The following is a 112200-nucleotide window of genomic DNA, read 5'->3' as shown; positions in this document are numbered from 1 at the left end:
ACGAGGACGGGCGCGTCGTCAACGTCGACGTCGCGGACGAGACGGGAGCGATCCGGATCACCTTCTGGGACGAGCGCGCCGCCGCGGCCGTCGAGGAGATCGAGGCGGGCGAGGTCCTGCGGATCAAGGGCCGGCCGAAGGACGGCTACAACGGCGTCGAGGTCAACGTCGACGAGGCCCAGCCGGACGACGAGACGGAGATCGAGGTCTCCCTCTCGGATACGCACACGGTCGAGGACCTCTCGCTCGGCCTCTCGGACGTCACACTCGTCGGTAAAGTGCTCGAAACCGACGCCGTCCGGACGTTCGACCGCGACGACGGCTCCGAGGGGAAGGTCTCGAATCTCACCCTCGGCGACGAGACCGGCCGCGTCCGGGTGACGCTCTGGGACGAGCAGGCGGCCCTCGCGACCGAGATCGACGCCGGCGAGACCGTCGAGGTCGTCGACGGCTACGTCCGCGAGCGCGACGGCGATCTCGAACTCCACGTCGGCAACCAGGGCACCGTCGAGGTCGTCGACGCGGACGTCGAATACGTCCCGGACGCGACGCCGATCGCGGACGTCGAGATCGACCAGACGGTCGACCTCAAAGGCGTCGTCCGCTCGGCCGACCCCGTCCGGACGTTCGATCGCGACGACGGCTCCGAAGGCCAGGTGCGAAACATCCGCGTCCAGGACGCGACGGGCGACATCCGCGTCGCCCTCTGGGGCGATAAAGCGGACGTCGACCTCGGTCCGGGCGACGAGGTCGCGCTGGCCGACGTCGAGATCCAGGACGGCTGGCAGGACGACCTCGAGGCGTCGGCCGGCTGGCGCTCGACCATCTCGGTGCTCGAGTCGGCCGACGAGGCGAGCGACGACGGTGGGACGGCCGACTCGCCGGGTCTCTCGTCGTTCGCCGGCGACGGCGCCGCGGGGGCGGCCGACGGCGGCGAGGCGGAGGCGTCGGACGACGAAGCGGAGCAGTCCGGCGATACCGTCGATGCGGGGCCGGCTGACGGGACGACCGAACCCGCCGTGTCGGACCCCGCGGCCGCCGGACCGGAGGCGGGCGAGCACGTCGAGTTCACCGGCGTCGTCGTCCAGGCCGGCGATCCGATCATCCTCGACGACGGCGAGACGACGATGCGCGTCGAGTCGGGCACCGACGTCACCCTCGGCGAGGAAGTGACCGCCCGCGGCGTCGTCGAGGACGACCGCCTCGACGCCGACGAACTGTTTTGACCCGCGGCGTCGGCCCGTCCGGTCCCAGTGATCGCTCATTGGCGGACCGTCGCACGGAAAGCATTAAGGGCGTCACCCGCCGCTATCCGCGTATGAACGTCGAGTTGCCGTTCGCGCCCGTCGACACGGTCATCCGGCGAAACGCGGGTGACCTCCGGGTGAGCGCCGACGCCGCGGAGGAACTCGCCCGGCGGATCCAGCGCCACGGGGCGCGGCTGGCTCAGGATGCAGCCGAGCGCGCCGACGCCGACGGGCGAAAGACGCTGATGGCGGCCGACTTCGGCGTCGAGACGGTGATCGACGCCGACGAACTCACGCTGCCGATCGCGCCGGTCGACCGGATCGCCCGCCTCGACATCGACGACCGGTATCGCGTCTCGATGGACGCCCGCATCGCGCTCGCGGATATCCTCGAGGACTTCGCCGACAACGTCGCCCGTGGCGCGGCCATCCTCGCCCATCACGCCGACAGACGAACGATCATCGACGACGACGTCGAGACCTACTTCGCCCTGTTCGAGTGACTCCCTGATGCGCTTCGGGTACAGCGAAACGTGTCTGAAACACGACCCGGGTCCGCGCCATCCGGAGACGCCGGACCGGCTCGACGCCATCCGCTCGCGACTGGCGCGGGCCCACGGCGTCGAGTACGTCGAGGCCGACGCCGTCGCGGTCGCGACGCTCGAAGCGGTCCACGACGCCGACTACGTCGAGGACTTTCGCACCTTCTGCGCCGACGGCGGCGGGAGCTGGGACCCGGACACCACGGCGGTGAAGGAGACCTGGGACGCGACGCTGCGGGCCGCCGGCCTCGCCTGCTGGGCGGCCGAAGCGGCCCGTTCCGGGCCGGGCGGGCGAAAGACCCCGTTCGCGATCGGCCGGCCGCCGGGTCACCACGCCGTGGTCGACGACGCCATGGGGTTTTGCTTCGTCAACAACGTCGCCGTCGCCGCCCAGCACGCGATCGACGAGGGGCTGGCCGAACGCGTCGCGATCGTCGACTGGGACGTCCACCACGGCAACGGGACGCAGGATATCTTCTTCGACCGCGGCGACGTCTTCTTCGCCTCGATCCACGAGGAGGGGCTCTACCCCGGCACCGGGGCGGCCGACGACATCGGCGAGGGAGCTGGATCGGGGACGACGATGAACGTGCCGATGCCCGCCTCGGCGACGGACGCCGCCTACGTGGCCGCGTTCGACGACGTGCTCGACCCCGCGCTCGCCGACTTCGACCCCGATCTGGTGCTCGTCAGCGCGGGGTTCGACGCCCATCGTCACGACCCGATCTCGCGCGTGCGGCTGACGACCGAGGGCTACGCGCTCATGACCGATCGCGCGCGACGGATCGCCGACGCGGCCGACGCCGGGCTGGGATTCGTCCTCGAAGGCGGCTACAGCCTCGAAGTGCTCGCTGACAGCGTCGCCGCCGTCCACGAGACCTTCGACGGACGCGACCCGATCGAACCGGACGACGAGATCGACGACGCGGTCGAGTCGGTGCTCGACGAGGTTGCCGCCGCACACGACATCGAGCGCTAGTGATTCACGATTCGAAGCGGAGTACCGGCCGGGCCTGCGGAGCGAGGTAGTCAGCTCTCCGACGAGTGAACGGTCAGCGTCGGAAAATACGATTCGTAGAAGCCCCGATCGAAACTGACCAGCGCGTCGGCATCGACGGTCGCGTGTCCGCCGATGACGAAGTCTGCGGCTATGTGCCGACGTGGTGCGAGATTCGAGCCACACGCGTCGCAGTTGACTGTCCGTTTCGCCCCACAGGACGGACATTGCAATCCGTTCGGTCGACGGTCCGCGTACCGGTTGAACTCCTCTCCCGCCCGAAACAGCGCCTCCCGCGACGGTTCGACGAGTTGAATACTGAGATCCGAGAGAAATCTATCGAGCTCCTCCGTCGAATCGAAGTGACCGTCCGCAGCGAGTTCGGCGTACGCGACCGGCGTCAGTACGACTCTCCCCGACCGATAGGCGCGACGAAGCGCAGTTTCGCTGTCATCTGCGTGGTCGTCCGCGTACAACAGCGCGAGAAGCGCATTGGTGTCGACTGCCGTGATCACGTCGCTCCCTCCGACTCGTCGTCTTCGTCGACGTCACGGGGGTATTCGCCGCGGAGCCTGCGCATTCGATCCGTCATCGTCTCGTCGCTGTCGGCGCTCCCGCGGTACGTCTCGAAGGGATCGTCGCCCGCTTCGGTCGTCGGTTCCTTCTTCTCGATTCGGTATCCGGACTCGATCGCTTCGAATCCGATCTCGTCGCCTGGTTCGATCCCGAGCTCGTCTCTAATCTCCTTCGGAATCGTTACCTGACCCTTGGTCGTCACGCGGGGCATATCGGTACCAAGTGGGTAATACGAGAAAAGTATTACCCACGAATCGCCTCGACAGATGACTATCGAACTGTCGCCGTACGGTGACCGCAGTCCGGCTTATTCGTTCACGAACGAGAAAGCGTACCGGCAACACTACCGCTCAATTCAGGGTCTCGGATCGAAGTAGGCCGCCAGTTCGACGCCGAACTCCTCGCAGAGGGCCGTGATATCGTCCCCGACGAGGACCTCGTATCCGTCCTCGAGCGCGGACTCGACGTGCGCGCCGAGTCTGACCGACAGCAGATCGGACGCGAGGAAGTCGCGGGCGGTAGCGTACTCCCGTTCGCGCTCGACGACGTAGCGATCGCCGTCGACGAACGGACCGTAGACGGACGGATTGTCGGCGTAGGCGTCGTAGAACCCCTCGGCGTGCTCGCGGACCGAGACGGGCGGTCCCTCGTGGCGCTCGATGTCGGGCCGCTCGGCGACGGCGCATTCGACCAGGAGGACGGCCGTCTCGTCCGCCCACGCGGCGCTCCGGCAGACGTCGAAGCCGCGTCGGTTCAGCGCGTCGACGAGGCCGGATCGGGAGCGTTCGAGCTGGGGGTAGAGCTGGTCGTCGACGAGGTCGGGTGCGTCGAAGCGAACGGCGAACGGCGTCGTTCCGCGCCGATCGAGGTGGGACTGGACGGCGGTGGGGTCGATCGCCTCGGGTTCCTCGGCCTCGAAGAGGTCGAGCCTGGGGTCGGCCAGCAGGTCGCGCGCGAAGTGCTGGAACCGGGCGACGTTCTCGGCCGAGCAGACGGCGGCGACGTTGCGCTCCGGATCGGTCGGGTCGATGACGACCAGCGGATCGTCGAAGGGGAGGTCGACGTCGTCGACCGCCGGATCTCGAGACGGCGACGCCGTCTCGCGCCCCGCGGTGTGGTCCTCGGGATCGAGGTGGACCGGCGGCGACCAGTCCGCGGCCGCCTCGCAGAGGGTGCGAAAACTGCCGTACTCGACGACCAGGAGTTCGGTGAGGTAGCCGCTGAAGCCCCGCGTCTTGAGATCGCTGCCGTAGACGCCGATCGCCTTCGTGAACGCCTTCGCGAGACGAACGTCGGCGGCCAGGTCGGCGTCGAGGCGCTCCTGTAAGTAGTCGTCGTGAAACGGGGTGCGATCGACCGCCGATCGGATGTCGGTCGCGCGCTCGAGGCGATAGCAGGGGACGACGTCGACGTCGAACCCCTCGACGGTGCCGGTGACGTAGGGGTGTTCGGCGTACTCCTCGTGGCCGTCGGGAAGGGTCTCGTGTCCGACCGCCAGCCCGTCTCGTTCGAGCGTTTCGCGGTCCACCTCCGGCGGGAAGCGGACGAAGACGTCGACGTCGCGATCCCCGCTGACCCAGGTGTCCCGCGCGGTCGAGCCGACCAGGACGACGTCGGCCTCGGGATGGCGGTCTTTCGCGGCGGCCTCGGCCCGGGTGAGCAACCGGCCGGAGACATCGCGGAAAGCCGCTCGCTCGTCCGCGTCGGGGGCGACGCGATCGTGAATCCGTTCGAGCACGTCGGCCAGCGCGTCGTCCCGGTCGCGATTCATTGACCCGTTCTTTGCGGGCGGACGGGGAAAGCGTATCGAAACATCCGGCGTGATGGGCGAAGCGGCGGCATCAGCGACCGACACCGGAGACGTGGCGAGCGAGTCGCGATTCCGGCGGCCGTTCACGCGCGAAACAGTCGCCGAACGAGAGAGCGCGACCGGTGGGCGACGCGGTGGCGGTCGTCGTCCGACGGGGACGGGACCGCGGACGCCGCTTCGAACGTCGACACGGGGTCGCCGCTTCGGCGCCAGTGCCACCAGGTTCGCGCGAGGACGGCCAGGCGCCGGGGCCAGGAGAGCGTCGGCCGCGCGGAGAGCACGTCGCACTCTCGCGCGCGGATCAACCGGTGGTGTTCGGCGTAGAGGACGGCGGCGAGGAGCACCGGGAACTGGCAGTCGGCGGGCAGGTACCCGATCCCCTCGACGCCCCGGCGATACAGCGCTTCCGTTCGCCGCAACTCCGACCGGATGGCGTCGGCGAACGCGTCGGAGTAGGTGAGCGAGCGAACCTGCTCGTCGGTCACGCCGAACCGATCGAGCGTCTCCTGTGGCAGGTAGACCCGGTCGTGTTGCAAGACGTCCTCGCGGACGTCCCGCAGGAAGTTGGTCAACTGGAAGGCCTCCGCGAGCGCCGCCGCGTGCGGGCGCGCCGTCCCGGGGTCGTGGGGTGCCATCACCGAGAGCATGATGTTGCCGACCGCGACGGACGAGCCGCGGAGGTATCGCGACAGTTCGTCGTGGCTCTCGTAGCGGTCCAGCTCGAGATCCATCCGCATCGCGTCGATGAAGGTCCGAACCTCGTGTGCCGGAACGTCGTAGCGCTCGCGGAGCGCGGCGAAGGCGTCGAGGACGGGATCGTCCGTGGACCGGCGACCCAGCGCGGCCGCTTCGATGCGCGCGAGTTCGCGATACTGTCCTGCGCACTGGGCGTCGTCCGGATCGTCGACGACCTCGTCGGCGAGGCGAAAGAACGCGTAACAGACGTGCGTCGCCTCGCGGATGCGCCGGGGAAACAGCCGCGTCGCGAGATAGAACGTCCGTCCGGTCCGACGATGGACGGCTTCGCTCGTCGAGAGTTGCTCGGTCGAGGGGCCGCCTGACTGTGAGTCCACGGTGGTGGCAAGAGGGGCGAGACGGAGGTAAGCGGGCTCCCTTACTGGTAAGGCTCCGGATCGAACAGCGCGGCGAGCACCGTGCGTTCGGCGGCCCGCCGGTGTTCGTGAAAGGTTGCGCGCGTGATCCCCATCGACTCCGCCAGATCCGCGCCGGTCGCCGACCGCGAATCCGCGTAGAAGCCGGCGAGGTAGGCACGCTGGAGCACGTCACGCTGGCGGTCCGTCAACTGACCGACGACCCGGTCGCGAAATGTCTCGGCCGTCGCCGGCGACCGGTCGCGTTCGTGATACCCGCGGAGGTCGACCGCCTCGTACAGTCCGGAGAGCAGGTCGTCGATCGCGCGCGGCTTCTGATTCGCCGCGACGTCGACGGTCAGGCGAGCCTCCTCGGGCGTCGCCGACATCGACCGAACGGACGCCCCGCGGTCGGCGAGGGATTCGACGAGACCGGGCCCCGCTCGCCGGAGCTCGAACAGCGGCGGTTCGACCGCCGCGATGCGCTCGGCGTCGACGACCCCGTCGAGCTCCGCCGCCGCGGCGCGCATCGTCGCTTCGTCCACGGCCGCCGTCAGAAATCGCACGTACCGGTCGCCCGATCGGTGTACCGATCCGCCGTATTCGACGTCGCTCTCGAGCGCCCTCGCGAGCGATAGCAGCGGGAACGACGGGTCCCGAATCGCGTACGTCAGCTCCGTGGCGGCGTCGACGACGAGTCGGCGTCGACTCTCCAGCGCGTCGATCGCGGCCCCCGCGATTCGCCCGAGAGCTTCGAGGATGGCCAGCTCCGAATCGGTCAGGTCGCCGCCGCGATGGGCGTAGCACGCGAGCACGCCGTAGACTCCCTCGCCGGATGCGAGGGGCACCGTCACCACGCCGCCCGCGCCGTCGTCGGTCCGGGGGATCGACTCGACGACGGCGTCCGCCGTCGCGTCGGGCCGGCACAATCGATCGGTCACCGTCGCCCACCCGGCCGTCCGTCGGGACGGGTCGGTCTCGATCTCGGACGGTGGCGTCGACGGGCCGGGTGACGTGATTGAGCCGGGCGCCGTCGCCGATTCCGTCACCGTCGCATCCGTCGGCTCCGTCGGCGCCGCGGTCCGTGAGCCACCGTCCGAACCGACCGAGTCCGCGGCGGTGAGAACCACCGGCGTCCGAGCGTCGATCGATCGGGCGAGCGGGTGCGCCTCGGCGTCCGACCCGGCGAGGCTGATCTCGTCGTCGATCGCGGGAAGGATCGCCGCAGCGTCCGCGTCGGGTGCGGCGGCCCTCGCGCTGACGGTCGCGCGATCGCGCGCCAACGACGTTCGGCCGACCCAGACGCCCAGATAGGCGTCGTCGGCGGCCAGCCGCTCGCAGAGCGTCGTCTCGACCGCGGCCCGATCCGCGGCGCCGACGAGGTCGGCCGACGCGTCCTGCAGCAGGCCGGAGAGGCGATCGAGCAGGTGCGAGAGCCGGGCCCGTTCCCGATCGACCGCCTGCTCCGCGGCGACGCGCTCGGTGATGTTCTGGTGGGCGACGACCACGTACCGGCTCCCGTCGTACGCGAACCGACTCGCCGAGAGCAGGAACCAGCGCTCCGCTTCGGGGGAGTGGCACGGATACTCGAGCGAGAACGTCTCGCGCTCGCCGTCGAGCAGCGATGCGATGCCCTCCGCCGCGGCCTGGGCGTAGGGGTCGTCACCGCGCGTGGTCACCTCGAGGTAGTTCTCGCCGACCGTATCGGGGGCCGTCTGGATGTCGTTCGCCCGGCCGAATCGCCGCCAGGATTCGTTCGAGGCGCGGATCGTTCCGTCGGCGGAGAGCAGCGCCACGTTGAGCGACAGGTGGTCGAGGGTGTGACGCGCGAGCTCCGACGCCAGGTCCATTGTGCCACCTCGACGGGCGGCGCCCGTAAAGGTCTCGCCGACGCCCTGAAACGACGGTGATGCACGCACCCGCCCGACGCCTGCGCCGACTCCAGCGTGCCACCGTATCGCAGGCCGGCAAAGCGAAAGCCCTATGAAACGCTCACGACTACTCGAAACCGAGCCGAAGTAGCTCAGATGGTAGAGCACCTCGCTGTTAACGAGGTTGTCCCAGGTTCGAGTCCTGGCTTCGGCGTCCGATTCTCGGACCTTTCTCGCGAGGAGTGACAGCTCCGAGCGAACGGACAATCGGAGCGGCACGGTCGATGACGACGCGATGAGACGCCCCTGTGAACGTCTGACTCCAGGTCGGTCCGTTATAGAATTCACCAGACGGAAGGGGAACCGAGCGTGACTGGCGTTCCTTCTACGAATTAACGAGAAAAACAACGATATATGGTCGGAAATTTAAATTGAGTATATAAACACAGTCATAGTATTTAACTTGATTACCTCCCTTGCCGTCTACGATGTCCGAAGGACAGACAGCGCAGACAGGTGAGGAGGTAACGTTCGAATCGGCGTCGGCGTCGGAGCCAGCCGACTTCGCGAAGTTCGGCGCCCTCGTCTACGGTGTGGTGGCGGCCGGGATGTTCCTGACAACCGGGCTCTCGGCGACGCTCGGAGACGACGGAGCGGCCTACTTCTCCGGCACCGAGGAGGCGTTCTACCGCGCCGCAGCGACGAGTCTCAACTCGGCGATCGCGCCCCTCGCGCTGCTCGCCGTCGGACTGGCGCTGTACTACCACCTCAACGACGAGATCAGCGAGGCATCGCACAAGCCGGCCGCGATCGCCGCGGCGGCGGGCTCCGCGGTCGCCATCGTCGGCCTGTTGCTTCTCGTGTCCGTCTTCGAACCGAGCGGTCTGCCGGCGGCGAGGTCGATCAGCCTCGGCGACGAACTCCTCGGTGCCGTCGGCGCCGTCGTCGGACTCGCCGTGACGGCCGCGATCGCCGGGTTCGGGCTCGACAATCTGGAGTAACGCTCGCGAACCGATCCGCCCGTTCTCCGTTTTCGATTCGACCCGGAGGGACACCGCTTTGGTCTGCCACCGAGAATCGCACGGACATGTCCACGAGTGACCGACGCGGAACGGACGACCACGGCCACGACGTCATCGACCCGCTGTTCGTCGCGATCGTGACCGTCTCGAGTTCGCGGGCCGACGCGGACGGCACGCCCGACGACCCCGGCGGGGACACCGTCCAGGCCTGCTTCGAATCCGCGGGCCACGAGGTTCGCGAGCGGGTCCTGGTCCGCGACGACTACGCGGCGATCCGCTCGGCGGTGCGCGGACTGGTGAATCGCCGGGAGATCGACGTGGTGGTGACGACCGGCGGCACGGGCGTGAGCGCGGACGACGTCACGCCGGAGGCCGTCGACTCGCTGTTCGAACGCGAGGTACCGGGATTCGGCGAGCTATTCCGGATGCTGTCGTGGGACGAGGTCGGAACGCGGGCGATGGCCTCGCGGGCCACGGCCGGCATCGCCGCGGACACGCCCGTCTTCTGCCTGCCGGGGAGTACGAACGCCTGCGAGACGGCCTGCGAGGAGCTGATCGTCCCCGAAGCGCCGCACCTGGCGGGACTGGCGACCGCGCATCGGGCGGCGCTGGAGGAGACGACGCTGGACGCATACGAGGGGTGAGTGATCGGTCACGTTCTATCGGTCGATCGAGCTATCCGGTGGCGGTCGCAACCGAAGCGGCAGGCGATTCAGCGCCACTCGGTCGGATCGAGGCCGAGGTACGACACGCAGTGCAGAATCGCTTCGTCGACGAGCGACGGCGCCACCCGTGCGAGCCGTTCGTCGATCGCATCGCGCTCGATGGAGGCGATCGCCCAGGGAAGAATCGAACTCGACCGGGGGAGTTCCCCGTCTACCACGTCGGTTGCTGCGATGCAAATCCGTTCGTCGTACCACGTCTTCGTCGTCAGGGTGAGCGCGATCGATTGCTGCTCGGCGAACGGCATCTGCGACGTGTTGCAGACGAGCCACGGTCTTCCGGCGTCAGCTCCTTTGAACGGGTCGTCAGCGTACACGATGGTTCCGCGCTCGAGTCCCATCTCAGTCACCGTCCTCACTCGCCGAAACCCACTCGTCTCGATCCTCGCTCCCGTAGAGATCGTCGAAGAGCTGGGTTACGCGGTGCGTATCGTACGCCCGTCGAAGGCGATCGAGGTCGTCGGTGATGGCCCAGTACGGTCCCTTGTGCCGAACGAGCTCCCGGTCCTCCAGGCGAGAGAGGACCGGGTGAATCGAGTTCTCCGAAACCGACGTTCGCGCGGCAATTTCGCTCGCCTTCCAGGCGCGCTCGCGATTTCCGTAGAGAAACCGAAGGACGCGCTCCGGGTTGCTCAGCTCCCGGAGTTCGTCCGGCGAGCCTTCCTCGAACCGATCGATATCGATCGACATCGGATGCGAGTACGGGTCGACAGAGTATAAACGTACGTAACGAATGGGACGTACGAGACGTTAGTAACGTACGGTTGCCTCCTCGACTCGTAGACGTGGACAGAAACTGTTACTACCGTGGCGGAGTTTCCTCGACACGAGGGCCCTTAGCTCAGTCTGGTAAGAGCGCTCGGCTCATAACGAACGCCGGGTCGTCCGGGTTCGGGGGATACCGAGTGGTCGTTGGTTCGAATCCGACAGGGCCCATTCGAGAACTACTCGATTCCTAGCCGTTCCCGGAAGCGCCGATTCCGGGCGTTTCGGGCACCCATTCGGCCAGTATACGGTTTTTGAAATCGGCCATTTGAAACCGGAGCCCAACCAGCGACTGGTTGCACCCCATCGCCCTCTGGCGAATTTTGTAGCCGAACGAAGGTGGTCGGCATGACCGGCGTTTCCGATATCGACCCCGAAATTTTCCGAAAGCGGGTCTACATCGCGCCCACCCCGACGACCAACCGAGAGTTCCGCTGTCCCGAGTGCGGGTGCCGTTGTACCCGGCTTCTCGACGGCCACTCCGAGGCCGGTCACCGCCGTAACTGTTCGCGACGAATCGAGCGCAATCGACAGGTCGCGACCGACGGAGGTGAGCGACGGTGACGGGCGAGTTCGTCCGAGCGAGCCGTCTGTACGACGTCGAAAGTCGTACGCCCATAGCCCACCCGGCGACCCAGGCGACCGACGCCGAGGTCCGCGAGGCGATCGCGACCGAAGAGCGCCAGCTCGTCACCGACGGCGGGACCACTAGACGGGACGAATTGATCCGCGAGGCTGAGGAGAAAGCCCGCGCGGAGATCGAAGCCGATGCGCTTCGGTACTACAAGCTGAGGGCCGAGTTTCCGGCTCTCTTGGACGATTGCTATCGAGAGATGGCCCTCGAACGGGGTCGCCCGACGGATCCCTGTCAGTGCCAGCAATGCGACTGCGAACTTCACACCTTCCCCGGTGATGTGGGCTGTATCTGGTGTAGCAACGGGCAACATCGAGAGACCGAGAACCAACGCGGCGTGTTTTCGCTTTTCCTCGATACCCTGGAAACCGCCTATCACACCGTCAGGTTCGGGGGGAAAGCATGAGCCGCCTCGTCGAACGCGACGAGTGCGTGCGCTGCGAGACGTCCGTCCCCGCGACCCGGCGGCTGTGTCCGTCGTGCGCTCGCGAGGTCCGTCGGATTCGGGGTGAGTTGCTGTGACGTTTACCTGCCGTGTCTGTGGCTTCGAGACGGATTCGCCGGTCGGCATCGTCTCGCACTCGGAAGTTCACAAGAACTGGTTCCGCTCGCTCGTCGGGCGCGACCCCGAGGACTACGAGGAGGTCGTTGAACTGTGGAACCGTCAGCCGACGGTCTTCAGTCCTTTCGGCGAGGATCAAACGACGCTCGTCGACTACGGGGGTGAATAGCCGTGGGGTATCAGTGTACGTGCGGTGCGAAGGTCTCGGATACCCTGGCGACGTTCAACCCTGAGCGACGGCCGATCTGTCCGTACTGCGACCGCGATCTCGACGGGGGTGAACTGCGGTGATGTCCGCGTTCCCCTACATCGGCGGGAAAACGCGCCTGGCCCCGTGGGTGATCGATCACCTGCCGCCGCACACCTGCTACGTCGAGCCGTTCGGCGGGTCGGCGTCGGTCCTGCTGAACAAACCGCGAAGCGACGTCGAGGTATTCAACGACAAGGATAGCGACGTCGTGACGTTCTTCCGGGTCGCGCGGGAGCGGCCGGAGGAACTGGCCGAGTGGTGCGCGCGGGTTCCGTTCAGCGAGCAGCTACACACCGAATGGGCGGATGCGTTCTTCGAGGGCGAGCGCCCCGAGGATGACGTCGAACACGCGGGCCAGTGGCTCTTTCTCCGGTACAGTCAGTACGCGGGGAAGGTCGCCCGCAAATCCGGATTCAAACGCGAGAGCCCACTCGACGAACGCGGATCGCGAAACGCGCGAAACTGGATGAACGCCCCCGAACGGATCGCCGAGGTGGCCGAGCGATTCCGCGGCGTGTCGATCGTTCACGAGGACTACCAGGCGATTCTGGAGCGTTACGATTCGCCCGAGACCGTCTTCTACGTCGATCCGCCGTATTGGAAGAAGGAAGACCTGTATCGGGAGAGCGCCGAACACGAGGCGCTTGAGGCGGCCCTGGGTGACGTCGAGGCTGACGTTCTGGTTAGCTACACCGAAGTCCCGCCGGGGCTGTACAACGGCGAGCAGTGGCACGTAATCGAGCGCGAGGCGGTCCACTCCGCTGCGGGGACCGGGAAGATGGCGACCGAACGGCTCATTACGAACTTCGAGCCGTCGACGGACCGCGCGTTCAACCAGCACTCGGTGGCCGATTTCGGCGATCACGCACCGGCCCGGACTGACGGAGGTGAGCGCCGTGTCGAGTGACGGATCGGACAAAACGGAGTGTGGGAATTGCGGGCACGAACGATTCACGTTCGAAGCCTGTCCGAACTGCGGCGCTTTCGGGGGTGAGCGACGGTGACGCGGTGCGTCGAGTGCAACGGCCAGGTGAATCCGCGACGCGCGACGGTGTACGTGCCACCGTCCGAAGACGTCGGTCTCACCCTGTGCGTGGGCTGCCAGACCGCGTACCCGCGATCGCGCCAGTACTCGCCGCGACGGCTGCCCGCCAGGTCGCGAGTGCCGATCGTGGGAGGTGAGCAGCCGTGAGCGTCGACGCCGACCGGGACCACGCGGCCGAACTCGCGAGCCCGAAGTCGGGACTGCAGGGTTTTCCCGTCGACGCGATCTGCACCGGCTGCCAGCGCGTTCACGTCAAGCAGGTTCGGCCGGAAGACGTCGGCCAGTCGATCGACGTCGACCCCGTGACGCTCGAGGCGGACTCGCTCACGTCGTTCCGCCACGTCTGCCACCGCTGCGGCAAGGTGACGTGGTGGAACCCGACGACGGTGCTGTCCGGCCTGATCGAGGCGAAGCGATCCGCGGAGGAGTGACCGATGAGCGAAATCGAGACGGTCGCCCCTACTGGTCACGAGTTTACGGTCAACTACAACTACGGGCACGACGGTCTCACGCCGTACTGGGCTACCCGTGCATCGATGGGTTCGACGGGTGGCTCGCGGAAGGCGAGATTCAAACTCGACGGCGAGCGATGGATCGCGACGCTGTATCACCAAGAGAGCGGTATCGTTCACCCTGGCGACGAGACGCCGCAGGGAACGCCGTTCGAATTCGACCGAGTGTTAGAGCCCCGGCTCGCCATCGAGCGCCACCCCGACGAAGACCCGCCCGAGAAGCAGTCTCTGAACGCGCACATGCGGCCCCGGTGGCAGGGGATGAAGGTCGAGAACGCCCGCGGCCAGCGCAGTGAGTTGAGCGTTCCCGACGAGATCACCGAGGGTGTCAACGTCAGGGTTCAGGGGTCGAACATCGCCTTCCAGCGCTATCGCCGACTCGTCGCCGAAGGCTTCCACGCGGTCGATGTGAACCGACGCTATTTCGAGAAGCCCGTTGAGTCGAACGTGCAGGACGCCGCCCGCTACGTCCGAGTCGATGAGAATAGAGCGCGGCCGATCCACGCCCGCGATGGGCCGATTGCGTCACTCGGTCACCTACTCGAAAACGACCGCTCCGGCGTTCGGAAGGTCACGCAGTCCGATCGCGACAACGACGGCGAGCAGGTCGAAGGCTTCTATCACACCGTCACACTCGGCGAGAAGCGAGTCGCCGAGGCGTTTCCGACGCACACCTTTCCCCGCGAGATCAAGCACTACAAGGCCCGAGAGGCTAAATCACTCTCAGAAAACAACCCGCTCTCCCATCCGAAAATAGAGGTCGCCTACCAGGTATCGCAGTGGAACGAGACGATATCTGCGGATCACGAGTCGGTCGAGGAACTGAAGCGCCAGCTCGACGAAACGCTGTTTTCGGTTCTCGCCGACGCTGGGGTTCCCGTCGATCCGCGCGACCCTGCCGACGAAGACGGTGAAAACGATCCGTGGGTATCGGATTCGTATTTCGATCCGATGGACTCGGCCGAAACCGAGGTCGTCGACATCGATCTGACGCGGATCAGGATGGAACAGGAATCGGTCGTCGTCCGGTATCTCGCCGACGGCGGGTTCTCACCCGTCGAATGGGAAACGCTCGATCACGCGGTGACTGACGGCGGCAAACTGTCGCCGAAGCGCACCGCGGACGAGATCGACCGCCACCCTGACAGCGTTCGCCGAGCGCTCCGCCGGACGGAGCAACTGTTTGAACGCGAATACGGCGAGTACGCACTCCGGTCGAACTACATCGCCGAGATGGTCCACGACGCCGTGAAGCGAGCGCGAGAGTCCGCCCGAACCGCGTTCGAGACGGGCGCGAAGGCGATCGAGGCGAGCAAACGCGGACTCGACGAGGCGGCCAGCGCGTTCGTAGCGTGGGCCGCACGACATGGAGTCGACCCGCGCGACCGAGGCGGTGAACCGATCGAGATCGATTTCGGCACCTACGACGCCGATTCGATCAAGCAGGCGAAACGCGAGATTCGCGCCGCGCTCCGTGAAGGCTTCAGCCTCTGGAAGAACGCCGGTCAGGACCCTGGCCGGTTCCTGCTGGGCGAGTACAAAGCGACGGTCGAGTACGAAATTGGCGGGGAACTTCGACACGGCCCTGCACAGAGAGCGCTATCGCGGACCGAGACGCAGATTCTTCGGTCCCGAATCGGGCCCGAGATCTCGTAGCCTCGGGCCGATCGTGAGAGGCATCACTATTCTATACCCTTTATTTCGCATTTCTCGGGGAAGAATTCACTCGATACCCGTCGCGATCGCGCCGACCGTCAGCTCGAGACGGTGGCGGTCGCCGTCGTCGACGTCGGGGAACCCGACTCGAATCGTCGGGGTCCCCCTTAGGGGTGTGCGTAAGCGCACAAGTTCAACCTACCACTGCCCCGCACCGCGCTGCACCCGCCCCGCAGGGGTGCGCGAAAATTTTGAAGGACAGCAGTAGGTTCAATACGTCTCGTTTCTACTGATTATTGAAATGATAGAACCGCCCGATTTTGACCCTGACCTACTCGGTCACTCGGCCATCGTCCGAGAGGAAATTTGCCACGCAGTTGTGAGCGATGTCGTCGACGGCGAGTACCGCTCGGATGTGACCGAGTGCGGGATCGTTCTCGTCCATGGGTCGATGCTCGAATCAGAGACTCGAAAGTCTGTAGTCGAACGAGGTATTAATATGTGCCCCGACTGCTGGCCCGCTCACGTCGTTTCAGAGGACCGCTCCCACTAAACTGACTCATGCTGTCCCCAAGAGGACAGAGCCAAATAATCACACCGCCCCACCCCGTCTCCGAAGATTTCCAGTTGAGGCATATGAAACAATGGTCGGTCTCTCTTCCCATATTCTATAACAGAAGAATAGAAAGAGTTGCCCAGATTAGAGCAAGAGTTCCTGTTAGATAACTAGTTTTCTCAAGTAAGTAGTTTTGAACCCACCTCTCCAGATCATACAATCCTAATGTTGGGGTAGAATCGGTTGGTCTAAAGATTACAACCTCTCGATCTCCGTCTGCATATTCGACAGAAAGGGATGCATTTGGAAAAGTTGCTATCCCAGCTATACTCGGAGTGCCATCTGCGACTCCCCCATCTAAGATGGTTTTTGAATCTCCTTTTTCTAAGAAGATTTTCTCAACTTTCCCTGACAAAGACCTATTTCTTCTAATGGATTGGAGTATTATTCTGAAGCCTCGATCTCCCCGACTAAGCTCTCCACGTTCAACTTCTTCGCGAATATCTCTGAACTTCTGTAACTTTTCAAACCCATCCCTTGTTCTGGAGTATAAGGGGTTAGACTCCCAATGAGCACTGCCAGGGATGATGATTAAGAGGAATGTAACAATGACTTGGATTATTTGTAGCAATGAGTCTAGCTCCGTCATAGGGATAATATCTAATAGGGCTACATGAAAAACACGGAATGTATTCCCATGTCTTCTTAGGCTGTTCCTCTATGAGCCATCGCAGAATTTTCGGAACTTCCGAAATAGGACTCCGCTGCTTATCCCATTTCTGGTGGTTTCGAGGGTATGGGAAAGACGAATCCCACCTACCGTGATACGGTTCGAGAGTTCGAAAACGAATGGTCGCGATACCACCGAGCGCTCCGAATCGAGTATCAGGATCATTTCGACCGCTTATCCGATCAGGTCCGGAACTTCGCTGACGCCGGTGGAATACAGAACCATCCTGATCCGATGACGACCCACCTCATTTCGATCTTATTGGCTCACGAGTGCCGGTTAACTGAGATAGAAGAGCAGCTGGAGGACCTGGAGAACAGCATTAATACTACTGCTTAGTATCGCTAAGTAGATCATTCAGTCAATCCTCTGCCCAACTGTCCCCAAGGGAACAGAGCCAAAAAAATTACACAGCAACGGCCCCAGCTTCCGCGATCTCCAGGTGAAGCACACGAAACGGTGGTCAACTTCTTGACCTTCATTATTTAATTCTGGTCACTCATTATGGAATACGGTTCAAGCAACCCGGTTCGCTGGAGTAGCAGCCCTATTCCAGCAACAACGACAGCATCAGCCATCACCGCTAACCACAATTCTGTTGACCAATTTGCGATTTCAGTATCGAGAGTTACCGTGATCCATGTATCGACAAAATTCACAAATAACAATCCAAGAGTCAGGAATCCAATTGCGCTATTGATTTCATTTTGACTCTGAATACGACGATCTTGCTCTTTTTGCTCCTGCTCCATCACCTCTCGCTCATGCGCAACGTGAAACCCGCGAGCGGTTAATCCGACATGAGTACCTTGCCGCCTTGCTTCTCCTGTTATTCCTTTCAGACCTTCTTTCCCGGGTCTTGGAATGTCAGCTTTCATTCCAACATGGGTTTTTCCCACTAATCCAGATTGTGAAAGCATCGCTAAATTTTCCTGTACTGTTTCGGCATCCAAATTTACGGCTGACACCACGGGATGGTCTTTATCAAAATTAGTGTCGGATGGCCACGTGACGTTATTCCTGTATATAGTATCCAGTATAACCGCCCAATTTGGCTCATCTTTCATGCTATGGTATAGATCACGGCCGACCTTCAAATGATTCTGTCTTTCTAATAACAACCTTCCCCTGAAGTTGTAGTCACAATACGCCCCCTCCGGGTCGCGGTGCGAGAGAATCGGTTTCCTCGATATGCACACGAGCGACGAATCGCTGTATCACATTCCGTGACAATCGAGATCGACAACAGGGCGGGACCTCGATAACCGAGATTGTCGGATAGGCTTAGAAGGTAGTTCCGTACCTTTTTATCAGAAGGCCCGACCAGACCCCCTCGATGTACTGGCATCCACAAGATGACTTGATACTGATCGAGGCACTGCTGTTGATGGCGAGGCTCTATCCCGACAATTCGGAGATGTACTATCACTGCTGGGCGTTGGCTGACGAGATCGCCTACGATCACGGCCTGACTCTCGCCGACGCACTCCGACAACGTGTCCCACTTGAGTGACGGTTTCGGAGAATCGGAATCGACTCTCTCAGATCTACATACCTGGGCTGGGTACGACGCTGTATGGAGAACCCGATCAAGCACCATCTGCAACGAAAGCGAGTTGTCCGTCGCGAGCTGTCCGAGCTGCTCATCCGCCACCACGACGAGAACGTTGAGCGGGTGCTTGACGGTCTGCTCAGACAGTATGGGATGCCCAGCGGGTTAATCGCCGTTCGCGATCGAGGTTTCGAGGCTATCGTCTATCAGGTGAACGAGCGAGCGAATCTTGGCTGCAACGAGGTCCGATCGGCCAGAGTTCAGAAGAATGGCGTTGTCCGACGCGGTGATCGGCTGGCCGAAAATATCGATCGGATCACGTGGCTCGAGCAGCATCACGACGATCTCGACTGGATCCGCCACGATCTCCGGGAGGAACTTAAGAGTTTGAACACATAGAAGGGGCCATGACCAATTGGAGTCCGAGAGAAGTAATGGGACCAATAAAGTATCTCAAATTCAAAATTCGGCGTTGGGTTAGAGTCTCATCAGTCCCTGAGTGGGTGAGTAAAGCGGAAGGGGATTATTACAAGGGCTTTCAGAAAAAGTACGGGCATCGGCCTTATGACGAAGAAAAGGTGTTTGTGGGAGAAAACCTAAAATATAAGGTGAAATTTGTAGCTATTTCCCAAGGTGAAATAATGACAATGTACTATGTGAAGATAAAATAAGAGGATTTTCCCGACTCGAAAATTTGCTATACCAATGGTTACTTATGTTTTATCTACTACTCTCTACCATGTCTCTCGAATTGACGTGCGAAAAATGCGATTACACGTGGAGCTATGGTGGCGAAATGCCGCGCGCGACTTGCCCCAGTTGCGGTGGGAAGGTGGAAACTGGTATCCCAATCAACGATGAAGAGAATGATGTGATCGAGGGGTCTCCCTCGCCTGAAGAAAGGATGGCTGTAGCTCAAGAACGAATGGCGGATGCTCTAGAGCGGATCGCAGAAGGTGTCGAGTAGCCAATCAGATTGCCCAGTCAGGCCGAAACCCGTGGATGGCTATATTCGCATGGGGTCGCACGTCGAGAGAATCCGTTTCCCGAATATGAACACGAGTGCGAGCCGGCCGTGTTCATATCGCGCCGACTGGGCCGACGATTGAGGCCGCGATCCGCGTCGATCGCGGCCGTGGGGTATGGGCTACTTAAACAAGACCCGTTCCAGTGACCGCAAAAATCTAGGATTTGCGGACCGTGTTCACGAGCATGGGTCGAACCACAATCCCGGCGAGCGTCCGAATTCGGACTGACGACGGCAACGAGTGGCGCTTTGACTGTATCGAGAAGGCAGCCACCTTCTATGACTGTAATCGGAGTGACGCCGTTGCCTACGCCTGTGAGGATCTTACTCAGCAGGTTGCAGCCGCCCGGACGGTCCTCGAGCGCGACGACCTCACCGCCGAGCAGCGCCGCGAGATAGCCGAGACGCTATCAACAAGGGCTGTCTGCTTCGAAGTTGAATCACTAGTTTCGGTCGAGAAAAGTAATGACAACTAACTTCTAAACGATTTCCCCTACTAAGTCCATTATAATCACATATACTGTTCAAGTTTGAGTGAAGAGTATTGATCAGTTCTGTCGTCATCCAACAATTGCTGATCCAGACGACGTAGGTCACCTAATGGTAGATGCCATTGATCTTGTCCATCCAAATTGAACTTAGGTTTCACTCTGACAGAGAATTCCCTGGCCATTGCGGGAATCATTTCACTCAGAAACTGCTTGAACCACATAAACTCCTGATCAGACATTACACCGCTGCTCACGATTTCTACTGTGGGGGCTATCCCTTCACCATGTTTCGCTTTGTGACAGCGTCTACAAAGTGTCGTAATGTTTCCGAATCTATCAGAACCACCGACTCCTCTTGGGACGTTATGATCTGGATCTATCTTTATGCCTTCATCGAGTCCGCGAAGACAGTTTACACACTGATGCTGGTCTCGTTGAAATACGGCTTTGCGAACTTCCGCCCAATTTTTGTCGTATTGCCTGTTACTCATGTATAGGGTTACAGCACTGGTTGACAGCATTGCCACTCTGCACCAGTGCTGTGGCTCTTATTGATTGCTCACTGTTCCTCAACCGACTGTATCAGCCTCGAACTACACTCGAACACTTATCGGGGGTGATGCACAAACGTATCGTTACAAACTGTGTACGAGTTATCAGAGTACGACGATATTTCGAGAATTGCGGGCGAAGAGAATGAATTGACATTCAAGCGTGGGACGAAATGGATTCAATCCGAAACATTACCGGTGTCTGAGAAATGGCTTGAGTTACCAGATGGCACCAGGTTCGAACTCAATACGAAATATCTTAGATATAGGTCAGACATACCTGCATTTTTGCGATTGTGGCGTCAGACAGGTGGTTTCACTATTTCTGAAGGATGGAGAATAATACCTCTCAAAGTAGCGCTCCAAGGAAAAGCAGCTATGGCGGTATATTTGAGTATATTAGGGGGCCTGACCCGAGAAGAGGTTGCTGAAAAGATGGGTGTCCAAGAAGGGACTATTCGGAAATATATTTCTGAGTATAAACAGGGCGAACGGTAGTTAAAATACACTACCAAGCGAAACCTTTGCCTGTTTCGTTCCGCGGTGATCGCCGCCACCGTGCCACCGCAACGTGGGCAACCTTGACGCCGGGAGCGCTTTCGTTTTGAGTATCTGCGTTCCCCGGCCGCGTTTCCGATAGATCGCGAAACCGTACCAGCCACCGTTTCGCTGCAGCTTCGAGTGGTACTGCTTGTATACCTTGAAATTCCCCGGCTGACCGTCCGCGTGACGGTGTTTCGTGGCCTTGAACTCCCACGGGGTGCCGGCCTTCAGCCCGTCGTACCAGCTCGTATCGAGTCGCGTTCCCGAGTCGTCGACGAGATCGACGTCGTAGGTCTCGGCGAGGTGGTACTCGCAGGCGGTGCCGAACTTGTTGGCCTTGTGCGACGGCATCAGACGACGCCTCCCACTAATCGCGCGCGTCGCGAATTTTTCGAAATCGTCTTTCGAAAAATGTCATTCTCTTGTCTACACGTGCGCTCCGCGCGTCGGTATATATAATCCTCCGCTGGTTCGAGCGCCGGCCCATCGGTCGCGTAGCTCCCGTCAGGGAGCGAGCGACGGGGCTGGTGGGCCTGACTAAAGGGGGGTCGGTTTCGCTTTACAGCTTTACACCGTACTGCAGTCATGCGATTACCTGCTCTACGGTGTCAACCCAATCACGCTTGGGTCCACCTTCGTCGATATCTCGCCACCAATTCGAGACGGTAGCGTGACTATACGGGACGAATTCGGCGGTTTCGCGGGCCGACATCCCCTGCTGTCGGCAGGCTTCCATCGTCCAGGCGGCAACCTGTTTCACCTCGTTCTCGGCGATCGCCGGGCCGTCATCGTCACTCGACGGAGCCGACCAGGACCAATCGGCTTCGTCGTTCGTGTGCGGCTCGAAGTCGGCCGGCGGAATCCCGGTGAATGGCCGCGGATCGACGTCCTGCAGCTTCCCGCCGGCGATTCGCTCCGCCTTGATCGCCTTCCCCTTGTTGTTGCGGTCGGGCTTCTTGAGAATCGTTCCGACGCGCCAGAGCAGCGGGTGAATCGAACTCTCGTCGTGGCCGATGTAGATGAGACAGCCGTTGTACTTCCGGATCTTGAAGACGAGCGGCCCCATCAGCTTGCGCACTTTCTGCCCGTCCTCGCCGGTGCCGCTGGCGTTCGTCGAGAACTCGTCTCCAACGAACGCCTTTGGGCGTTGGGCGTGTTCGGTCGGGTCGCCGTCCTGCTCGACCCACTCGGCCAGCAGCGGGTAGTTCGGAATCCAGCCGTCTTCGACGTCGCCGTTGTCCCGCACCCACTCGTCGTTTCGGGGCAGCGTCCGGATGTTCGACCCGACGAGTAGATCGCCGTCGACCCACCGATCCCGCAGCTGCAGGAGCAGACACGCGAGGTTCGTTTTGCCAGCTCCCATTTCGCCGAGAATGACGATCACGGGCGCGGGCCCGGCAACGATCTCCCGCAGGCGAGTGATCGCCTTGATGCCGGAGAGGTCCGCCTCTTGGGCGGGGTCGCCGATGTAGTGTTTCAGTGTGAGCGTATCACCGTTTTCGAGCGCGTTCCGGGCGGTTTCGCTCCCTTCAGCCTTCAGTATATCGCGGTTCTTTCCGACGTCGAGGTAGGTCGCGGCGGCCTTCGACTCCCACCGATCGGGGTCGTGATGGACCGCTCGCATGGTCATCTGGCGGTCGACGCTCTCGTCCCGGACGAATCCCGAGTGTGGAAGTACCTCGTCGGGGTCTCGGGCCAGGTTCCCGTCTTGCCACTCGCGGAAGCCGCCGACCGTGAAGTTGTCCTGTTCGTCGCTCACCGCTGTTCACCTCCGTCGGTCGCGGCCTGTTCTGTCGTCGCTGGCGGGCCGTCAGTGGTCTTGATGCCGTGCTCGGCGGCGTAGTCCTCGACGAACTCGGTGACGTCCTGAATGTCGTCCGTGGCGTTCTCTCGAGCGTCGGACTCAGCCGCCTCGAACCGTCGTTTGACGGTCGTTCGTGGATTCATCAGTCCGCGTTCGTCCGCCTCGGCTTCCTGATTCACCACGTCGCCCTGGATCTGCAGCCCCATCTTGCTGATACGGGCGCGCAGGCGGTTGTACGCCAGCCAGGTCTCGATGAGATCGCCATGGATGTCTTCGAGCATGGCCTTCGTACTGACGAGTTTCGAATCGGCCAACTGACTCATGTAGCAACCGCGGACGGTGAGCTGGTCGATGTCGTCCTGGTAGTCGAACTCGCGAACCTCGAACGCCCTGCCGTCGTTGACGGGGTACGGGCTCGGGCCATCGATCTTCGCGGACTCCCACAGCTCCGGTTCGACGTAATACTTCTCGCGAGTGTCACTGACGCCGTTGATGTGGTGGACGGCGACCATGTTGCGAACGCGGAGCTTCCGAACCAACCAGATGAAGAAGCCGAACACCGGCGGCCCGAGCAGCATCAGCGCAGCCACCCAGCCGAGGACAATCGGCGGGACTCCCGGCAGGCTCGGCCGAAGCCAGACGATCGCGATCGCCGTTGAGACGAGTAGCCCCGCGACGAGGAATTGGGCTTCCGCGACGATGAACGTCAGTCGATCCTTCCAGTTCCCGAACGTGGCTGATAGCTCGTTCATGCTTGAATCACTCCGGACTCCTCGCTTCGAAGCACCCACGCGGCCGCACCGGCGGCCATTCCGATCGACAGCACGACGCCCGATAGAACGCCGCTCGTGCCGCCGAACGGGGAAAACGGATTCTCACCGACCGATCCCGTCGCGAGTTGGACCGCTCGCCCGTCGCGTCGAGAGTCGCGCGTACTGACGACGACCGCAGCCTCGCTGCCGACCGTCTCGGCCGGCACGCGGATCGTGCTGTTCCCTCGCGGGATCGCCTTCGTTACCCAGGTCACCTGCTGCGCGCCCTCGGCCATCTGTTGGCTCGGCGTCGCCGTGACCGCCATCGATCGCTCGGCGTGCAGATCGAGAACGAACGCGTCGCCGGTGAATCGCCAGTCGGTGATGGTGAGTTCGTCGTCGACGGTCTCGCCGGTCGGCCCGGTCGTCTCGTTCCCGGCCGTCGCGTTCGCTTCGCCCTGCGCTGCGACGGCGCCCATGCCCATCGCGATCGCCAGGGCTACCGCCAGTGAAAACGTGAGAAAGCGCACGTCACTCACCACCACTCGCTTTGCCGAACAGCCAGCCGACACCGATCACGGCAGCCGCGCCAGCGAGCAGACCACCGCCGCCGACGTCGCCGAGACCGGGGAACGAGATGCCGCCCGACTCGACGATAATCTCGTTCGTCTCCTCACGGGTTTCCTGTTCGTTGTCGGCGGCGTCCTCGACTGCTCCTTTGTACGCGTCGAAGTCATCATCTGGCTCGACTCGGTCAGGGATGACGAAGTCGAGTTCTGACCCGCCGCCGTCGATCCCTTCGAGCGTGAACGGTTCGGTCAGTTGGACCGGCAAGGCAGTCCCCTCATCCTCGGGGGTTAGGGTCGAGTGATCGAAGGGGTCGGCCTCATAGCTGGTCCGGTCCGAACCGTCATGCGTGACCGCCAGCGTCGTGCCGTCCTCGACGCCGATCGTGATCCCCGTCTCGGAGGCCGTCGTCCCACCGTCCGAGATGTAGAGCGTTGCCGAGTCACCGGATAGGTCGACGTCGGCCGCGCCGTCGGCGTCGGTCGTATAGCTCAGATCCTGGCCCTTGACGTCGATCGTCGCGCCCTCGATCCCATTGCCTTCGGAGTCTTCGACGAGTATCGTCATCGTCGCGGTCGAGGTCTCGGGAGTGGGTGGCACGTAGCGGATCTCGGCTGCCATGTAGAAGCGACCGATGATGCTGGGGTTGATCGACTCGCCGACCTGGAGCGTGTCGCTCGGCTCGGTCCAGAATAGCAACCCTTCGAGTTCGACGCCGTTCTCCAGCGAGATTACGACCGGCTTCTCGGACTCAGGTATCCAGAGTGCCCGGTAGACTCCCGCAACTTCCTTCCACGTCTCCAACTCGCCGTCTTGAGCCGCTTCAAGCATCGCCGATCCGCTGGCGATCTTGCTGAAGTCTACCTTGCCCTCGACAGCCGGCTGGTAGAGGTTCGAGACCATCGTCTCGACGTGGGCGAGTTCTTCGTTTAACTGATCGATCAGCTTTTTGTGGATATCCCAGTAGTCGCGAGCGTCGAGGAACCGCACAGACCCCGCTCCGTCTCGTTCCTGCGCGATCAGGCCGGTACCACCCAGAGCGCCAGCACCAGACCACTCGCGAGTTGCGAAATCGTACGCACTCGTTATGTCATCACAGTATTCGAAATCAGCGTGAGAATAGTTCGCCGACACGTTCGGCACCTTGGCCCACGGAAAGAGCCGAAGACGGTCGTTTGTGCTCGGATCGTCGCCAGCAGCGACGGTCACGCCGTGCGTCGACCCGTCGACGAGTTCGACCGTCGCGCTATTTCCATATCCATCAACATCCTGATCATCCAGCAGGACGTGCAGAGCGGTGTCGTGGTCGTCCTGCTCGACGCTCCCATTCCGAGCCCAGTCGAACGGGTCAGCAATCCCCAGCGCCTCCGTCGAATCGGCTCTGGCAGCACGGTTCATGGCCCGGGTCATCTTTGCTGTCCACATGTCGAAGAAGTTCGCCTCGACGTTGGCATAGGCCGATTTCATGGCGTTCTCGGCTTCGAGTTTCGCCGATGCCTCACCGGCCTCGTCGCTCGCCGCCTGGATGATCTCGAACGCCGCGTCAACCCGTCCGAGTTGCCGAAGCATTCCGATATCGCCATCTAACGATTCGAGCATGGGCAACTGTTCGAGACGCATCTCGGTCGCGTCGAGGTAGATTCCGTCCCACACCTCGTTCGCTCGACCTTCGATGACCTCATCCGGGACCCCGTTATTCATGTCCATCGCCCACGCTCCAACGAGCCCGATCGCGATGCCGGCCGTCAGGATGCACGCCCCACCGCAAGCGGCAGCGTGAGCACGGCCGACCGGCGAGAACCGGGGAACGAGGCGGTCGCCGACGTAGACGGTCGCGCCGGCCCCTGCCGTGATCGTGCCGCCGCGCCGGAGCAGTTCGCGCCGGCCGAGGCCGCCACCGTCGTCAGGCTGTGGGCTATGGGCCGCCGTCATGCTCCCCTCCGCGCGAGGCCGACCCCGACAACGAGCAGCGCCAGGACGCCCGCCGCGATCCCGCCCGCCTCGCCGCCGGAGATGGGAGCGCCGCCGCCTCCACCGCCTTCGTTGATCGCGCCGAACGACAGCACGGATACCTCGCCGGTATCGCCCGTGCCGACGATCGAGAGCGCCCAGTCGGTTTCGTTCGTCAGGTTCTCCGTCGCGTTCGTGACGTTGATCTGTAGCGACGACTCGTTGACCGTCGCGTTCAGCGTCACCGTATCGTTGCCGACGACCGACGCGTTCGCCACGTCCGTCGAGTTGTAGAGCCACGCCGTCACGTTGGTCTCGTTTTGCAGCGCGTCGGTGCCCGAGAGGTCGGCGTAGACCGTCGTCGTGGTGTTGTCGACGGTGACGGTTTCGTTCGTGACGACCGTACCGTTACCGGGATCGACGACCGCCGCGCCGGAGGCCGCCCAGAGACCGATCCCGACCATCGCCAGCAGCACGACGATCGGCAGCAGGACGAGGATCGTCCGAGACGCCGCGTTGTGCGTGTCCATTCGCATGGACGATCAGCTCCGGTAGGAGACGTACACGGTCGCTGCGCTGACGTACATGAGCGCCGCGAGCTTGGTGATGTCGTGGTAGTTTACGAGGTCCGCGACGGCCGGCACGAAGACGACCAGGATGGGGAGCGCAAGCGCGGTCCCGATCGCGGCCATCTCTTCCTGGCCGTGTTCGGTCTCGCTGTTCAGCAGGTTCGTGACGACGACCCAGGCGACCGCTGCCAGCGTGATGAGCAGCGCCGGGGAGATCGCGACGCCGCCGATCGTCCAGAGCGCCTGGTTGAAGTCGTAACCGCCGAAAACGTTGATCTGCCAGGTGAACACGTTGAGCTGCAGTGCCCAGCTGATCGGAAGGATGACGAGCGCCAGCACGTCGAGCAGGTCGATTTGGTTGTTATTCGTTCCGCCGCCGATCGCAATTTGTCTCGTTGCCATGGGTTGATACCCAGGCGGAACTGTCGGGATTTGTGACTTAAACCCACTAAATGGTATTTAAAGAAGGGCAGTTTGAGGCCGTTTATTCCTCTCCCTTAACCCGTTCTTTGCCTGATTCAGTAATCCACCATACTAATGTTCGACCTGCTTTTTTAGAGTGCAGGAGACTTGCATCCTCTAATGGGTGAAGTCTTTTGAGCATCCCTGAATTGGAAAAACCAAAAGCTTCGGCAACTTCAGCAGTGGTAGCTACAGGGTCTGATGTAGATTCGACAAATTCGAGAATTTCGATGTCATCAACCGTTTCATCGCGTCCTGCCATTGCTGCGAGTGGTGTTTTGGAACTCTATATTATCACAGGTTTTTAAATAGCCATATAGATACTAATCTCGAATTGGAAATTGGTTTCTACATAACAACTAAGTAGTTTCCATATAGAAACTGGTTTATCGGAAGCCAGGCGGACCCACCGCTACCCGGTCGGGTCCCGTAGGAAGTTACGGACCCGGTGTTGGTGGCACCGGTCCGTTGGCCTCCGTAATCGAGGTACGGAAGCATGTTCGGATACACATTCGCGGTGGATAAACCCCGCGCTCGACGGTGTATCGGAAATTACGGAAACCGGGCACCAGCGCTTATTGGAACGTCACATCAACCAGCAACTCGACCGACGGACCGCCTCCGGGTGCGCCGAATCCTGTGGGAAGGAGCGCACCCGGATACGTCCGTGGTCCCACACGGTGAGACCATGCTATGGAACACGCGCACGACCCTTGAGCGTACCGCTAACAGACAACCGTACAACACTCTCGGGGGTTCCCGATGAGCGCCGAGACCGTCGAGCGCGGGCGGTGCGATACGCCTCGATGTGATGGGCCGGCCGAGACGGTGACGCCCGAGGGTTACGTCTGCGCCAGCTGCGCCCGCGAGATCGAGCGCGCCTATCGCGAAGCCGAGCGCCGTGATCGGGCCGGTCGGGGCGGTGGTCGTCGGTGACCCGTCTCCAACCGATCACCCCCCGTGAGGCCATCGAGATGTACATGGAGGGCCGTCGAGACGAGTTGAGCAAGCAGACGATTCCCTCCCACGTCTACCGACTCGAAGCGTTCGAGCAATGGTGTGAAGAGGAAGGAATCGAGAACCTGAACGAACTCACTGGGCGAGACCTGTACGCGTTCCGCGTGTGGCGGCGAGAAGGTCACGGGAAGGGACGCCAGGAGATCGCGACGATCACCCTGCGTGGTCAGCTCGCGACCGTCCGCGCGTTCCTTCGGTTCTGTGCGGACATCGACGCCGTACCGGAGGACCTTCACGAAAAGGTCCCGCTCCCGACGGTTTCCGGAAGCGAATCGGTGAGCGACACCACGCTCGAACCGGACCGGGCGATCGAGATACTCGACTACCTCAACCGCCACCACTACGCATCCCGGCAGCACGTCATCCTCCTCCTGCTCTGGCACACAGGGGCTCGGATCGGCGGGATTCGAGCGCTGGATCTCGACGACTGCGAACTCGACTCCGATACGCCAGGGGTCGAGTTCGTCCACCGCCCAGAGCAGGATACGCCGCTAAAGAACGGCGAGAAGGGCGAGCGATGGAACAGCATCGGCGGGCACGTCGCCGGCGTCGTCCAGGACTACATCGATGGACCGAGGGATCAGGTCACCGACGACTACGGCCGCGCCCCGCTCATCACGACGACTCACGGTCGCGCTTCTCGATCGACGCTGCGGGATACGCTCTACTCGATTACCCGGCCCTGCCAGCGCGGCGCCGGCTGTCCGCACGATCGCGACCCGGAAGAGTGCGACGCGACGTACTACGTCAAGGCGAGCACCTGCCCGTCGTCACGGTCACCGCACGACGTCCGGAGCGGCCGGGTGACGGCGTACCGTCGCCAGGACGTCCCCCGCCAGGTCGTCGGGGACCGTCTCGACGCGAGCGGCAACATCCTCGATAAGCACTACGACCGCCGTAGCGAGCGCCAGAAGGCGAAACAGCGACGCGACTATCTTCCAGACCAATGAGCAGACCAGACACGTCCACCGAGGTAGAACCGAGCGCAATGTGCAGGTCCGACAGGGCCCATGGAGTGACCCGCGCGAACGTGCGCGGGTCACGGAGTTGATCGCTGGCGGATTCGAACTAGACGGCGGCGAGCGGAGCGAGCCGACGGCGTAGTTTCGAATCCGACAGGGCCTGTGACCTACCCGACCAATTTGTAACTCATCGGTCGATCGGTGTTTTCGGCCACTTCTATCCCGATTGCCTGCCGATTCCTGTTTCGGAAATCGGCAGTTCTGAAACGGAGCCCACCCAGGAGCTCGGTGCGGGTTGTCGCCGGGCGAATTTCTTAGCCGAAATGAGGGGTCGGCATGACGCTGGCCGATCCTCGTTCCGATGTCGCCGACGAGGACCTGGCCCGCCGACGGCTGCTGTGGCACGAGTTCGGTGACCAGCACCTCGAACGGCGAGGTGGCAGGATCGCGCCACGGCAGGTCGCGGTGTCTGTTCGCGTCGTACCAATCCAGCAAGGGTCGGACGAAGTCGTCGCCGTCTTCCGTGCGCATCCCTCGCGTGGCTCACGTCGGGCGATCATTCTACGTCATTCGGCCGTTCCACCAGATATAACGCGTTACGTCACACGTAACAATCTCTTCGCAGGCGTTCTCGCGGCCGGGTTTTCCCGTGCTGAATCGGTCCCAACGCCCACGACGGCACTCCGGCCCTGTTTCGAGCGGCGTCGTATTGCTACGATTGCAGCGCCGAAACGACGTCTTCGACGGCGAACAACCGGAGATCGTCGCGCTCTTCGGCGGCTTCTTCGACGGAGGGTTTGAAACCGCTTCGCGAAAACAGCGCGTACCGTTCGACCCGCTCGCCACCCGTATCGGGCGTCCACCGCAGTTCTTCGACGTGGCGCTGCAGCTTCGAGAACGCGTCGTACCCGAGCGGCGAGCGCTGGAACTTGCACTCGCCGACGAGCAGCGTTTCCTCGGTCGTCAATCCGACGACGTCGATCTCGTGGTCGTCGTACCACCACCGTCCCGTATCCGTGATCGTATACTCCGGATAGAGCGTCCGAAGTGCAGATTGGCTCAATTCTTCGAACGACTGACTGACGAAGTCGGCCAGCTCGGGTTCGATGAGCGCCTCGTAGGCGTCGTCGCCGAGTTCGTCGTATCGATCTCCCGTCCCGTAGACGAAGTGGAACCAGAAGCGGAAGAACGGGTCACGAATGTGGTACCGACTGCGCTTACTCCGTTCTTTTTGCTCCGTAATCGGGACGCGCTGGTCGACCAGCCGCAGCCGAGCGAGTCGGTTCAGATACTTCGAGAGCTGATTGTACTCGATCCCCGTCGTCCCCGCGATCTCGTTGCGGCTCGTACTCCCGCCCGCGATCGCTTCGAGAATCGAGAAGTATCGCGTCGGTTCCGTCAGCTCCATACGCAGCACGTAGTCGGGTTCGTTGTGGAGCGAGCCGTGACGGGAGAGGATCGTTCGCTGGACGTTTTCTGCCAGCGTCGCCTTCGGAGCGACCTCTTCGAGATAGTACGGAACGCCGCCGAAAACGCCCCACGTACAGACCTGTTCGTCCGCCGCGTACGCGCCGTCGAAAAACTCCATCGCGGCGGCGAACGGGAGCTGTCTCACGTCGAGTTTGACCGAGGAGCGGCCGTAGAGCGGACCGTTCCCGAGAAGGGCGGCCTCTTCCATCATGCTGATCGACGAGCCGACGATCACGATCGTCGTCGCCGAATCGTCGAGCTCGTGGTCGAACATCGCCTGGAGCACCGACGGGAGACTTCGGTCTTGTTCGACCAAATAGGGAAACTCGTCGAGGACGAGTATCGCGTCCTGTTCGGCTAAATATCCGAGCACGTCCCCCCAGTCTTCCCGGATACGCGTCACGCCGGGATACGATTCCGCGGCGATCTCGACGAACTGCTCGAGCTGGAGCGCGTTCGTCTTCTGTTTCGCCTGGTAGACGACGGCGTCGTCGTATCCGTCCAGCGATTGCTTGACGAGTTCTGTCTTTCCGAGCCGCCGTCTGCCGTAGATCACCGCGAGTTCTGCGGCCTCCGATTCGTAAAGTGAACGGAGGCGGGAGAGTTCTTCTTCGCGATCGACGAAATCGGTCATACGCTCCATCTACTCGCGCGGGATATAGCATTTCTGTTTATCGTACTCTGGAGTATCGTACTCTAGAGTATCATACTGTGGATGGGCGTTCGCAATCCTCACTTGCTGGTCTCTTCGACCGGCCGATTAGAATCGACCCCGCCGCAGTGTTCCGATTCCTGGATCACCAATTATCTCCCGGTCGGATTCTGCCCCGACAGGGCCCATCCGTTTTCTGAATAGTTGGGATCCAGGGGACGGCGTCAGTACGAAATAGACAGTGTTCAAGGTCAGATAGCCGTATGCAGGCTCGCGAAAGCCGAACCGACAGGAAATCGATCGAACCTTCGTTCCAAAAGAATACCTCTCCCAACTCTCCGTTGGTCAAGAAGAACGAATCAGGCTCTTCGACATTCTGAATTCCTATCCGATCCACAGTCACGTTCCTGAAAATATCTTATTTCCAGTAGATATAATATGGTACAACCACTTTCTTCACGCGGAAGCCACTCGCTTTGGTTTGCCAGAGTGGGCAGAAATGCCCCGGGTGTTGGAGCACCCGAGACGTGGCTTCCGAAACCCGCGCAAGGGTTTTCATCAGCCATGACACGCTATACGCCAGACCACCATAAACCCCGCGCACAGCCCGCATACCCCAGTTCTACGGCTACTGACGAGTTTCCAGATTCGAGAACGTCGATAGCCGATCGATCACGAACCCACACGGCCACCGCCGGCCCGTCCGACGACCGGCTCCGCGTCGCCGTCGAACGGCCCGTAGACCCCAACCGATTCGGCATCGTCTCGCGCGACCAGTATCCGCCCTGTCCGAGCTGCACAGAGCCGGTGATCACGATCCGGACGCTCGGGCCGCACCGTCACACGGCCGATCCCTGTGGCTGCCCGCTGGACGCCGTCACCGTCGCGATGTTGCTCGGCGGGGTGAATCGATGACCGACCGCCCGGATCCGGACGACAGTCCGTTCCCGCCCTGTCCGTTCTGTGAGACGCCCGTCGTCAGTATCACCTCCTCGGGACCGCACACCCACTCGGCGCGGCCCTGCGGCTGCGAGTTGCCGCTCGCGGACGTCCAGGAGATACAGGCGTAGAACGTCTCGACCGCCAGAATGCCAGTTTACCCGCGGACACAATTCGTCCGTGTCGTCCGATCGACTTCCGTGGGGCTGACAGCGAGTTGGCGAATTGCCACGACACTCGCCGTCGATACCGATCCCAGACGTAAACACCGGTCTGTGTCGCGTTCGTCGCGCCCTGGGGTCGAAGTGGCTCTTGCCCATAGCGAGAGCGGATCGGGCCATCGCACTCGATTCTCGATCGACGACCCTAACCAGTGTGCCCGGCCCTCCGATCGGGGCTAGGCTGTTAGCCCCAATAGAGAGTACCGTCGTCGCGTTACCCGTCGTCAATGAGCCGATTGCAATTTGCGATGTTCAGCCTCCTGGCGCTCGGCTACGCGGCGATCGGGTTCGTCCTCGGGCGGTCGTTCATGCACGACGTCCTGAACGTCGAACCGATCGAGTACGTGCCGATGCCGGAGATCGTCCTCCAGCTCGCCGGATTCGGACTGGTATTCGCCCTCGTAATCGTCGGGACGCGAGCGTCCGTCCGGCTATTGAATCTGGATCAGATGTAGGGCCAGTCGGCGTGGCCGGTCGAGGGGGTGCCGGCCCGTCAATCGTCGTCCGCGCCGATCCGATCCGGAATGGTTCCCGGTCGATCGCCGGGCAGGGAGACCTCCCTGAGCGTAAATCGCTTGGCCACCATGTCGTAGCAGAAGACGAGCGTGCCGAGGATGATCATGGTGTCGCCGGGGAGCCGCGCCCAGAAGAGCAGTTGGACGAGTTCCCCCTCGTAGAAGGCGAGGCTCCGAGCGGCGGCGTAGCTCTCCGTAAAGGCCGTCTCCAGCTGGAGGAACCCGACCGGGAGCACGGAGACGAACACCATGACGGCGAGCCCGGCGTTCCAGAGCCAGAAGGACCAGCGCAGCCGACGTTCCGACCACAGCGAGGGTTTCGTCGAGATGCGGAGCATGTAGGTGGCCATCCCCAGCGCGAGGAAGCCGAAGGCGCCGAACATGGCGGCGTGGGCGTGGCCGACGGTGAGGTAGGTGCCGTGTTCGTAGTAGTTGATCAGCGGGAGGTTGATGAAGAAGCCGAGCACGCCGGCGCCGACGAAGTTCCAGACCCCGCTGGCGATGATGAACATGAACGGGAGCGTGTAGGGAAAGCTCCCGTCGCTCGTCGCCAGCGCGCGGTACTGACCCATCGCCTCGAAGAGGATGAGGATCAGCGGGATGAGTTCGAGCGTCGAGAAGATCGAGCCCAGCGGGAGCCAGACGTCGGGCTGGCCGATCCACCAGTAGTGGTGCGAGGCGCCGATGACGCCCGACCCCATGACGAACAGCGCCTGGAACGCGACGGCCTTCTCGGCGGACGCCTTCCGGAGGAGCCCCATGCTGACGAGGGTGATGCCGACGATCGCGACGATGAAGAACTCGAAGGCGCCCTCGACCCACATGTGGACGACCCACCAGCGCCAGAACTCCGTCGTCACGATGTTCGTCTCGGGCGTGTAGAGCATCCCCGCGGTGAACAGGAGGCCGATCGAGCCGCCGGCGTAGACGATCATGTGCGCGAGTCCGTAGCGCGACTCGCGGCGCAAGAGCGGGCGAAAGCCCCGCCAGACCAGCGCCGTCCAGAGGACGAACCCGACCAGCAGGCCGACCTGCCAGAGGCGCCCGACCTCGAGGTACTCCAGTCCCTCGTTGCCGACGATCCACCAGAGGTCGCCGTCGATGTAGCCCTGCGCGCCGAGCCAGACGCCGGCGAGGCCGCCGACGGCCGCGACGATCAGCGCCCCCAGCAGGACGTGAATGTAGGTTCGCTGATTATCGGGTTCGTGATTCGTCAGCAGCGGCGGGAGGAAGAGCCCGGCCCCGAGCCAGAGCGCGGCGATCCAGAGGATCCCCAGGTCGAGGTGGAACGTCTTCGCCATCGCGAACGGGAACGCCTCGAGGAGGTCGATCCCGAACACCTCCGTGACGCCGAAGAAGCCGTCCCGCTCGACGTAGTAGTGCGCGAGGAGCCCGCCCAGGAGAACCTGGAGGGCGAAGAGTGCCCCCGCCAGCGGGATGAACCGCGTGGCCGCGCGCTGACTCGGCGTGAGACTGATGTCGTCCGGGGCGGGGATCTCGAGCCCCCTGGTCTCCGGTTCCGGTAGCTCGACCGACCTGTAGAGCCAGACGCCGATGCCGACGGCGGCGACGAGCAGGACCATACTGATCACGCTCCAGGTCATCGTCGCGCCCGACGGCGCGTTGCCGGCGGCCGGGTCGAACGGCCACTCGTTGGTGAAACTGCCGTCGCTGCCCGGTCGGTCGGTGTGGGCGATCCAGGCCGTCCAGAGGGCGAAGTCGGCGAACAACCGGGCGTCCTCCGCCGAGTCGACGAAGTCAGCGGGGACGCCGCGCTCGAGAGCCCCTTCGTGGTAGCGCTCGACGTACGTCTCGCGCACGTGCCGGTGAGCGGCGACTTCGGCCGCGGAGTACCGGATGGTCTCCGCGCCGTCGTCGATCGTCCCGTCGAGTTCCTCGCGGACGATCGAGTCGACGCTCCCCCGTTCGGCAGCGTCGAGGTCGTCGTAGGCCGCCCCGTAGCGCTCGTCGGCGTAGTACTCGCGCATCGCCGAGACCTTCAGGTCGAGCGCGTCGGCGGTGAAGTCCACGCCGTAGTAGGCGCCGTTGCCCAGAATCGAGCCGTGGTTCATCAGTCCGTTCTGCTGGAAGGCGATCTTGCCATCCTGCACCTGCGACTCCGTCACGATCACCTCGCCGTCGGGACCGGTCACCTCTTTGGGAATCTGCGGCACCTCCTGAGCGGAGTAGAGTGCGCCACCGCCCATCACGAGTAAGTTCCCGACGAAGACGACGACGAGCGCCTTCGCGATCGTTCGCCTCGTAATTTTCATAATTCATCGTTGTCCGACACTCACTTTTACGTCCGGCGGAACACGTTCCCCTCGCCCGATTCGACGACTCGACGTCCGGTCGCGCTCGTGCGTCGACCCCTGCCTCGCTGCCGTCCGCGTGTCGGTACCGACGCGACGGTCGGCGCTAATTCAAGTGACAGTATTTTCCCCGCTCTCGGGCTACGTTCGGCGATGAACGTCCCGACCGATCGACTCCTGGTTGTGCTGGTCCTGGCCACCGCGCTCGGCGTCTTCTTCGTCGGGTGGGGCTACCTCGAGGCGATGGACACGTCCGCGGAGGGGCAGTTGCTTCGAGGCGGCCTGGTCGTCGGGTTCTTGGCCATCGTCGCGGTCTCCTGGTTCGCATTGCGTCGCATCGACGAGAACCGCGAGCGATCCGACTGAGTACGAAACACGCCGCCCGGGACCGGCCGGGCTCCGCAGCGACACGCCTGGAGGACGCTGGCCCATTTCACGGGACCCTGACTCGGTCGGCCCGAACGCGCGGATCGGTGGCGGTGATTGTTACCCCTTCATTGAGTATACTTACCGAATGTCCGGTTTCTAGTTCAAACCGCTACAGGGATGTATATGGACGGGGTTGACATCCTATGGTCGATACGCGGGACCACTCGACACGGAGCGGGGAATCGCGGGACGATCGGGCGGAACGCGCAGGGACCGCCCGGCTGATCGACCGGCGGACCGTCCTCGGATCGATCGCCGCGACGGGTGTACTCGGCGGAGGCGTCGGCAATGTGGCAGCCGGGACGGCCGGCGGGTATCCGCCGGCGGGGATCACGGAGTGGGGACCGTCGGTGTCGCTCGGAAACGGCGCGGTCCGGACGTTCACGATCGCCCCGCAAGACACCGCCCCGTCGGCCCACGGCGTGCTCATCGACCGGGCCGCGCTGGAGGGGTTGCCGTCCGCGGCGGCCCTCGAAGCGGGTGCGGAAACGACCTACACCGACAAGTACGGACGGACCGGCGAGGCGTTGCGCATCCACCACGCGTGGTCGCTCGCGTTCTTCGTCCCGTTCCCGTCGACTCGAGGATCGTCGATTTCCTTCCTCGGATTCGGCTGGAACCCGAACGGACACCCGCCGGCCGGCGTCTGGTCGGCCCCGCACTTCGACGTCCACTTCCACATGTCGCCCGCGCCGACCGTCGACGCCATTTCGGGGCCGGCCGCTCCCGAGTACACGCTTCCGGCCCGGTACGTTCCGGACGGCTACGTGCGCGGGCCGGTCGTCGACGAGCGCGTCATCACCGACATGGGCGAGCACCTGGTCGATCCGACCGCGCCGGAGCTGAACGGCGGTGACTTCTCGAATACGCTCATCTGGGGCGTCGCCGACCCCGACGGGGACGATATCGGGGAACTCACGTTCGTCGAACCGATGATCACCCGGTCCTTCCTGCAAGACCATACGGCCGTCGACCGTCGGGACATCGCCCAGCCCGACGCGTACGCCCGGTCGGGCCGGTACCCCACGGCCTACGCGGTTCGTGACGTCCCGTCGCGGGACGCGATCGCGGTGACGATCGACCGATTCGTATCCGTCGACGGTGACGCCTGAGCGGCTCGATCGCCCCGCCCTCGAACCCGGGGATGCCCTCCATTCGAATCGACACGGTTCGTCGCTGGAATAAGTTCTTCTCTCATGTTAATTCGTAACACTAATAGCCCATAATGTAATACGTTCCGCGGAAGAACGTGACCATGACACCGGCCACTCACTCCACCGACGTGCTCGTATCGCCCGACTGGGTCGAAGACCGCCTGTCCGAGTTCGAGGCGGATGACCCCGGTCTGCGACTCGTCGAGGTCGACGTCGACACCGAGGCCTACGACGAGGCGCACATCCCCGGCGCGGTCGGCTTCAACTGGCAGACGCAGCTGCGCGACCAGACGCGGCGCGACCTGCGCGATCCCGACGAACTCGCCGCCCTCCTCGGCGACCACGGGATCGAACGCGACTCCACGATCGTCCTCTACGGCGACAACGCCAACTGGTTCGCCGCCTACGCCTACTGGCAACTGCGCTATCACGGCCACGACGACGTCCGCCTGCTGGACGGCGGCCGCGAGTACTGGCTCGAACGCGACTACCCGACGACCGACGCGGTGCCCGAGTACCCGCCCGTCGAGTACGAGATCGGCGGACCGCGCGAGACGATCCGGGCGTATCGCGAGGACGTCGAACTCGCGCTCGACCGTGACTGTGCGTTCGTCGACGTCCGCTCGCCCGAAGAGTACACCGGCGAGGTCATCGCTCCGCCGGAGATGACCGAAACCGCCCGGCGCGGCGGACACATCCCCGGTGCGACGAACGTCTCGTGGAAGGACGTTACGGACGAGGACGGCCTGTTCAAACCGCGCGAGGAGCTCGAAGCGCTCTACGCCGAGGCCGGCGTCACCGGCGAGGAGACCACGATCACCTACTGCCGGATCGGCGAGCGGGCGTCGGTGGCCTGGTTCGCGCTGCACGAACTGCTCGGCTACGAGGATACGATGAACTACGACGGCTCCTGGACCGAGTGGGGCAATCTCGTCAACGCGCCGATCGCGACGGGCGAGGAAGCGGAGTGACCGAACCGCTCGAACCCGAGAAATGGCCCGATCGGGCGCTCGACGGTCGGTAGCGACACCGGTGACCGACTGTTCACCGAAGCGGGCCGCGTAAGATCCGCACAACCGTGTTCTCCCGCGATATCGAAGCGGCGGCCTCACCGACGAATCTCGACTCGCGTTCCGGAGCGCCAGCCGTCCGCTGGCCGTCGAGCAATTCCGTGGTGGGCGATGGGAAGCGGCCAGCAACGGCTGAGAGCGGGCGTGGCTTTGTGATGAACGCGATACTAGTATCGTGTGCATAATTGGCCTGCGCTCTGTTCGCCAAGAACGGATTTACGGCAACGTTGTGTGGCACGGCCGACGAGCGATCCGACCTGTTGCTGCTCGACGCGACCGACGTCCTCGCGGTATCGAACCCGGATTCGTAGCGCCTCGCCGAATCAGGTCACGCCTCGGGGACGAACCGCGTGGCGCGTTTCGTCCGGTCTGCGAGGGTGTCGAGGAAGCGAGCCGCGTCCGCGCCGTCGACGACCCGGTGGTCGAAGCTCAGGTCGAACGTGATCCGGTTGCGAACGTCCACCCCGTCGTCGCCCGGCATGGCGCGTTCACGAAGCCGGCCGACGCCGAGGATGGCCACCTCGGGCGGGTTGATGACCGGCGTGAACGAGTCGACGCCGAGGACGCCAAGGTTCGTGACCGTGACCGTGCCACCGCGGAGGTCGGCCATCGAGTAGTCGCCCGATCGCACGGCCTCGGTCAGGCGTCGGCGGTCCGCTACCTGTTCGGCGAGCGTCAGGGAACCCAGGTCCCGGACGACCGGCGCGACCAACCCGGCGTCGACGTCGACGGCGATCCCGACGTTGTGCTCCGCGTAGAGCCGGTGGGTCTCGTCCTCGTACGTGGCGTTGAACGCGGGGTGTTCCTCGAGCGCGGCCGAGAGCGCCCGGAGGACGAGGTCGATCAGGGAGACGTCGACGTCGAGTCGCTCGTCCGCCGTGTCCGTCGCGGACAGCAGTGCCTCGGCGTCGACCGCCCGGCTCGCGGTGACGTGGACGGCGTTGCGATAGCTCTCGGAGAGGCGCTTCGCGATGGTTCGGCGCATCGGCGTGAGCGAGCGCTCCTCGCGGATCGTGCGTCCGGACTCGTCGGGGGCGTCGGAATCGGCCCCCTCGTCTTCGTCGGTATCGGATGGTGGCATGCAGATTGTGGGGATCGGAATCGCGGTGGTGGTCGGGGCGGCGACCGTGATCTCGAGCCGGCGGCGGTCGAGAATCCGGCACCCGTTACTCGGTGCGGATCCGGGCCAGCACGTCGCCGCGTTCGAACTCGTCGTCCTCCTCGAGGGCGATCTCGTCGATCGTGCCCGCCTCGGGTGCCGGAACGTCGACGTTCACCTTCTCGACCTGGAGCGCACAGAGGGTGTCGCCCTCGCCGACGCTCTCGCCCTCGCTCACGAACCAGTCGACGACGACGCCTTCGTCTTCCTCCGCGTCCTCGGGCCAGTAGTCGGCCGTGTCGACGGCGACGGTGTCGTCGCTCATTCGCCTTCGTGGACCGCGCGGATCGCCGCCTCGACGTCCGCGGCGTCCGGGATGACCTCGTCTTCCAGCGGGCGAGCGTACGGGATCGGGACGTCGGGGACGGCGACCCGTTCGACGGCCTCCAGGTCGTCGAGGCCGGCCTCGGCGACGCGGGCGACGATCTCGCCGGTGACGCCGAACGACCGGTAGTCCTCGTCGACGACCACCAGTCGGCCGGTCTTGGCGACGGAGTCGCGGACGGTCTCGGCGTCGAGCGGAACGAGCGTCCGGAGGTCGACGACCTCGGCGTCGATCCCGTCGTCGGCGAGCGAGTCGGCGGCCTCGAGGGCGCGGTGGACGTGCAGGCCGAGGGTGACGACGGTCACGTCCGCGCCCTCGCGCTTGACGTCGGCGGTCCCGAAGGGGATGGTGTAGTCGCCCTCCGGCACGCCCGTCTTCGGGCCGTCCGGCGCGGGCATCCAGCCGATCCCCATCAGCCGCTTGTGGAACATGTAGACCACGGGGTCGTCGTCGCGGATCGCGTTGTGCATGAGCCCCTTGGCGTCGTAGGCCGTCGAGGGGACGACGACCTTCATCCCCGGGAGGTGGGCGAAGGTGCCGTACAGCGTCTGGGAGTGCTGGGCGGCGTCGTTGTAGGTCCCGCCGATGGCGGCCGTCAGGACCATCGGGACGGAGACGTTCGCCCCGCTCATGTAGGTGTTCTTGGCCATCTGGTTGTAGATCTGGTCCATGCCGACGCCGAAGAAGTCGACGAACATCAGCTCGGCAATCGGGCGCATCCCCGCCTGTGCGGCGCCGACGGCGGCGCCGATGTAGGCCGTCTCGCTGATGGGCACGTCCATGACCCGGTCGGAGCCGAACTCCTCGCGCAGTCCGGTCGTGCTGTCGAAGATGCCCTCGTAGTCGGCGACGTCCTCCCCCATGTAGAAGACCTCGTCGTCCTCGCGCATCTCGAAGGCGATCGCCTCGACCATCGCCCGGCTCATCGTCAGCGTCCGCTCGGCCTGCTGGGGCTGATCCTGCTTGGCCATCAGTCGTCACCTCCGCGTCCCGCAACCTCGGGCTCGGCGTCGGTCACGCCCGAGGGCGGATTCGAGAACACGTCCTCGTGAGCGGCCGCCGGATCGGGCTCGGGCTGGTCTTTCGCCCACTCGATCGCCTCCTCGACGCGGTCGTGGGCGCGCGAGCGCAGGTCCTCGATCGTCTCGTCGTCGACGCCCTCGGCGCGGAGGTCGGCTTCCAGCCGCTCGATCGAATCCCGTTCCTGGGCGGCCGTCGCGTCCGCCTCGGAGCGGTAGGTCTCCGGATCGCCCATGAAGTGGCCCATCCGCCGGTGGACCTGCAGCTCCAGCAGCGTCGGGCCGTTCCGGTCGCGGGCGCGGCCGACGGCCTCGCCGGCCGCCTCGTAGACGGCGACGGCGTCGTCGGCGTCCACGCGCTCACCCCGGAGGCCGAACCCGTCGGCGCGCTCGGACCCGTCACGGACGTCGGTGATTCGCTCTTTGGGCATGCTGATCGCCCAGTCGTTGTCCTCGATCACGAACACGACGGGGAGTTCGTGGACGCTCGCCATGTTGAGCGACTCGAGGAACGCGCCCTGGTCGATCGCGCCCTCGCCGAGGAAGGCGACGCCGACGCTGTCCGCGTTGCGCTTTTTCGCGGCGAGGCCGGCGCCGACCGCCGGCGGACACCCCTCCGCGATGATCCCGCTGCACGCGAAGTTCACGTCGGGATCGAAGAGGTGCATGTGCCCGCCCTTTCCCTTCCCGAGTCCGGTCTCGCGGCCGAAGATCTCGGCGGTCATCCGCTTCAGATCGACGCCCTTCGCGATGGCGATGTGGTGGGGTCGGTGCGGCGCCGTGACCGTATCGTCGTCTCGGAGGTGCTGACAGACGCCCGCACCCGAGGCCTCGTGGCCGGCGGCGAGGTGCAGTTCGCCCGGGATCGGACCGGCCGAGATGTCGAACGCCGGTTGTTTTCCCTCCAGGTACTCCTCCTGGAGGCGCTCCTCGTAGCGACGCGCGGTCGCCATGTTCTCGTACATCTCTTGTAATGTGCTAACTGCTACCATAGTTCGGTCGAACGGCCACCGCCGGCCGGTAAATAGCTAACACGCGCTGGGCGAACGACCACGTCGCGGGGTCGGTGGCCGGCGCTTGGGCGACCAGGGGCCGATGGTGGCCGAGCCCGGCGTCGGTTCGTTTTTTACTGACGAACGAATTGGTGTAGCATGGTCATTTCAACGGACCCACCGTTCGGACTACCGGAGCTCGACGAGGCGAACGCCCTCGTCAGAACGTACGAGGAGGCCCTCGTCTACGCCGATTTGGACGGGGAGACGGTCCTCCACGAGGGGCCGGCGCGCGTGCTCGGAACCGGCTGGGTCGAACTCCCGAGCGGTCGGATGCTCTCGCCCGACGCCGTCCACCACATCGATCCGGCGACGGAGCTCGGCGAGGACGACGAGCCAGCCGACCGACTCGATACGACCGAAACGGGGTGGTGAGCAGCCGGACGGCTACCCGGCAAGAGAATCAACAGATTGATATTTTTTGCCGTCGACGGTCGAGAGGCATGACGGTACTCTCGACCGAAGACGAAGGGAAGTTCCTGATGGACGTCCGCGGCGAACAGATCGGCATCGTCACGGAAGTCGATCCGATCGAACAGGTGGCCTACGTCGATCCCGAACCCAGCCTCACCGACGCGTGGATCCAGAGCCTCGGCCGCGGCGGCTCGGACGAGGACGATATCGAGGTTCCGAGCGAGAACGTCGCGACGGTCACGGACTCCGAGATTCGCGTCGATGCCGATCTGAGTAGCGAGGAGTGAACGAGCGCTAGCGAGTGAATTCCTCGGAATAGCGAGCGGGGAAGGAGTGACCCGAGAGTAGCGAGGAGTGAACGAGCGCTAGCGAGTGAATTCCTCGGAATAGCGAGCGGGGAACGGTAGCAAGACGGGACCGGTACTGGATTCCGGCGCGCCGATCAGCCCCACCGGTCCCGATCGGCGAGGAACTGCTGGGCGCGTTCGCCGACGGCCCGCCTGAGGGCGGCCGGATCGACGGGGTCCGACACGTCGGCGAACTGCGGGGCCATCTCACGAGCGATCGCTTCGACGGTGCGTTCGACGAGCGCGTCGTAGTCGACCGACCGGCCGCTGGACTCGAGCGCCCGGGCCAGTCGCTCGAACCGCGAATCCGCGGCGTACGCCGCGGCCAGGTCGGGAGCGTCGACCGCCGTCGGCGGGTCCGGCGCGTCGACGGCCGGGTTCGACAGGGCGGCTCGTCCGCCGCGCTTGTCCCGGAGGGAGAGCCCGGCGACGGGGCCGTCGTACAGGTCCGACGCCGGGAAGTCGATCGCGTCGGGGTCGAAGTCGCGGGCGCGACGCTCGCGCTCGACGACGGGGACCGTCTCCAGACCCAGCCGGTCGAAGATCGCCGCGACGGCGTCCGGCGGGCGGTAGCCGTCGGCCGTTCGGACGTCAACGCCGAGGAACGGCGCCACGCGCTCCCAGTCGTAGTCGATCGCGCGGCGAGCGGTCGCCACCCCGACGAAGGTCACCGCGTCGACGTCGTCGACGGCCGCTCGGAGGCCGTCCCGATCGAGGTGCTCGCGGACGTGGCGGACGGCGTGGCGAAGCGGGAGCGGGACGTCGGTCGGATCGTCGTAGACGCGTTCGGCGTCGCCGACGCGAACGAGACCGGACGCGTCGAGCTGAAACCGGAGTCGCGGGCCGTCGACCTGCTCGAGCAGCCACAGGTGCCCGGTGTCGAACTGACCGTCACCGAGCGTCGAGAGCGGGGGCGGCGGATTGCTGTCGTGCATACCCTACGTGGTTGGTGCCAATTCGCGCGGGGGACTCAACTGTATCGGTCGAACTGGTCGCGCCGAGCGAGGTGAGCGTCGGTGGATCGGATGAAAACGGGTCCGGTGGGCGACCGCGTCTCGCCCGGGCGAGATGGGGAGAGTGGGATGCCGACGGTCGGCAGTCTCAGGACTCGATTTCGAGCTCCAGCGCGTCGCCGAGGAAGGATTCCTCCCACTCGCGGCGGGATTCGAGCTCGCGATGACCGCGGCTGGTGACGGTGTAGACGTTGGTTCGCTTGTCCTTCGAGCCCTTCTTCAGGAGGCCTTTCTCGACGAGAGTGTCGAGGTTCGGATAGAGGTGGCCGTGCTGGACCTCCGACTCGTAGTACGTTTCGAGTTCGTCTTTGATCGCCAGCCCGTGAGGCTCGGTCAGCCCGGCGGTGATAAAGAGGAGGTCGCGCTGGAATCCAGTCAGGTCGTGCATGGGATGACAAACGTGACCGGATTAGATAAATTTATTGCATCGACGTAATAGTAGAAGACAGTCGTTTCGGCCGATGGGTCGCAGCTGGGGGTCGACAGGGCCGTTCCTCGGAACGCGTCCGTCCGCACCCTGGTCGTGGCTGGCGCGTGCAGATCGTTCGTGCCGAAGGGTGTCTCTCGGGCTGCCGGCTCTCGGACGGGCGTCGCCGGATTGGGGCAGAGAACTGGTACTCTCCGGTCGCAGCCTGGCGCCGAAACCGTCGGAACGCAGAACTACCGTAGCAAGTCGTATTCAGACGAGCGTGATCGGTTCGGAGTCGCGCATCGCGGCTGAATCAGGATCGGGTTCGTCAGCACGGTCGGACGTGCGACGTGCGGTCTCTACAATGACCGGTGCCGACGCGACGGTGTGCTCACGTCGAGATGGTCACGACGCCGTTGCGTTCGGTCACCGACGACGCTTCGGGCGGGAGATCGAACTCGAACTGGCCATCCTCGGTGACGACGAGTACCGTGTCTCCGACGACGTCGACGGCACCCTCGCCGGCGTCCGGGCCGAAATCGACGATGATGGCGCTTCGGTCGTCGTCGTCGACCGTTCGAACGGCGATGTCGCGACGCGCTGGGTCTCTGAGTGGTTGTGGAACGTTCATACAATTCATTCGGCCTCGGCACGGATAACGCCGACGCCGGCAATGGACAGGACCCGGTCGTTCGATATCGGCCGAACACAGCCCCGATCCCGGCCAGGGCATCGCTCGCTCGATGCGGTCCGAACCGTTCGAGTCGAAGGACTTTCACGGATGAACCGTCGAACCCGGGTATGAACGGAACCGACGTCGCGAGAACGATCGCGCTGTACGCGGCGGGCGGAACCGCCGCCACCCTGTTCGTCGCCGCGGGCGTCGCGAGCCTCCTCGAGGGGATGGCCCACGGGGGTTCCGTCGGCGAAACCTACCGGCTGCAGGGGACGGGAGTCGTCTACACCTTCGTCGGGTGGGTGATCTTCGTCGTCCTCGCGGTCAACGTCTACGGGGCGGCGACCCGGCGGCGGTCGGTCGACGAGTGAACCTGTCACCGGAGGCGAGGTGCCGGCGACGCAACTAACGTGCCGTCACCCGGATTCGGTCGCCGCCGCCCGCTGCTCGCGCGTCACCGTGTAGCGGTGGAGGTCGGCCACCTCGTCGTCCATGGGAACCCAGTTCCGAAGGACGCCGTCGTACTGGCCGCCGTGGGCGTCGACGTAGCGCTCGATCGCTCGTTTCGAGCGCTCGTTGCCGTCGTTGTGGCCGGCGGTGACCAGTTCGAGGTCGAGGCGGTCGAACGCCACGTCCATCAACGCGGCCGCTCGCTCGCCCGAGTAGCCCCGCCCCCAGAAGGGCTTCCGGAGGATGAGCCCGAGTCGACCGGTGCGTCGGTCCCACTCGGTCGAGAGCGTGGTCAGCCCGGCGAGCTCGCCGGAGCCGTCCTCACCTTCCTTCGGGCGGACGACGTACTCCGCGCCATCGGCCTCCTCCCAACGGCGTTCGGCGTCCTCGATCATCTCCGCGGCGTCCTTCGGGGTCCGGTAGGGCGTCTGCGGGACGTACTCGAAGACCGCCTCGACGTCCGGCTCGTGGCCCTCCGCGAACCCCTCGTACAGCTCGAGGGTATCGACCGTTTCGTGACAGAAGCGCTCGAGCCGGAGGCGCTCCGTCTCGATGGTTTCGGGGTACATGGTAGTCCAATCCTGTCGACTATCTCCATGAAACCGACGGTTGGTGTCTGCCGTCGTCCGTCGGCGAACCTGGAACGGTCGGCGCGGCTCGACCGTCGAAGTCAGAACGACGGCCGGCGGTCCCGACCGGTGGTTCGCGCGGAGTAGCCGCCGTAACGACGGATTGGGAAACCGAAACGTCCCCCGCGATATTACACCGCAGGGATGGTGGACTCGCCATGGGCAGGAATACGGGCCGGCGGGCGGTGCTCCGGGCGGGCGCTGCCGGGGTCGGCCTCGGCGCGGTCGTGCGGGGCGATCGACGGGCGGTCGCCGCAACCGGGCGGGACGCGTCGACGAACGAGGTCGCCGTCGTCTCCCAGCATCGACTCGCCACCGAGGCGGGACTCGAGGTGCTCGAGGCGGGCGGAACGGCGGCCGACGCCGCCGTCGCCGTGGCCGGCGCCCTCAGCGTGGTCGAGCCGTGGTTCTCCTCCGCGCTCGGCGGGGGAACCTGGGCGCTGTACTACGACGCGGAATCGGGCGACGTGACCAGCCTCGACGGCGTGGGACCGGTGGGATCGGAGGCGTCGGTCGCCGACTTCGAAGATCGGGCGGGCGAGCCCGGCGTCCACCAGGCCATCGTCCCCGGCGCCTGGGACGGCTGGATGGTGTGGCTGGACGCGTTCGGCGCGCTCGACCTTCCGGCGGTCCTCGATCCGGCGATCCGCCTCGCCCGCGAGGGATATCCGGCCAGCGCGGCGATGGCGGACTGGCTCGACCGCGGGGCCGACGAGATCGAATCGCGGCCGGCGACGGCGGCGATCTACGAGCGAGACGGCCGCCTCGTCCGCGAGGGGGAGACGGTCTTCCAGCGCGAGATGGCGGCGACGTTCGAATCGCTCGCGGACGCCTACGTCGCGGAACTGGACGCGTCGGGCGATCACAGCGCGGCGTTCCGGGCCGCCCGCGATCACTTCTACCGCGGCCCCGTCGCCGAGGCCATCGTCGAGTTCTCGGACGAACGCGACGGCTACCTCACCCGCGGGGACTTCGCCGACTTCGCGGCCGAGCTGGTCGACCCCATCTCGATCGACTACACCGGGGACGTCCGGGTCTACCAGAACCCGCCCAACAGCCAGGGGATCACGCAGTTGCTAGCGCTGAACACGCTGAAGGGGTTCGACCTGCGGGCGATGGACCCCGTCGATGCCCTCCACGTCCAGGTCGAGGCGATCAAACTCGCCTTCGCCGACCGCCACTACCACGTCGGCGACCCGGAGCGAGTGGACGTCCCCGTCGACGCCCTCCTCTCGGACGAGCACGCCGCCAGGCAGCGCGAGCGGATCGAACTTGACGCGGCGATGACGTGGCCGATCGCGAGCGAACTGGACGCGAGTCGCGGCGCGCGAGTCGGTGGACCCGAGGCTGCTGACGACCCGGGAGTCCATCCCGCAGTCGAACAGCGGGGAGCCGGCGGCGCCGGCCACACGAGCACCTTCCACGTTCGCGACGCGGCGGGCAACGCGGCGGCGGTCACGACCAGCCTGGGGGCGCAGTTTCTCGTCGTCGGCGAGACCGGCATCCACCTCAACAATCGCATGCGGATGGTCGCGCTCGAGGCGGGCGACCCCAATCGGCTCGCCCCCGGCAAGAAGGTCCGTCACACCTCGAATCCATACCTCGCGACGCGCGACGGCGAGGTCTGGATCTGCGGCGGCAACACCGGCGTCGACACCCAGCCGCAGGGCCAGACCCAGCAGTTCGTCCACGTGGTCGACTTCGGTCGATCCGCTCAGGCGGCGATCGCCCACCCCCGCTTCGTGAGTTCGGCCTTCCCGTCGACGCAGTACCCCTACGAGGCCGACAACGAGTTGCACGTCGAAGCTGCGTTCCCGGACGACCTGGTCGACGGCCTCGAGGACCGGGGCCACGACGTCACGACGGGCGGGTTGTTCGGCACGGCGAACATGCTCGTCGTCGGTAAGGACTCCATGCAGGTCGGCGCGGAACCGCGAACCGAGACCGCATCGGGGGTCGTGACCGAACTCGAGGAGCGCGGTGACTGACTGGGAGACCGACCATCGCAGAGCGAACGCAATCGTGGGAACGGCCGGTTCCCGTTCCGGGGATCCGGCGGCGACCCGGCGAGAAGGCGGCGAATCGTTCGGCGACGAACCACTGGTCTCTAGGTTTGCAGGCTCCGGTTATATCCGGAATATTGCACCTACGATTGGATATGCATCGACTTCGATCGATCGGATTCTGGCTCGTACTCGTCGCGACGATCACCGCGATCCCGATGGCCGCTGCGACGGTGACAGCGAGTGGGTCGGCCGCTTCCGGGCCGACCGCGGCGGCCGCATCGGCGACCCCCGCATCGGTCGGGGAGTCCCCGACGGCCCTCCAGACCGGTGGCGGGTGCGGGTACGTCTCGCTCTACGAGGAGACGATCGCCTCGATCGCCCAGATACAGACGGCGGGCGGCCTCGGCTCGGGCTTCGTCTACGCCGTGGAGAACGGGACGACCTACGTCGTGACCAACGAGCACGTCGTCGACCCGAGCCGGCAGCGGGGCGGGCCGGGTGGACCCGGTGACGGACCCGGCGTTCCCGGGAGCGACGCCGGCGGGGCCGGTGACGGATCGGCTGAAACCGGCGACGCGCCGGGCGAATCCGAGAACGAATCGGATGATGGCGCCGACGGAGGCGACGATGCCGAGAGCGAAACGAGCGGGACCATCGGCGTCCGATTCGACGACGGCGACCTCCACCCGGCGACGGTCGTCGGCACCTCCGTCTTCGCCGACCTCGCGGTCGTCAGCGTCGAGGCTACGCCAGAGGGGACCGAGGCGCTTCCCGTCCAGACCGAGACGCCCCAGCCCGGCCAGCCCGTCGCGGCGATCGGGAGCCCGTACGGCCTCCAGAGTACGATCACTTCGGGCATCGTCAGCGGGGTGGATCGGACGATGCCGACTCGAGCGGGCCAGCTTCCCAACGCGATCCAGACCGACGCGCCGATCAACCCCGGCAACAGCGGCGGGCCCCTCGTCGACTGCGAGAGCGGCGACGTCCTCGGCGTCAATCGCGCCGGCGGCGGCGAGAACATCGGTTTCGCCATCTCGGGCGCGATGGTCGAGCGAATCGTCCCCGAGCTGATCGAGACCGGCGAGTGGAACGCTCCCTACATCGGGATTCGACCGATCACGCTCTCGCAACCGATCGTCGCGGCGAACGACCTCGAGGTGACCGAGGGCGTCTACGTCGTCGACGTGGTCGAGGACGGGCCCGCCAGCGGCGTCCTCCAGGGCGCCCAGGACGCGACGACGATCGATCAGCGGCCGATCCCCACCGGCGGCGACGTCATCGTCGCCGTCGATGGCCAGAACGTGAGTTCGCGGGAGGAGCTGCTCTCGTACCTGCTGATGGAGACCGAACCCGGCGACACGGTCGAGCTGACCGTGATTCGAGGCGGCGAGGAACAGACCGTCGAGGTGACGCTCGACGAGCGACCGGAGCCGACGATGGGTGGCTCGTAACGATCGCTGCGATGACCACGCTGGGTCGGGACGGCCGCGTCGGTGCGAGGGACGATCGGTGTGACGACGACGGTGACCGCTGTGATCACCTGTCGCGGTCCCGACTCAGCGACCGGACGGGTCGGTCACACCTCGAGTTGCCGGCGGTGCCAGCCGGTCGAGCCGTCCGGCGTGGCATCCCGCTCCTGTGACGTCTGGACCGTCCCGTCCCGGGTGATCGCGCGGACGACGATGTCGAACGTCGACCGATCCGGCGCGTCGAACGCGTAGCGCCAGCGACGCCACGCGTGCGGTGCGATCGGGGCTTCGAGTTCGGCCTCGTGCCACCGGTCGCCGCCGGTGACGCTGACCTCGACGGTCGCGATCTCCTCGACGCCGGTCTCGAGGCCGCCGAAGGCGACGCCGCCGATCACGACGCGCGTGCCCCGTCGTTCCGCCCCGCGAACGTACGAGGCGGTGTTGACGACCGCCCGTTCGCTCCAGCCGCGTTTCTCCCAGTACGCGTCGTGATCCGCCGCCGCGAGTTCGATCCGGGTGACCCACTTGGTCATCTTCATGCCGTACCGACCGGGGACGAGCAGCCGGGCGGGGAACCCGTGCTCGACCGTGAGCGTCCGATCTCCCATCCCGTAGGCGATCAGGACGTCCTCGCGTTCGACCAGGTCGTACGGGATGGCCTCGCTGTAGCCGTCGACCGCGTGGGTGACCACGTCGACTGCGTCGCCCCGCGGCGCCGCGGCCGCGACCAGCTCGGAGAGCGGGACGCCGACCCAGTGGCTGGTCCCGACGAGGTCGCCGCCAACCGGGTTCGAGATGCAACACATCGTCGTCGTCTGTTCGACGCGACCCTCGTGGGTCAGCAGGTCGTCGTAGGAGAGCGAGTAGGGTTCCTCGACCGCGCCGTCGATATCGAGCGTCCACGAGTCGACGTCGACGACCGGGTCGGAGAGGTTTTTGTCGACGACGTAGTGTTCGGTGGGGTGGGTGACCGCGCTCGGCATCCCGTCGAAGTCGTAGGCTGCGTCGCCGGTCGGCGGGTCGACGGAACTGGGGAGCGCCTCGCCCGCCCGCTCGGCCGTCGCGTCCGAAACGAGCCGATCGAACACTGCGCGAAGGGCGCCCGCAGACAGGAGTCCGACCGCGGCGACGCCGCCGGCCCGCCGGAGGAAGCCCCGCCGGTTCCCCGGCCCGGGTGCGTCGGTCAAGATCCTCGCGGCGACGAACGGCGCGGCGACGGCCAGGACGAGCGCCGCGAACGAGCGGAGCGCGACGGGCGCCCCGGCGGCGATGAAGAGGAGTCCCGTCGCGAGGGTACACCCGGCGAGGCTGAGGGTCGTCCGGTGGTTGGCGAGAGCGAGCGGCGACCGATCGATCACTGACTCGACTCGCGGCCAGGTAACTCCAGCGAGCGTCGTGGCGGCGAGGATGGCGGCCGCGACGCCCCCGACGAGCACCGGCTGCGCGGCGAAGCCGAGGGCGTCGATGGCCGTCGTCGCGACCCATCCGGGCGCGTGCCGAATGACCGCCTGTGCGAGCGCGACGACGGCGAACTCGCCGATCAGCGGCGCGACGGTCGCCAGCCCGACGAGCCACGCCGCGCCGACGAGAAAACCGATCGTCGCCCGTCGCCAGCGGTCGGGGCGATCCGGCTGCCGGGGAGTCGTTCCTGTGTGTGCCATGCCCGAGGAATGTGGTAGTCACTCCCTAGCATGTGGCTGTACTAGTAGGTTTCGTTGGCGACCCGGACGGCAGTCCTCGTCGATCCGCGACCGCGATCGGCCTCACCGTTCGTCCGACACCGTGGTCGAACACGCCGGTGGCCTACGGTCGGCCCGAACGCTCGGATCAACCCCCGTCGAGCCCGGCAACTGCGGTCAGCGCCCTGACAGTGGTTCGTCGCTCGTGAACAACCAGCAGGCGCCCAGGACCTCAGCCGCGTGAGGGTGTCAGGTTCCGAACCGCTCTCGAAACTGCTCGACGTACGGATTACCGCGCCAGCTCCGGAGGTCCGCCATTTCGGCGAGACAATCGTTTGCATCGTCTGTCGAGAGGACACCCCGGAGCGTGAATACCTCCAACAGTTTGGGCGACGTAAGCAGGCGTGACTCGGAAAGCAGCGCGTGGACGGTGGAAAGTTCGTGGTACTCGTCACACAAAAACGCGGCCGCAGTCGTGTCGTTCGCCAGTGCGATTGCTGCGGTTTCGCCGTCGTCGAGCGGGTACGATGGATGGGTGTCGGGATCCTGAACGTGTGTTTCGTCGAGTTGATCGAGCGCTCTCGTCGCTGCGGACGCGTGCGCATCGTCGTAGCCAGCGATTTCCTCCAGTTCGCGTTCGACGGCGGGTGGGATACGGACGTCGTACTCTCGAAACAGCAGCCGTAGCGGCGTCCCCTCGTCCGCGATAGCGAGGCTAACCAGCGCCGATGTGTCGGCGACCAGCACCATTACAGATCCGCGATCTCCTCGGCGAGCGCGTCATCGTCGAGCTGGTCTTTCAGGAGGCGGAGATTTTCCGCTTCTTTCGGACCGAGGATCGCTTTCACGTGTGGATACTCGATCACCCCGTCGTAGTACGCGTTCGCGATGTCTCGTTTGACGTCGTCGCTCTCGGTCGATTCACTGAGGTACGTCCGGAGGGCGTCGATGATGACGTCAGTCCGGTCCCGATCCTCGGCGGTTGCGAGGACGTCGGCCTGTTCGATGAGTTGCTCGGGGGCCCGAAACTGGACGCGTTTGCTCGAGCTCATAGATGTACATTTGTACACACGACGGTTAAACGTTTGCCTCGGTGTCGAGGGCACTGTTCAGATAATACTTCGAGTAATCAGACTACTGGCACCGATTTAAAAGCCCCTGGTACTCTCGACTCCCGCGGCTCGCTGTGATCTTCGGTCACTCACTTTGTTCGTTCCCTGTGGTTCTTGCGTCGCCGGGGTTCGCCGAGAACACCAGCCCCTTTTATTCCCGCCCGGAGTCTTTCGTGCCGGCCACATTCGCTTATCTGAACACCACCGGGCATACTGACCCAAAACACTAATTGATCGGATCCCTCCCGTGAAATATGATTGACGTGGAAGACCGGAATGGAGAAGACGAGGAGCCGGAGCCCATCGACCAGGCCATAGAGGAAACACTCGAGTTCAACTTCACATCGTTGGAGGATGTGAAAGAGACGCTCCAGAATTGATTGCTCATTTTACAGCTAGTATTCCGGAACCGGCGGAATTTTGGGTAGGGACCGTCAGTCTCGGTGACGAAACCCGTATCGCAATTCCGCCCACAGTCCGCGAAGCAATCGCACGTGCACGAGAAAGCACGCCGGACACGTGCTGACGCAGCTGTTGGAGCTCACCCAGGCGGGCTACAAACCGACAAAATCAGGGCACTAAACAGGGTTCATCGCCACCCTCGTCGAGAGACCAACCGTTGGTAAGCAACGTGCAGACGGTTATCGAGAAGGAAATCTGTAGTTCAAACTGGTTACCGAGAATTTCACAGAGATTAGAGCTCAAAAACGTCGAAGAACCCAAAATACTCCCAATATCCAGTAGATATAATACCTGTTAGTTCGTAGACCAATTCGGAAGCTCGCGTCTCCACACCGGTCGCTGGGGGCATGCGCCGAGATAGAAATGCCCCGGGTGTTTGAGGCACCCGAGACGCGGCTTCCAAATCCCATCGAGGATTTAGTCGCCATGTTACGCAACACACCACCGAGACAAAAAGGTCTCGCACACCCGTGGTCTAGAGAGTCGAATCGCTATCCGTCGTCCACTTTCGGTTTCGGGGATTGGGGATCGAAGTGTACCAGTTGGTCTGTCCGACCGGATCGGAGGCGACTCGGATGAAATCCGTCGAGCGAGCCGGCGGCGGGGTCGGCGACACGACACGCGATTGCGAGTGCTATCGGTGTGATCGTGATGTGGTATCCTCGAAACTCTTCGAGATTACCGTCGAACCGCCGGATGTGCTTTCGAGTCAGTACCAGCCGGTGGTTCGGCGCTGCTGTCCGGACTGTGCAGCCAGTATGGGGATGTTGGAGTTCACGGATCGGTGGAAAGGGAGTGCACACCTGAGATAACCGCTTAAATATCGCGATTTGGGACCTGTTTCATCAGTTTTCGATTGAACGTACCGCCGTCTTCGCCCTCGTGAACTCGCCGGTGACAGTTCGGGCAGCGGGCGATCACACAGTTGAGTCATGGAGCAACGCCCTGGTATCGTCGTTATGCCGGCAGACGGTGCTCGGATAGGAGTTTGACGAAGTGAGGCGGTGGCGTTTCTGATGCTATATCCGAAACCAGCTGCATCATTGGTTGTATCAGCCAGATCGACCTGGTAGGGTCGGGCTGGATCCACAGCAAGCCAGGACCACACCGGAGTGACTACGCTATGGACGCATGTACGCGTAGCCTTCGGATTGCAACCGCGTCACTTCGACGGCACCCTCTGGGACGGTTTCGATTCCCGCGACGAGATCCGATTCGTCCATGTCCTTCATCGCTAGCGTATTGCTACAGGCCTTGAACGAGACGCCGTCGTCTACCAACCCCTGTATCTGTTCCTCGGTCTCCGCGCCGCGTTTCGCCGCCGATATTCCCCCGGCCTGCACGACGACCGCGACATCGTCGATACGGCCGGTCTCGTCGTCCAGGAGGTTTCTGGCGATCGCGAGGGCCGTTTCCTGTTCGGTTTCGTCTCCCGAGAGGAGATGAACGACGGATTGCATACACCACTCCACAACCGTAGCGTGACTGAAGAGTTGCTGCTTGCAAAAACGGGAATTGGACACCGTTCCAGCAGTATGCATAGCTCTGGAGCCAGGTTTCGGACGGTTCCGGATCGGCATTTCTGCAGCAATTAAGCACCAGTGCTCCCGAGCCCAGTCACTCACCCTCCATTTCCAGTTCCACCACTCGCTCCCGCCGACTGCACAACTTTTCGACCCCACCGACCCGGTCTCTGGGATCCGGAAACGCGCATTCCGCGATCGAAAACCGGACTCGACCGTCCTCGCGCCGACACCGGAGGTACACCGGGACCAGTTCGATCTCCGCAGGTACCGACTCCGCGATGGCCAGCAACGGGTACACCAGTTTGTGCTTCGCGAGCGACGCGCGCTCACCCGTCTTCGCTTCGATGACGAACAGCGCCAGCTCGCCGTCCCGGTGTTCGGCGAACAGCGTGTCGATCTCGACCTGGCCCGAGCGGTGCCGGACCGTCTCCGGCAGGTCCCCGCGCGGCCTGACGTCGAACGAGAACGTCGACTGGCCCGTCGCCGGCGGCGCGAGCGCGCCGGTTCGATCGAGGTCCAGCGCCGCCGACAACACTCCGGACGCCAGGCCGAGGTTCACCAGCGAGGATTCCGACATCGAAGGGAGCAGCTCGAAGCTCAACAGCCGATCCGATTCCAGCGATCCGATCGACTCCGCGGTCCTGTCGCCGAAGAGCGCCTCGTCCCGCAGGAAGTAGTCCTCGACACCATCGGCCGCCTCGACGAGGACGAATCCCGTCCCGCGGCCGTCGGGCACCGACCCCATCCGGAGCACCATCGCGCCCGCCTCGTGCAACGCCGGGTCCAGGTCGCCCAGCGAGTCCACGGAGATGTACCGCGGCGTCCGCGGACTCGCCTCGATCCCGTGGCGATCGACGTACCCGCGAAAGGACGTCGGGCCGAAGACGGCCCCATCGGACTCGCGAAGCTCCGACAGCGCCGGTTCGAACACCATTCAGACGCCTGTTTTCGGGTTAGGACCCTGAAGCCACTGGCCGATTGGTACCGTGACGCCGTGGCACTCGTGCACGACAGGGGGCAATCAGGGGTGATCGTCCGGTACGCGGACGTATCCCAGCGTGTCGAAGTCACAGTCGAACGAGAACACGTGGTCGATATCGTGGGTCTCCGCCAGTGCAGCCGAGAGGTGATCGACCAGCGAGATGGCCTGATCGTCGTAGCGATCGAAGGTCTCACACGCCCGCTGAAAGGAGTGCTGATCGTCCGACAGGACGACGAACAGATCGCTGTTTCGAATCGTCGAAAGCGCCGTTGACGCAGCGGTGTGGCCGATATTGTACAACAGCAACCGCGTCAACTCGCCGAGGACGTATCGGCTGGTGTACAACGGGCGGTGCCGAAGGGTCCCGTCGCGTATGTCCGAGAGGATGGAGACTGTTCGTTCGTGGTGGTCGTCGTCAGAATCGAACCTGGCGTAAAGCGGGCCGGTATCCACGAACAGTGGGTGAAAGGCACCGATCGAGTCGGTCATCGGTCCGGATCGATCGTTCGATCGAGTGCGCCGTCGATGTCCGCGGCTGTGTCGGTGACGCCGCTCGAGAACGATGGTGCGGTAAACAACGGATCTTCGGTTGGCGCGGTGTTGGAGTCACCGGCCAGTTTCGCGTCGAGAGCGGTGAGTGCCCCTATTCTGGTCTCTCCCCGGGCACTCACGTCGGTCGCCTCGTCGGTCGCCACCCACCGCCCGTCCTCGTAGCTGAGGTGTATGGCCGTCGTCTCGGGCGTATCACGTGTGTCTGTACTCATTGGCCTGGGTTGGAACGGATTTGTCGCTCTGTGGTCGAAAGGGCGTTCCTGAACGATTGTTGGGCGTGATCACATATAAACTTCCGCCGGCCCGCAGTCACGCTCGACAGGATGGATTACGCGAGCCGTGTTCAGAAGAATCGGCGCAAGTGAATACGACTAGACCCGTTCCGATCGGCCATCGTCGACGATCGACTCGAGGGAATCGCCGCCGCTCGCTTCCTGTCGTACGACCTTCAGACCGACTGTGCGGTCGTGCTCGTCGATCACGGCTTGCATCCGCTCTCGAAGGCCCTCCGTGCGCGAGGTCCGTTCCCGCCCGATCGCCTACTACGGACTGCTCTCGCTCTCGTTTCCGGACAGGCGGGCTCAACGGGCACACTCTGGGGAATCGCGGTCACTGGCTGGCCCCTCGCGTTCGTTGTCGCGCTCTCCCCGAGGGCCGAGCGCGCCGCACTGCCCCGATTCTATCCACGCGGGCCGACTGAGCGACGGGTCGCGTCGAGACCACCCGGGTACTTTAGCGATGCTCGTCGTACGGAGCGGCGCGAGTGGACGGCTCTCGGTCGTCCACACCCGCCGCACCGAGTGTGATACCCATGACAGCCATCGCCAGATTCGAAGTCATCCCCGTCCACGACGGGAGCCTCTCGGAGGACATCGCACAGGCCGTCGACGCGCTCGACGAGTACGACGTGTCGTACGAACTGACGGCGACCGATACGGTCGTCGAGGCCGAGGACATCGACGAGGTGTTCGACGCGGTCAAAGCGGCCCACCACGCGGTCGATGGCGACCGAATCATCACGTCGCTGGAGATCGACGAGTACCGCTCCGCCGACCAGGACGCGGAGAGCCGCGTCGAGTCCGTCGCGAGCGTGCTGGGTCGGGAACCGAAGCGACCGGCCTGACAGCCCGCCAGGGCCTGCATCCGTCGCCGGCCCGCGGGCAAGTCAGGATCGTCGACCGGAGTGCCGACCGACCGGATGGCTATCGTCGTCCTGTGGTCGGTCAGACCGGTTCCCCCGCCCGTTCGAGTGCTGCCCGCGCTTCGTCGAGCAACCACGGCAGGCTGTCGGTCCCGAAGCGATCGACGTGGGTGTGCTTGATGGCGTGCGGCGACGCCTCGAACTCGGACGGCGTGAAGAACTTAGCGTCCGTCGCGTCCGACCCCGCCGCGAGCGAGCCGGTCGTCTGCGATCGCGCGACGGCGTAGTCGATGCCGACCATGTACTGCTCGGGGACGGGTTCGCCCGCCTCGTCGGTGACGTAGACGAGATCGGCGGGATCGACCGAGAGGCCGGTTTCTTCCTCGAGTTCGCGGGCCACCCCCTCGCGCGGCGATTCGCCGAGGAGCATCCGCCCGGAGGGCAGCTTCCACTCGTCCGGCGACCTGAAGTCTTCCACCAGGCAGATCGCGTCGCCGTCGAGGACGATCGCGCTCCCGCCCGGCGTCGGGTTGTAGAAGACGTAGTCCTCGCACGACTCGCACCGGTAGACCATCGGCGTCTCGACGATCCGTGGCTCGTCCGTCTCGGCGGGGTCGACCGACGACCCGCAGTACGGACAGTGCGTCGGTGGCTGGTTCATCGGTACCGCGGGACACGGATTCGCGACTGGTAAGACTACCGTCGAAACGATCGTGATAAAATGGGCGACGGGAGTGGCCGATGGTCGGGCCGGCCGGGGCGCTCGATCGAGCTCGTCGCGCTCCCGGTCGCGACCTATCCGCGCCGCTCGGCCCACAGCGGCTGTCGTTCGCGGTAGGTCAGCGTCCGCCAGAGCCACTCGAGCGGGCCGTAGCGGAAGAATCGGAGCCAGAGCACCGACAGCGGGATCTGGATCGCCCAGATGGCCAGCACGACGCCGAACGCTTCGACGCGCGAGACCCGGCCGAACAGGCCGAGGCCGTGGCCGTAGAAGATCGTCGTCGCGATCACCGACTGGAGGATGTAGTTCGTGAAGGCCATCCGACCGACCGCGGCGAGCGATCGGGTGACGACGCCGTCCGGTCGCCACCCGCTGAACAGCATCACCAGGCCGATGTACGCCCCGGCGAGCGCGATCGAGCCCCAGTAGTTGAACTGCCGGAAGAAGAGCGCCCCCTCGATCCCCCAGTCGAGCGACTCGATGTACCAGACGCCGGCCAGTATCGTCGCGAGGCCGGTGACGCCGCCCGCCAGGCCCAATCGGGCGTACCAGCCCGGCGAGCGGTCGTTCGTCAGCGCGCCCCACTTGTACAGCGCCATGCCGACGAGCATGAGCCCGCCGACGCGCCAGCCGGTGTAGGCCAGAAAGCCGCTCGTCTGGCGGCCGAAGGCGGAGGGCACCCGGTGGGAGAGCTGGTCGACCCAGCCGCCCTGGTAGGCCGCGATCTGGGCCTCGATCGCCGACTGCGCCGGGTCCCACGTGGCCGCGACGACGGACGGGTCGGCGGTCAGCGCCGCCATCGTCTCCGTGACGGAGGGGATCGCGAGGACGAGGACCCCCACGATCGCGAGCACGCGGGCGGGGAGGTCCCGGAACAGCACGACGACGAAGCCACAGAGGGCGTACGCGACGAGGATGTCGCCGTACCACACCAGGTAGGCGTGCAGTAGCCCGAAGACGAGCAACCAGCCGGTCCGCCAGTAGTGCAGGTCGAGCGTGGACTGGCCGCCCCGCTCCTCTCGCCCCGTAAAGAGGACGACGCCGCCGCCGAAGAGGATCGTAAACAGGGAGATGAACGTCCCCTGGACGAAGACGTGGCCGACGAACCAGACCCAGTAGTTCGCCCCGCCGAAGTCGCCGTAGACGTTCGGGTTCGCCAGCACCGACTCCGGCATCGAGAACACTCGGATGTTGATCACCAGGATGCCGAGCAGGGCGAATCCCCGCAGCGCGTCGAGCCCGACGATCCGCTCCGAGGGCGGCGTCGGACCGCTCGCGTCGGCTTCGGCGGCGGTAGCGCCGGTCTCGGGTTCGCCACTTTCCCCAGCTGTCGAGGCGTCTGCACTCATCGTGACCCTGAATTCGGTCTGTCACCGCCGGTCGGACGCTCACCGCCGGTCGGACGGTAACCGCCGCCGATTCGGGCGGCATCGAGCGCTCGTTCGCGACGGTCCGTCGATCCGCGAGGAGGCATCGTCTATCGCTCACGTAGCGGGGCCACTACAAAAAGGGGCTGGACCTGCGGTCGGGTCGGGCGGGCAGGATCCGCCGTCGGGTCGGGCCGGATTGGCGGTTGACCGATCCGTTGGGTCCCATCCCGGGTCGGCCAACGATCCTCGATGTCGTTCGCTCCTCGAGGGCCATCGTGCCTCGGCGTGCGAACCCTTCCCGAACGTTTATGACCCAGATCGCGGACACTCCCGTCATGGACGTCGGATATTTCGCCGCTCACGAGCAGTACGGCCCCGCGACGCTGCTCGATCACGTCGAGCGCGCGGCCGCCGCCGGCTTCGATACGGTCTGGACGAGCGATCACGTCCACCCGTGGTGGCACACGGACGCCCACTGCGGGGCCGCCTGGCCGTGGATGGGGGCGGCCCTCGAGCGCACGGACTCGATCCGGATCGGGACGGGAGTCACGCCGCCGATCGCCCGACTCCATCCGGCACTGATCGCGCAGAACTTCGCGACGCTGGGGGCGATGTACCCCGGCCGCGTCCACCTGGCGATCGGGACCGGCGAGGCGATGAACGAGGTGCCGCTGGGCTACGACTGGCCGGCCTACCCCGAACGGCGCGAGCGATTGATCGACGCCTGCGAGATCATCTCGCGGCTCTGGGACGGCGGCTTCACAACGTACGACGGCCATCACTGGCGCGTCGACACGATGAACCTCTACACCCTTCCCGCGGAGCGCGTCCCCCTCTACGTCGCCGGGAACGGCCCGAAGACGACCCGCGTGGCCGGCCGGTACGCCGACGGCTTCCTGACGCTTCGCGACGCCGACTTCTACGAGCGCGTGCTCGAACCCGCCCTCGAGGCGGGCGCCGCCGAGGCCGACCGCGACCCGGACGAGATCACCCGCGTCCGCCAGCTCCTCGTCTCATACCACCCCGACTACGACCGGGCGCTGGAGAGCACCGGATTCTGGCGCGGGCCGCCCGCGATCGGCTTCGACGACGACGTCTACGATCCGCGAGAGATCGAGGAGGCCGGGCGCGAGATCGCCCTCTCGGAGATGACCGACGAGTTCTTCGTCACCGACGACCCCGCCGAGATCCGCGAGAAACTCGCCTCGCTCGCCGAGGCGGGCTTCGACGAGGTCGAACTCCTCTCGTCGAGTCCCGATCAGGAGACGTTCGTCGAGGCGATGGAGTCCGAGGTCATCGGGCGGGTCTGAGAACGCGGCGAATCCTTTTGCCGACTCGCTCACCAGTGGCGGTATGGCCCCGGAAACGAGAGCGGAGACGGCCCCGGAAATCACTCGGATCGAACTGACCGAGTTCGGGTACCCGCTCGCGGACGTCGGCACGGACGACAACGGCTTCAACCTGGTCTACGAGCCGGGTTCGACGCTGGAGAGTTCGACGCTCGCGATCCGGGTCGAGACCGACGCGGGCGTCGCCGGCGAGTACGTCCTCGTCACCTCGACCGCGCCGGACCAGGTCGAAACGTGCGCGTCCTACCTCGTCGGGAAGAACCCGCTCGAACGCGAACGCCACTGGAGCGAGCTCAAACGCGGCCTGCGCAAGTACGACCGGATGGGGATCGGACCGCTCGACATCGCGCTGTGGGATCTGGCGGGCAAGCGCTACGACGCGCCGATTCACGAACTGCTCGGCACCTACCGCGAGCGCCTGCCCGCCTACGCCTCGACCTACCACGCCGACGACGCGGGCGGCCTCGACTCGCCCGAGGCCTACGCCGACTTCGCCGAAGCGTGCCTGGAACTGGGCTACGGCGGCTTCAAGATCCATGGCTGGGGCGGCAGCGACGCGCGGCGGGATATCGACCGCGAGGTCGAGACCGTCCGCGCCGTCGGCGAGCGTGTGGGCGACGAGATGGACCTCATGCACGATCCGGCCTGCGAGTACGAGACCTACGCCGACGCGCTCCGCGTCGGCCGCGCCTGCGACGAACAGGAGTACGTCTGGTACGAGGATCCCTATCGGGACGGCGGCATCTCCCAGCACGCCCACAACAAATTGCGCGAAGCGCTCGAGACGCCGCTCCTCCTGACCGAGCACGTCCGGGGGCTCGAACCGTACGCGGACTTCCTCGCGAGCGGGGCGACGGACTTCGCCCGCGCGGACCCCGAGTACGACGGCGGGATCACCGGCGCGATGAAGCGCGCCCGGATCGCCGAGGGATTCGGCCTCGACGTCGAGGTTCACGCGCCCGGACCCGCTCACCGTCACTGCATCGCGGCGACGCGCAACGCGAACTACTACGAGATCGCGCTGGTCCACCCCGACTGTCCAAATACGCAGCCGCCGATCTACGATGGTGACTATTCAGATCAGCTCGACGCTATCGATGCCGACGGCACCGTCCCGGTCCCCGACGGCCCCGGCCTCGGCGTCTCCTACGACTGGGACTACATCGACGCGAACGCGATCGATCGGACGGTCTTCGAGTGAGGAACTGACCGAGTGCGGAACGGCGGGATCGACCCAAGCGGATATCGCGATGACGGACGCGATACGATATCGGGACGCTCGTGTCCACGTAACCCGTCCGTCACTGTCGATCCTGTGATTTCGCTTTCGCCGCTCGCCGCCCCTCGCGAACGCGTTCGGCGGTTTCGTTCGACCAGAATCCCGCACCGAATAGGAGGTCTCGGTCGTCGGAAAGGACGCGTTCGAGGACATCGTTGTCACTCTCACCGTCGCGGCGCCGCCGCTCGATCTCTCGCACAACCGCTTCGGTAACCCGGATCCGTTCGGTCGGGGTGTCCATTTGCGTTGCAGTTGGCTGTAGCGCTAGTTGACAGTTCGGCCGGTGAATCAGACCGTGATCTCGAGACCCAGCTAACCGTATAGTGGAACCGTCTACAGCAGCGATCCAGCACCGAACCCATTCACGCGCCAGGTTTCACACCGTACTCACGGGGTTTTCGAGCGTCCCGATCCCCTCGATCGAGATCGAGACGACGTCGCCGTCCTGCAGGGTGAAGTCGTCGTCCGGAACCAGCGAGGTGCCGGTCAGCAGCACGGTCGTCTCGGGCAGGGTGTTGTGCCGCCGGAGGTGCGAGACGAGTTCCTCGCAGGTGCGGACCAGCTCGCTCGTCGCGGTCGACCCGTCGTAGACGACCGCACCGCTGCGGCGGATCGTCATCGAGAGGTCGAGATCGTGGGGGTCGTCGATCCGGTCGGTCGAGGCGACGCAGGGGCCGATGGCACAGGAGCGGTCGTAGAGCTTCGCCTGCGGGAGGTAGAGCGGGTTCTCGCCCTCGATCTCGCGGCTGCTGACGTCGTTCCCGATCGTGTAGCCGACGATCTCGCCGCGGTGGAGCACGACCCCGAGCTCCGGCTCGGGCACGTTCCAGTCCGAGTCTTCCCGGATGCCGATCGGCTCGCCGGGGCCGACGGTCCGTCGAGCGGTCGACTTGAAGAAGAGTTCGGGCCGGTCGGCCTCGTAGACGTCCAGGTAGACCTGCGGCATGTCGCTCTCGGCCTCGCGCGCCTGTTCGCTGATCGCGTAGGTGACGCCGGCGGCCCACACCTCCGCGGCCTCGACGGGGACCAGTTCCGTCCCCTCGATCGCGGCCCGGTCGACGGTCGGTGCGTCGCCGCGGTGCCGGCGCGCGATGTCGTCGACCGGCACCCCCGTCAGCTCACTCGCGCGGGCGAGGTCGGAGAATCCCCGCATCGATGCGTTCGCCGACGTCAGGTCGTACGCCGTGTCGCCGTCGACGGCGAGCAGGTGACGAGCGCTCGTCCCCCACTCGCTCCGGTAGTATCGCATCTCGTGGGCCGATTTCGGCCGGACGACCAAAGCCTTTCGGCGGCCTCACCGCTCGCGCGGACGACCGAAAGGCGTGTAATCGTCGGCGGTGTCGTTGTGACACGATGCCAACCACGTTCCAGAACTACGTCGACGGCGAGTGGGTCGACTCGGAGACCGGTGAAACGTTCGAGACCGCGAATCCGGCGGCGCCGGACGAGGTCGTCGGGCGATTCCAGCAATCGAGCGCGGCCGACGCGGACCGGGCGGTCGAGGCCGCGGCGACTGCGGCCGACGAGTGGGCGGACACGCCAGGGCCGAAGCGCGGGCGAATCCTCGAACGGACCGCGCGAGCGCTCCGCGACCGGCGCGAGGAACTGACGGAGACGCTCGTCCGCGAGGAGGGCAAGGCCGAACCCGAGGCCGCGGGCGAGGTCCAGCGAGCGATCGACATCTTCGGCTACTACGCCGGGAAGGCCCGGGACATCGGCGGCACCGTCAGCGGGTCGAGTTCGCCCGATCGCCGACTCTACACGGTCGAGGAACCCATCGGCGTGGCGGCGCTGATCACGCCGTGGAACTACCCGATCGCGATCCCGGCCTGGAAGATCGCGCCGGCGCTGGCCGCGGGCGCGACCGCCGTCTTCAAGCCCGCGACGCTCGCGCCGGCCGTCTCCGCCGCGATCGTCGAGGAACTGGACGAGGCGGGCCTGCCCGACGGTGCGCTCAACTACGTCACGGGTCCCGGGAGCGAAGTGGGCGACGCGCTCGCCACGCACTCGGACGTCGACGCCGTCTCGTTCACCGGGAGCACGATGGTCGGCGAGAGCCTCCGCGAGGCGGCGGCGCCCGACGGCAAGCGGATCCAGCTCGAGATGGGCGGGAAGAACCCCGTCGTCGTGAGCGAGCACGCCGACCTCGAGACGGCCGTCGACGTCGTCGCCGGCGGCGCCTTCGGCGTCACGGGCCAGGCCTGTACGGCCACGTCGCGCGCGATCGTCCACGAGTCCCGGTACGACGAGTTCGTCGATCGGCTGGTCGAACGGGCCGAATCGATCGAGATCGGACCGGGCCTCGACGGCTACCGGATGGGGCCGCAGGTCAGCGAGTCCGAACGCGACGGGACGCTCGATTACGTCGACGCCGGCACGCGCGAGGGCGCGACGCTCGAAACGGGCGGCGGCGTGCCGGAGGGCGATCGGTTCGCGGACGGCCACTTCGTCGAGCCGACCGTCTTCTCCGACGTCGACTCCGAGATGCGGATCGCCCAGGAGGAGATCTTCGGGCCGGTCGTCGCCGCCATTCCGACGAGCGGCTTCGACGAGGCCCTGGAGATCGCGAACGACGTCCGGTACGGCCTCTCGGCCGGGATCGTCACCGACGACCTCACGGAGGCCAACCGCTTCGTCGACGAGATCGAGGCCGGCGTCGTGAAGGTCAACGAGCGGACGACCGGCGTCGAACTCCACGTCCCCTTCGGCGGGCTGAAGGCCTCCTCGAGCGAGACGTTCCGCGAACAGGGCGAGGCCGGGCTGGACTTCTTCACGATCAGCAAGACCGCCTACGTGAATTACTAGCCCGGCCGACGGACCTCAGTACGATTCGACGGGAACGTCGAGGGTTTCGAAGTCCGTAACGTTTTTCGAAACCACCGTCGCGCCTAACTCGGCCGCCGCGCCGGCGACGAGTGCGTCGATAGAGAGCGAGTTAATCCGATCGCGCTGGATCGTTTCGTCGGCATAGAGCGGTGCTTCGAGCGCTGCCGTCTCCCACGCGACCGACTCCGTGACCGGGACGGTCCGGATCCACTCGAACTGCCGTCGGATCTCCGCGGCGTCGAACTGATCGACGAGACGTCGGCCGACGGCGATCTCTTTGAGATTCAGGGTCGTCGTGAAGAACGTCGCGTCTGCGGGCTGGGACTCGAGGTACGTCGCGACGTCGTCGTGACCGCCCCAGTGATGGATCAGGAAGGTCGTATCCAGGAGCTTACGTGTCATCCGATCCCTCGGTCGAGTCCGTCCCAACGTCTGCAAACGCCTCGATGGCCCTCCGTTGTCGGTCGGCGTATCCACCGCTGGATTGCTCCCTGGCGGTTTGCACCGCTGCTTCGAGGTCGGCTGCGTCCTCGTCCGGGAGGCGGCCGAACGTGTCGCGCCAGTCAGTGCGGGATTCGTCCATCAATCGATCGAGCAGGTCGGTGAAGCTCTCGTCTTCGCGCTTTCGCGCCCGTAAGCGCTCGTAAACGTCCTCTTGTACCCCGATGGTCTTCGTCCCCATATGTTGTGTTTGTATTTGTGTGTACAAAGGAGTTGCGCGACGATCGGTAGGGATGTCGACCAAGGAGCAATCGACCGGATGGGAAACGCAGTACCGGAGCGAACCAGCCGACTAGCCGATCACTCGTCGGCGGGTACCCCGGAACTCGAACGCCCACTCCCTGGCGCGCGCTGGCCTGGCGGCGAGACGTAGAACGATGGCGACTCCCAGGTGTCCCAGTGCTCGGGATTCTCGGGATCGCCGAGGGTGCGGAGCGCCTCGAGGGTCAGGGTATACCGACCTTTCGGGACGGGTCGTCGGTTGTCGCTCTCGCCGGCCGCCGTCCGGCCGTCCCAGACGTACTCGGTGTAGGTCTCGGGGTCGGGACTTCGCGAGACGTAGGACTGTTCGAGGACGGTGAACGTGTGTCCGGTCCGCTCGTGCTCGGCCGTGAGCCGCAGTTCCTGCGGGAAGTGACCGAAGAAGGCTTCGACGACGGCGACGGCCTCGCCGTCGACGATCCGGTCGATGGACTGCTGGAGGCGTGGCTCCCGTTCGACGAAGACGGCCTCGCCGTCGACGTACTCGTAGTAGCCGAACAGCGGGAGGTCCTGGTAGTCGCCCTCGTAGCCGCTGTAGGGGACCCGGAGGGCGTCGTGGTCGTCGTCGGTCGGGGTGAACGTGACGTAGCCGCCGTACTGGTGGTTCGGCAATCCGTTGTCCGGTGCGGTGATCGTCAGGTCGACCGAGATCGATCCGCCGGCGGGGACGGTCACGGTCTCCGGACCATCGAGCGCGCTGCCGGGCAGGAAAAAGCTGGGCGAGAAGGTGTTGACGGCGGTGCCGACGGTTCCCTCGTGGCCGAGTTCGTACGTGACGTCGGTCTCGCCCTCGTTGGTGAGGGTGACCGTCGCGTCGGTCTCCGTGCCGTCGCCAAGCGAGAGCTGGCCCGGCGCGAGACGCTGGTCCGCAGTGATCGCGTCGTCGATCTGGAGCATGCCCGCCCCCTGCCGGAACGAGTGATCGAGGTAACCGGTGTCGGGCGCGAGCGACCACGGCTGCGGTTCGGCGAGGTTCTGCAGGCGGTCGCGGACGTCGATCGGGTCGAGGTCGGGCTCGGCTTCGAGCAACAACGCGACGCTTCCCGCGACGTGCGGCGCGGCCATCGACGTGCCCGAGAGCATGGCGTAGCCGCCCTGTGCCAGCGGGTAGGTCGACGTGATCAGCCCGCCGGGGGCGGTGACGCTCGGGCCGAAGGCGAGTTCGACGTCCTGCCCGTACGAGGAAAAGGACGATAGCAAGCCGCCGTTCGGGTTCGGGACCGTCACCTCCTCGTCGGTGAACGTGAGGGTGACCGTCTCGCCCGATTCCAGCAGGTCGACCAGCGCCGCCCCGTCGGCGTCGCTAACGGCCGCGCCCCAGACGCCCTCGACGCCGGCGTCCTGGATCGTCCCGTTGAACAGCCCGGCGACGTTGTTGAAGATGACGACGCCCGTCGCGCCCGCTTCGACGGCGTTCTGGTACTTCTGGGCGAACGCGCAGTGGCCCCGTTCGATCAGGGCGACGTGGTCCGCGGGGAAGTCCTCGAAGTCGGTTGGGTCGCAGCCGAAGTAGCCCGTCTCGCCGCCCATCTCGCTCTCGGCCGGCAGCGCCAGCGAGGCGGATTCGCCCTCGGTCGGCGGCAGTTCCGCCCCGGAGAGTTCGAGATAGGGAACGGGATCCTCCAGCGCGTCGACCCCGAAGCCGGTGGCCGTGAGATGCGTGTTCTCGGCGCTGGCGACGCTGATCACGTCGTGGGCGTTCGCCGGCGCGCTCATGCTCCAGGCGCCGAGGTCGGCGTCGTTCCCGGCGGAGTTGACGACCGCGACGCCCTGCGAGACGAGTTCGTTGCTCGCCGCCGTCGTCGGGTACGCCTGACCCCACTGCAGGCTCGCCCCGAGCGACATGTTCACGACGTCCATCCCGTCCGCGTGGGCGTCCTCCAGCGCGGCAACGATGACGTCGGCCGTGCTCGAGCCCGTGTCGAAGATCTTGTACGCGCCGAGGGTGGCCTCGGGCGCGACGCCCGTCACCCCCTCGTCGTCGGCCGCGTCGGCGCCCACGATGCCGCTGACGTGCGTGCCGTGGCCCTGCGGATCCATCGGGTCGGGGTCCGGATCGGGTTCGTCGGCTCCCGGATCGCTCGGGTCGAATCCGGCGCCGACGTAGTCCCAGCCGTGACTGATTCGCGGATGCGCTTCGCCGTCGGGGCCGGTCAGCGTCCGGTCGTCCGCGCTCTCGGCGGTGTAGACGACCGACTCGTCGCCGCTCCCGCCCAGGTCGGGGTGGTTGTAGTCGACGCCGGTGTCGACCACCGCGACCGAGAGGCCCTCGCCCGTCAGGCCGAGTTCGGACTGCGCGACGTCGGCTCCCGTCATCGACAGGGCGGTCTCCAGCATGAGTTCCGCGTCCTCGGGGTCCGGCCGGTCGACGATCGCGACCGGGTAGACCGCCTCGACGCTATCGAGCGCCGTCATCGCCACGGCGTCGCCGAGGTCGGCGGTCACCGAGAGACCGTTCCACAGGCGGGTGAAGTCGCGGCGCTCGGCCACGTCCAGGCCCTCGGCTCGCACGTCGGCGCGGAACCGGGCCCGCTCGTTCGCTCGGGCGGTTGGATCCCCGCCGCGAACCCGCGGTTCACCCTCGAACGCGACGAACCACCGGTCGCGCGCCCAGCGATCGGACGCCGACTCGCGATCGTCCCACGGCGGTTCGCGACCCGGGTCGATCGGCGCTGGCGCCTCCTCGCCGGAGCTGGAGACGGTCCCGAACACCGCTCCGAGGCCCGCGACGCTCGCCAATTTCATGGCGGATCGGCGATCGAGTCGATACGTTCCGTCGTCGGCGTCTGTATTCCGTGTCATGACTCTCAGCCAGGAAGTCACGGCCACCGGCACCGTCGGCCGCCCTGAGGGTGCCAATCTGGCGTGACAGTCCGTGATTCCAATATTTGATTACAAGAATCTATGGTTATTTGATCCAGAAATGAAACCTTTATCGTGTTCAATTGGGCCGTTCGACCTGACACATACGGACCGGACGGTTCATACGTCGAGGACGCCTCTATCGAAGCATGCCCGAAGAAGTGCTGTTCAAGTCCGAATCCCGACAGTCACGAGCTGACGTCGCGGCCACCCTCCGATCGATCGCCGACAAGCTGGACGCCGGAGAGGCGATCACGCTGAGCGCGGGGAACGAGTCGGTCACGATGGAACCGCCCGCCAAGCCGACGTTCGAGGTCAAAGCCGAACGCGAGGGGCCGACCGACGGTCCCGGCGAGTTGAGCGTCGAGTTCGAACTCGAGTGGCCCGAAGACGCGACGGACGACTCCGGCGGTGACGGCGACCTCCGGATCGAGTGAACGCCTCCTGTGCACACTCGATCGTGGATCCGTCGATACGGCCGTCGATGGGCGTCGGGACCGGTGCCGTCCGTTGCAGGCGGCATCGTCGGTCGGCGTGTCCTGGGGCGTCGCCGACTGCAGCGGCGGCCTGCGTCGAGAGATCGTCGTACAGTCGGAGTGCGTGTCGGATCCGCTCGCGATACCGAGGATTTTCGCTCACGACTGCGCCGTTCGCTCTGAACCGCGCACGCTCCGAATCTCGCTGCTCGCGGGTCGTTCCTCCCCGCTCGCGATACCGAGGATTTCGCTCACGACTGCGCCGTTCGCTCAATCCTCGCTACTCACGGTTCCTCGGCGTGAAACGCCACCAGCCGGTGGGTCTGCCAGCCTGAATCGGCGGCCGTGTTGCCGTTGTGGAGCCGGCGCTGGGTGCGCAACTCGAGCATGTACGTACACGGCCTGGATACCTCGCCCGAGACGTCGAGCGAGCCGTTGTACGACTCCCCGTCGAGTGCCAACAGATCGGCTCCGCTCTCTTCGCCGCGGACGAACGACAGTTCGGACGTCCCGGCCGGGTCGTCGATCTCGGTCCAGGCGCTGGCGTCGGTCTCGTCCTCGTCGTTAGCGATCAGCCGGAGCTGGGCGCTGCCCGGGTGCGGGTGGTAGATCGTGTAGGCGGCCGTGACGCCGTCGGTCGTGATCGGGTCGCAGGAGTCGCCCGCGAGTTCCGCGATCTCGAGGGCGCCGAAGGTCCCGCTGTTGTCGACGACGGCGCGGTTGAGCGTCTGGCCGCTGGCCGGGACGGGCGTGACGGAGCCGTCGGACTCGACGACCCGGGCCTCGAACCGGACTGCGAAGCGCTCGACGTCGACCGTCTCGTCGGCCGGGAACGGGTCGCCCGGATCGACCGACGCGTCGGCGGGGTTCGATTGAGTGGTGAGTGCGGTCGTGTCGACGCGCATGAGCGAGTCGTTGTCGTAGAACTCGTAGGCCGCGGGGTCGACGTCGTCCGGCGCGGAGTTCGACAGCGCGCTGTCGACGCTCAGCCAGCCGTCCTCGTCGACGTCGGCCTGTCGCGCGTGGACGGGGAAGAAGTCGAAGGGGGCGTACCGGACGGCCACGCCGATCTTCGTCCGCCGGAAGGCGTCGGCGTTATCGATGTCGCCGACCGCATCGGTGAACGCGGCCTCGTCCATCGCCGGGTCGTCGTTTTCCGCGGTCGATTCGGCGAAGCGGAAGCGGTACTGGACGTCGTCGTAATCCGGATCGGTCACCGACGGCGTGTTGCCTCGCATCGAGAGGGTTCCGAACAGCGCCCACTTCTTCGCGCCGGCGTAGCCCGCGGCGTCGAAGTCGTTGAGCGAGTCCGCGTCCGGGACGTCGAACGCGCTCCCGACGCTGAACCAGGCCATCTGGGCTGCCTCCCCCGGGAGGTCGACGCAGAGGTCGGCGTGGGCGCACCGGCCGACGTCCTCCCGGCCTGGCTCGCGACCGTCCGACGGACCCTCCTCGAGGAGCGGGTCGCCGCCGGCGGTCTCCACCTCGAAGAACAGGTCCGGTCCGTGCGTCAGTTCGACCGGCAGGAACGGCGGCGGCACCTCCTCGAAATCCGACTCGGTGTAGTAGATGGTGTAGCCGCCGTCGCCGGCCGTAACGGCCGATCCGAGCGCTTCGTGCTGGACGATGTCGGCGTCCCTGGCGCGGACGGTCACCCCGGGGATCGGGGTCTCTTCCTGGGCACCGCAGTCGAGCACCCGACCACAGACCATCCGGCACGACAGCTGCTCGAGGACGTGACACCACTGCTTCTCGGTGAGGCAGTACTCCCACCGAGCGATCTGCCCGGTCTCCGACTCCTCCCACTCGGGTTCGTGGACCGTGATCGCGTGCTCGACGGGCGAGACGTCCTCGCGCCCCGCGGGATCGTCGACGAGGACGGCGATCACGACCGGGCCGCCGTCGTAAGCTTTCTCGTCGATCGACACCTCGAAGCGTCCTCCCTCGTCGATCTCGGCGTCGCCGATCGCCGGGAGGTCGTCTTGGGCCGGCGACACCGCGTCGAAGCTCCGCTTCGGACGGGCGGCGGCCAGCGCCGGGTCGAGGTCCTCATCCGGCCGATAGAGGACGATCGTCGACCCCGCGAGCGGGCGAGTCAGTTCGGGACACGGACGAACACACAGCCGACCGGTGAATTGGTAGTGCATGGTAGTCTCCGCCAGCCGTGGGAATCGATGGCTGACACCATACCGATCGCACTCCTACTATATACAACCATTCCTAAACGCGAATAAAAATAATTACGCTCCAGTAATTTTTATGGAAAATGAAATAGCCGCAGCGCACTGTTGGTATACTGAGAATTCCCGCTCGACGGAACGATATCTTCGATCGAGCGACCCGGTTCGCCTCCGCCGGGACGCTCGATCGGGCGGTGACGAGCGAGGCGCGCGGCCGGTCGGGAAGCCCAAGCGTTAGGGCCGTGGCGAACTCACAGGCGGTGTGTATGATGCGGCGCTACCGGAGGGATCGCGCGTGACCGATGGCGTGCCTGCGGAGACCAAGATCGCCGCGCTCGAGCGGCTTCGCGAGGAGATCCAAACCGAGTCCGTCCAGGAGACGGAACTGGCGGACCTCTACGCGGAGGTGACGACCAGCCCGGCCCAGCTGTGGAATCGGGCGACGGCCTTCGTCACCGTCCAGCCGACAGCGGACGGAGCAGACGAGACGAACGACGTCGGGACGGACGAAACGGCCAGCGGCGCGGACGGCGCGAACGGAACGGACGACGAGGCCGCAGACGGCCCGGACGACGAGGAAGCGATCCGGGCGGAAGCGGTCGTCACGGACGTCTCGAAGCTGGCGCGGGGCTGGTGGGCGCCCGAGATCGTCGACGACTGCGACGCGATGGTGACGGTCGACGTCACCCCGGGGTTACCGGCGGAGCGCTTCGTCCAGCTGGCGGTCGCGGAGATCGACGACTCGATCGAGGCGATCCGATCGGACGGGACGGACGATCGGGGGCCGCCGATATAGATCGGAAATCCGGGCGTCGGATAGCCGACGTAACGACGAGTGCCGGTGACCAAGTGGGAAAGACAGATACGGGTCGGGTGAGAGCGTTCGGGCAATGACGCGAAAGGTTTCTCGGCGGACTGTCCTGCAGGCGACGACGGTCTCCGGGCTTGCCGCGCTGGCCGGCTGTCAGCTCCCGCAGGATCCGGGGACGCCGGTCCGCGGCGCCTCGGGCGAGCCCGACGAGCAGACGCGACCCGAGGGCGTCCGACAGTTCCGTCGCTCGCTCGAGAACTGGGGCTACGAACCCGATGCGACGGTGCCGTCGACGGTCGAACGGGACTGGCGAGTCCCGGAAGTGAACACGGGCACTCACACCGCGGCGAAGGCGAGCGCGGTCCCCCTGCCCGACGACGGCGTCGTCATCGGCGGCGACAACGGCCTCCTGCGAGCGCTCTCGAGCGACGGCGAGGAGCTGTGGCGCGCCGAGACCGACATGGACGGCCGGGGCATCCACGGCACGCCGGTCGTCGCAGACGGGCGCGTCTACATCGGCGCGTACGACGGCGTCTGCTACGCGTTCGACGTCGAGACCGGCGATCCCGTCTGGGCGGAGGAGCTGGGCGGGTCGATCGGCTCGAGTCCGAAGCACGACGGCGAGCGCCTCTTCGTGGCGGTCGAGTACGCCGACCCGGAGGGGAGCACGTTCGCGCTCGATCCCGAGACGGGCGACGTGCTCTGGGAGGATCCAAACCACCTCCCGACGGATCACCCGCACTCGACGCCGGCGATCGACCCCAAGACGGGCCGGATGGTGCTGGGCTCGAACGACGGCAGCCTCTACGGCTGGGAGTACCCCTCGCTCGAACACGTCTGGACGTTCGACACCGAGCCCGACAACGGCACGAAGGGCGAGATCAAGGGCCCGATCGCGACCTACGACGGCGGCGCGTTCTTCGGCTCCTGGGACGAGCGCATCTATCGCGTCGACCTCGAGGACGGGACCGAGGACTGGCACCTCGAGACCGGCGGCCTCTCCATGACGGGCCCCGGCGTCGATCCGGTTCGCCACCTCGTCTTCGCCGGCAGTCACGACGGGAACTGCTACGCGCTCGATGCCGACGACGGCGACATCGAGTGGCAGTACCAGACGGGTCGGCCCCTGACCGGCTCGATCACGGTCTGTGCCGACACCGTGGTCTTCGGCTCGAAGGACCAGACGCTCTACGCGGTCGACTCCGACACCGGCGACGAGCGCTGGCACGTCGATCACGACGGCGTCGTCACGTCCACGCCGCTGGTCCACGACGGCGCGATCTACTACGCCGAGCGCGCTCCCGATCCGGACGGCGGCGACACGGACGGCGGCGCGTACAGGTTGGTTGCGGCCTGAGGCGATATCGATCGTATTCCGAATTGTCCATGCCCGTTGACGACTACTTCCAGAGTGCTTCGCCCTCGTCGAGCGTGATCACCGGTTGCCCCCAGTCAGGGCAATGGCGCCGTCTGGTGTAAGGAAAAATCTAATTAGTAAGGAACCCATTGTTGCGTAAGAGAACTGATGATCACAAAGGACGCCACGGTCACCAGCAAAGGGCAGGTAACGATTCCGAAGGAAATACGAGAGAAACTCGAACTCGACCCGGGATCCGAAGTCGAATTCGTTCTCGACGATACCGGCGCGATAACCGTTCGACCGAAAGAATCGACGATGGAGGCGCTACGATCGCTCAAAGAACGACTCGATGCGGACGACGTCGATCTAGACGAAATGCGCGAGGCGTCGAAACGCACCTGGAGCGACCATCTCGACGGAGCGAACTGAGATGGACTTTCTTGATTCGTGGATCTGGCTCGAATACCTCTTGGACGGCGATTCGTCCGCGGATGCGGAGGCGGTGATACGCGAGGCGGCGACTGAAGGTGGGCTCATCGCACCCACAGTGGTTGCAGAGGTCCGCTACCGCATACAATCTGTCGAGAGGCGAGAGCGCGCCGCGGAGGCAGTCGACATCCTGATGCAGTCGACCGAGATCGAAAGTATGCCGCTGATCGACGAGATCGCATCTCACGCGGCGGATCTCCGATACAAATATTACGAACGAGGAACGTGCGAACTCTCGTACGCGGACGCGATTCACGTCGCAACAGCCAGCCTCCACGACGACTGTGGGACGCTCTATACCGGCGATCCTGACTTCGTCGACGTCGAGGAAGTCGAAACGATCGTTCTCTAGCGGCGACGGGCAACCCGCTTTTACACTCCGCAACGGTAGGTGCGCCGTTCACACAGCGCACGTCGGGAGTGAGATTCCATGGTACCGACGGCAATCCCTCGCCGCGCTCCAGCTCGGCGCGGTTTCGAGGCGACCGTCCGAACGGAGAACGTCCAGCGTAGCGAGGTGGCACCGCAACCTCACAACTCCCAGGTTGCCGCCAGCTCCATCGTCAGCTGGATCCGGAACCGATAGTCTTCGGCCGTGGCGGGCACCTGAAACGCGAGGATGCCGGTCGCAACGTCGCCGGGTGCCAGCTCCTCGACCGCGTATGCGTCGTCGCCGTCGTACGCGACCGGTTCGTACGACTCGCCGTCGGCGTGCAGCCTCACCCCCCGGAGCGTCGGGTCCTGGGCCACCACCTGGCCGGTGTTCGCCGCTCGCAGCGTCACGTGGACGGACTGCTTGTCATCCTCGTCGGTCCGTTCCGCGACGTCCTCGACGGAGAGGGTGTACTGGACGGCGTCGGTACCGACCGTCACGCGCTCGGTCGGTTCGATCGCGTCGAGGCCGAGCGAGCGTCGCTCGACCGACCCGAGGTCGATCGCCCACTCGGCCGTGGCGGTGTCCAGCCGGCCCCACTCGACCGCCAGCCGGCCCGTCTCCGAGACGTCCGGGACGTCGAAGACGAGCGTCTGGGTCACCGTCTCGCCGGGCTGGATCTCCGCGAACGGATCGTACTCGTCGGCGAGGGCGGTCCGCACGTGACTGTAGGTCTGTCCGTCGACGGTGAGATCGACGCCCGAGGGCATGTCGACCGCACCGTCGCCGGTGTTCTCGAGGCCGACCTCGACGGTCAGGAAGAACGCCCCGTCCGGGTGATCGGACGAGATGATCCCCTGTTCGCGCCGGTCGGTGACGAGGGCGGGTGTGAACTCGGGCTCGCCCAGCCAGAACGCGAGTTCTTCGCTCCCATCTTCGGTGTAGAAGACCACCGCCTCGTCCATCTCGAGCGGCTCGTCGCCCAAATCGGGACGCCCCTCGCCGCCGGAATCGGCCCCGTCGTCCGATTCGTCGGCCCCACCGTCGGTCCCGTCGCCATCTGTCGAGTCGTCCGACCCGCCGCCCGTACTACAGCCACCCAGTATTCCTGCGACTACGGCACTCGAAACTCCGAGGTACTGTCGCCTATCCATGCCTTACATTTAAATTTCACAGACGATTAATAAGGCTAACTAAATTTGATTCAATCGGCGTGGCCGACGATCACGCTGCGGCGGGTCGACGCCTCGCGCTACGCTCGAACCGTCACCGCGAGCCCGCTTCCGACGGGAATGACCGACGTCTGAAAGCCATCGGCCGACCGGACCGTCTCGAGGTACCGGACGATCCCGCGGGCGTTCTCGTCGTCGGGTAACTCGCCGTCGCCCTCGACGTACGCCAGGCTGTCGTGGTAGTCGTGCCCGCCGTAGAGCACGTTGTCCGCGATGACGACGCCGCCGGGTGCGAGTTTCTCGCGGATCAGCTCGAACGCGTCGGCGTAGCGCGACTTCTGGTGGTCGATCAGGACGACGTCGAACGGTCCGTCGTACTCCTGGGCGATCTCGAGCGCGTCGCCGCGTTCGAACGTCGCCCGGTCGGCTTCGCCGGCGTCGGCGAGAAACTCCTCGCCTTTCTCGAGTTCTTCGGCGTCGAGTTCGGTGAGGACGATTTCGCCGTCGTCGGCCATTCCCTGGAGGAGCCAGTAGGCGGAGTAGCCAAAGCCCGAACCGAACTCGAAGACGCGCTCGGCGCGGCGTGCGGCGGCGTACGAACGGAGGACGCCGCCCGCGACGGGCCCGATGATCGGAAAGTCGTGTTCGTCGGCGAAAGCGGCCATCGCCGCGTGGGTCTCGTCGTGGTCGGGGCCGACCGCCCGAACGTATCGCTCGGCCGACTCGTCGATGTAGCGAGGCATGCGCGAGCGGAGGGTGGAGAGCGCCATAAGCGGTGTGACTTCGGCGTCGGGCCGGCGGGATCGACCGGGGCGACCGCTCGACTGGCCGGCGGCCCCGCCCGGGGCGACCGCTCGACTGGCCGGCGGCCCCGCCCGGGGCGACCGCTCGACTGGCCGGCGGCCCCGCCCGGGTCGGCCGCTCGACTGGCCGGCGGCCCCGCCCGGGTCGGCCGCTCGACGGGCCGGCGATACCGGGTGCATCGGCCCCCGGACGAGTCGGGGTGAAGCCGGGCGGGGACGATGCAAAGCGGTTTCACGCCGGTCGTGGGAGTCGCGGCCATGACGACGACGCTCGATCTCGCCCGCTTCGTCCAGGAGACCGCGTACGAGGACCTCTCGGAGGACGTTCGCGACGCGCTGAAGCGTCGCGTCCTCGACTCGATCGCGATCGCGATCGCCGCCGAGGAGGCGGACCCGACGGAGGTGGTCTACCGGACGGTGACGGACCTCGAGGACGGCGGCCCCTGTACGCTCTGGGGGCGCGATCGCGGTGCTTCGCCGGTCCAGGCGGCGATGCACAACACCGCGCTCACCCGGTACCTCGATTACATGGATTCGTTCCTCGCGCCCGGCGAGACGCCGCACCCGAGCGACACCATCGCGGCCGCCGTCGCCGCCGGCGAGTACGCCGAGCGCACGGGTGCAGACCTCCTCGCCGGGCTCGCGGTCGCCTACGAGATCCAGGGGGAGCTGGCCTGGAACGCGCCCGTTCGCGACGAGGGCTTCGACCACGTCACCCACACGGTGATCGCGGCCGCCGCCGGCGTCGCGACGCTGCTCGGCCTCGACGAGCTGGAGACCCAGAACGCCATCGCCATCGCCGGGACGGCCCACAACGCGCTGCGGGTGACTCGCACCGGCGGGATCAACGAGTGGAAGGGCATCGCCTCGGCGAACGCGGCGCGCAACGCGACCTACGCCGCGATGCTCGCCGGGAACGGGATGGACGGCCCGCGCGACCTCTTCGAGGGCCAGCGGGGGTGGCAGGAGGTCATCTCGGGCCCCTTCGAGGTCGACCTGACGCCGGGCGAGCGCGTCCACGACGTGATGACCAAGCGCTACGTCGCCGAGACCTACGCCCAGTCCGCCGTCGAGGGCGTGGTGGAACTCGCCGAGCGCGAGGCCATCGACCCCGACGACGTCGCGGGGATCAAGCTCGAGACGTTCGCCGGCGCGAAGCTGATCATCGGCGGCGGCGAGGGCAACCGCTACGAGGTCGAGAACCGGGCCCAGGCGGATCACTCCCTGCCGTACATGCTCGCGGCGGCGCTCGTCGATCGGGACCTCTCGCTTTCCCAGTACGAGCGCGACCGCATCCTCGCGGCGGACGTCCAGGACCTCCTCCGGGTGGTCGACGTGACCGCGGACCCCGAACTCACCGAGCGCTTCGAGAACGGCGAGATGCCGGCGATCGTCGACGTCACGATGGACGACGGCACGACCTACCGCGTCGAGAAGGACGCCTTCCGTGGCCACCCCAGCGATCCGATCGGCTGGGCGGGTCTCGAGGAGAAGTTCGACGGCGTGGCCGGCGAGTACCTGTCGACCGGCGAGCGGGACGAGATCGTCCGGACGGTGCGCAACCTGGAGGCCCACGACGTATCGGACCTGACCGCGCTGCTGGCCTGACGGTCGGTCGCGCGACCGGCGACCGGACGTCGGGGCCACCGCAGACCCTGACAGCGTTTTGGTGCTGCTCGTGGTCGGGATTCCCATGCCCGAGACAGACCGAGCGTTCGATTTCCTGTCGTTCAACGAGCGGGAGGAAAAGCCCAGGGAGAAGGGGATCACCGAGATCCGCGGCCCGTACTACGACCCGATGGGTCCCCGGGAGCTGCGCGACATCCTCGAGACGATGGGCCGCTGGGTGGACATCTACAAGTTCAGCGGCGGTTCGTTCGCGCTGATGCCAGAGGACGCCGTCCGCGAGCTGATCGATATCTGCCACGAGTACGACGTGAGGGTCTCGACCGGCGGCTTCGTCGAGAACGTACTGATCCGCGACAACGACAAAGTCGAGCGGTACTTCGAGGAGGCCGAACGGCTCGGGTTCGACATCGTCGAACTATCGAGCGGCTTCCTCGCCATCGGAACCGACGACGTGGTGCGGCTGACGGAGACCGTCGCCCGGGACTACGAGATACAGCCGAAACCGGAGATCAACGTCCAGTTCGGCGCCGGCGGCGCGACCGACCCCGAGATCCTCGAAGAGCAGGGCCAGCAGGATCCCGAGCAGGCCATCGAGGAGGGTCGTCGCCACCTGGACGCGGGCGCCGAGCTCCTGATGGTCGAAGCCGAGGGGATCACCGAGGAGGTCCTCGAGTGGCGGACCGACGTCGCCTACCGGATCGCGAACGAGCTCGGGATCGAGAACCTCGTGTTCGAGGCCCCCGGACCCGAGATGTTCGAGTGGTACGTCAAGAACTTCGGGCCCGAGGTCAACCTGTTCGTCGACAACTCCCAGATCGTCGAACTGGAGTGCATGCGCTCGGGCCTCTGGGGGAAGGCGACCACCTGGGGCCGGACCGTCACCTGGACGGGCGATCGCGAGGAGGACGCGTGAGCGCGGGACGGCGCCCCTCGCGATGGAGTGCCGACCGCCGGGGAGACGATCGCGACGATCGTCTCAACACTCTCGGCGAGGCCGAAAGCTGATTCGGATCACGGCGACGATCGATACGAGAATCGAAAGCACGACGATCCCAAGAAGGATGGGTGTGAGTGAACGAGCCGAGACGCCCCGGTTGCGCGTTTCGCCGCGGGGTTTCGTCCGCTCACCCGACGCCCGCACGAACCGGCTGGTGGTCGGTGCGATCATTCCTCGCTCACCTGTACGTTTGCAGCTTTCCGCGGACGAGTTTCGGGAGTTGACCGATGACCTCCGGAAAGGACAACCCGAGCTGGTCGGCGAGCGTCCGCGTGTCGTAGTGGATGTGACATTCCACGACGGTATCGTCCGCCACGACGTACTTCGCCATCGCCCCAAATTCCACGTGACGACCCGTCGGCGGGATGCCCTTGAACGAACCCCTGTGGGTTCCTGTCACGCGCAACTCTGCCAGTACGACGTTCCCGGTGCTTGCCAGCTCCTCGATCGTGAACCTGACGTCTGGGAACCCCGTTCGGCTTTCGTGCAGGTAGTCGGCGACCGCCTCGCGGTCGTGGGCTTCCCCGCCCGGCAAGCCCGGATTGTACATGTCGAGCGATTCGGAGACGACGTCGATCTTCGATTCGTCGCCGTTCTCCCAGGCGACGAAGTCGCGGACGAGCCGTTCGGCTTCGGTGACGTTTGCTTCGACCATTTTTCCTTCCCCGTTACGTTCTCTGTTCGTCGTCGGCGCGGACGAGAGAACGCTAGCTTCCGCTACTCCATGATGTGTGTTAACGCTTTTCACATGAGTGTGCCCCGTCAGTGGCGAATTTGCCCGATCGCGCACAGAGTCGATGTCAAGGATCGCCGCGCACACCCGCCGATCGGCGTTCTAATTCGTGCCGGAGACCGGGCGGAAAATCTTGTTGCGTGTCGACGGCTCCCAGGGGCGCAAGCGTTTTGTATGTCAACGCAATAGTGGGTATTGTAGATCCATAAATGGGAAAGTCCTCCCACGAAGCGAACCACGGAGAGGAACTCACGCTCACGGTAGACGACCGCGGGCGAGTAACGCTCCCGAAAGAGATCAGGGATCGGTTGGGAATCGAATCGAACGACGAAATCCCGGCGACGTTGGTCGGTTCCGTTCTCGAAGTCAACCCGAACCCGAGTTCGAAGCTAGAGACGGCGACCGCCGATCGGGACGACTGGGAAGGCACGACGCCGACTGATGCCGGAGAAGCGCTCTTCGGCCCGATGGAGGAGTGACCGGGGCCGATGACGGAGTCGCTCCCGACCGAAGTTTCGATCCTCACCGACGTGAACGTGCTCGCGATCGGGCTTACGGAGGATCATCCCGCACACGGTGACGTGTATCCGTGGATTCAGAACGCCCTCGACGGGCCGAACGTGTTGCTCGTGTTCGATTATTACCCGTTACGAGCGCAGTATCTCATGACGAGCAATTTTGGCGTGGCCGACGCCCCCGCCAGAAACGCCGTCCAATCGCTCGTTCGCAGTCCGGCCAGAATTATCGGCGCCACCGAATCGACGCTGCTAGAGGCCTACGAGATCAGCGCCGAGCAGAATCACGATGTCTACGATTCGCTCATCGTCGCGCTCGCGCGGCAATACGAGGCCGATTACCTGATTACGACCGACGAGGACTTCGCCGACCTCTGTGACGAGGAAGACACCCGCTACGTCAGTCCGATCCCGGACGAGAAACGAGAGAAACTGACGCTCATCGACGGATGAGCCAGCTCCCCACATCGGCTCGTCCTGACAGCCAGGCCACCTGCGTACCGACTGCGGGTCCGACCCATCCGAGATATTCGCGTCCGTCCACTCCCCTACCCACTCTACACGCACATTTCACCTTCACACGGCTGAGAGCGACGCAGCCACCCACTCAATCGTCACTCCCTAACGCACTCTCGCCGACCGACTGGTGCCCCTCGATGATCTCCTGCCCGCCCAGATAGGGCCGCAGGACCTCGGGGACGGTGATGGTGCCGTCGTCGTTCTGGTAGTACTCCATGATGGCGACCATCACGCGCGGGAGGGCGACGCCCGAGCCGTTGAGGGTGTGGACGTGCTCGGCCGACTCGTGGCGCTCTGGCCGGTACTGGATGCCCGCGCGACGGGCCTGGAAGTCCTCGAAGTTCGAGACCGACGAAACCTCGAGCCAGCGGCCGCCTTCCTCGGGGCCGTCCTCCATGTCGTCGGCGGGCGCCCAGACCTCGATGTCGTACTTCTTCGCCTGCGTGAAGCCCAGATCGCCGGTGCACATCTCGAGGATCCGGTAGGGCAGTTCGAGGCGCCGGAGGACTTCCTCGGCCTCCGCGAGGAGGCCCTCGAAGCGGTCGTAACTCTCCTCGGGGCGGACGAAGTTGACGAGTTCGACCTTGTTGAACTGGTGGACGCGGACGTAGCCGCGGGTCTCGGTGCCGTGTTCGCCCGCCTCGCGCCGGAAGTTCGGCGAGTACGCGACGTACTTCAGCGGGAGGTCCTCGTCGACGAAGATCTCGTCGCGGTGCATGTTGGTGACCGGCACCTCCGCGGTCGGGAGCAGCCAGAGATCGTCGTCGTCGTAGGGCTCGTCGTTGTCCGCGCCGAGGCGGTAGGCGTCCTCGGTGAACTTCGGGAACTGGCCGGTGCCCCGCATCGAGGCCGAGTTGACCGCGATCGGCGGGAAGACGTCGACGTAGCCGCTCTCGCGGTGGACGTCGAGGAAGAACTGGATCAGCGCGTGTTCGAGGCGAGCGCCGTCGCCTTTGAGGAACTGAAACCCGCCGCCGGCGACCTTCGCGCCGCGCTCGAAGTCGACGAGTTCGAGGTCCTCGCCCAGGTCGTAGTGCGGGACGATCTCCGCGGGCAGCTCGCGCAGGTCGTCGAACCCTTCGCGCCGGCGCTCGACGTTCTCGCTCTCGTCGGCCCCGACGGGCACCTCGTCGGCCGGAATCTGGGGGAGCCGCAGCAGCCCCTCCTCGAGTTCGGTCTCGAGGACGTCGGCCCGGTCCTCGATCTCCTCGAGTTCCGCTTTGAGCTCGTTCGAGCGCTCGATCGCCGCCTCGGCCTCCTCCTCGGCGCCCTCGCGTTTGAGCTCGCCGATCCGCTGGCTCACCTGATTGCGCTCGTGGCGCAGGTCGTCGCCGCGAGCTTTGAGCTCGCGCCACTCCTCGTCGACGGCGAGCAGGCGATCGAGGTCGAAGTCGACGCCCTTCTGATCGAGGGCCGCCCGTACCTCATCGGGGTTCTCGCGCACGTAGGTCCGATCGAGCATTCGTTGCCGACGGGTTTCTCGCCGCCGGGCAAAACCGTATCGGAACGCCGGGCGTGACCGCCTCGCGCGGACCCTCGCCGCGCTCCTTCGACAGTCGGCTGCTCGCCGACGAGCCGAACCGTTATGGCCTCCCCGTACGAGCGGTCGAGTATGGACGAGACGCTCCGTGATCTGCTCGCCGGCAACGCCGACCACGTCGCCAACACGCCTCGGGACGCGCTCGAATCGGTGCAAGACGGACAGCGACCCAGCGTCGTCTCCATGTGCTGCTCGGACTCGCGGGTCTCGCAGGAAGGGATGTGGGCCGTCGACCGACCGGGCGAGCACTTCACGCCGAGTAACATCGGCAACCAGGTCTGGGACGCCGACGTGGGCGAACGCATCGTCAACGGCAGCGTGCTCTACCCGATCCACCACTGCGGCACCGAGACGGTCGCGGTCGTGGGCCACACCGGTTGCGGAGCCGTTACCGCGGCCTACGACGTCGCACGCGGCGAACCCGCGCCCCGCCCCCTGGGCGTCTCGAAACTCGTCGAGCTGCTCGTCCCGGTCGTCGAATCGGGGCTGGCCGATTCCCGCGTCGACGCCTCGCCCGACGGGACGCCGGCCGACGGCGTCGACGAGGCGACGGTCCGCGACCAGCTCGTCGAGTACAACGTCCACGAACAGGTCGACTTCCTCCGCGAGGCGCCCGAGGTGCCGGATCGCGTCTCCGCGTACGGCTTCGTCTACGACTTCCACGGCACCTACGGCGACGACCTGGGCCGGACGTACCTGGTGAACCTCGACGGCACCACGGGACCGACGGCGATCCGGGACGCGACCCCCGAGACGGTTCGCGAGACGCTCGGGTCGACGTTCGACGCCGCCCTCGAGAGCCTGCTCTGACCGCCCGCACGCCGCGGTCGCCAGCGTTATAGCGATTCACCGCCCAGACACGACCGAACGAGATGGGTGCACTCTTCGAATCGGACGAGGCGTTCTACTTCGCGATCGGCGGCTTCGTCGCCGCGTGCTTTTGCGTCGGGCTGGCCGTGCTGGCGCTGGTCCGTCCGGCCGGAATCGGCACGCGAGAACTCGGCGGCTTCGTCGTCGGCTTCGGCCTGTTCATGGCGTCGTACGTCATCGCGATGGTGGTCTACCGGTACGTTCCGTCGTGAGGACGGGAGCCGGTGGCGGTCCGATGGCGCGGAACCGCTCCGGTCCACTTCGAGGTCCGACCCGCACCTGGCTCTCCCGACCGGCCCGGCTCGACGCTCTCGCTACTCGTCCATCGCCCCATCCGACCTCACCGTCTCGTCCGGGCCGACGGAATCCAGCCCGCACCCGTCGTTCGAAGTCGGAAAGGTTATCAGTGCGACGCTCCTCCGTTCAGAAGCAATGGCGAAAGGAACCGTTGATTTCTTCAACGACACTGGCGGCTACGGATTCATCGAGACTGAGGACGCGGACGACGACGTATTCTTCCACATGGAAGATATCGGCGGCCCGGACCTTGAGGAAGGACAGGAACTCGAGTTCGAAATCGAGCAGGCCCCCAAGGGCCCGCGCGCGACGAACGTCGAGCGCCTGTAAGGCGAATTCGTTGAGGTATCGGCACTTGACTGCAGTATTTTTCGTTCCGTAGCGACGGCGATCGCTCGCGTGGACTTCGGGTTCGATGCAGCCATCCCCCGCGGCGAATTCGCCGTACGTTCGACGGGTCGTTCGGCGTCGAACCGATCGAGTCGCCACAGAGACCGATCGAATTTTTGCGCCGACCGGAGTACGGTCGACTATGTCCGAGCCACTCCTGCGACGCGCCGACGAGATCGAATACGAACCGGTCGAGGCCGCAGACGGCCTCGCGAAAGGCGTCCTCGTCGCCGAGGAACACGGGGCGCCGAACTTCGCCATCCGTCGCTTCACGCTCGAAGCGGGCGGCGAGGTACCCGAGCACACGAACGAGGTCGAACACGAACAGTACGTCCTCGCCGGGGAGTACGTCGTCGGGATCGACGGCGAGGAACACACCGTCTCCGCCGGCGACTCGCTGTTCATCCCGGCGGGCGTCCCCCACTGGTATCGCAACGAGAGCGACGAGGACGGCGCGTTCCTCTGTGCGGTTCCCAACGGCGACGACGCCATCGAGCTGGTCGAGTAACCTCGCACTCGTCGACCGGCCGCTGATCGCCGAGCCCGCCATCAAGAACGGCCGGCTCGACTCTCTGGCGTCCAGAGCGACCTTCAGGCGTCCAGTTCGACGTCTCGAAGCTCGGCCAGCGCGTCGTCGAGGGCCTCCCGAGCCGCGGCCTCGCCGTGGAAGGCCGCGAGCGATCGCAGGCGGTTCTCGATTGCGGCGGTGCAGGCGTCGATCTCCTCGTACCAGTCGTAGCCGTTCTGCTTCATCAGGTAGTGGATCGTCGCCCAGAAGCCGATCGGGACCGGGTTCGCCTCGCTCGATTCCCCGACGGCCGGCAGGTCTTCGTCGAACGCCGCGAGGACGTCGAGGGTGAACCGCGAGGCCAGCGGCCGGAGCCGGTAGGCTCGCTCGCCGCCCACGGCGCCGAAGTTCTCGATCGACTTCGCCCGCGCGCTCTCGTAGGCCGGTTCGAAGGATTTCGTCTCCCAGTCCTCGAGCGGTCCGTCCGCTCGCACCGCCTCCCAGTGGGATCGCTCGGCCTCGACGAGGCGGTCGAGGGACTCGCCGTTCAGCACGAGGATCACGCCGCCGCCCTCGAGGGTCGTGCCGCCCTCGAGTTCGATCCGGCCGTGCTCCGCCCGTGCTCCCGAAGCACCAGAACCACGCGCGGTCGAACCCGTCGTGGGCCTCGAAGCGCTCCCAGGCGTCGATCATGTACGCCCTGAGGAAGGATCGTTCGGCCGATCGATCGGCGAGGTCGAACGTCACCTGCACGCTCTCCATGGATCGAGCGTCGAAACCCCGTCTGATATCCCTTCTGGTGGCTGTCATCTACCGTCGGCGGGCCGGCCGGCCGACACCCAGCATACTGGGCGGAACGTTTTCCTCGGACGGTCGCGAACGATTCACGTCATGCGGGAAGCGGACGTCGCGGTCGACGACGACGCGTACGAGGCGATGGGGATCGAGGCGCTCGTCGGCCGCTGCGAGGCGGCGGGGCTCCGCGAGCTGGAGGAACTCGCCTGTCACGGGACGGGCGCGCTCGTCCGGGTGACGGTCGAGTCGCGGATCGACGAGTCGCGCCTCGCCGACCTCGACCCCGTCGACGACTGGCACTACGTCGACGAGACGGACGCGGGCCACGTGTACCGGATCGCCTTCACCGCGCCGTCGCTCCCGGAGGACGTCGCGGCGTCGGCCGCCGACCTCGTCGGGACGTGCGACCCGGATCTCTCGGGCGAGGCGACGACGCTGTCGCTCGTCGGCCCGCAGGCGTCCATCGCCGAGACCATCGACGGCTACGCGGCCGCGGGCGTCTCGCCGGATCTTCGCCGCCTCACCGCCTACGAGGGCCGATCCGGGCCGCTCGACGCGCTGACCGACCGCCAGCGCGAGGTGTTGCGGACGGCGTTCGAACTGGGGTACTACGACGTGCCGCGAACGGCCGCGACGACGGACGTCGCCGCCGAACTCGACCTTGACGACTCGACCGTCTCCGAGCACCTCCAGCGCGCGGAACGGAACCTGCTGGCTCGGCTGTTCGAGTAGCCGGTTCGTCACCGCGTCGCGCGAACGATCTCGCCGGTTTCGAACGAGGATTCGCCGGCGCCGTCACCGCGTCAGCGCCTCGGCGAACGCGGTTGCGCCGTCGAGCGGCAGCCCCACGGTCGCCGCGTCGACCGACGCCGCCCACCGCTCGTAGGCAGCCCGCGTCGGAAACGCTTGCACGTACGGACAGACCGCCGCGTAGGTTTCGGCGCGCGTCGGTCCGTCCGTTCCGGCCGTCGCGTCGGCGGCCACGCCGAGCGAGAAGACCGCGCGCTCGGGCCTGGCGCGCAGTTCGTCGGTGCCGACGGCCCGCGCGCGTACGACCGTTCCTTCGGGGCTGCGCGTTCGAACGTCGACCGGTCCGTCGGCCAGGGCCGCGAGCACGACGGCGTCGTAGAAGCAGGCGAAGTAGTACCGCTCGCCGTCGAGCTCGCCCCAGTGGTCGGTCTCCGCGTCGGCGTGACAGAGGTCCGAGCGGGTGATCGAGCCGCCGACGCCCCGGCGTATTTCGCGGGCCCACTCGCGGAGCGTGGTGACGGACTCCACGCCGAGGAACCCCTCCAGGGACCGTCGCAGGTCCCGCGGGAGGTCGACGTCGAGGGCCGCGCGATCGACCGGCGCTCCGGATCCACCGCCCGCATCGGACTCCGTCGTCGCTCCCGTTCGGTCCGCGTTCGGTGCGTCGTCGCAACAGTGGCGGTCGTCGGTCGGCATGGACGACCCGACGGCGGCCACGGCCAGGGGCGTATCTCCCAGCCGGCTGGGCCCCTTTTTCGGGTCGCCCCCTCGGCGGCGACCCGGCTCGCCGCCTTCAACCGAGGTCGCGCCGGGCGAACGATCGGTAGCCGATCGCGAGCGGGAGGAGTCCCCAGGCGAGCAGGACCGCGATCGCCATCCAGTCACCCAGGTACCACGGAACCTCGCCCGCGAGTCGGGCTTCGGCGCCGTACCGGGCGGCGACGGCGCCCGTCGGCAGGTCCTCGAGCGGCAGGTACGGCACCGCCTGGACCGGTTCGTCGAGGACGCGACCGGCGAGGACGCGGTAGGCCTCGAGCGGGTTGAGTCGGATCAGGAACAGGTACCACCGCGTCACTTCGACGCCGGGGAGCGTTCCGGAGACGGCGTAGTAGAGCCCGACGACCGCGGGTTTCCAGAAGAACACCGCGGCCACGAAGGGAGTGACGGTCAGGCTCATCGCTCGCCCTCGCGTCGACGCGAGGGCCGACCCGCCCACCGCCAGGGCTGTGAAGACGACACCCAGCAGGGCCGTGGCGGCGACGAAGCCGACGGTCCTGCCGAGCGGCGGTACGCCGTAGAGCCCGACGACGAGAGCGGCCGAGACGCCGAGCCCGACCGCCAGTCCGGCCAGCGTGAGGGCGGCCCGCCCGACGAGCTTGCCGCCGACGATCGCGCCCCGGGTGAACGGGAAGCCGAGGAGGACCCGCAGACTCCCCGACCGGAGTTCGCCGGTCACGGCCGTGTAGCCGGCGACGAGGGCGACGCCGGGGACGAACAGCTGGGCCAGCATGGCGACGCCGGCCAGCGCGATCTCCGGGGTGACGGTCTCCGCGCCGCGGACCAGTTCCTCGGCCGCGAGCAGGGACGTGACGACGAACGCGACGAAGGTGCCCGTAATTCCCCAGAACACCTTCGAGCGCACGCCGTCCTCGACGTCTTTCCGCGCGACCTTGCGCCAGGTCGCCGTCATTCGCCGGCCACCTCCGGGTGGCCGGCCGGTTCGTCGCGCCGCGCCTCGGCCGACGGTGCGCGTTCCGGCTCGTGGAACGGCCGATCGGCCGCGCCCGCGGTCCCCCTCGTGTAGGCGGTGAAGACCGCCTCCAGCGAGGGGTCGGAGGCGTCGATGTCGAGAATCGGAACGTCGGTCGCGGCGAGGCGGGTGACGACGTCGGCCTTGGCCGCCGGCTCGGACGTTTCGACGATGAGCGTCCCGTCGGCGTAGCGGGTCGCCGCGACGCCTTCCATTCCGTCGACGTCGATCGACGGCGCCTCGGGGATCCGCAGTCGCAACTCGCTGCCGCGGCCGACGGCGCGGCGGAGGTCGTCGATCGGATCGACGGCGACCAGTTCCCCGTCGGCCAGGATCGCGACGCGATCGCAGACGGCCTCGACCTGCCCGAGGACGTGGCTCGAAAACACCACCGTCGCCCCGCGTTCGGCTTCCTCGCGGATGATCGACCGCAGGCGCTTGATCCCGTGCGGATCGAGCCCCGACGACGGTTCGTCGAGGACGAGGAGGTCCGGCTCGCCGATCAACGCCATCGCCAGCGCGAGTCGCTGGGCCATCCCGGTCGAGTACTCGGCGGCCGGTCTGGCCGCGTCCGCGTCGGCCAGTCCGACGCGTTCGAGCAGGGCGTCTGGGTCGTCCGTCGCGTCGGCCCACTCGATCGCGAGTTCGAGGTGTCGTCGCCCGGTGAGGCGGTCGTAGAGTCCCAGCCCCTCCGGCAGGACGCCGATCCGCTCGCGAATCGCCTGCCGCTCGGTTTCCGCGTCGTGGCCGAGCACCGACGCGCGCCCCGCCGTCGGGCGTGCGAGTCCCAGGAGCACGTCGATCGTCGTCGACTTCCCCGCGCCGTTCGGCCCCAGCAGACCGAACACCTCGCCGCGCTCGACGGTCAGGTCGAGCCCCGCGACGGCCGTCACGCGATCCTCGCCCGCCCCGTAGTCCTTTCCCAGCCCGTGCGTCTCGATAGCGAAGGGGACGTCTTCGGTCCCCTCGATCGGTCGCCGTGCCATGTCCGGACGAAGGGGTCCGCGCACCCAGACCGCTGTGCCCAGTCCACTGGGACCCTTGAACGGCTGTTCGGCTCCACTCTCGAAACCGACTCGCCAGCGTCGCGAGCGTGTCGGTTTCGCTGTGAGGGAACGGCGCCGTTCGGCTCCTATCGCCGCTCCCCCGGTGAGTGGTGCTGTGCGGGCTATGCGGTGGCTGTTGCTGTGCGGGTTGTGCAATGTCGATCACCGACGGCGAGGCCGGAGGCCGAGCCGTCGGCCTTTTTCATCGAAGTTTTTGCGCAAGCGGTTCGCCGGAGGCGAACCCGCCGCGCAAAAAGTTCGGTTCGGTTCGCTCCCCCTCGACGTCGAGGGTGTCCCTTCAAGGGCTGGACGCTGGTGAGTTTCGATCGAACAGACTGATCCCCTACATGCAATCAGACGACACCCGAGGCACCCGTAGCGACGGCGGCGATTCGCGCTCCGTCACCGACGAGCGCTCCCCGAACGAGCGAGCGACCCGGAGTGTCATACGGGCCGTCGCCTGCGCATTGGATAGGGAGCCGCTGCATCTCGCGCCGCTGTACGAGACCGTCGACCCGGACGCTCTCGATCGGCTCTTCGACGGCGACCGTCGCGGCGGGAACGGGTCACTCCAACTCTCATTTCGCTACGAGTCGTGCGAGGTCACGCTGTACGCCGACGGCCGGACGGTCGTCGAGCTCGTCGCCGAACGCGACGGGGCTGATTCCGCATCTGCCGACCGTCAGTGAATGGGCTAGGCGGCCCCGTCCTCGAAGATCGCCGCCAGGAGCTTCCGTTCCGCGGCGCTGATGTGCTCGGAGAACGTGGCGGAACTGATTCCGAGTCGATCGGCGATTTCGCTCCCGGTATGGCGGCGCGGCCAGTCGTAGTACCCCATCTCGAAGGCCATTTCGAGCACCTCCCGCTGGCGATCCGTCAGGGTCGATCGTAGCAACCGGGGAATCGCCGACCGGGCGAAGAGCGGCTCGATAGACGCCTTCTCTCGCTTCGATACGGCCGCCGCGTCCGGGTGTGCGGAGAGAAAGCCCGCCATGATCGCGCCGGCATCGTACCGCGCGGGGACCTCCGCGACGATCCGACCCTGCCCGTCGTCACCGATCACCTGGCGGGGCAACGCGCCGCGTTTGGCCAAGTCCACGGCGGGACAGTCGCCGGAAACGAGAAATTCGTAGAGGCAGCGTCCCTCGCTCGTCTCCAACCGCGCGGCAGAGACCGTCTCGAGCTGTGCGACGGCCGTCTCGATCCGGCCGTCGGCGTCGTCGCTGACGGTGAAGTACTCGGCGTAGCGATCGTCGGGACGGGGGAGCAGTTTCGCGAGCGCGACGCGGCAGGAGGCCGCGTCCGAGGCGCCGACGAAGGGGTACGACGGATCCCGCAGGCGAAGTTCGATCTCGACGACCCGTCCGGGGGCACCACCGGGAGTCGAATCTGACATTCACTCGGACGATAGCCCGGTTTCCGTAAGGCCCTTCGGCCGAATTCTTGTGAGGGTCCGTGAACGTCGGTCGGCCGGGAGGCGCTGGCGGTCGGCGACGTCGTCGCGGTCGGGCGGAGGCGAAGCGGATCGTCCGGGCCGAGTACGGTACGATCCGGGTGGATCGCCCGAGGAAGAGCTGTCACCGGCGGGGTTCGCCGGCGAACCGAACTGCCCCGAAGGCGACTCACGTCGGGCCCGACTCCCCCGAGGTCGTCGAGTCGCTCGGACAGGTAATGGGAGTAGGCGGACGTTCCGACGGCGGTCGCGACCGTCGGGACCGGGAGGAAGTTGATCGCCAGGTCGCCGAAGGCGAGGCCGACGAGCGTGACGCCGGCGGTGAGTTTGAACAGGCGGCCGGCTAGCGCGTTGGTTCGATCCCACACCGCCGCGGAGTGCAGCGTCCAGGGGGCTCCGGACGCCGACGAACCAGTTGCGCTCGGCGTGGGTGAGGAGCACGCCGACGTAGTACAACAGGACCGCGACCGCCGCCAGCACGAGCAGCGCGAAGTCGAACTCGTGGCCGAGGTTGAAGCCGACGATCCCGACGTGGATGATCGACAGGAACGCGGCCAGCGCGACGACGAACCAGTCGTAGTGGAGCCGGAACGATTCGACGTTCGCGCCGAGCGGGTCGATCAAGGGGAGCACGGCGAGCAGTCCGACGAGCACCGACGCGAGCGCCGGGAGCAACGCCAGGACGGGGACGGCGGCCATCGTCCCGTCCGGCCCGCCAGCGGCGTTCCAGTGAATCGCCAGCCGCTTCGGGAGACGGGGCGACCAGCGCGGCGGGGCCGATCAGGCCGATCGCCAGACGGAAGCGGTGGCGCGATCGCATGGGCGTGACACGGCGTGGCAACCCGGTGAATCGCCTCGGGGTCAAGCCCCGTGGTATTGCCGTGTCCGCTGATAAACGTGCTCGTGACCGACGCGTTCGAAGCTGCTGGGCGCGTTCTCGCGGGCGAGGATCAAGGTAGATGCGTGGCGGAGACGAGCGGGCACTCACCCCGACGGGGCGCCCACGCGGACGTCGGCGATCACTCACGATGCGGTGCGTCGGGCTCGTCGATCGTCACCCCGTTCGGGTGGACGACCTGGGCGACCGGGTCGTACCGAACGATGTCGTGGCCGGCCAGGCGGGGGAGGTGGTTGTGGTGGAGTTCGACGGAGATGGTCGTCGCCCGGTCGGCCGACGGCGGTTCCGTCGACGCTTCTCGGTCGGCGATCTCGCCGGCCAGAGTCTCGAGATCGATCGACGTCACCCGGCCCTCGAGCACGGCGATGGCGATCCGCCGTCGATCGACTGCGAGGAGGCGGTGGCGCTCCGCGGCGGTGAGATCGACCGCGTTCGACCAGTTCTCTCCGTCGACCCCGGACTCGTGTAGTGTGTCACTCATGGGTATCACGTCGGCGTCGGCTACCTCGTGTAGAAGACGTTCGGCCCCCTAAGTGATCACTAGAGCTGTGTAGGTTCGCTCGGCGGTGATTGCCGAAGTGATCGCAGAAAGCTATTCAGCTACGTATGATAGCTCTCCGACTCGAATCGCTTCGGTTACGCGAGTAGTCGCCTCCGTCGACGGAACTTTCTTGTGTTCGTGTGGCGGTTCGTTCGGGCATGGATCCCGGTTCGCTGACCCCGTCGCTTCGGGAAACCCTGGCCGTCTTCGAGCGCTCCGAGGAACCCCGGACGACGCCGGAAGTCGCGGAGCAGCTCGATCTCGGCCGACGAAGTACCTACGCGCGACTGGAGCGACTCGTCGATCACGATCGCCTCGAGACGAAGAAGGTCGGGGCGAACGCCCGCGTCTGGTGGCGTTCGGACGACGACGGCGAGGGCGAGGAGTTCCGCCGGCTCGTCGAAGCGGTCGACGAGTACGCCATCTTCACGCTCGACGCGGACGGTCACGTCCGGAGCTGGAACCCCGGCGCCGAGCGCATCAAGGGCTACGCCGCCGAGGAAATCCTGGGCGAACACTTCTCGGCGTTCTACACGGACGAGGACCGCGAGGCGGGCGTGCCGGCCGACAACCTGGCGCGGACGGCCGACGAGGGCGTCGTCGAGGACGAGGGCTGGCGGGTTCGCGCCGACGGCTCGCGCTTCTGGGCGAACGTCACGATCACGGCGATCCGCGACGCGGACGGCGATCTCGACGGGTTCGCGAAGGTGACCCGGGACATGACCGAGCGACGCGAACAGGAACGACGCCTCCAGCGCGAGCGCGACCTCGTCGAACGGATCCTCGAGACGAACCCCGTCGGAACGATGGTCGTCGATCCCGACGGCGAGATCACGCGTATCAACGATCGAGCGAGGGAGATCCTCGAGATCGACGACGACGAAGCGTCCGGGTACGACCCCGGTGACCGGCCGGTCTACGACGTCGACGGGGAGCCGGTTTCCGTCGCGGATCATCCGGCGTCGCGGGTCCTGTCGACGGGGGAGGCGGTGTACGACTGGCAGGCTCGCGTCGAGGTTCCCGGCGGCGGGTCGCGGTGGCTCTCGGTCAACGCCGCGCCCGTGCGCGACGAGGACGGCGACATCAAACGCGTCGTGACGACCGGCGAGGATATCACCCAGCTCAAGGCCCAGGCCGACCAGCTCGAACGCCAGCGAGACGAGTTGCGCGCGGAGCTCGACGACGTCTTCACGCGGATCGACGACGGGTTCGTCGCCCTCGACGAGTCGCTGCGCTTCGTCTACGTCAACGAACGGGCGGCGTCGTTACTCGGCCGCGAGGTCAGCGAACTCACCGGCGAGTACGTCTGGAACGCCTTCGACCCGGCGCAGTTCGACACCGACGCGTTCGAGACGGCCCGCTCGACGGGAGAGACGACCTCGTTCGAGCAGTACTACGAACCCCTCGATACCTGGTTCGACGTGCGCGTCTACCCGTCCGACTCCGGCCTGTCGATCTACGTTCGCGACGTCACCGAGCGCAAGGCGCGCGAACGCGAGCTCGAACGCTACGAAACCATCGTCGAGACGGTCCAGGAGGGAATTTACGCCGTCGACCAGGACGGCGCGTTCACGCTGGTCAACGAACCCTACGAGGCGATGGCCGGCCACGGTCGCGAGGAACTGCTCGGCGCGGACGTCTCGACCGTAATCGACGACGAGGCGGTGCTCGAACGGGCCGCGGAACTGGAATCGGAGCTGGCGGCCGGCGAGCGAGAGACGGGGTCGATCCGGGCGGAACTCACCGACGCCGACGGCGACTCCCTGATCGGCGAGGCGACCTTCTCGCTCATGGAGACCGACGACGGCTACGAGCGCGTCGGCGTCGTCCGGGACGTCACGGAGCGAATCGAGCGAGAGCGGGAACTGAAGCGCTACGAGACGATCGTCGAGACCGTCAGCGACGGCATCTACGTCCTCGACGACGAGTTTCGATTCACCTCGGTCAACGACGCCTACGTGGAGATGACGGGCTACGACCGCGACGAATTGCTCGGCGCCCCGAGTTCGCTCGTCGTCTCCGAGGACGTGACGGACGACTCGTTCGAACGCGTCGCCGCGCTCGCCGAGAGCGGCGGTGGCAGCGCCGTCCTCGAGGCGGACATCGAGCGGGCCGACGGGACCACGCTGCGGGCGGAGAGTCGGTTCTCCCCGCTCGAACGCGCCGACGGCGCCGTCTGGAAGGTCGGCGTCGTCCGCGACGTCAGCGAGCGCGTCGAACGCGAGCGACGGCTCCGACGACAGGTCGACCAGCAGAGCGCCGTCGCCGATCTCGGCCAGCGGGCGGTCGACGCGGCCGACCTCTCGTCGGTGCTCGCGGACGCCGCGGACCGCGTCGTCGAGACGCTCGGGATCGATCGGTGCGTCGTCCTCGAGCACGACGAGGAATCCGACGCGCTCGGCGTCTCCCGGTGGGCCGGCGAGCCGGCCGAGGCTGCCGCCGAGGCCGCCAGGGACGTCGACGAGCGGGGACCGGCGACCCGCGCGTTCGAGACCGGCGATCCGATCGTCGTCGAGGACGTCGCTGGCGACGACCGATTCGCGGCGTGGGCGGCCGACCGCGACGCGGAACGCGTCGTCGCGACGCCCGTCGGCCCCGCGGACGACCCCTGGGGCGTGCTCGTGGCCGCCGACGCGAGCGAGGGCTCGGTCGCCGATCACGACGTGGCGTTCGTCCAGTCCGTCGCGACGATCCTGGCGTCGGCGATCGACCGTCACGAACGGGAGCAAGCGCTGGTCCACCAGCGCGAGCAGCTGGCATCGATGAACGACCTCTACGCGGTGCTGCGCGAGATCACGGTCGACGTCATCGAGCAGTCGACGCGCGCGGAGATCGAGGAGACGGTGTGTGCGCACCTCGCCGACGCGACCTCGTACCGCCTCGCCTGGATCGGCGAGGCGGACGCGACCAGCCGGACCGTCAGCGTTCGCACCGCCGACGGCGAGACGGACTACCTCGAGGACGTCACGATCTCGATCGATCCGGCCGACGAGCGAGCCGACGGCCCCACCGGCCGCGCGTTCCGGACCGGCGAGTTACGGACGTCGACCGACCTCGCCACCGAGGACCGGTTCGAGCCCTGGCGCGAGGCGATCGACGGGCACGACGTTCGCTCCTCGGCCGCGGTCCCGATCGTCGACGAGGGGACTATCTACGGGGTGTTGAACGTCTACGCCGATCGTCCGCGGGCCTTCGAGGGCCGGGTGGGCGATCTCCTCGCGCAACTCGGTTCGATCGTCGGCCACGCGATCGCGGCCGCGGAGCGCAAGCGGGCCCTGATGAGCGACGAACTCGTCGAACTCGAGTTCGAGATCCGCGACATCTTCGAGACGTTCGAGGCGGAGGCCGAGGCGGCTGGTCGGATCGAGATCGACCACGCGATGCCGATGGACGAGGACTTCCTCGTCTTCGGATCGACGACGCCCGAGGCCGTCGACGCGCTCGAGACGCTCGCCGACTCGCTGCCGTTCTGGGAGTCCCTCGCGATCACGGGCGAGACCGAGCCGACGTTCGAGGCGCGGCTCTCGGAACCGCCGATCCTCTCGACCGTCGCCTCGTTCGGCGGCCGCGCCGAACGCACCGTCATCGAGGACGGCGACTGCCTGGTTCGAGTGCAACTCGCGCCGAGCGTCGACGTCCGTCGGGTGGTCGAGACGCTCGAGGCGTCCTATCCCGACGTCGACCTGCGGCGACGGCGGCAGGTCACCCGCGAACCGGAGGTCGAGATGCCGAGTACGCACGTCCTCTCGTCGCTCTCCGACCAGCAGCGACGGACCCTGGAGACGGCTCACCACGCGGGATACTTCGACTGGCCGCGAGAGCGATCGGGCGAGGACGTGGCCGCCTCCCTCGACATCGCCCCGGCGACCTTCCACCAGCACCTCCGGAAGGCCCAGCGGAAGGTGTTCGACGCCGTGTTCGACGCCGCCCGGGTGTAGGGATCGTCGCGGGATCGCCGTCGACTGGCGGCCGTTGCGGGTTGCTTCCCGCCTTCGCCGTCAGTCTCGGATCGCGGTCGAACTCCTCGTTGGGTTAGGACGACCCAAATCGACGCGCTTTTCAACTATTAGGCAAACCTAAACCGCAACGATGAGACCGACATCGCGACGGGAGACGCTCGCCGCGTCCGCGGCGGCGGCTTCGCTGCTGGCTGGCTGTGTGAGTGGAACCGAGGACGGCGATGATTCGAACGGCGACGCCGACCCCTACGAGGTGTCGATGGCGCCCGTCGGAACCGTCGAGTTCGACTCGGTACCGGAGACGTACCTCAGCTACGAATCGACCTACGCGGAGATGGGCGTCGCCCTCGGCGTCGGCGACGGGCTCCGGGCCGTCGGAAACAAGGGTCGATTCCTCACCGGGAACTTCGACGAGCTCGGGATTCCGTACACGAGCGGGGACGAACTCGCGCAACTGTGGGACGACGGCATCGACGTCGAACGCTTCTACGATCTGGACGTCGACGTCCACCTGGTCGATCCCAACTGGTTCGAGTACAACTTCGGCTCGCTCGACGCCGACGACGTCGACGAGATCGCCTCGATCGCCCCGTTCGTCGGCAACACGATCTTCAGGCGCACCGACTCGTGGCACGATTACGAGTACTACACGCTGTACGAGGCGTTCGAGAAGATCGCCAAGGTATTCCAGCGCGAGGATCGCTACGAGGCGTTCTCGGCGTATCACGACGAGATCCTCGAGAGCGTCGACGCGGCGCTACCGCCCGCGTCGGAGCGCCCGAACGCCGTCGCGATCTACGGCGGCGAGGAGCCCGACCAGTTCTCCCCGGGCCGGATCGACGGCGGCGGCGTCGATTCCAAACACTTCCGCGACCTGGGGCTCGAGGACGCGTTCGCGGGGACCGGGGTCGAGGGGATCAGCACGAACAACCGCACGCAGATCGGCTACGAGACGCTGCTCGATGTCGATCCGGACGTCATCTTCCTCCGGGGTCACGAACACAAGAGCCGAGACGAGTTCGAATCCACGACGGTCGCGTACATGGAAGACCACGGTCTCGGCGGGGATTTGACGGCCGTCGAGGCGGGCCGCGTGTACCGGGCCGGGCCGGTCTACCTCGGTCCGATCTCGCACCTGTTTACGCTCGAGCGGGTCGCGGGTGAACTGTTCCCCGATCGGTTCGACGGACCTCTCTTCGACCGCGATCGGGTCGGAGACATCGTCACGGGCGACGCCTGACCATGGCCGGCCCGGCATCGGGGGCGGAATCGGCTCGCCCGCCCGCGCTGGCGGACCGACTCCGTCGGCTCGACCCGAGCCTCGCGGCCGTCGTCCTCGGCAGCCTCGCGCTCGTCGTGACCGGGCTCGTGATACAGGTTCGATTCGGCGACTACAGCATGTCGCTGCGCGAGGTCTGGTTCGCGCTGCTGGACGCCGACGTCTGGTACGACCCGCACGTCCTCCTCTCGCTGTTCCTCGGTGAGGACCTGATGCGAACGCTGCTGTTCGTCCCGGAGAGCTACCAGCTACCGGAGCTGGCGCGGAACACGAAGGTCGTCTGGCACCACCGGATTCCGCGCGTGCTGGTCGGCATCATGGTCGGACTCAACTTCGCGGTCAGCGGCACCATCTTCCAGGCGGTCACCCGGAACGAGTTGGCGAGTCCCTACACGCTCGGGGTCACCAACGGGGCCGCGTTCGTCGTCATCCTGGCGCTGGTGTTCGCCCCCGGGCTGGCGGGTTCGCTGCCGCTGCTCGCGGGCCTCGGCGGCGCAGCGGCGTTCCTCGTCGTCTACACGATCGCCTGGAAGGGCGGCACCAGCCCCGTCAGACTCGTCCTCGCCGGCATCGTCATCGCCTACATCTGCACGTCGCTCCAGCACGCCGCCTACACGTTCGCCGAGGACGTCACGACGTTCAAGACGGCGATCAACTGGACGATGGGGTCGCTGACCGGCGCGGGCTGGGGCGAGGTTCGCATCGTCTTCCCGTGGACGGTCGCCACGATCGCCCTGTCGATCGCCGGCGCGCGGCAGCTCGACGTCCTCTCGCTGGGCGAGGAGACCGCGTCCGCGCTGGGGATGTCGGTCGAGCGGATCCGCTTCGGCCTGTCGGCGGTGGCGATCCTGGCGGCGTCCTCGGCCATCGCGGTCGCCGGCGTCGTCGCCTTCGTCGGCCTCATCGTCCCGCACATGGTGCGGACGATCGTCGGGAGCTCCCACTGGCGGCTGCTGGTGGGCTGTTGTTTCGTCGGGCCGGCGCTGCTGGTCGTCGCCGACGTCGGCGCCCGCCTGGGCGCCCAGTTGCTCGTCGACACGCCGGTCCAGCTGCCGGTCGGCGTCGTGACCGGCATCATCGGCGGCACCTACTTCGTCTACCTGATGCGTCGACGCACCAACCTGGGTGAACTCTAACCGTGTCCGAACCACTTCACCACCGAGAGACCGACCGTACCGACTCCGAACCACCCGCCGAGGACCCGGACCGGCCCGACGGTCGGGCCGCAGCGGAGACGGGCGATCGCCAGCCGTCCGACGCGGACGGGACCGGAACGGCCAGCCAGCTCGTCGGTGACTCGCTCGCCCTCGGCTATCCGTCGACCGACGAGCCGATCGTCGAGGTCGAGCGGATCGACCTCCCGGCCGGCGAGGTGACCGCACTGGTCGGTCCGAACGGCAGCGGCAAGTCGACCCTGCTGCGAGCGCTCGCCCGCCAGCTCGAGCCCGAGGCTGGGGAAGTACTGTTCGACGACACCGACGTCCGGTCGTTCGGGAACAAGGAGTTCGCCCGTCACGTGGGGCTGCTCTCCCAGGAGCGCGACTCGCCGGGATCGATCAGCGTCGAGGAGTTGCTCGATCACGGCCGGTACCCCTACCGCGGGTTCTTCGAGGGGCCGGACGACGCGGACCGCGCGGCCATCGAACGCGCGATCGAACGCGTCGGGATCGAGCACCTGCGCTCGGCCGACCTCGACTCGCTGAGCGGCGGCCAGAAGCAACTCGTCTGGGTCGCCATGGTCCTCGCCCAGGAGACGGACGTCCTGCTCCTCGACGAGCCGACGACGTACCTCGACCTGCACCACCAGCTGCGCGTGCTCGACGTGGTCGAACGCCTCTCGGCCGATCACGACGTGACCGTCGGCATCGTCCTCCACGACATCGGCCAGGCGGCCCGGTACGCCGACAACCTCGTCGCGCTCAAAGAGGGCTCGGTCTACGACTGGGGGCCCCCGGACGAGGTCGTCACGGACGTCCTCCTCGAGGAGGTGTTCGGCGTCGTCGCCTCGGTCGGCTACGGCGAATCGGGGCCGACGATCCTCCCCCACCGCGCCGTCGAGGAGTGAGCCCTCGGGTCTATACCTTTCGCCGAGCGGGCCGACCGGGTTTGTCACGCGACGACGGGCCACAACGATTAGCCGAGCGGGCCACCACTCACCACTATGTCCGATCGGTTCCTCGTGCTCGGCGACAACCACGGTGACACGTCGTCGCTCCGGCGCGTGCTGGACGACGCCGAGGGCGAAGCGCTCGACTACGTCGTTCACGTCGGCGATTTCACTCGCGCCTGGCGAGTTGCCAGACGCGAGGCCTCGGAACGAGCGAGCGGTGACCGGAAGGGAACCGCGAGACGCGAGGCCGACCGACGTGAGGCCTCGGAACGAGCGAGCGGTGACCGGAAGGGAACCGCGAGACGCGAGGCCGACGTGGAGGCGGGAACGCAACGCGGCGCCGAGCAACTCGCGGCCGTCGAACCGCTCCTCCGACGGCTCGACGACCGCGCCACGCACGGATTGGTGTGGGTCTACGGAAACCAGGACTTCTTCGGCGACCTCCCGACCGATCTCGACGTCGGAACCGAAATCCCCGAGGGCGGCCGCGTGACGGTCGGCGACCACACGTTCACGAACGCGCCGTACGACGCGAGCGAGGGCGAGATCCTGGTCACCCACGTGGAGAAGTGGTCGATCGTCGACCACTTCGACGGGCTCGCGCACTTCTGCGGAAATACCCATCGGGGCCGCCATCTGGACCGCCGCCTCAACGCGGCGTTTCTCCACTACTTGCATCCCGAGACCGAAGACCCGGTCTACGGCGGCTACTTCCTCGTCGAACTCGACGACGATGGGCTCGACGTCGAAGCGCGATCGATCGGATCGCTCGACCGACGCGAGTGTGAGCGCCACCGAGAGCGCGGCGTCCAGTTTCAACCGGCCGACCGGCCCTGCATGTTCTGCCGGGACGAGAGAACGCTCATGCGAGAGCTCGCGGCGTCGTCCTTCTACGGTCTGACCGGCCAGCCGGCTGGCGACGCGGTTCGGGTAGACGGCCGGACGGTGGCGTCGCGGGGCCCGTTCGAGGACGGCATAGCAACGCAGCGGGCCGACGCATCGGTCTCCCGGGACGCGCTCGTCGAGTGTGCCGTCGACCTGTGGGCGGATCCGCCCGCCGGCTTCCGCGAGACGTTCGCGGACTATCTCGAGAGCGTCCCAGAAGACCGGTACGCGCCCCTTGCGCGCACCGACGTCGGCACGTTCGAACTGGCGGACCGAAGCTACGCCTATTGAGCCTGGCCGGCGGTGCAATCGGCGGGCGAACCGGTCCGTCGCCATCGCCGCCTGGCGGCCCGCGATTCGGACAGCCTGGCCGGCGCGTCGCGCCGAGACGATGCGAACGACTCTTAAAATCCGCCCGTCTACGGGGGGACGTGTCGAAGCAGCTCCAGCAGGTCGAGACGCTCTTCTGTCACGCGACCGGCGACGACTACCTGGTCGTCGTCGAGCGTGACGGCGAGCGGCTGTTCCGGGCGAAACTCGACCTCTCGGAGACCTCGGCGGGCCCGCGGCCCGCGAAGTTCCGCCTCAAGGACGGTTCGAGCGAGCAGCCGCGCCAGCCCGACGAGTTCGTCGAGCTGGCCCGCCGGGCCCGGCGGATCCGGATTTCAGAGCAGACGCCGGCCGAGAAACGCGACGAACTGCTGGCGATGCTCTCGGGCTACCAGCTCGAGGACAAGGCGAAGGCGGTGCGGACCTGTCGCTACTGCGCGTCGGCCGGCCGGTACTCGCCGGTGACGACCGAGACGGCCGTCAAGGACGATCGCGACTGGATCTGCCGGGACTGCGCCCGGCAGGAACTCGAACGCCAGCTCTCCTACACCGGCGGCGTCACCGGCGCGGCGAAAGAGCGCCTGGAGGAGCTGATGATGGAGGTCCAGGACCTCCAGCGCATCGTCAACCTCCTGCAGGGACGGCTCGATCCGGAGTTGACCAAGTTCGATACGATCAGCGCGACGACCGACGAGGTCGACCCGGTTCGCGTCGACACGCTGGACCTGCATCCGGACCTGCAGGCGCTTCTGGAGGATCGATTCGATACCCTGCTGCCGGTCCAGAGCCTCTCGGTCGAGAACGGACTGCTTTCGGGCGAGGACCAGCTCGTCGTGAGCGCGACGGCGACCGGCAAGACGCTGGTCGGGGAGCTGGCGGGGATCGACCGCGTCCTGAAGGGCAAGGGAAAGCTGCTCTTCCTGGTGCCGCTGGTCGCGCTGGCCAACCAGAAGCACGAGGACTTCCGGGACGAGTACGGCCACCTCGTCGACGTCTCCATCCGCGTCGGGGCGAGCCGGATCGCCGACTCGGGCAACCGGTTCGACCCGAACGCCGACGTGATCGTCGGCACCTACGAGGGGATCGACCACGCACTGCGGACGGGCAAGGAGATGGGCGACATCGGCACCGTCGTCATCGACGAGGTCCACACCCTCAAAGAGCCCGAACGCGGCCACCGCCTCGACGGGCTCATCTCCCGGCTCAAGTACGTAACGGAGAACCGGGCGGCCGAACGAACAGGGTACGACGGTGCACAGTGGGTCTACCTGTCGGCGACCGTCGGCAATCCCGAGCACCTCGCGCGGACGCTGGAGTCGACGCTGATCGAGTTCGAGGAGCGCCCGGTCCCGATCGAGCGCCACGTCACCTTCGCCGACGGCGGGGAGAAGGTTCGCGTGGCGAACAAGCTCGTCAAGCGCGAGTTCGACACCAAGTCCTCGAAGGGCTATCGGGGGCAGACGATCATCTTCACGAACTCCCGCCGGCGCTGTCACGAGATCTCGCGCAAGCTCGAGTACGACGCGGCGCCCTACCACGCCGGGTTGGATTACAAGCGTCGCAAGACCGTCGAGCGCAAGTTCGGCGACCAGGAGCTCGCGGCGGTCGTCACGACGGCCGCGCTGGCGGCCGGGGTCGACTTTCCCGCCTCGCAGGTCGTCTTCGACTCCCTGGCGATGGGAATCGAGTGGCTCTCCGTCCAGGAGTTCCACCAGATGCTCGGCCGCGCGGGGCGCCCCGATTACCACGACGAGGGGAAAGTCTACGTCCTCGTCGAACCCGACTGCGCGTACCACAACTCGATGGAGGGGACGGAAGACGAGATCGCGTTCAAACTCCTCAAGGGCGAGATGGAGTCGGTGATGACCCACTACGACGAGGACGCGGCCGTCGAGGAGACGCTCGCGAACGTCACCGTCGGCGGGCGCGACGCCAAGCGACTCAACGACCGCATGCTGGGCGAGGTGCCGACGAAACACGCCGTCGGCAAACTGCTCGAGTACGACTTCATCGACGGCTTCGAGCCGACGCCGCTGGGTCGGGTCGTCACCGAACACTTCCTCGATCCGGGCGAGGCCTTCACCCTCCTCGACGGCATCCGGAAGGACGCACACCCCTACGACCTGATCGCCGACATCGAACTGCGAGACGCCGACCTGTAGGTCGACGACCCGTCCGAGACGACGCCGCTGGCGGTGTTCGAGCATCGATACTGCCCTCGGCGGTTCCGTTCGATATTTCCGGATCCACTGCCGACCAACTGCGGGGGTGGGGCACCCGAATAGTAACTTCGGTTACCATTCACCACAACCAGTTTCAATAGCCCATCTGTGGCCGGAAATATAAAGGGAGGTGGGGTGTATTATCGGATATCGCCGACGAGAAGCGCATGGATTCAGTGTCACCAGATTCGATCGAGCCGCCGGCGAACGTCCTCGTCTTGTGCGACTCCCGGGCGCACGCCGAGGGGTGCGCGTCATTGTGTACCCACGACGATTGCACCGCGCTCTTGCAGGTCACGTTCGCCGGGCAGGAGCGCGAACCGGAGACGCCGTCGGGCGGCGACCGCCAGCTCGGCGTGTTGTCGGTCGGCGACGTGATCCGCGCCGCGGAGGACGGCGGCGAGCCGGATTTCACCGGCCCGGTCGCGGTCGATACGGTCTCCGACCCGACCGACATGGGCGCCATCGGGGTTTCGATCAGTCGCTTCTGCAAGCAGTGGCACGATCATCGCATCGGCGTCTGTTTCGCCTCGCTCGACGCGCTCCTGCGCCAGACCGATCCCGAGACGGTCTTCGAGTTCACCGTCTACCTGAATCGGCGTCTGGAGAGCGTCGGCGCCCTGGCGCACTACCACCTCGATCCCGCCCGCCACCCGGACGCGGTCGTCTCGGCGTTCCTCGAGATCTTCGACGACACCATCGTCGACGAGAGCGCGACGAACTCGATGCCCGAGGCCACCGACGAGGAGGTCGCCGCGTTGCTGGCCGACGTCGATACGACCGGGGCGACCGAGTATCCCTGGGAGACGGGCGGGTTCTCGGAGGCTACGGACGAGGAGATCGAGCGCGCCCTCGGCGGCTGATCGGCTGAAACGAAACTCTTTACGTACTCTGCGGCGAACGACCCCTACGGGACCGTGGGTTAGTCTGGTATACTTCGGGCCTTGGGTGCCCGTGACCGCGGTTCAAATCCGCGCGGTCCCATATTGCTGCTGTAAGCGAGTCGTGAGCAGCAGCCATTGAAAGCGCACGGTTTGAAAATGAGTCGTACGCCCGCACAGCCGAAGGAGACGTGGTTCTGAACGGAGTGAGAACCGCGAATGTGAGCGGCGAAACTGCGAACTGAGTGGGGCGAGCTGGAGCATCCCGGCGTGGGCCAAATCCGCGGCCCCTATTCAGAATATAAACAAATTGGATTGGATAACTACACCGATTTCTGGAAATATTCGCGTAACCGCCGGTCTAGACTATTCAATCGAAGGTTTTCGGCAAGAGTGTCGAACTCGACGGCCGGCTGATTCGTAACCACGTCGCAACTGCGGTACCTATGTCTTGAATTACGGCGCGTTTGTGTTGACAATGGTAATGTCTTATACCGAAACATTGTTCAGATGCGTCTATTCAAGCAGTATGCGTAACTTTGATTCCTCGGTTCGGCGGCCTCTGGTTCGGCTTTTCTAAAGCAGTTGATCAATCTCCAAGTTTCCTCTTCGATCTCTTGGAAGAGCCGTTCGACGGCGTTGCGATTTCCGTGAGGTTCGCATCGTAGACCCAAACTTCAGCGGACTACCACGGTCTGTTGCTACACCCGGGCTGGCGGAAACACGGCGACATCCACGTATATTTCTCGGTCAATTCGGGGAGAATGATACGGGTGATGTAGGTAGTATGCGTCAGAAAGAGCCTGCCGGGTCGAAATTCGTTCGTTGCGGGACCGACGGTAGCATATAGTTGGTCACATCGATCAGTAAGGTAGATCAGCATAACGCTGAGTGCGACGAGATTCGGCGGTTTGCCGCTGTTGGAGAATAATTCAGCCTTTGTACCTGGTGTGGACGGTCGATCGAGCGGGGCCGATGGCGAATCCTGCATATTGCGAACCAAATCAACGATCGATAGTTCCAGTAGATATAATTGGATATAAGGTGTCAACTCTCGAGGTGTCGCTTCGCGTTCCACAAGACTCCCACAGCAAGTAGGCGCTATAACCAGTGAATTGGCCCATATTGGCCATATACCAGAAACCGCCAACGGATCACCCCTTCAACCTCTATTCTGACCTGCATCCGCTCGTTCTCCAATTGTATTTTCGCCACCAGTTGGTCGTCCCCCAACTCTCGTCAATAGAGAGTCGGAAAAGGAGCGTTTACGCTCTTATTTTGTATTCTTAACCACTATTGGTTCCTGTGGAATTACCCTATAGAGGTCCCCTCCATTTGCAAACTCCTGTAAATGTGTATCATTGGCAATCTCTTCTTGTGGGAGTTTCTGCCTATGTGCATCAGTTATAATTCCATTATTGTCACCCATGATCACGGCCTTATACTCTTTGTTGGTCCAAGCTACATTATTGTCCTCCTCTGGGTCGGGCCCACCACAATACCAGTCATCGTCAAACGGCCTGCATTTTCCACCAGAATCCCAATATTCAGCATACTGGGAGAGTTCAAATTTTGGATTAATATCTTTGTGATGTTCAATCCGGAATTCGAAATGATGGCCTATTTCGTGTGCGGAATCACCCTTCGTGCCCCAATCCCCCAGATAGTCCCACTCATACTTAGCTGAATTGTCATACTTTTCCTGACCATCTGCAAATGCTGCTGTGGTGACCACTTCTGTGGCAACAATTCCAGCAGTTGCGCCTGAACCGTAGGCAACGCCGGCAGCACCTTTAAGAACAGTATACGCAATATCGTTAGCAATGTTTGAGGATTGATCGGTTATTGGTGGATAATGGCCGACTAGATCAGGTGAGGTTGAGATCCAGAGATCACCATCAGTGGCTTTGATTTTGCTTCCCTGATACCCTAGTTCTATGGTCTGCTTTCCATTTCGAGCACAGAATCCAACTCTAAACTTGCACAGATACCCGTCATATTCATTTTCTAGAATTTCTATAAGGTGAATGGAGGTCCCAGTTATTATTTCATCTACCAAGTCATCGCCGCCATTGGCTGTATATTTCTGATACCCGTATTCCGTCTCCTCGTCGTACGTGTCCACCTCTTCAAAATCATCATGATCTGCATGTCTAATGTCCTTGGCAGCTACATTCCCTACCAAGGAAGCCCCGCTTGCCGTAAATGCTATCCGTTTCATTAATTTCCGTCGACCATCTTTAGTGGACATGCAAATAGCAATGCCCTCCCTATACTTTTAAATTTTATGATTTAAAAATTCTATACTATTAATAGCTCCTAGTTCATATTATTAAGTAAGGCGAAGTATATGGGTTCGGAATATGGGGGGTTATGTGGCTTATCAGTCGCTTTGGCAGAGCGTTGAGCAGTTCCCAGAACGCTTGACGTGTTGGCCATTGGTCTCGTTGGCCTCATTGAATGAGTGTGTCTATGTCACTGTGGGCTGGTAGGGCGTGAGTGCGACTGGGCCCCGCGTTCGTTTTCCCTTCTTGAAACGTGGCCATGAAAACTTTGCTGAAGGTGTTCACACGCGTTGATTGCAGCAGGGATAAGCGCGTCGTCCCCCCGAAATCCACTGACAAAACAACTATGCGACTTCTTCTCAGGCTGGCCTAAGAGAAGTCGTTCACCGCAACACGGAGGGGCCTCCAGTATACGAACCCTTAGAAGACGATGAGAACTACCAACGAGAAGCGATTATTCAAAACGAAGGCAAATAGGCGGATGGCAACGCGATCGTAAAACCATGAGAGAGACACTCGCAGTTGTCATGGTTGTGATTGCTGCGCTGAGGCGTCTCAAAAGAAAAGTACACCGTATCTTAGAGTCTTTCATTTGTACCGGAGAATCTTATGCATTCGAAGCGATCAGCTTTCGACGAGATTATTTGAACTGTTGGTTCTGGTTACCGCAGGACGGCGCTGGCTTGATCCGTCAGAGCTAGGGAGTTGAAGCGGGAAACAGCGGATGGTTCATGTCCAAAATTTCTCGCTAGACCGGAAAAGTACTGTTGGTGGCCAAGGCGAATTCCCCGCCCCAGGGTGGCGGCAGGTTCGCCGGCTACGCCGTCGTTTTAGTTACACTGTCTCCTGAATTTACTTGGAGCAGTCCTACTGCGAGGCCCCGATCTCCTGAGCGAGAGGCCAAAAATGTTAACGGGGATCGGCCTCTCAAGGCCGATCTCCCTGACCACTTGACCCCAGTGAGTGCGTATGATAGGATCAAGATGGCGGTCTGGCGAGTGCTTCTGCGCCTCTCGGCACAGCTTCAAGAACCATCTGGTCACACTGTGTTGAATGGGACGTTATTAGAACGCGTGAACGCCAGCTGACACTGCTTCAGACGGCGAATTACCGTTTTCAAACACTTCAAAACGACCGCGCTCGTCGATACAGCCTCACGAGCTTTCCTCGGAGTTCACTGCACAACCAGGAAACGTCACGACACGCAGACCGGTTGGCAACTTGTTCCCGTTGAGGCGGGCGAGTAGCACAGGCCTGCCGCTGAAAACGATGCCGATTGGAAACAATTACGCGATAAACCCTGGAAAGAGGACGTAAGACACCTAATTATGGATCGAGAATTCTGCCCCATCGACCGCGTGCATAACGCGCGGATCAATGGGGCACTCTACGGTCAGAGCGCGCTGTTGAAACCGTTTTCTCGGTGATTAAGTGCAGGCTCGGTCGCCGTGCGTGCGCGAATTTGGTTTTGTGCAATTGTATTGGTGTGTGCCTTAGTCTATTACATCAACCGTACCATTAAAAGTGAAATAATGCGCCGTATGATGATTCACCACGGCCGAACTATTTTGTCCGCCAATAATGTGCTTCCTATTAGCGAAAGGAATAAGTAAATCTATTAAAGACAAATAAATATGAACCGGAGATCGTTTTTTGGAGTAACTGCCTTACCATTCCTTTCTGGATGTATGTTATTCAGAGACGATGAAAGAGTTGCCAGATCTTCAGTCGATATTGACAGAAGATTATGCAATGATACCGATGACACAGTTGATGCCCAAATGGGTGAAAGAAGGAAGACTATCCACTTTACTGGAGTAATGTCAGCTGTTTCCGCCGATGATGGGTTACGTTCATATGCATATTTACCTACAAGTGAAGATGACCGGCGGATTATCTGTGATGTAATAGCTTTGAAAACGGACGATGTAGAAACCGGGCGTTGTGAAGGCGCCGTTAAGTATTCGGGGAGGATAACATTGGATGGTGTTAGTGTCGACAGTATCCGATTTATTCATAACAATGGTGAGGAATCATATATGGTTAATAAGGTAAGCGTCTAATGGGAAACCGTTCCGCCGTGCTGTGCGCCGAGCCTCTGTTCGCTGTGACGAGTTGATCGCGTACTCCCGGGACGACGAGACGCTTCGCGGCTGCCTTCGTCACGCGCTGCTCGAAACAGCTTGGCATACCGGTGCCCGGCTCGGTGGCCTCCGAGCGCTCGATCTCCGTGACTTCGACCGAGGAGACCGAACGCTCGAGTTCGTCCACCGACCCGAAACGGGAACGCCGCTCAAGAACAAGCAGAACGGTGAGCGAGTCGTCGCGCTGAACGACCGAGTCGCGGCGACGATCTCCGAGTACATCCAGGGCGACCGGTGGGACAACCACGACGACCACGGACGGCAACCGCTGTTCACGTCGATGCAGGGGCGACCGGACCCGAATACCGTACGGGTTTGGATGTATCGGGCTACGCTCCCGTGCATTCGGAAGGAGTGCCCGCACGGTGTTGATCCCGATTTCTGCGAGTACCGTAGCCACTCGAAATGCAGTCAGTGTCCATCGTCTCGGGCCCCGCATCACGTTCGTACCGGGTCGATCACCTGGCACCGAGACCGTGGCGTTCCCCGCGAGGTCACTGCTGACCGCGTGAACGCCTCGCAGGACGTGATTGACGAGTACTACGACAAGGCGACAAAGCGAGAGCGGATGGAGAATCGTCGACGACCGCACCTGAGCAAACTCGACATCGAGGCCGAATCATGAGAACGGAATCCACCCAGTCGAACGCCGAACTGCGCAGCGAAAACCGCGCTGCTTCAATGCCGCGCGGTCCCACTTCTTCGCGACGAAGGAACGGGAGCAGCGGAGCGTGGCCACGTGCGGAGTCGAACGAGACGAGTCCCACGCCCGCGTAGCCGAAGGAAGCGCGGTTCGGAACGGAGTGAGAACCGCGAATGTGAGCGGCGAAACCCGAACGGAGCGGAGAGCGTCTCGGAAGCCGGGTCTACCCGTTCCGGATACCCGGTATCGGGCCGTGCGACCGCCCGTCGACGGTGATACCGACGCAAATCGGACGGTTCTGCCAAAATAACTATGTATGGGTGTGTGGTAGCCCGGGGTGCGGACACGTCGTCTGTGGTTGCCATCTCAGACGTCGGATCGTCCGGGCGTGTCCGCGAACTTCTCGAGACTGTCTCGAACGGGCGGCGACAGGTGAGAGACCGGTCGGTCTCCAGAACAGTTAGGCGTCCACGCTCCAAATCGCCGAGCAATGCTGCCTTCGACAACGCAGCTGGTCGTCGTCGGGGCGATGGCTCTCGCGCTGGGGTACGCGGCCCGGACCGGCGACGTGCGGGCGGGCCACGCCCGCCTCCGTCGGCGCCTGCTGTACGGCGTTCCCTGGGGGACGGCGCTGACGGTCGCGGTCCTCGCGACGTTCTACCTCGTCGTGCAGTACGGCCTCGTCCACCCGGACGAGCCGTCGACGTACGCGTTCGTCTCGTGGTCGTACTTCTATCCGCTGGGGCTGGTGACCGCCGGACTGGCCCACGCGTCGACGGCTCACCTCGTCTCGAACCTCACGGCGACGGTCGTCTTCGGAGCGATCGTCGAGTGGACCTGGGGACACTATCCACCCGATGAACCCGGACGTGCTCGTCCGGGTTCCGGGCTGCGCTCGAGCCCCTGGGTCCGGGCGGTCGCGCTGTTCCCGCTCGCGCTCTTCGTCGCAGCCTTCCTCACCGCCGTGTTCTCGCTCGGGCCGGGGCTCGGCTTTTCGGGCGCGGTCTACGCCCTTCTCGGGTTCGCGGCGGTCGCGGCGCCGCGCCTCGCCATCGGAGGTGTCGTCGCCAGTTCGGCCCTGGGCGTGCTCTACGACGCCCTCACGAGCCCGGTTCTCAGGGCGGGGATCGAGTCGGGAGCGCCGCAGCCGCCGGGGTGGGCCGGCGTCGGATTTCACGCCCACCTGCTGGGGTTCCTGCTCGGCGTCGTCGCCGCGATTGGACTCTCTCGCGCCAGATCCGTCCGGCCGCGGCCGATGTCCGTCTTCGCGGCGATCGTGCTCGTCGGGCTCGTCCAGTCGGTCTGGTTGCTCGTCTGGCCTGGTGATGCGGACACCTTCGTCATGTACCGGGGCGTCGGCGTCGCGTTCTTCCTCGCGCTGTCGGTCGTCGTCACTGTCGCCGTGGCCGGGAGCGACCGCCCGCTTCCGCGTCCCCTGGCCGGCGTCCGGTGGGTGCCGAGCCGCCGCCGACTGGCCGCGGGTTGGCTCGGCGCGCTGACGATCCTGTTCGGTCTGTCGGTCGTCGGCTCGCTGTCTGTTCCCGGGGCCGCGTTCGTCATCGGCGTCTCCGCAGCCGCGTACGTCCTCCTCGTCCTGCCCGCCCTCCCGCCGCTCTTGCCGTCCTCCCTCACCGGTGGCCGGGTCACGCGTCGACAAACCGCGTTCGCGGGGCTCGTCGCGTTTACGGCCGTCGTCGCCCTCGTCGGCGTCCCGTACGGGTTCGCGCTCGTGGGCGACGACGTGCCGGGGAGCGGCGCGGTGTCCGTCGGCGACTACACGGTCACCTACGAGGAGAACGTGACCGCCGACCGGCGACTGCTCGCGTTTCCGGGGGCCGGCGACCAGTCGACCTTCGACGGCGTGCTGGTCGCCAGTGACGATCGGGAACTGTTCACCGTGGCCGAGCGCGCCACGATCCTCGAACACGAACGCGAGACGACGATCGCCGTCGGTGGCGTCGGCTGGTACGAGACGGTTCGTGCGGAGCGCATCGGCTGGACGGTCCTCGGCAACGAGACGGCGTACGCGGTCGACCTCGTCCACGACGGCGAGACCACCCGGTCGTTCCGGTCCGACGGCGCGCGGGTCGACGCGACGATCGCCGATCGCCGCATCGAGATCGTCCCAACGGGTGATGCCTTCGAAATTCGAGTCGAACGAGACGCCGCGGCGATCGGTTCGGTCCCGATCCCACGACCGAACGCGACCGAGCGCGTCGGGGACCTCGAATTCCACGTCCAATCCGACACTACTCCGGCGACACTGTACGTCACGGTCGATGGAACGACCGTCCAGATCGCCACGCGAGCGGCCGACAAAGCGGCTGAACCGCTTCGAGTCGACGCGGGATAGCCTCGGTAACGAAACCCGGGTCGCCACCCGATCCAACGGTCGGGTAAGTGGTCGATTACCGCCATCATCATATCGTGCTGGTACGTTCAAGCCGTGCTTTCATCGATACCCATCGGTATCTGAAACCGGCTTTATTCTGCACGTATCGTAGGGATTTTTATGTAGGGATTGGTTCGATCCGGTCATGCGTGGGGAGATGGGGGTACACATAGTCAGTGAAGTAGCCGACCGCGAAGGTGTCGATCCGACCGAGCTCAGACCGCCGCTTCACGACGTTATCGATCCGGAGGCGCTGGATGCTCTGTTCGAACCGACTACGACGAGCCAGCGCGCTCGCGACGGGTCGGTCACGTTCGCGTACTGCGGGTACGAGGTGACCGTCACGGCCGCGGGCGACATCTCGATCGGGAGCGAACCGTCGGCCGGGGAGCGTGCGGGCGACCGCCGAGAACCGGCGATCGAATAGCGGCCGCAGGAATTTTTCCGGGTGAGATCGATCAGCGCCTGGATTGCGAGAACGGATCGTCCGGTGACCGTGGGTCGACCCGCCGAACGGACGCCGGCACGCGTCGAACGGCGTTCGAAATGCTCGCGGAGTGTCCGAACCGGCCGACGCGCGTCGAACGGCGCCCGAACCGCGGGCGAACGGGCCGCGGGAGGTCGATATCGGGACGGCGCCCATCGTCGGTCGGACCGCCGTGGCGTCCCGTTCGAAGCGGTGTCGGCGCCACCGCGAAACCGCAAGCGCGTACGGGTGTAACAAGAGTTAAGGTGGTTTGCTCCGGCCCCTAGGACATGTCTGGAGGCGTCGACGGTGCCGTTACCCTCGCGACGAGCGAGGCGACTCGCGAGACGTACTGGGGTATCACCGACACCGAATACGCGATCTTCTACCTGTTCGCGACGATCGCGATTCTCGTCTTTCTCTATGGGTTCGTGAGCCGGTTCGCCCGGTACGCGCGAGCCAGCGACGATCCGTTCCCGCGCGTCGACGAGATCCACGAACGCGTCGTCGGGGCGACGAAGATCGTCCTCTCGAACGAGAAGCAGTTCAACCGCGACCTCTACGGCGGCCTGATGCACGCGTTCATCATGTGGGGCTTTCTGACCCTGTTCATCGCGACGGTGATCATCATGGTCGACGAGTACGCCGTCCAGAAGATCTTCCAGCAACCATCGTTCTGGATCGGCGACTTCTACCTCTCCTACCAGTTCATCGTCGACGCCATGGGGCTGCTGTTCGTCGTCGGGCTCGGGATGGCGATCTACCGGCGATACTGGGTCGGCAATCACCGGTTACTCGACCGCCACACCTCTCTGGAGGACGACGTCTTCGTCTGGACGCTGTTCTTCCTCGGCGCGGGCGGCTTCCTGCTCGAAGGCCTTCGCATCTACTCGATGGGCATTCCCGACTTCGAGCGGGTCAGCTTCGTCGGCTACGCGCTCGCGCTCGGGTTCGACGCGATGGGCCTGTCGACGCTCGGTCCGGAGGCGGCCGGCTTCAATACGGCCGGGTTCAACGTCGAGAACGTCCACTGGGCGATCTGGTGGCTCCACTCGCTGAACGCCTTCTTCTTCATCGCGTGGATCCCCTACGCCAAGCCGTTCCACATGTTCTCGTCGTTCGCGAACGTCGTCACGCGCGACGAGAAGGCGGGCCGGCGCCTCCCCAACGTCCCGTCGGATCTGGACGCGACGAACGCCGAATCCATCGAGGACTTCACCTGGAAGGAGATGCTCGACCAGGACGCCTGCACCAAGTGCGGCCGCTGTTCGGCCGCCTGCCCGGCGAAAGCCTCCGATCGCCCGCTCGACCCGCGGAACGTAATCTTGGACCTGAAACAGTACCGCGAGGAACTCGACGCCGGCGAGACCGAGGAGAAACCGATCATCGCCGACGGGGGCGCATCGGTCATCGATAGCGAGACGATGGAGTCTTGCATGGCATGCATGGCCTGCATGGACGCCTGTCCCGTCGAGATCGAGCACCTGAAGAGCTTCACGAAGCTCAACCGCCAGCTGACCGACCAGGGCGACGTCCGCTCGTCTATGCAGGACGTCTTCCAGAACGTGATGCAGGACGGCAACACGTTCGGGAACAGCCCCCGGGATCGGGCGGACTGGGCCGACGAGCTCGAGTTCGACCTCACTGACGCCCGCGAGGAGGAAGTCGACTACCTCTGGTACGTCGGCGACTACCCGAGCTACGACGACCGCAACAAGCGGGTCGCTCGCTCGCTCGCGACGATCTTACAGGAGGCCGACGTCAGCTTCGGCATCCTCTTCGAGGACGAGAAGTACGACGGCAACGACATCCGCCGCGTCGGCGAGGAGTTCCTCTACGTCGAACTCGCCGGCCACCACGTCGAAACGTGGGACGACTGTGACTTCGACACCATCGTCTGTACGGACCCACACTCCTACAACACGTTCGAAAACGAGTATCCGGAGCTCGACTTCGAGGAGTTCGCGGACGACCCGATGATGCCGTTCGAGTACACCGACTCGTGGAACGCCGACGGCGAGATCGACGTCCTCCACTGGACGCAGGCCATCGAGGAACTCGTCACCGAGGGGAAACTCGACCTCACGGGGACCGAACTCGACTACACGGTCACCTACCACGATCCGTGTCACCTCGGCCGGTACAACGACGAGTACGAGGCCCCGCGGGAACTCATCCGGGCGACGGGCGCCGACCTCCACGAGATGCCGCGCAACCGCGCGGATTCGTTCTGCTGCGGCGGCGGTGGCGGCGGCCTCTGGATGGACTTCGAGGAAGAGCCCAAACCGAGCGAAGAGCGCCTGCGAGAGGCCCTGGAGGATACCGAGGCCGGCGCGGCCGTCGAGAAGTTCGTCGTCGCCTGCCCGATGTGCATGACGATGTACGAGGACGGCCGCAAGACCGGCGGCTTCGAGGACGACATCGAGATCGTCGACGTCGCCGAACTGCTCGTCGAGGCGCTCGGGAAGGCCGACGAGGCCAACGTCGAGATCGCGGCGGACTGAGACCGGTTGCGAGCCGA

Annotated in this window: 111 protein-coding genes, 3 tRNA genes and 3 pseudogenes (1 of these 117 cut by a window edge); 62 read left to right on the top strand and 55 right to left on the bottom strand. The window is 65.1% G+C overall.

Translation table 11 applies throughout. From position 1 onward, the window contains the following. From MXA07_RS17750 to MXA07_RS17740, 3 genes are all read left to right on the top strand, one after another. On the top strand, positions 1–1226 hold the 3' portion of the coding sequence (locus tag MXA07_RS17750) for a single-stranded DNA binding protein (RefSeq protein ID WP_247729924.1). 259 nt of this gene lie to the left of the window's left edge; only the last 1226 of its 1485 coding nucleotides appear in the window; its start codon lies beyond the left edge, outside the window; the stop codon is at positions 1224–1226. A gap of 92 nt (positions 1227–1318) precedes the next feature. Next, on the top strand, positions 1319–1750 hold the full coding sequence (locus MXA07_RS17745; RefSeq protein WP_247729923.1) for a histone family protein: 432 nt from the start codon (positions 1319–1321) through the stop codon (positions 1748–1750). A 7-nt stretch (positions 1751–1757) separates the two neighbouring features. Beyond that, a complete protein-coding gene (locus MXA07_RS17740) occupies positions 1758–2768 on the top strand; it encodes a histone deacetylase family protein (RefSeq protein WP_247729922.1) in 1011 nt (336 codons plus the stop codon). A 50-nt stretch (positions 2769–2818) separates the two neighbouring features. On the opposite strand, the gene MXA07_RS17735 is transcribed toward MXA07_RS17740, so the two are convergent. From MXA07_RS17735 to MXA07_RS17715, 5 genes are all read right to left on the bottom strand, one after another. Next, entirely contained in the window at positions 2819–3301 is a 483-nt protein-coding gene (locus MXA07_RS17735; RefSeq protein ID WP_247729921.1) for a type II toxin-antitoxin system VapC family toxin, read from the bottom strand. Continuing rightward, complete coding sequence (locus MXA07_RS17730) at positions 3298–3573, bottom strand: AbrB/MazE/SpoVT family DNA-binding domain-containing protein (protein ID WP_247729920.1); 276 nt, start codon at positions 3571–3573, stop codon at positions 3298–3300. The genes MXA07_RS17735 and MXA07_RS17730 overlap by 4 nt, the downstream gene beginning before the upstream one ends. Before the next feature lie 144 nt (positions 3574–3717). Further along, positions 3718–5133: a CCA tRNA nucleotidyltransferase gene (gene cca / locus MXA07_RS17725; RefSeq protein WP_247729919.1), complete on the bottom strand. Its 1416-nt coding sequence runs from the start codon at positions 5131–5133 to the stop codon at positions 3718–3720. Positions 5134–5255: 122 nt separating this feature from the next. After that, the gene (locus tag MXA07_RS17720) at positions 5256–6245 is read right to left on the bottom strand and encodes a phytoene/squalene synthase family protein (protein ID WP_247729918.1); all 990 of its coding nucleotides are present in this window, start codon (positions 6243–6245) and stop codon (positions 5256–5258) included. 41 nt (positions 6246–6286) lie between these two features. Next, the gene (locus MXA07_RS17715) at positions 6287–8113 is read right to left on the bottom strand and encodes a bacterio-opsin activator domain-containing protein (RefSeq protein ID WP_247729917.1); all 1827 of its coding nucleotides are present in this window, start codon (positions 8111–8113) and stop codon (positions 6287–6289) included. Positions 8114–8275: 162 nt separating this feature from the next. Here MXA07_RS17715 and MXA07_RS17710 point away from each other — a divergent pair. The 3 genes from MXA07_RS17710 (at position 8276) to MXA07_RS17700 (ending at position 9800) form a co-directional block, all read left to right on the top strand. Further along, positions 8276–8348, top strand: a tRNA-Asn gene (locus tag MXA07_RS17710). A gap of 274 nt (positions 8349–8622) precedes the next feature. Next, positions 8623–9135, top strand: a complete 513-nt coding sequence (locus MXA07_RS17705; protein ID WP_247729916.1) for a hypothetical protein — start codon at positions 8623–8625, stop codon at positions 9133–9135. A gap of 86 nt (positions 9136–9221) precedes the next feature. After that, positions 9222–9800 carry a MogA/MoaB family molybdenum cofactor biosynthesis protein gene (locus tag MXA07_RS17700; protein ID WP_247729915.1) on the top strand — a complete coding sequence of 193 codons (579 nt, stop codon included), beginning with the start codon at positions 9222–9224 and terminating at the stop codon, positions 9798–9800. 68 nt (positions 9801–9868) lie between these two features. Here MXA07_RS17700 and MXA07_RS17695 read toward each other — a convergent pair whose 3' ends face one another. Both MXA07_RS17695 and MXA07_RS17690 read right to left on the bottom strand, forming a co-directional pair. Then, positions 9869–10219, bottom strand: a complete 351-nt coding sequence (locus MXA07_RS17695) for a type II toxin-antitoxin system PemK/MazF family toxin (protein WP_247729914.1) — start codon at positions 10217–10219, stop codon at positions 9869–9871. Position 10220: 1 nt separating this feature from the next. After that, on the bottom strand, positions 10221–10568 hold the full coding sequence (locus MXA07_RS17690) for a MarR family transcriptional regulator (RefSeq protein WP_247729913.1): 348 nt from the start codon (positions 10566–10568) through the stop codon (positions 10221–10223). A gap of 140 nt (positions 10569–10708) precedes the next feature. On the opposite strand from MXA07_RS17690, the gene MXA07_RS17685 reads away from it, so the two are divergent. The 6 genes from MXA07_RS17685 to MXA07_RS17660 all read left to right on the top strand — a co-directional run bounded on the left by MXA07_RS17685 (position 10709) and on the right by MXA07_RS17660 (position 15302). Then, positions 10709–10814, top strand: a tRNA-Ile gene (locus tag MXA07_RS17685). 389 nt (positions 10815–11203) lie between these two features. Next, positions 11204–11683 carry a hypothetical protein gene (locus MXA07_RS17680; RefSeq protein ID WP_247729912.1) on the top strand — a complete coding sequence of 160 codons (480 nt, stop codon included), beginning with the start codon at positions 11204–11206 and terminating at the stop codon, positions 11681–11683. Between the two features lie 112 nt (positions 11684–11795). After that, entirely contained in the window at positions 11796–12008 is a 213-nt protein-coding gene (locus MXA07_RS17675; RefSeq protein WP_247729911.1) for a hypothetical protein, read from the top strand. A 121-nt stretch (positions 12009–12129) separates the two neighbouring features. After that, positions 12130–12996, top strand: coding sequence for a DNA adenine methylase (locus tag MXA07_RS17670; RefSeq protein ID WP_247729910.1), 867 nt, complete (start codon positions 12130–12132; stop codon positions 12994–12996). Positions 12997–13277: 281 nt separating this feature from the next. Further along, positions 13278–13565 carry a hypothetical protein gene (locus tag MXA07_RS17665; RefSeq protein ID WP_247729909.1) on the top strand — a complete coding sequence of 96 codons (288 nt, stop codon included), beginning with the start codon at positions 13278–13280 and terminating at the stop codon, positions 13563–13565. 3 nt (positions 13566–13568) lie between these two features. After that, positions 13569–15302, top strand: a complete 1734-nt coding sequence (locus MXA07_RS17660; protein WP_247729908.1) for a DUF7845 domain-containing protein — start codon at positions 13569–13571, stop codon at positions 15300–15302. Positions 15303–15970: 668 nt separating this feature from the next. Here MXA07_RS17660 and MXA07_RS17655 read toward each other — a convergent pair. Further along, positions 15971–16507, bottom strand: a complete 537-nt coding sequence (locus tag MXA07_RS17655) for a hypothetical protein (protein WP_247729907.1) — start codon at positions 16505–16507, stop codon at positions 15971–15973. A gap of 147 nt (positions 16508–16654) precedes the next feature. Between MXA07_RS17655 and MXA07_RS18360 the strand changes: the two genes are divergently transcribed. Beyond that, on the top strand, positions 16655–16927 hold the full coding sequence (locus MXA07_RS18360; RefSeq protein WP_484496857.1) for a DUF8156 family protein: 273 nt from the start codon (positions 16655–16657) through the stop codon (positions 16925–16927). Positions 16928–17073: 146 nt separating this feature from the next. On the opposite strand, the gene MXA07_RS17650 is transcribed toward MXA07_RS18360, so the two are convergent. Next, positions 17074–17655, bottom strand: coding sequence for a hypothetical protein (locus MXA07_RS17650; RefSeq protein ID WP_247729906.1), 582 nt, complete (start codon positions 17653–17655; stop codon positions 17074–17076). Positions 17656–17924: 269 nt separating this feature from the next. Between MXA07_RS17650 and MXA07_RS17645 the strand changes: the two genes are divergently transcribed. From MXA07_RS17645 to MXA07_RS17635, 3 genes are all read left to right on the top strand, one after another. Then, on the top strand, positions 17925–18101 hold the full coding sequence (locus tag MXA07_RS17645) for a hypothetical protein (RefSeq protein WP_247729905.1): 177 nt from the start codon (positions 17925–17927) through the stop codon (positions 18099–18101). 63 nt (positions 18102–18164) lie between these two features. Beyond that, the gene (locus tag MXA07_RS17640) at positions 18165–18539 is read left to right on the top strand and encodes a hypothetical protein (RefSeq protein ID WP_247729904.1); all 375 of its coding nucleotides are present in this window, start codon (positions 18165–18167) and stop codon (positions 18537–18539) included. Between the two features lie 813 nt (positions 18540–19352). After that, the gene (locus MXA07_RS17635) at positions 19353–19643 is read left to right on the top strand and encodes a DUF7692 domain-containing protein (RefSeq protein WP_247729903.1); all 291 of its coding nucleotides are present in this window, start codon (positions 19353–19355) and stop codon (positions 19641–19643) included. Positions 19644–19678: 35 nt separating this feature from the next. On the opposite strand, the gene MXA07_RS17630 is transcribed toward MXA07_RS17635, so the two are convergent. Then, the gene (locus tag MXA07_RS17630) at positions 19679–19897 is read right to left on the bottom strand and encodes a hypothetical protein (protein ID WP_247729902.1); all 219 of its coding nucleotides are present in this window, start codon (positions 19895–19897) and stop codon (positions 19679–19681) included. Positions 19898–19951: 54 nt separating this feature from the next. Then, positions 19952–20149, bottom strand: a pseudogene (locus MXA07_RS18345) (HNH endonuclease); the annotation flags it as partial. Between the two features lie 438 nt (positions 20150–20587). Here MXA07_RS18345 and MXA07_RS18340 point away from each other — a divergent pair. Next, the gene (locus MXA07_RS18340; RefSeq protein ID WP_425492233.1) at positions 20588–20707 is read left to right on the top strand and encodes a sigma factor-like helix-turn-helix DNA-binding protein; all 120 of its coding nucleotides are present in this window, start codon (positions 20588–20590) and stop codon (positions 20705–20707) included. Here the strand turns inward: MXA07_RS18340 and MXA07_RS17625 are convergent, their stop codons facing one another. The 8 genes from MXA07_RS17625 to MXA07_RS17590 form a co-directional block, all read right to left on the bottom strand. Beyond that, positions 20708–21106, bottom strand: coding sequence for a PD-(D/E)XK family putative nuclease (locus MXA07_RS17625; RefSeq protein ID WP_247731779.1), 399 nt, complete (start codon positions 21104–21106; stop codon positions 20708–20710). A 229-nt stretch (positions 21107–21335) separates the two neighbouring features. Then, a complete protein-coding gene (locus tag MXA07_RS17620) occupies positions 21336–22511 on the bottom strand; it encodes a hypothetical protein (protein ID WP_247729901.1) in 1176 nt (391 codons plus the stop codon). Further along, positions 22508–23308, bottom strand: a complete 801-nt coding sequence (locus MXA07_RS17615) for a hypothetical protein (protein ID WP_247729900.1) — start codon at positions 23306–23308, stop codon at positions 22508–22510. The genes MXA07_RS17620 and MXA07_RS17615 overlap by 4 nt, the downstream gene beginning before the upstream one ends. Next, positions 23305–23847 (bottom strand): DUF8063 family protein, encoded by a 543-nt coding sequence (locus MXA07_RS17610; RefSeq protein WP_247729899.1) that lies wholly within the window; start codon positions 23845–23847, stop codon positions 23305–23307. The genes MXA07_RS17615 and MXA07_RS17610 overlap by 4 nt, the downstream gene beginning before the upstream one ends. Next, positions 23840–25576 carry an Env/VP5 family phage fusion protein gene (locus MXA07_RS17605; RefSeq protein ID WP_484496861.1) on the bottom strand — a complete coding sequence of 579 codons (1737 nt, stop codon included), beginning with the start codon at positions 25574–25576 and terminating at the stop codon, positions 23840–23842. Before MXA07_RS17605 ends, MXA07_RS17610 begins: the two co-directional genes overlap by 8 nt. A 227-nt stretch (positions 25577–25803) precedes the next feature. Beyond that, positions 25804–26361 carry a hypothetical protein gene (locus tag MXA07_RS17600; protein ID WP_247729897.1) on the bottom strand — a complete coding sequence of 186 codons (558 nt, stop codon included), beginning with the start codon at positions 26359–26361 and terminating at the stop codon, positions 25804–25806. Positions 26362–26367: 6 nt separating this feature from the next. Next, on the bottom strand, positions 26368–26796 hold the full coding sequence (locus MXA07_RS17595) for a DUF8023 family protein (protein ID WP_247729896.1): 429 nt from the start codon (positions 26794–26796) through the stop codon (positions 26368–26370). Between the two features lie 82 nt (positions 26797–26878). After that, positions 26879–27118 carry a hypothetical protein gene (locus MXA07_RS17590; RefSeq protein WP_247729895.1) on the bottom strand — a complete coding sequence of 80 codons (240 nt, stop codon included), beginning with the start codon at positions 27116–27118 and terminating at the stop codon, positions 26879–26881. A gap of 500 nt (positions 27119–27618) precedes the next feature. On the opposite strand from MXA07_RS17590, the gene MXA07_RS17585 reads away from it, so the two are divergent. Together MXA07_RS17585 and MXA07_RS17580 are read left to right on the top strand one after the other, a co-directional pair. Continuing rightward, positions 27619–27792 (top strand): hypothetical protein, encoded by a 174-nt coding sequence (locus tag MXA07_RS17585; RefSeq protein WP_247729894.1) that lies wholly within the window; start codon positions 27619–27621, stop codon positions 27790–27792. A 38-nt stretch (positions 27793–27830) separates the two neighbouring features. Continuing rightward, positions 27831–28823 (top strand): tyrosine-type recombinase/integrase, encoded by a 993-nt coding sequence (locus MXA07_RS17580; protein WP_425492232.1) that lies wholly within the window; start codon positions 27831–27833, stop codon positions 28821–28823. A 724-nt stretch (positions 28824–29547) separates the two neighbouring features. On the opposite strand, the gene MXA07_RS17575 is transcribed toward MXA07_RS17580, so the two are convergent. Then, positions 29548–30939, bottom strand: a complete 1392-nt coding sequence (locus MXA07_RS17575; protein WP_247729892.1) for an ATP-binding protein — start codon at positions 30937–30939, stop codon at positions 29548–29550. A 929-nt stretch (positions 30940–31868) separates the two neighbouring features. Between MXA07_RS17575 and MXA07_RS17570 the strand changes: the two genes are divergently transcribed. Both MXA07_RS17570 and MXA07_RS17565 read left to right on the top strand, forming a co-directional pair. Then, positions 31869–32027, top strand: a complete 159-nt coding sequence (locus MXA07_RS17570) for a hypothetical protein (protein WP_247729891.1) — start codon at positions 31869–31871, stop codon at positions 32025–32027. 317 nt (positions 32028–32344) lie between these two features. Continuing rightward, positions 32345–32572, top strand: coding sequence for a hypothetical protein (locus tag MXA07_RS17565; RefSeq protein ID WP_247729890.1), 228 nt, complete (start codon positions 32345–32347; stop codon positions 32570–32572). A gap of 38 nt (positions 32573–32610) precedes the next feature. On the opposite strand, the gene MXA07_RS17560 is transcribed toward MXA07_RS17565, so the two are convergent. After that, positions 32611–34905, bottom strand: a complete 2295-nt coding sequence (locus MXA07_RS17560; protein WP_247729889.1) for a nitric-oxide reductase large subunit — start codon at positions 34903–34905, stop codon at positions 32611–32613. A gap of 192 nt (positions 34906–35097) precedes the next feature. Here MXA07_RS17560 and MXA07_RS17555 point away from each other — a divergent pair, with 192 nt between their 5' ends. The 3 genes from MXA07_RS17555 (at position 35098) to MXA07_RS17545 (ending at position 37498) form a co-directional block, all read left to right on the top strand. Beyond that, complete coding sequence (locus MXA07_RS17555) at positions 35098–35310, top strand: hypothetical protein (RefSeq protein ID WP_247729888.1); 213 nt, start codon at positions 35098–35100, stop codon at positions 35308–35310. A gap of 206 nt (positions 35311–35516) precedes the next feature. Further along, a complete protein-coding gene (locus MXA07_RS17550; RefSeq protein WP_247729887.1) occupies positions 35517–36485 on the top strand; it encodes a hypothetical protein in 969 nt (322 codons plus the stop codon). Between the two features lie 143 nt (positions 36486–36628). Then, a complete protein-coding gene (locus MXA07_RS17545; protein WP_247729886.1) occupies positions 36629–37498 on the top strand; it encodes a sulfurtransferase in 870 nt (289 codons plus the stop codon). 427 nt (positions 37499–37925) lie between these two features. On the opposite strand, the gene MXA07_RS17540 is transcribed toward MXA07_RS17545, so the two are convergent. The 4 genes from MXA07_RS17540 to MXA07_RS17525 all read right to left on the bottom strand — a co-directional run bounded on the left by MXA07_RS17540 (position 37926) and on the right by MXA07_RS17525 (position 41065). Beyond that, a complete protein-coding gene (locus MXA07_RS17540) occupies positions 37926–38678 on the bottom strand; it encodes a 2-oxo acid dehydrogenase subunit E2 (RefSeq protein ID WP_247729885.1) in 753 nt (250 codons plus the stop codon). An 85-nt stretch (positions 38679–38763) separates the two neighbouring features. Then, the gene (locus MXA07_RS17535; protein WP_247729884.1) at positions 38764–39021 is read right to left on the bottom strand and encodes a lipoyl domain-containing protein; all 258 of its coding nucleotides are present in this window, start codon (positions 39019–39021) and stop codon (positions 38764–38766) included. Then, positions 39018–40052: an alpha-ketoacid dehydrogenase subunit beta gene (locus MXA07_RS17530; RefSeq protein ID WP_247729883.1), complete on the bottom strand. Its 1035-nt coding sequence runs from the start codon at positions 40050–40052 to the stop codon at positions 39018–39020. The genes MXA07_RS17535 and MXA07_RS17530 overlap by 4 nt, the downstream gene beginning before the upstream one ends. Then, positions 40052–41065 (bottom strand): thiamine pyrophosphate-dependent dehydrogenase E1 component subunit alpha, encoded by a 1014-nt coding sequence (locus MXA07_RS17525; protein WP_247729882.1) that lies wholly within the window; start codon positions 41063–41065, stop codon positions 40052–40054. Before MXA07_RS17525 ends, MXA07_RS17530 begins: the two co-directional genes overlap by 1 nt. A 186-nt stretch (positions 41066–41251) precedes the next feature. On the opposite strand from MXA07_RS17525, the gene MXA07_RS17520 reads away from it, so the two are divergent. Then, positions 41252–41527, top strand: coding sequence for a hypothetical protein (locus MXA07_RS17520; RefSeq protein WP_247729881.1), 276 nt, complete (start codon positions 41252–41254; stop codon positions 41525–41527). A gap of 68 nt (positions 41528–41595) precedes the next feature. After that, positions 41596–41853 (top strand): hypothetical protein, encoded by a 258-nt coding sequence (locus tag MXA07_RS17515; protein WP_247729880.1) that lies wholly within the window; start codon positions 41596–41598, stop codon positions 41851–41853. A gap of 155 nt (positions 41854–42008) precedes the next feature. Here the strand turns inward: MXA07_RS17515 and MXA07_RS17510 are convergent, their stop codons facing one another. From MXA07_RS17510 to MXA07_RS17500, 3 genes are all read right to left on the bottom strand, one after another. Continuing rightward, positions 42009–42848, bottom strand: coding sequence for a hypothetical protein (locus tag MXA07_RS17510; RefSeq protein ID WP_247729879.1), 840 nt, complete (start codon positions 42846–42848; stop codon positions 42009–42011). A 166-nt stretch (positions 42849–43014) separates the two neighbouring features. Then, a complete protein-coding gene (locus MXA07_RS17505) occupies positions 43015–43314 on the bottom strand; it encodes a helix-turn-helix transcriptional regulator (RefSeq protein WP_247729878.1) in 300 nt (99 codons plus the stop codon). A 412-nt stretch (positions 43315–43726) separates the two neighbouring features. Beyond that, on the bottom strand, positions 43727–43966 hold the full coding sequence (locus MXA07_RS17500; RefSeq protein WP_247729877.1) for a DUF7127 family protein: 240 nt from the start codon (positions 43964–43966) through the stop codon (positions 43727–43729). A 170-nt stretch (positions 43967–44136) separates the two neighbouring features. Here MXA07_RS17500 and MXA07_RS17495 point away from each other — a divergent pair, with 170 nt between their 5' ends. Then, positions 44137–44382, top strand: a complete 246-nt coding sequence (locus MXA07_RS17495) for a hypothetical protein (RefSeq protein WP_247729876.1) — start codon at positions 44137–44139, stop codon at positions 44380–44382. A 45-nt stretch (positions 44383–44427) separates the two neighbouring features. Here MXA07_RS17495 and MXA07_RS17490 read toward each other — a convergent pair whose 3' ends face one another. Further along, positions 44428–45030: a GNAT family N-acetyltransferase gene (locus tag MXA07_RS17490; protein WP_247729875.1), complete on the bottom strand. Its 603-nt coding sequence runs from the start codon at positions 45028–45030 to the stop codon at positions 44428–44430. Positions 45031–45248: 218 nt separating this feature from the next. Between MXA07_RS17490 and MXA07_RS17485 the strand changes: the two genes are divergently transcribed. Further along, a complete protein-coding gene (locus tag MXA07_RS17485) occupies positions 45249–47078 on the top strand; it encodes a gamma-glutamyltransferase family protein (protein ID WP_247729874.1) in 1830 nt (609 codons plus the stop codon). 170 nt (positions 47079–47248) lie between these two features. Then, the gene (locus MXA07_RS17480) at positions 47249–48547 is read left to right on the top strand and encodes a S1C family serine protease (protein WP_247729873.1); all 1299 of its coding nucleotides are present in this window, start codon (positions 47249–47251) and stop codon (positions 48545–48547) included. 125 nt (positions 48548–48672) lie between these two features. Here MXA07_RS17480 and MXA07_RS17475 read toward each other — a convergent pair whose 3' ends face one another. From MXA07_RS17475 to MXA07_RS17465, 3 genes are all read right to left on the bottom strand, one after another. Next, a complete protein-coding gene (locus tag MXA07_RS17475; RefSeq protein WP_247729872.1) occupies positions 48673–50226 on the bottom strand; it encodes a molybdopterin-dependent oxidoreductase in 1554 nt (517 codons plus the stop codon). Between the two features lie 267 nt (positions 50227–50493). Beyond that, positions 50494–50994, bottom strand: coding sequence for a PIN domain-containing protein (locus tag MXA07_RS17470; RefSeq protein ID WP_247729871.1), 501 nt, complete (start codon positions 50992–50994; stop codon positions 50494–50496). Then, positions 50994–51296: a ribbon-helix-helix domain-containing protein gene (locus tag MXA07_RS17465; RefSeq protein WP_247729870.1), complete on the bottom strand. Its 303-nt coding sequence runs from the start codon at positions 51294–51296 to the stop codon at positions 50994–50996. The genes MXA07_RS17470 and MXA07_RS17465 overlap by 1 nt, the downstream gene beginning before the upstream one ends. 314 nt (positions 51297–51610) lie before the next feature. Here MXA07_RS17465 and MXA07_RS18220 point away from each other — a divergent pair, with 314 nt between their 5' ends. Beyond that, positions 51611–51736 (top strand): hypothetical protein, encoded by a 126-nt coding sequence (locus MXA07_RS18220; protein WP_282102530.1) that lies wholly within the window; start codon positions 51611–51613, stop codon positions 51734–51736. A 1203-nt stretch (positions 51737–52939) separates the two neighbouring features. Here MXA07_RS18220 and MXA07_RS17455 read toward each other — a convergent pair. The 4 genes from MXA07_RS17455 to MXA07_RS17440 form a co-directional block, all read right to left on the bottom strand. Continuing rightward, positions 52940–53278, bottom strand: a complete 339-nt coding sequence (locus MXA07_RS17455; RefSeq protein WP_247729868.1) for a DsrE family protein — start codon at positions 53276–53278, stop codon at positions 52940–52942. Between the two features lie 157 nt (positions 53279–53435). Then, positions 53436–54278 (bottom strand): DUF6997 domain-containing protein, encoded by an 843-nt coding sequence (locus MXA07_RS17450; RefSeq protein ID WP_247729867.1) that lies wholly within the window; start codon positions 54276–54278, stop codon positions 53436–53438. Between the two features lie 87 nt (positions 54279–54365). Next, the gene (locus MXA07_RS17445) at positions 54366–54815 is read right to left on the bottom strand and encodes a type II toxin-antitoxin system VapC family toxin (protein WP_247729866.1); all 450 of its coding nucleotides are present in this window, start codon (positions 54813–54815) and stop codon (positions 54366–54368) included. Next, positions 54812–55090 (bottom strand): type II toxin-antitoxin system HicB family antitoxin, encoded by a 279-nt coding sequence (locus tag MXA07_RS17440; protein WP_247729865.1) that lies wholly within the window; start codon positions 55088–55090, stop codon positions 54812–54814. Before MXA07_RS17440 ends, MXA07_RS17445 begins: the two co-directional genes overlap by 4 nt. A 599-nt stretch (positions 55091–55689) precedes the next feature. On the opposite strand from MXA07_RS17440, the gene MXA07_RS17435 reads away from it, so the two are divergent. Beyond that, the gene (locus MXA07_RS17435) at positions 55690–56001 is read left to right on the top strand and encodes a thiamine-binding protein (RefSeq protein ID WP_247729864.1); all 312 of its coding nucleotides are present in this window, start codon (positions 55690–55692) and stop codon (positions 55999–56001) included. Between the two features lie 100 nt (positions 56002–56101). Here the strand turns inward: MXA07_RS17435 and MXA07_RS17430 are convergent, their stop codons facing one another. Together MXA07_RS17430 and MXA07_RS17425 are read right to left on the bottom strand one after the other, a co-directional pair. Continuing rightward, entirely contained in the window at positions 56102–56680 is a 579-nt protein-coding gene (locus tag MXA07_RS17430) for an NUDIX domain-containing protein (RefSeq protein ID WP_247729863.1), read from the bottom strand. Positions 56681–56814: 134 nt separating this feature from the next. Continuing rightward, positions 56815–58089: a DUF418 domain-containing protein gene (locus MXA07_RS17425; protein WP_247729862.1), complete on the bottom strand. Its 1275-nt coding sequence runs from the start codon at positions 58087–58089 to the stop codon at positions 56815–56817. 356 nt (positions 58090–58445) lie between these two features. Here MXA07_RS17425 and MXA07_RS17420 point away from each other — a divergent pair, with 356 nt between their 5' ends. Both MXA07_RS17420 and MXA07_RS17415 read left to right on the top strand, forming a co-directional pair. Then, a complete protein-coding gene (locus MXA07_RS17420) occupies positions 58446–59420 on the top strand; it encodes a TIGR03557 family F420-dependent LLM class oxidoreductase (RefSeq protein ID WP_247729861.1) in 975 nt (324 codons plus the stop codon). Between the two features lie 43 nt (positions 59421–59463). Further along, on the top strand, positions 59464–60660 hold the full coding sequence (locus tag MXA07_RS17415; RefSeq protein WP_247729860.1) for an enolase C-terminal domain-like protein: 1197 nt from the start codon (positions 59464–59466) through the stop codon (positions 60658–60660). 454 nt (positions 60661–61114) lie between these two features. Here MXA07_RS17415 and MXA07_RS17410 read toward each other — a convergent pair whose 3' ends face one another. Then, positions 61115–61987, bottom strand: a complete 873-nt coding sequence (locus MXA07_RS17410) for a fumarylacetoacetate hydrolase family protein (protein WP_247729859.1) — start codon at positions 61985–61987, stop codon at positions 61115–61117. Between the two features lie 104 nt (positions 61988–62091). Here MXA07_RS17410 and xacF point away from each other — a divergent pair, with 104 nt between their 5' ends. Further along, complete coding sequence (xacF, locus tag MXA07_RS17405) at positions 62092–63543, top strand: 2,5-dioxovalerate dehydrogenase (RefSeq protein WP_247729858.1); 1452 nt, start codon at positions 62092–62094, stop codon at positions 63541–63543. A gap of 15 nt (positions 63544–63558) precedes the next feature. Here xacF and MXA07_RS17400 read toward each other — a convergent pair whose 3' ends face one another. The 3 genes from MXA07_RS17400 to MXA07_RS18215 all read right to left on the bottom strand — a co-directional run bounded on the left by MXA07_RS17400 (position 63559) and on the right by MXA07_RS18215 (position 67128). Continuing rightward, positions 63559–63966 carry a type II toxin-antitoxin system VapC family toxin gene (locus tag MXA07_RS17400; RefSeq protein ID WP_247729857.1) on the bottom strand — a complete coding sequence of 136 codons (408 nt, stop codon included), beginning with the start codon at positions 63964–63966 and terminating at the stop codon, positions 63559–63561. After that, positions 63956–64246: an antitoxin VapB family protein gene (locus MXA07_RS17395; RefSeq protein WP_247729856.1), complete on the bottom strand. Its 291-nt coding sequence runs from the start codon at positions 64244–64246 to the stop codon at positions 63956–63958. Before MXA07_RS17395 ends, MXA07_RS17400 begins: the two co-directional genes overlap by 11 nt. 119 nt (positions 64247–64365) lie before the next feature. Further along, positions 64366–67128, bottom strand: a complete 2763-nt coding sequence (locus MXA07_RS18215; RefSeq protein WP_282102529.1) for a S8 family serine peptidase — start codon at positions 67126–67128, stop codon at positions 64366–64368. Between the two features lie 209 nt (positions 67129–67337). On the opposite strand from MXA07_RS18215, the gene MXA07_RS17380 reads away from it, so the two are divergent. Continuing rightward, positions 67338–67625, top strand: coding sequence for an amphi-Trp domain-containing protein (locus MXA07_RS17380; RefSeq protein ID WP_247729855.1), 288 nt, complete (start codon positions 67338–67340; stop codon positions 67623–67625). A 323-nt stretch (positions 67626–67948) separates the two neighbouring features. Here the strand turns inward: MXA07_RS17380 and MXA07_RS17375 are convergent, their stop codons facing one another. Beyond that, positions 67949–69811, bottom strand: coding sequence for a hypothetical protein (locus tag MXA07_RS17375; protein WP_247729854.1), 1863 nt, complete (start codon positions 69809–69811; stop codon positions 67949–67951). 328 nt (positions 69812–70139) lie between these two features. On the opposite strand from MXA07_RS17375, the gene MXA07_RS17370 reads away from it, so the two are divergent. From MXA07_RS17370 to MXA07_RS17355, 4 genes are all read left to right on the top strand, one after another. Then, positions 70140–70640, top strand: coding sequence for a hypothetical protein (locus tag MXA07_RS17370; protein ID WP_247729853.1), 501 nt, complete (start codon positions 70140–70142; stop codon positions 70638–70640). Between the two features lie 94 nt (positions 70641–70734). Beyond that, entirely contained in the window at positions 70735–72012 is a 1278-nt protein-coding gene (locus MXA07_RS17365) for an outer membrane protein assembly factor BamB family protein (RefSeq protein WP_247729852.1), read from the top strand. 168 nt (positions 72013–72180) lie between these two features. Continuing rightward, on the top strand, positions 72181–72444 hold the full coding sequence (locus MXA07_RS17360; RefSeq protein ID WP_247729851.1) for an AbrB/MazE/SpoVT family DNA-binding domain-containing protein: 264 nt from the start codon (positions 72181–72183) through the stop codon (positions 72442–72444). Between the two features lies 1 nt (position 72445). Beyond that, positions 72446–72856 carry a PIN domain-containing protein gene (locus MXA07_RS17355; protein WP_247729850.1) on the top strand — a complete coding sequence of 137 codons (411 nt, stop codon included), beginning with the start codon at positions 72446–72448 and terminating at the stop codon, positions 72854–72856. A 179-nt stretch (positions 72857–73035) separates the two neighbouring features. On the opposite strand, the gene MXA07_RS17350 is transcribed toward MXA07_RS17355, so the two are convergent. Both MXA07_RS17350 and MXA07_RS17345 read right to left on the bottom strand, forming a co-directional pair. Continuing rightward, the gene (locus tag MXA07_RS17350; RefSeq protein ID WP_247729849.1) at positions 73036–74031 is read right to left on the bottom strand and encodes a DUF4352 domain-containing protein; all 996 of its coding nucleotides are present in this window, start codon (positions 74029–74031) and stop codon (positions 73036–73038) included. A gap of 98 nt (positions 74032–74129) precedes the next feature. Beyond that, entirely contained in the window at positions 74130–74792 is a 663-nt protein-coding gene (locus tag MXA07_RS17345; protein ID WP_247729848.1) for an O-methyltransferase, read from the bottom strand. 318 nt (positions 74793–75110) lie between these two features. Here MXA07_RS17345 and MXA07_RS17340 point away from each other — a divergent pair, with 318 nt between their 5' ends. Then, positions 75111–76460 carry an MmgE/PrpD family protein gene (locus MXA07_RS17340; RefSeq protein ID WP_247729847.1) on the top strand — a complete coding sequence of 450 codons (1350 nt, stop codon included), beginning with the start codon at positions 75111–75113 and terminating at the stop codon, positions 76458–76460. An 85-nt stretch (positions 76461–76545) separates the two neighbouring features. Continuing rightward, positions 76546–77394, top strand: a complete 849-nt coding sequence (locus MXA07_RS17335; RefSeq protein WP_247729846.1) for a phosphosulfolactate synthase — start codon at positions 76546–76548, stop codon at positions 77392–77394. Positions 77395–77656: 262 nt separating this feature from the next. On the opposite strand, the gene MXA07_RS17330 is transcribed toward MXA07_RS17335, so the two are convergent. Next, on the bottom strand, positions 77657–78133 hold the full coding sequence (locus tag MXA07_RS17330; RefSeq protein ID WP_247729845.1) for an ester cyclase: 477 nt from the start codon (positions 78131–78133) through the stop codon (positions 77657–77659). 287 nt (positions 78134–78420) lie between these two features. Here MXA07_RS17330 and MXA07_RS17325 point away from each other — a divergent pair, with 287 nt between their 5' ends. Next, positions 78421–78690, top strand: coding sequence for an AbrB/MazE/SpoVT family DNA-binding domain-containing protein (locus MXA07_RS17325; RefSeq protein WP_247729844.1), 270 nt, complete (start codon positions 78421–78423; stop codon positions 78688–78690). A 9-nt stretch (positions 78691–78699) separates the two neighbouring features. Further along, positions 78700–79179: a type II toxin-antitoxin system VapC family toxin gene (locus MXA07_RS17320; RefSeq protein WP_247729843.1), complete on the top strand. Its 480-nt coding sequence runs from the start codon at positions 78700–78702 to the stop codon at positions 79177–79179. A gap of 154 nt (positions 79180–79333) precedes the next feature. On the opposite strand, the gene serS is transcribed toward MXA07_RS17320, so the two are convergent. Further along, entirely contained in the window at positions 79334–80707 is a 1374-nt protein-coding gene (gene serS / locus MXA07_RS17315; protein ID WP_247729842.1) for a serine--tRNA ligase, read from the bottom strand. Positions 80708–80857: 150 nt separating this feature from the next. Here serS and MXA07_RS17310 point away from each other — a divergent pair, with 150 nt between their 5' ends. The 4 genes from MXA07_RS17310 (at position 80858) to MXA07_RS17295 (ending at position 82850) form a co-directional block, all read left to right on the top strand. Continuing rightward, positions 80858–81595 (top strand): carbonic anhydrase, encoded by a 738-nt coding sequence (locus MXA07_RS17310; RefSeq protein WP_247729841.1) that lies wholly within the window; start codon positions 80858–80860, stop codon positions 81593–81595. A 62-nt stretch (positions 81596–81657) separates the two neighbouring features. After that, positions 81658–81867 (top strand): hypothetical protein, encoded by a 210-nt coding sequence (locus tag MXA07_RS17305; protein ID WP_247729840.1) that lies wholly within the window; start codon positions 81658–81660, stop codon positions 81865–81867. Between the two features lie 220 nt (positions 81868–82087). After that, complete coding sequence (locus tag MXA07_RS17300; protein WP_004267330.1) at positions 82088–82282, top strand: cold-shock protein; 195 nt, start codon at positions 82088–82090, stop codon at positions 82280–82282. Between the two features lie 202 nt (positions 82283–82484). Beyond that, positions 82485–82850: a cupin domain-containing protein gene (locus MXA07_RS17295; RefSeq protein ID WP_247729839.1), complete on the top strand. Its 366-nt coding sequence runs from the start codon at positions 82485–82487 to the stop codon at positions 82848–82850. An 83-nt stretch (positions 82851–82933) separates the two neighbouring features. Here the strand turns inward: MXA07_RS17295 and MXA07_RS17290 are convergent, their stop codons facing one another. Next, a complete protein-coding gene (locus tag MXA07_RS17290; RefSeq protein ID WP_247729838.1) occupies positions 82934–83413 on the bottom strand; it encodes a hypothetical protein in 480 nt (159 codons plus the stop codon). A 328-nt stretch (positions 83414–83741) separates the two neighbouring features. Between MXA07_RS17290 and MXA07_RS17285 the strand changes: the two genes are divergently transcribed. Continuing rightward, complete coding sequence (locus MXA07_RS17285) at positions 83742–84377, top strand: helix-turn-helix domain-containing protein (RefSeq protein ID WP_247729837.1); 636 nt, start codon at positions 83742–83744, stop codon at positions 84375–84377. A gap of 63 nt (positions 84378–84440) precedes the next feature. On the opposite strand, the gene merB is transcribed toward MXA07_RS17285, so the two are convergent. From merB to MXA07_RS17270, 3 genes are all read right to left on the bottom strand, one after another. Continuing rightward, on the bottom strand, positions 84441–85091 hold the full coding sequence (gene merB / locus MXA07_RS17280; protein ID WP_247729836.1) for an organomercurial lyase: 651 nt from the start codon (positions 85089–85091) through the stop codon (positions 84441–84443). A 97-nt stretch (positions 85092–85188) separates the two neighbouring features. Then, positions 85189–86085 carry an ABC transporter permease subunit gene (locus MXA07_RS17275; RefSeq protein WP_247729835.1) on the bottom strand — a complete coding sequence of 299 codons (897 nt, stop codon included), beginning with the start codon at positions 86083–86085 and terminating at the stop codon, positions 85189–85191. Beyond that, the gene (locus tag MXA07_RS17270; RefSeq protein ID WP_247729834.1) at positions 86082–87131 is read right to left on the bottom strand and encodes an ABC transporter ATP-binding protein; all 1050 of its coding nucleotides are present in this window, start codon (positions 87129–87131) and stop codon (positions 86082–86084) included. Before MXA07_RS17270 ends, MXA07_RS17275 begins: the two co-directional genes overlap by 4 nt. 215 nt (positions 87132–87346) lie before the next feature. On the opposite strand from MXA07_RS17270, the gene MXA07_RS17265 reads away from it, so the two are divergent. Next, positions 87347–87880, top strand: a complete 534-nt coding sequence (locus MXA07_RS17265) for a HalOD1 output domain-containing protein (RefSeq protein WP_247729833.1) — start codon at positions 87347–87349, stop codon at positions 87878–87880. A 5-nt stretch (positions 87881–87885) separates the two neighbouring features. Here the strand turns inward: MXA07_RS17265 and MXA07_RS17260 are convergent, their stop codons facing one another. The 3 genes and pseudogenes from MXA07_RS17260 to MXA07_RS17250 all read right to left on the bottom strand — a co-directional run bounded on the left by MXA07_RS17260 (position 87886) and on the right by MXA07_RS17250 (position 90023). Beyond that, entirely contained in the window at positions 87886–88587 is a 702-nt protein-coding gene (locus MXA07_RS17260; protein WP_247729832.1) for a helix-turn-helix domain-containing protein, read from the bottom strand. 359 nt (positions 88588–88946) lie between these two features. Then, positions 88947–89012, bottom strand: a pseudogene (locus tag MXA07_RS18355) (hypothetical protein); the annotation flags it as partial. Between the two features lie 651 nt (positions 89013–89663). Next, entirely contained in the window at positions 89664–90023 is a 360-nt protein-coding gene (locus tag MXA07_RS17250; RefSeq protein ID WP_247729830.1) for a DUF7344 domain-containing protein, read from the bottom strand. A 218-nt stretch (positions 90024–90241) separates the two neighbouring features. Here MXA07_RS17250 and MXA07_RS17245 point away from each other — a divergent pair, with 218 nt between their 5' ends. The 8 genes from MXA07_RS17245 (at position 90242) to MXA07_RS17210 (ending at position 101852) form a co-directional block, all read left to right on the top strand. Further along, positions 90242–94021, top strand: a complete 3780-nt coding sequence (locus MXA07_RS17245; RefSeq protein ID WP_247729829.1) for a PAS domain S-box protein — start codon at positions 90242–90244, stop codon at positions 94019–94021. A gap of 151 nt (positions 94022–94172) precedes the next feature. After that, positions 94173–95282, top strand: a complete 1110-nt coding sequence (locus MXA07_RS17240; protein WP_247729828.1) for an ABC transporter substrate-binding protein — start codon at positions 94173–94175, stop codon at positions 95280–95282. Between the two features lie 2 nt (positions 95283–95284). Beyond that, a complete protein-coding gene (locus MXA07_RS17235) occupies positions 95285–96457 on the top strand; it encodes a FecCD family ABC transporter permease (protein ID WP_247729827.1) in 1173 nt (390 codons plus the stop codon). A gap of 2 nt (positions 96458–96459) precedes the next feature. Next, on the top strand, positions 96460–97386 hold the full coding sequence (locus MXA07_RS17230) for an ABC transporter ATP-binding protein (RefSeq protein ID WP_247729826.1): 927 nt from the start codon (positions 96460–96462) through the stop codon (positions 97384–97386). A 96-nt stretch (positions 97387–97482) separates the two neighbouring features. After that, positions 97483–98607 carry a hypothetical protein gene (locus tag MXA07_RS17225; protein ID WP_247729825.1) on the top strand — a complete coding sequence of 375 codons (1125 nt, stop codon included), beginning with the start codon at positions 97483–97485 and terminating at the stop codon, positions 98605–98607. 140 nt (positions 98608–98747) lie between these two features. Continuing rightward, a complete protein-coding gene (locus tag MXA07_RS17220) occupies positions 98748–100808 on the top strand; it encodes a DEAD/DEAH box helicase (RefSeq protein ID WP_247729824.1) in 2061 nt (686 codons plus the stop codon). 227 nt (positions 100809–101035) lie between these two features. After that, complete coding sequence (locus MXA07_RS17215; RefSeq protein WP_247729823.1) at positions 101036–101731, top strand: DUF7504 family protein; 696 nt, start codon at positions 101036–101038, stop codon at positions 101729–101731. A gap of 48 nt (positions 101732–101779) precedes the next feature. Continuing rightward, a tRNA-Pro gene (locus MXA07_RS17210) sits at positions 101780–101852 on the top strand. 1170 nt (positions 101853–103022) lie between these two features. Here the strand turns inward: MXA07_RS17210 and MXA07_RS17205 are convergent. Continuing rightward, positions 103023–104000, bottom strand: a complete 978-nt coding sequence (locus MXA07_RS17205; protein ID WP_247729822.1) for a hypothetical protein — start codon at positions 103998–104000, stop codon at positions 103023–103025. A 798-nt stretch (positions 104001–104798) separates the two neighbouring features. On the opposite strand from MXA07_RS17205, the pseudogene MXA07_RS17200 reads away from it, so the two are divergent. The 5 genes and pseudogenes from MXA07_RS17200 to MXA07_RS17175 all read left to right on the top strand — a co-directional run. Next, a pseudogene (locus tag MXA07_RS17200) lies at positions 104799–105554 on the top strand (transposase); the annotation flags it as partial. Between the two features lie 114 nt (positions 105555–105668). Then, positions 105669–106097 carry a hypothetical protein gene (locus tag MXA07_RS17195; protein WP_247729821.1) on the top strand — a complete coding sequence of 143 codons (429 nt, stop codon included), beginning with the start codon at positions 105669–105671 and terminating at the stop codon, positions 106095–106097. Between the two features lie 1214 nt (positions 106098–107311). Beyond that, positions 107312–109174 carry a rhomboid family intramembrane serine protease gene (locus MXA07_RS17185; RefSeq protein WP_247729820.1) on the top strand — a complete coding sequence of 621 codons (1863 nt, stop codon included), beginning with the start codon at positions 107312–107314 and terminating at the stop codon, positions 109172–109174. Positions 109175–109370: 196 nt separating this feature from the next. Next, positions 109371–109640: a DdfA family disk-determining factor gene (gene ddfA, locus MXA07_RS17180; RefSeq protein ID WP_343217248.1), complete on the top strand. Its 270-nt coding sequence runs from the start codon at positions 109371–109373 to the stop codon at positions 109638–109640. Between the two features lie 329 nt (positions 109641–109969). After that, a complete protein-coding gene (locus MXA07_RS17175) occupies positions 109970–112183 on the top strand; it encodes a heterodisulfide reductase-related iron-sulfur binding cluster (protein ID WP_247729818.1) in 2214 nt (737 codons plus the stop codon). Positions 112184–112200: the final 17 nt, after the last annotated feature.

The organism is Halovivax limisalsi (assembly GCF_023093535.1).
Lineage (GTDB): Archaea > Halobacteriota > Halobacteria > Halobacteriales > Natrialbaceae > Halovivax > Halovivax limisalsi.
This window is presented reverse-complemented; position numbering and strand designations above follow the sequence as displayed.

Coding starts and splice junctions, on each gene's coding strand:
- MXA07_RS17585 (WP_247729894.1), top strand. CDS start 27,619: ATGAGCGCCGAGACCGTCGAGCGCGGGCGGTGCGATACGCCTCGATGT.
- MXA07_RS17570 (WP_247729891.1), top strand. CDS start 31,869: ATGACCGACCGCCCGGATCCGGACGACAGTCCGTTCCCGCCCTGTCCG.
- MXA07_RS17355 (WP_247729850.1), top strand. CDS start 72,446: ATGGACTTTCTTGATTCGTGGATCTGGCTCGAATACCTCTTGGACGGC.
- MXA07_RS17490 (WP_247729875.1), bottom strand. CDS start 45,030: ATGTACCCCGAAACCATCGAGACGGAGCGCCTCCGGCTCGAGCGCTTC.
- MXA07_RS17205 (WP_247729822.1), bottom strand. CDS start 104,000: ATGTCCACTAAAGATGGTCGACGGAAATTAATGAAACGGATAGCATTT.
- MXA07_RS17535 (WP_247729884.1), bottom strand. CDS start 39,021: ATGAGCGACGACACCGTCGCCGTCGACACGGCCGACTACTGGCCCGAG.
- MXA07_RS17730 (WP_247729920.1), bottom strand. CDS start 3,573: ATGCCCCGCGTGACGACCAAGGGTCAGGTAACGATTCCGAAGGAGATT.
- MXA07_RS18215 (WP_282102529.1), bottom strand. CDS start 67,128: ATGACACGGAATACAGACGCCGACGACGGAACGTATCGACTCGATCGC.
- MXA07_RS17660 (WP_247729908.1), top strand. CDS start 13,569: ATGAGCGAAATCGAGACGGTCGCCCCTACTGGTCACGAGTTTACGGTC.
- MXA07_RS17420 (WP_247729861.1), top strand. CDS start 58,446: ATGGACGTCGGATATTTCGCCGCTCACGAGCAGTACGGCCCCGCGACG.
- xacF (WP_247729858.1), top strand. CDS start 62,092: ATGCCAACCACGTTCCAGAACTACGTCGACGGCGAGTGGGTCGACTCG.
- MXA07_RS17515 (WP_247729880.1), top strand. CDS start 41,596: ATGACGGTACTCTCGACCGAAGACGAAGGGAAGTTCCTGATGGACGTC.
- MXA07_RS17650 (WP_247729906.1), bottom strand. CDS start 17,655: ATGAAAGATGAGCCAAATTGGGCGGTTATACTGGATACTATATACAGG.
- MXA07_RS17350 (WP_247729849.1), bottom strand. CDS start 74,031: ATGGATAGGCGACAGTACCTCGGAGTTTCGAGTGCCGTAGTCGCAGGA.
- MXA07_RS17425 (WP_247729862.1), bottom strand. CDS start 58,089: ATGAGTGCAGACGCCTCGACAGCTGGGGAAAGTGGCGAACCCGAGACC.
- MXA07_RS17715 (WP_247729917.1), bottom strand. CDS start 8,113: ATGGACCTGGCGTCGGAGCTCGCGCGTCACACCCTCGACCACCTGTCG.
- MXA07_RS17700 (WP_247729915.1), top strand. CDS start 9,222: ATGTCCACGAGTGACCGACGCGGAACGGACGACCACGGCCACGACGTC.
- MXA07_RS17470 (WP_247729871.1), bottom strand. CDS start 50,994: ATGGTGCTGGTCGCCGACACATCGGCGCTGGTTAGCCTCGCTATCGCG.
- MXA07_RS17485 (WP_247729874.1), top strand. CDS start 45,249: ATGGGCAGGAATACGGGCCGGCGGGCGGTGCTCCGGGCGGGCGCTGCC.
- MXA07_RS17745 (WP_247729923.1), top strand. CDS start 1,319: ATGAACGTCGAGTTGCCGTTCGCGCCCGTCGACACGGTCATCCGGCGA.
- MXA07_RS17445 (WP_247729866.1), bottom strand. CDS start 54,815: ATGACCGACTCGATCGGTGCCTTTCACCCACTGTTCGTGGATACCGGC.
- MXA07_RS17615 (WP_247729900.1), bottom strand. CDS start 23,308: ATGAACGAGCTATCAGCCACGTTCGGGAACTGGAAGGATCGACTGACG.
- MXA07_RS17285 (WP_247729837.1), top strand. CDS start 83,742: ATGCGGGAAGCGGACGTCGCGGTCGACGACGACGCGTACGAGGCGATG.
- MXA07_RS18220 (WP_282102530.1), top strand. CDS start 51,611: ATGATTGACGTGGAAGACCGGAATGGAGAAGACGAGGAGCCGGAGCCC.
- MXA07_RS17455 (WP_247729868.1), bottom strand. CDS start 53,278: ATGCAATCCGTCGTTCATCTCCTCTCGGGAGACGAAACCGAACAGGAA.
- MXA07_RS17260 (WP_247729832.1), bottom strand. CDS start 88,587: ATGTCAGATTCGACTCCCGGTGGTGCCCCCGGACGGGTCGTCGAGATC.
- MXA07_RS17475 (WP_247729872.1), bottom strand. CDS start 50,226: ATGGCACACACAGGAACGACTCCCCGGCAGCCGGATCGCCCCGACCGC.
- MXA07_RS17600 (WP_247729897.1), bottom strand. CDS start 26,361: ATGCGAATGGACACGCACAACGCGGCGTCTCGGACGATCCTCGTCCTG.
- MXA07_RS17400 (WP_247729857.1), bottom strand. CDS start 63,966: ATGACACGTAAGCTCCTGGATACGACCTTCCTGATCCATCACTGGGGC.
- MXA07_RS17575 (WP_247729892.1), bottom strand. CDS start 30,939: ATGACCGATTTCGTCGATCGCGAAGAAGAACTCTCCCGCCTCCGTTCA.
- MXA07_RS17510 (WP_247729879.1), bottom strand. CDS start 42,848: ATGCACGACAGCAATCCGCCGCCCCCGCTCTCGACGCTCGGTGACGGT.
- MXA07_RS17495 (WP_247729876.1), top strand. CDS start 44,137: ATGAACGGAACCGACGTCGCGAGAACGATCGCGCTGTACGCGGCGGGC.
- MXA07_RS17295 (WP_247729839.1), top strand. CDS start 82,485: ATGTCCGAGCCACTCCTGCGACGCGCCGACGAGATCGAATACGAACCG.
- MXA07_RS17530 (WP_247729883.1), bottom strand. CDS start 40,052: ATGGCCAAGCAGGATCAGCCCCAGCAGGCCGAGCGGACGCTGACGATG.
- MXA07_RS17345 (WP_247729848.1), bottom strand. CDS start 74,792: ATGCCTCGCTACATCGACGAGTCGGCCGAGCGATACGTTCGGGCGGTC.
- MXA07_RS17655 (WP_247729907.1), bottom strand. CDS start 16,507: ATGACGGAGCTAGACTCATTGCTACAAATAATCCAAGTCATTGTTACA.
- MXA07_RS17305 (WP_247729840.1), top strand. CDS start 81,658: ATGGGTGCACTCTTCGAATCGGACGAGGCGTTCTACTTCGCGATCGGC.
- MXA07_RS17670 (WP_247729910.1), top strand. CDS start 12,130: ATGTCCGCGTTCCCCTACATCGGCGGGAAAACGCGCCTGGCCCCGTGG.
- MXA07_RS17740 (WP_247729922.1), top strand. CDS start 1,758: ATGCGCTTCGGGTACAGCGAAACGTGTCTGAAACACGACCCGGGTCCG.
- MXA07_RS17550 (WP_247729887.1), top strand. CDS start 35,517: ATGGTCGATACGCGGGACCACTCGACACGGAGCGGGGAATCGCGGGAC.
- MXA07_RS17215 (WP_247729823.1), top strand. CDS start 101,036: ATGGATTCAGTGTCACCAGATTCGATCGAGCCGCCGGCGAACGTCCTC.
- MXA07_RS17580 (WP_425492232.1), top strand. CDS start 27,831: ATGTACATGGAGGGCCGTCGAGACGAGTTGAGCAAGCAGACGATTCCC.
- MXA07_RS17240 (WP_247729828.1), top strand. CDS start 94,173: ATGAGACCGACATCGCGACGGGAGACGCTCGCCGCGTCCGCGGCGGCG.
- MXA07_RS17555 (WP_247729888.1), top strand. CDS start 35,098: ATGAACGTCCCGACCGATCGACTCCTGGTTGTGCTGGTCCTGGCCACC.
- MXA07_RS17365 (WP_247729852.1), top strand. CDS start 70,735: ATGACGCGAAAGGTTTCTCGGCGGACTGTCCTGCAGGCGACGACGGTC.
- MXA07_RS17320 (WP_247729843.1), top strand. CDS start 78,700: ATGACGGAGTCGCTCCCGACCGAAGTTTCGATCCTCACCGACGTGAAC.
- MXA07_RS17435 (WP_247729864.1), top strand. CDS start 55,690: ATGACAGCCATCGCCAGATTCGAAGTCATCCCCGTCCACGACGGGAGC.
- MXA07_RS17235 (WP_247729827.1), top strand. CDS start 95,285: ATGGCCGGCCCGGCATCGGGGGCGGAATCGGCTCGCCCGCCCGCGCTG.
- MXA07_RS18340 (WP_425492233.1), top strand. CDS start 20,588: ATGGCGGTATATTTGAGTATATTAGGGGGCCTGACCCGAGAAGAGGTT.
- MXA07_RS17245 (WP_247729829.1), top strand. CDS start 90,242: ATGGATCCCGGTTCGCTGACCCCGTCGCTTCGGGAAACCCTGGCCGTC.
- serS (WP_247729842.1), bottom strand. CDS start 80,707: ATGCTCGATCGGACCTACGTGCGCGAGAACCCCGATGAGGTACGGGCG.
- MXA07_RS17545 (WP_247729886.1), top strand. CDS start 36,629: ATGACACCGGCCACTCACTCCACCGACGTGCTCGTATCGCCCGACTGG.
- MXA07_RS17270 (WP_247729834.1), bottom strand. CDS start 87,131: ATGGCACGGCGACCGATCGAGGGGACCGAAGACGTCCCCTTCGCTATC.
- MXA07_RS17415 (WP_247729860.1), top strand. CDS start 59,464: ATGGCCCCGGAAACGAGAGCGGAGACGGCCCCGGAAATCACTCGGATC.
- MXA07_RS17175 (WP_247729818.1), top strand. CDS start 109,970: ATGTCTGGAGGCGTCGACGGTGCCGTTACCCTCGCGACGAGCGAGGCG.
- cca (WP_247729919.1), bottom strand. CDS start 5,133: ATGAATCGCGACCGGGACGACGCGCTGGCCGACGTGCTCGAACGGATT.
- merB (WP_247729836.1), bottom strand. CDS start 85,091: ATGCCGACCGACGACCGCCACTGTTGCGACGACGCACCGAACGCGGAC.
- MXA07_RS17250 (WP_247729830.1), bottom strand. CDS start 90,023: ATGAGTGACACACTACACGAGTCCGGGGTCGACGGAGAGAACTGGTCG.
- MXA07_RS17595 (WP_247729896.1), bottom strand. CDS start 26,796: ATGGCAACGAGACAAATTGCGATCGGCGGCGGAACGAATAACAACCAA.
- MXA07_RS17480 (WP_247729873.1), top strand. CDS start 47,249: ATGCATCGACTTCGATCGATCGGATTCTGGCTCGTACTCGTCGCGACG.
- MXA07_RS17590 (WP_247729895.1), bottom strand. CDS start 27,118: ATGGCAGGACGCGATGAAACGGTTGATGACATCGAAATTCTCGAATTT.
- MXA07_RS17360 (WP_247729851.1), top strand. CDS start 72,181: ATGATCACAAAGGACGCCACGGTCACCAGCAAAGGGCAGGTAACGATT.
- MXA07_RS17605 (WP_484496861.1), bottom strand. CDS start 25,576: ATGAATAACGGGGTCCCGGATGAGGTCATCGAAGGTCGAGCGAACGAG.
- MXA07_RS17375 (WP_247729854.1), bottom strand. CDS start 69,811: ATGCACTACCAATTCACCGGTCGGCTGTGTGTTCGTCCGTGTCCCGAA.
- MXA07_RS17335 (WP_247729846.1), top strand. CDS start 76,546: ATGCCCGAGACAGACCGAGCGTTCGATTTCCTGTCGTTCAACGAGCGG.
- MXA07_RS17695 (WP_247729914.1), bottom strand. CDS start 10,219: ATGGGACTCGAGCGCGGAACCATCGTGTACGCTGACGACCCGTTCAAA.
- MXA07_RS17340 (WP_247729847.1), top strand. CDS start 75,111: ATGACGACGACGCTCGATCTCGCCCGCTTCGTCCAGGAGACCGCGTAC.
- MXA07_RS17310 (WP_247729841.1), top strand. CDS start 80,858: ATGGACGAGACGCTCCGTGATCTGCTCGCCGGCAACGCCGACCACGTC.
- MXA07_RS17185 (WP_247729820.1), top strand. CDS start 107,312: ATGCTGCCTTCGACAACGCAGCTGGTCGTCGTCGGGGCGATGGCTCTC.
- MXA07_RS18360 (WP_484496857.1), top strand. CDS start 16,655: ATGGGAAAGACGAATCCCACCTACCGTGATACGGTTCGAGAGTTCGAA.
- MXA07_RS17635 (WP_247729903.1), top strand. CDS start 19,353: ATGGGTCGAACCACAATCCCGGCGAGCGTCCGAATTCGGACTGACGAC.
- MXA07_RS17380 (WP_247729855.1), top strand. CDS start 67,338: ATGCCCGAAGAAGTGCTGTTCAAGTCCGAATCCCGACAGTCACGAGCT.
- MXA07_RS17440 (WP_247729865.1), bottom strand. CDS start 55,090: ATGAGTACAGACACACGTGATACGCCCGAGACGACGGCCATACACCTC.
- MXA07_RS17705 (WP_247729916.1), top strand. CDS start 8,623: ATGTCCGAAGGACAGACAGCGCAGACAGGTGAGGAGGTAACGTTCGAA.
- MXA07_RS17410 (WP_247729859.1), bottom strand. CDS start 61,987: ATGCGATACTACCGGAGCGAGTGGGGGACGAGCGCTCGTCACCTGCTC.
- MXA07_RS17645 (WP_247729905.1), top strand. CDS start 17,925: ATGTACTGGCATCCACAAGATGACTTGATACTGATCGAGGCACTGCTG.
- MXA07_RS17225 (WP_247729825.1), top strand. CDS start 97,483: ATGTCCGATCGGTTCCTCGTGCTCGGCGACAACCACGGTGACACGTCG.
- MXA07_RS17565 (WP_247729890.1), top strand. CDS start 32,345: ATGAGCCGATTGCAATTTGCGATGTTCAGCCTCCTGGCGCTCGGCTAC.
- MXA07_RS17540 (WP_247729885.1), bottom strand. CDS start 38,678: ATGCCACCATCCGATACCGACGAAGACGAGGGGGCCGATTCCGACGCC.
- MXA07_RS17690 (WP_247729913.1), bottom strand. CDS start 10,568: ATGTCGATCGATATCGATCGGTTCGAGGAAGGCTCGCCGGACGAACTC.
- ddfA (WP_343217248.1), top strand. CDS start 109,371: ATGGGGGTACACATAGTCAGTGAAGTAGCCGACCGCGAAGGTGTCGAT.
- MXA07_RS17430 (WP_247729863.1), bottom strand. CDS start 56,680: ATGAACCAGCCACCGACGCACTGTCCGTACTGCGGGTCGTCGGTCGAC.
- MXA07_RS17195 (WP_247729821.1), top strand. CDS start 105,669: ATGAACCGGAGATCGTTTTTTGGAGTAACTGCCTTACCATTCCTTTCT.
- MXA07_RS17300 (WP_004267330.1), top strand. CDS start 82,088: ATGGCGAAAGGAACCGTTGATTTCTTCAACGACACTGGCGGCTACGGA.
- MXA07_RS17275 (WP_247729835.1), bottom strand. CDS start 86,085: ATGACGGCGACCTGGCGCAAGGTCGCGCGGAAAGACGTCGAGGACGGC.
- MXA07_RS17525 (WP_247729882.1), bottom strand. CDS start 41,065: ATGTACGAGAACATGGCGACCGCGCGTCGCTACGAGGAGCGCCTCCAG.
- MXA07_RS17560 (WP_247729889.1), bottom strand. CDS start 34,905: ATGAAAATTACGAGGCGAACGATCGCGAAGGCGCTCGTCGTCGTCTTC.
- MXA07_RS17465 (WP_247729870.1), bottom strand. CDS start 51,296: ATGAGCTCGAGCAAACGCGTCCAGTTTCGGGCCCCCGAGCAACTCATC.
- MXA07_RS17265 (WP_247729833.1), top strand. CDS start 87,347: ATGTCGATCACCGACGGCGAGGCCGGAGGCCGAGCCGTCGGCCTTTTT.
- MXA07_RS17505 (WP_247729878.1), bottom strand. CDS start 43,314: ATGCACGACCTGACTGGATTCCAGCGCGACCTCCTCTTTATCACCGCC.
- MXA07_RS17330 (WP_247729845.1), bottom strand. CDS start 78,133: ATGGTCGAAGCAAACGTCACCGAAGCCGAACGGCTCGTCCGCGACTTC.
- MXA07_RS17500 (WP_247729877.1), bottom strand. CDS start 43,966: ATGAACGTTCCACAACCACTCAGAGACCCAGCGCGTCGCGACATCGCC.
- MXA07_RS17450 (WP_247729867.1), bottom strand. CDS start 54,278: ATGGTGTTCGAACCGGCGCTGTCGGAGCTTCGCGAGTCCGATGGGGCC.
- MXA07_RS17325 (WP_247729844.1), top strand. CDS start 78,421: ATGGGAAAGTCCTCCCACGAAGCGAACCACGGAGAGGAACTCACGCTC.
- MXA07_RS17395 (WP_247729856.1), bottom strand. CDS start 64,246: ATGGGGACGAAGACCATCGGGGTACAAGAGGACGTTTACGAGCGCTTA.
- MXA07_RS17640 (WP_247729904.1), top strand. CDS start 18,165: ATGGAGAACCCGATCAAGCACCATCTGCAACGAAAGCGAGTTGTCCGT.
- MXA07_RS17630 (WP_247729902.1), bottom strand. CDS start 19,897: ATGTCTGATCAGGAGTTTATGTGGTTCAAGCAGTTTCTGAGTGAAATG.
- MXA07_RS17520 (WP_247729881.1), top strand. CDS start 41,252: ATGGTCATTTCAACGGACCCACCGTTCGGACTACCGGAGCTCGACGAG.